We start from the raw sequence: 115,343 nt of genomic DNA, 5'->3' as shown, positions 1-115,343 counted from the left end.
GGGCAACCACTTTAACCCGGATACGATAACCGCCTGAGTAGTTCTCGCCCCAAACCACATCAACACTGCGCTCAGGGTGAACACGCATTAATTCTTTCACTTGTTCGCAATCACTGCGGTGAACAGAAATACCGCGGCCCATGGTGATATAACCAAAAATTTCATCGCCAGGAACAGGCTGGCAACAACGGGCGATATGGCTAAGTAAATTGCCGACCCCATTCACCTCAACTTGTCCTTTACCCACTTTTTTAGGGCGATGAATTGCTTTCTTTAAAATGTCCTCAACAATCTCTTCTTCAGAATTAAGCTCTTTACGCAGCCTAGTGTCAATATAGTTAACCACCTGGTTTAGGCGTAGATCGCCTCCACCAATTGCCGCTAGCATGTCATCCATGCCATTGAGATTAAAGCGTTCAACGGCAATGTTTGCATCTTTTAGTTTATACCCTGCACGATGCAACTCGGTTTCCAGCATTTCCTTACCTGCGGCAATATTTTTGTCCCGGTCTTGCTGTTTAAACCAGTGCTGAATTTTCGAACGTGAACGTGAAGATTTGATATAACCTAAATTAAGGTTAAGCCAATCACGTTTAGGGTTAGCTATTTTAGAAGTAATAATTTCAATGCGTTCACCGGTTTCAACCTGGTAAGTAAAGGGTACAATTCTGCCATCTACTTTAGCACCAATGCATCGGTGGCCTACTTGAGAGTGAATATAATAGGCAAAATCTAAAACTGTTGAACCCAATGGAAGATCTACCACTTCACCACTTGGTGTAAACACATAAACGCGGTCTTCAAAGACTTGGCTTCGAACCTCATCAACTAAATTGCCGCTTTCAGCTACATCTTCCTGCCATTGCAGAATTTTACGCAGCCAATTAATTTTTTCTTCATAGCCAGTTTGTTTGGTATTGCCTGCACCTTCTTTATATTTCCAATGCGCCGCTACACCGAGCTCAGAGTCTTGGTGCATTGCTTCTGTACGAATTTGAATCTCAACCGTTTTACCCTCAGGCCCAACGACTACTGTGTGGATTGATTGGTAGCCATTAGGTTTTGGGTTGGCCACATAGTCATCAAATTCTCGCGGGATGTGGTGCCATAAATCATGCACTACGCCTAAGGCGCCATAGCAATCTTGCAATCGATCGGTGACAATACGAACCGCACGCACATCAAATAGCTCATCAAACTTAAGGTCTTTACCCTTCATTTTTCGCCAAATGCTGTAGATATGTTTGGGCCTGCCATAAACCTTGGCTCGAATGTGGTCATCATCTAGACGTTTTTGCAGTTGGGTAACAAAAATATCGATATAGACCTCACGGTCCATTCGTTTTCCGTCAAGTTGCTTAGCGATATCTTTATAGACCGTTGGGTGCAGATAGCGGAACGAAATATCTTCAAGCTCCCATTTTAGCTGGCCAATACCTAGACGGTTAGCCAATGGAGCGTAAATATCGGCAATTTCTCGGGCAAGTAATACGCGGGTTTCTTCATCTGCATTTTTTACCGCTCGCAGTAAACAGACGCGTTCAGCAAGCTTTATCACCACAGCGCGCACATCTTCGACCATAGCTAACAACATTTTACGAATGTTATCTATTTGAGGTTCAGCACTACGACCATTAGACACTTTTAATGCGCCAATGGCATTCATGGTCACAACACTGGCAACTAATTTAGCTAAAGGTGCGCCATAGGACTCAACAATTTGTTCTTCATTGATGCTGTTAGCGTCTAAAAGGACAAACAATAATGCCGCCTGAAGCGTTTCTAAGTCCATATTGAGTGGCGCTAGAATTTCAATCATTTCACGCGCGCGAGCAAGTAATTGTGTGTGTGCCAATTTATCTTTAATAGGCAGCGCTTCCATGTTCTTGAGCATGTCCAGGAGAGTTTGTGCGTCGTTAACATCTTCGATGTAGCGAGCAACCCAGTCTTCAAGATTGAAATCGTCTGTATTAAAATGCGCTTCGCGAACTGAAACCATGTTTTATCCTTACCCATTGGTGCTTATATTCGCAACAATGTTATGTACTTTTTTGTCAAACGTACTATAAAATGAACAAAGCGTAATGTGAAATTAGAAAAATATCAAACACCTCGCAAAATTCAACTCACCTTGGTAATAGTCCCAAATTTTATAAAGTCTATATTGAGCGTATCGCTGCTATTTATCAATTCAATAAAATGTAAATGACTATGTTTACTCATTATTTAGCGTTACTCAGCTTTATATCAATATAGATAACTGTCCTACTCCCTAGTAAAGTTGGCTTTACTCGACATTTAATTCAAATAGTGCCATAGCTTCAATATGATGAGTTTGCGGGAACATGTCGACCATCCCTAATTGTTGCAGTTGATACCCTTGTTCAATCAGCACTTTACTGTCACGGGCTAAACTTGCTGGATTACACGAAACATACACTACCTTTTTAGGGCGCATTTTTTTAAGCCATTGCAAGCTTTCAAACGCGCCAGCTCGAGCAGGGTCGAGTAATAGCTTGTCAATTTTACCCAACCACTTTTCATGGGTCAGATCTGCACTTAAATCTGCATGATGAAAAGAGAGATTATCTAGCTGATTCAATGCCGCATTATCTTTCGCTTGCTGTACCATTTCAGGCACACCCTCCACCCCAATCACTTTCGATGCGCTTAACGCCAAAGGAAGAGAAAAGTTACCCACACCGCAAAATAAATCTAATATGCGCTCATCTTTTTGTGGATCTAACCAAGTAATCGCTTGCTGTACCATGGCATGATTTATTTCACCATTAACTTGCACAAAATTGCCAGGGGTAAACTCACAGCGCAATGGCTGCTCTGTGTCTGCACTTCCAGCTAAAGGGTAGTAAGGCAAAGTCACTTGTGCGTTAGCCTCATCGACTTTGGGATGCAATTGAGTTAATTGGTTGTCATTATCTTGAGTCAATAAACAGATTTGATGCTTTGCAGCAAACTCAGTTAACCAACGAATATCGGATGCAGGTAACACCTTAGTGACGCGCAGCACCGCAAACAAGCCATTTTCAGCGATACTTAATTCTAAGTGACCTAGACTAGCTTTGGATTTTAATTGGTTTAAATTCACCGCAAACGGGGTGATCAAATCAGATAAGGGTTTAGCCAACACGTTACATTGGGTGATAGAAACAATGTTACTGGATGCTGATTGACGAAAACCTAGTTGCAAATGATTGGTTTTTTTGTCAAAAACAGCAGCCAAACGCGCTCTTCGTCGATAGTGCCACGCATCGCCTGTTATTGCTGGTGCAATAATGTCCGGCTCTAAGGTGTTATTACCCAATTTGGTCATTAGCTCAGTTAATGCCTGCTGTTTAAACTCACGCTGGGCATCTACATCTAAATGTTGTAAATCACAGCCACCACATTGCACATAATGGGGGCAAAGAGGTTCGCGCCTTGCGGCACTCGCTTTATCAATTTTTATCAATTTAGCTTTAGCATAACTTTTCTTTTGCTCTGTCAGCTGCACTGTGACTTTTTCATTAGGAAGTGCTCCCGCAACAAACACGACTTTGCCCTGATATTGTGCCATTCCGGCACCCAAATGATCCAATTGGGTAATATCAAGGCTAAGCTTTGCTGATAATTGCTTAGATTTGTTCGGTTTAGCTTTAAAAAATTGTGCCATTTCGGCCTCTAGAAGTGAATAAAACACTAGTCAAGAGTGCGCGCTTTCTGGCAGTCTAGACTGAATATCAATAAATTATTGCAGGAACCTCGACCAAGACCATGAAAAGTACCGAAAATATGACTAAATATAGCCTTCGTTCGTGGGTACTGGTACTGGCATTGGCTCCTACCATTGTGGTGGGTATTCTACTTGGAAGTTACTTCACCATAAACCGCTTTTATGAACTTGAAGACACACTCATGGCAAAAGGCAGTAATATTATCGAGCCATTAGCCATAGCCAGTGAGTTTGGTATTGTCACCGAAGACAGAGAATCAACAAAGAAACTGCTTTCAGCAACACAAATGAAAAATGCCTCATTAATACTTTCCATCGCGATTTTCGATAGCCAAAATCAACTATTTGTTACCTCTCATTATCATAAAGACTTCGAGGTCATGCGCACCCAGCAGCCATTGTCTGAGTTAGATGCGACTGAGTTTAATACCTTGGAAGATATTTTAGTCATTCGTAGCCCTATTGTTTCCAATACGCATTTTAATCCACTGACTTTTATTAATAAGCAATCAAATAAAGATCCGCTTGACTCCCTTAATCAACAAAATACGGTTCATAGCCAAAGTATGGCAAAACCTATATACAACAGTAAGCAAGAACAAGTTATTGGCTATATCGCGATATTAATCAATAAAGAAAATGCTCTATTAGAGCAACACAGGGCCGCCATTGCCGCGTTTATTATTGTGTTAATCGGGGTTCAGTTTAACCTATTCTTTACCTTTCGCTTAGTTAAACACGTCAATCATCCCATTACCGAAATGGTCAGGGTTGTGGCAAAAATTCGCGAAGGAAAACTTGATACTCGCTTAGATGGTAATTTGATTGGTGAATTAGACTTACTTAAACGAGGCATTAATGCCATGGCGGGCTCCTTGTCTGAATATCATGACGAGATGCAACAAAATATTGATCAAGCAACTTCAGATTTACGGGAAACCTTAGAGCAAATTGAAATTCAAAACGTTGAACTAGATTTAGCTAAAAAACGTGCACTAGAAGCCAGTCGAATTAAATCTGAGTTTTTAGCCAATATGTCACACGAGCTACGCACCCCGCTCAATGGCGTAATAGGATTTTCAAGACAGTTAATTAAAACTCCGCTTCATTCGAGCCAACTCGATTACATTAAAACAATTGAGCGAAGCGCCAGTAATTTATTAGGGATCATTAATGACATCCTTGATTTCTCTAAACTTGAAGCGGGTAAAATGGTGTTTGAAAAAATGCCTTTTGCATTACGTGAAACCTTAGCTGACACCTTAAGTCTTATCGCCGGTAGCGCAAGGGAAAAAGGCTTAGAACTTATTATTGATATTGATTCTAATGTACCGGAAAGTGTTAGCGGCGATGCAATGCGAGTGAATCAAATTATTACCAACCTAGTCGGCAATGCAATCAAATTTACTGATCAAGGTAGTGTAATACTAAAAATTACCCTTGTTGGTAATAATGAAGATACTGTGACGCTGCGATGTGAAGTCATCGATACAGGTATTGGCATTAATGAAGGCCAGCAGGAATATCTATTCCAAGCTTTTGGCCAAGCAGATTCATCGATATCTCGCCGCTTTGGCGGAACAGGATTAGGTCTAGTGATAACCAAACGCCTCATTAACCAAATGGGCGGTCAAATCGGATTCACCTCAAGCCCAGATAAAGGCTCAAATTTCTGGTTTATTTTACCCCTTAGCACAAGCCAATTTGACATAGGTGAAGTATTACCAATGGATGTACTGCAGGGTAAATCTATCCTGTTATTTGAACCAAGAGAGCTGACACGTGACACCTTGAATAGGCGCCTAGAATCGTGGCATTTAAAACTGACCAGCGTGGGACAATTAGATCATCTCAATACAACCCTTGAACAAAAAAATATCCATTTTGATTATATCTTAACAAGCTGTCATGGTTTTGATAGTCCTGAGCACATTAGCTCACAATTACAGGTCATGAAAAATCATACTCAATGTCTGATTTTACTGCATGATTGCATAGACCAAGACATCATTAATCAGCATTTAAAACCCAACAGCGACTTACTCCTGAACGTTCCAATCAATGATATGGAATTAGCAAGGCATTTAATTTACCCGCCGACCCCTAAAGCATTACAACAGTTATTGCCTATCGCACCTGGCACTAATATCGAACGTTTGAATGTATCGGTGTTAGCTGTAGATGATAATATTGCCAACTTGAAGCTTATTGATACTTTATTACAAGAATTAGTTGTTAACGTCACCACAGCTAAAAATGGTCAAGAAGCCATTAAACTGGCGAGGAGTAAAAGCTTTGAATTAATCTTTATGGATATTCAGATGCCGGGAATGGATGGCATTACCGCAACCAAACGCATACGTCATGAATCAATGAACCGCCACACGCCAATAATTGCAGTCACAGCCCATGCGATTGCAGAAGAAAGAGAAAATATTTTAGCTGCGGGTATGGATGCCTTTTTGCCCAAACCCATAGATGAATCATCGTTAAGAAAAGTGATTAATCGTTGGGTAGCCAAACCTAAATTTACCCATTTTGAGCTTCATACCCTTAATTGGGAGTTGTGCTTAAGCCAAGCAAGCCAAAAACCAGACTTAGCACTTGAAATGCTTCAGATGCTGGTAGACTCAATTCCCAGCACAATCGCAACAATTGAGTTGGCACTGCAACAGCAGGATCAAGCACAGATGCTACAGGCAGTCCATAAACTGCATGGGGCAAGCTGCTATTGTGGCGTACCGACAACCCAGAAGCTTTGCCAAGAAATAGAATCTGCTTTAAAGCACAAAACCTCGACCAGTGAGCTAGAACCGGAAATACTTGAGTTACTTGATGAGCTAACTAAGGTAGAATCGGCGGCAACTCAAGTATTAGAACAGTTATCGATGGACATCACGCATGACTCATAAACCTGGATTTTTTCAACGTTTAAAAGCGTTATCTTTACCTCAAAAACAATTATTTGCTATCGCTTTATGCCAGCGTATGCTACCTAATTACCAGCTATTTTCTGAGGTATGCGAGTTCGGCCAACCAGCTGTCTTATCAACAGCTCTAGACTTACTATGGCAAAGCCAGTACGACAAGAAAAACAAATACAATGTAGATGTTCACTTACAAAAATTAGAAGAAAACACCCCTGACCCAAGCGATTTTGAAGCTTATGGTGTTTATCCGGCTATGGATGCTGTGGTAGCAATCTCAACCTTAATGAGTGCTATTGCGGATAAAATTGAAGATGACATAATCAATATCAGCAAACTTTCTTCCAGCACTGTGGCTAACTATATTGAAGCCCTTAGTGATGAGAACTTAATGGATGAAGCATTAGATGATTATGTTTTTGCCCATCCTGTGATGCTAGAAGAAAAAGGGCTACAAAATATGCTGTTAGATATTATTGAAGCAAATCCAGATATTCATCCAGACTTAGTTAAAGGCTTACGTAAAGATATTATCGAAGCTGGTGCATCTAATATTGGCATTAGTCTGTAGTACTAACCTACTATCACTAAAAAATATTCAAAAGCCTGATATTATTCAGGCTTTTATCGCACTATCTTCAGTAAATTTAAGCTCTTCAGTAACATTAAACCTAAAACTGAATAAATAAACACGTGTTTAACTTTAGCCTAATTGCATCCTCTTATTAAAACAAAGTAAAGTAGACTTACTATTATTTTGTTAAGGAATTGCGAGGGATGTCCAGTATTCTTACCCCGCTGATCGCTGTGTTTATTATTATGTTACTCGGCGGTATTGTTCAAAAATTAAGATTTCTACCAGCAGATACCAATCTAATCCTCAATCAATTTGTTTACTACATTGCCTTTCCAGCAATTTTATTGATTGTGCTCGCTGAAACGCGCATTGAAGATATTATTCAGTGGGGATTTATAGGTGGATTTAGCCTGGCGATGATCATCACCTACGCACTCGTGATAGTCGTATCCTTATGGCGCAAACCTAAGCAGCAAGCTATTGCAGCTATGCGCGCATTAAATGCCACCTTTGGCAATACAGCATTCATTGGTATTCCATTACTAAGCCTGTTATTTCCTGGTAACAAAATCGCATTAGTCGCGGCAGCCATCGCCAGCCTGCTGTCGGTATTTATGTTTGCCTTTGCACTAGTCTCTATCGAACTTGCCAGCCGCGACAAACAGTCCGCAGATCATGCTATCGTCATTATGGCTAATGCATTATATAAAAATCCGATAGTGCTAGGCAGCATGATAGGTATAAGCTTATCGGCATTGCATATCACCTTACCCGAAAGCCTATCATTGGTGCTGCACCAAATAGGTAGTACCTCTAGCCCTTGCGCACTATTTGCCATCGGAATGGTACTTGCCAAAGCGTTTCAGCATCAATCTGTTGCAAAAATGTTCAGCCCCAGCATGATTGCAGAAATAAGTTTAATCAACTTACTCAAATTAATAATTCAACCTTTTATTGCCTTTGGATTACTGAAACTCTTTAGCGTAGAACATGAACTACTGACCATGGGAGTCCTGTTAGCCGCCTTGCCAACGGCAGCAAGCGTCTATTTATTGGCCGAACGATACCAAATTAATGCCAATAGCAGCGCACAAGGTATTCTATATGGCACATTAATGACCTTTGTTAGCTTACCTATAATAGAAACTCTATTAAAATCTTATGGTTAATTAACACACTCAGATAGTCTAACAAATAACCAAAGATAATTTTCTGGCTACTACTTTACTGTATAAAAAATCAGTATATACTGTTTATCAATACAGTGGTTTGATAGTTTCATTGACAGGAATTCATTATGCTTTGCCAACTCAGCATCAACAATTTTGCTATTGTACGTTTTTTAGAATTAGATTTTAAAGCCGGTATGACCACCATAACGGGTGAGACAGGTGCAGGTAAATCTATTGCTATTGATGCGCTTGGTTTATGTTTAGGTAACCGCAGTGATGCCAATACGGTGAGACCTGGAGCTAATAAAACCGAAGTCAGTGCCCGCTTCACATTGCATGATGTGCCGCAAGCTAAGCGCTGGTTAGAAGATAATGACCTAGATAATGAAGATGACTGCATTTTACGCCGCACCATTAACAGTGATGGTCGCTCACGAGCTTATATCAATGGCAACCCAGTACCTATTGCCCAACTTAAAAGCATAGGCCAATTACTCATTGGTATTCATGGTCAGCATGCTCACCACGCAATGCTAAAAAGTGAGCATCAACTTACCCTACTAGACAGCTACGCCAACCATAAGCTGTTAATTGACACTGTACATGCCAGCTATCAACGTAATAAGCAGATCGAAAATGAGCTTAAAATGCTCGAACATGCGCAACATGAGCGTATATCCCGCAAACAGTTACTCCAATATCAAGTTGAAGAACTAGATGAATTTAATTTAGCTGACGGTGAATTTGTTGAAATAGAACAAGAACATAAACGCCTTGCTAATGGTACTGAACTGATTGAAACCTGTCAGGCCAGTTTAGATCTACTGACCGAAGGTGAAGAATTCAACATAGAATCACTGCTAAATAAAGTGATCCATTTAGCAGATAATTTACAAAGCGTGGATGAAAAGTTAGCCCCTGTAGCCAGTATGCTTAATGAAGCATTAATTCAGATACAAGAAAGCACAGTTGAAATTGAAGACTATCTTAGCCGTTTAGAATTAGACCCTGAACACTTTACCTATTTAGAGAAGCGTTTAACCACTGCAATGCAACTTTCACGCAAGCATCATGTGAGTGCTGAAGACTTATCAACTCATCATGCACAGCTAAAAGCTGAGCTGGTTGGGTTGTCTGATGATGAAACTAAATTAGATGAGATTAAACAGGCGTTAGCTTTCAGCCGTGAGGCCTATTTAACCCATGCCCAAAAGCTCAGTCAAAGCCGGGCTCGCTATGCTAAAGAGTTAGATAAATTAGTCACTCGTTCAATCCATGAATTAAACATGCCAAAAGGCCAATTTAATATTGCGGTAAACTTTAACCCTGAAATGAGTAACAGTTTGGGTTGTGACCAAGTGGAGTTTTTAGTTAGCACCAATCCAGGACAGCCATTACAACCGATTGCTAAAGTGGCCTCTGGGGGCGAGCTATCGCGCATAGGCTTAGGTATACAAGTTATTACCGCTAAAAAAGTCTCTACCCCAACATTAATATTTGACGAGGTCGATGTGGGTATTTCAGGACCTACTGCAGCAGTGGTTGGCCGAATGTTAAGAAGTTTAGGGGATTCAACACAAGTCTTTTGTGTTACCCATTTACCGCAAGTGGCTGGTAATGGTCATCAACATATGTTTGTCAACAAGTTCAACAAAGGTGGGCAAACTGAAACGACAATGCAAAATTTAGATAAAGAGCAGCGCATAAACGAATTAGCCCGTTTATTAGGTGGCGATATTATCACTGAAAACACCCTAGCGAATGCCAGAGAACTGTTGCAATAAAGAGTTAAATACCACTAATATGGGCTTTCCCTAAATTCACTATAATGATCAACGAAATAGGGCCTGAATTAAAAGTATAATAAAATCAAGGGTAAGAATGCTTAAGTCAATACTTAAAATAGCCGTCTATAGTGTAGCTTCAATCATATTTTTGCTGGCTCTTATCTTTGCTGTTTTAGTTTATATTAATATTGAAGACCGCTACTTGTCGGTGAATACTCAACAATTGGAAAAGTGGGCTCTACTTGAAACGGTTAATGAAAGTCAGAACGCTTTTGTATTAGCGCAGCAGATAGTAGGTACACAGCAAGCCCCTTTAATCCTTCCTTTGTCAGATGTGCAGCACTTATTGCTGCAACAATATCAACAAACCTGCCATAAAGAATTAATTGAAAATTGTCATAATTTTATAGCGGGTAACTTAGTAGACATTAAGTTTATGCTGACAAGTCATGTTGATTTAATTAATCAATATCAACAGATTATTACGTTGCCTTTGTGGCATGAAAGTCTAGATAACTCAGCAGATAGACCACAAATTAATTTCACTCACTTATCTAATATTCAGATGCTTGCTGAGCTAAATGCATTATTGAGTTCACGCACTGGCAGCCCTAGTTTTATTAATGACTTTATTGATGCTGATTATCGATTTTGGAACACTATTTTTCATTCATCAAGCGACCTTGCAACCTTCTCTTTAGCGGGCAGTAAAATGCAAAAAAACCTAGCCTGGGGAGTGAAAATACTTGCTGCAGAAGCACCTCTTAATGGCACTTACCCTGCAGCATGGAAACTTAGCAGTAAACTGTCAGAGGAAAGTATTCAAAGAGTATTTGCAGCAGAATATCTATTTGTAAAAGCTGTGATGATTGAAATGCTGAGTAATACCTACCCTTTATCTGATATTAACTATTATCAACAATGGCTTATTAGCCTTTTTTTCAAGTTAAATGATAGCCTTAACATGAATGCCGAAAGGATCATGAATCAATACCAACAAGTCATCAAAAATCAATTAAGTGAAGCTATGGTGAGAGATTCAATGGCTGAATTAAAAGCAAAGGATGAGCAGAACGAGCAGAGTTTTGCGTATTGTGGCTATGACTCAACGATAGAAAAAATTTGGGCGATGAAATATAACCCAATAGGTAAAGTGATCAGCTGTTTAAACACGGATATGGTTAAATACTTTGAGCAATCGGAGAAAATAACACAATTACAAAAACAATCAATACAACTTAGAAAAGAGAGCAAAAAACGTTAAAGTTGTATTATCCGAAAAAATAAGCACATGCCTGCAAACACATAAATGCAAAAACACCTGCTAAAACATCATCAATCATAATGCCAAAGCCACCATGTACTTTGGCATCTAACCACCTGATTGGCCAGGGTTTGAGGATGTCAAAGAACCGGAAAAAACCAAAACCGACTAATAACCATATCCATCCTGCTGGAGCTGCAATTAACGTGATAAGTAAACCTGCCACTTCATCCCACACAATAGCTCCATGATCATGCACTTGCATATCACTTGCTGCCTTATCGCAAATATAAAAACCCACCAGCACGATTAATAGCGTCAAAGCTAAATATATTGGCAGACTTAAGTGACTCATTAATAGATATAAAGGTATGGCTGCAATAGTGCCGAAGGTGCCAGGGGCTTTAGCCGCTAAGCCGCTGCCAAAACCCAGAGCAAGGAAGTGAATAGGATTAGATAGACGTAAACGTTTCACCGCCGGGTCTTGAGAGAATAACTTCATTAAAAATGCTCGAAACCTTTAAACTCTGGCATGAAGGGCTGGCCGTCTAAAGTGAATTTGACTTTATCACCAGAACAAATCTGACCAACGTTAACAAACTTCACCCCCGAATGAATTAAGGCGGTATCTATTGCGCCACGCTGTGACTCGGGTACGGTGAATAATAGCTCATAATCTTCCCCCCCAGTTAGAGCATAGGCTAGAGCTTGTTCAGCTGTCACGCTGTTTTTTAGTGAGCTAGACAATGGAATTGCATTAGCATTAATAGTCGCACCTACATTAGATGCTTTAAGAATATGGGACAGATCTGAGACTAAACCGTCAGATAAATCAATCGCACTAGATGCAAGACCACGTAACGCTTGTCCTGCTAGCACCCTTGGGGTGGGATAATAATGTCGGTTCAGTAAATATTCTTTATACTCTGGCTTAACCGCTTGCACTCCCTGCAGCATATCGAGTCCAAGGGCTGAATCCCCTAAAGTTCCGGTCACATATATCCAGTCACCGACTTTTGCACCGCTGCGCTTTAACGATTTACCTTTAGGAATTTGCCCATTAATGGTCAGGTTTATACAGCGGGGTCCTCGAGTGGTATCGCCCCCCACTAAAGCGACACTATAGTAGTCTGCGATTTCAAATAATCCATTACTAAAATCAGCAAGCCATTGGGTATCGACCTCAGGTAAAGATAGCGCTAATGTCATCCAGGCAGGTTCAGCTCCCATGGCAGCTAAATCAGACAAATTCACTGCCAGTGATTTATAGCCAAGAGCATGTGCTGGCATATCAGCAAAAAAATGCACGCCTTCAACTAAGGTATCGCATGAAATAGCAATCACCTTACCTTCGGCGGGCTGTACCAAAGCACAATCATCGCCAATGCCTAAGATGACATCACGGCGCTTTTGTCCACGGTTTTTAAAAAATTGTTCAATAAGTTGGAATTCTTTCACGCTAGCACTGGTCGGAAAAACCCGCCCACCTTATTTTTAAGCATGTTAATACAAAAAAAACGGTATCCGAAGATACCGTTTCTAGGATTACTTATTTCTAACGATTTTATCTAACAAACCGTTGACGAACTTGTGACTATCATCAGCTCCAAAAGCTTTAGCAAGTTCGATACCTTCATTGATGGCAACCTTAAAAGGGACATCTTTTTTGAAGGTCAGCTCAAATGTTGCTAAACGTACTATGGCTTTTTCAACCGGTGATACTTCACTAAAATCACGGTCTAAGTGTGGTTTTAGTAATTCATCTATCTGAGCGACTTTAGCTGTAACGCCCGCTAAAAGCTCACGAAAATAAGCAACATCAACACCGTCTAAACTTTGTTCGGTTAAAAACTCATGTTCAACATCAGCAACATTGTTGTCTGTTAGCTGCCATGAATAAATAGCTTGAACGGCTAAACGGCGTGCCTTGCGGCGCTCTGAAGGCTTCATTAAATTTCCTACTATACCAACTGTTTTTCTAACTCTTGAAGCACGTTAACCATTTCAAGCAAGCTTAATGCAGCTTCGCCGCCTTTATTGCCCGCTTTTGTACCTGAGCGCTCAATGGCTTGCTCAATGGTATCAGTTGTTAACACACCAAAAGAAACGGGGATGTCGTACTCTAATGCTACTTGAGCAAGTCCCTTATTACATTCACCGGCAACCATATCAAAATGAGGTGTTCCACCGCGGATCACAGCACCAAGTGAGATAATGCCATCAAACTTTCCACTTGCAGCAACTCGACGAGCAGCTAGTGGTAATTCTACGGCGCCAGGTACGCGCACAACAGTAATGTTTTCATCTGGAACCTGGCCAAAACGTTTTAAAGTATCTAGTGCGCCACTAAGCAGACTTTCAACAACAAAGCTATTGAAACGCGATACTACGATCGCCACTTTTGCATTTTTCGCTTCGATATTACCTTGAACTATGTTCATTTTTATCTTACCTAATTTAGCTAAAGCACCCAGCCTGGGCGAAAGAGGCGGTATGATAACACAGCCGACCACTCTGAGCGCAATGCAATTATTGAAAATTTTAAATTGAATTTATTAACAATTTATTCCGAAATATATTCAGTTACTTCCAAGCCAAAACCCGACAAAGAATGATACTGCTTAGGCGAACTCAACAAGCGCATACTGGTGACACCAAGGCTTGATAAAATTTGTGACCCGACTCCAACGCGACGTGACGTACCTTGCCACGGAGCTGGGGCCATTGCTTGACCATTATCCTCAGCTTCAAATGACTTCACTTTAGCAAGCATGCTGCTGGTGTGTTCTTGATTTCCAAGTAACACTAATACACCACCTTGATGGGCGATTCGCGCCATCGCTTTTTCAAGCGGCCAGCTGCGTTTTTGATCGCGTTCTGAATGCAATAAATCATTGAAAGTATTTTGTAAATGGACGCGTACCAGTGTGTTATCACCCACATTCCCTTTGATCAAAGCATAATGGAGTTGGTTATCGATAGTGTCTCTAAATGTCACCATGTCGAACTCGCCAAAACGAGTGGGTAATTTACATTTTGCTTCACGTACAACGGTGGTTTCTTTGTTATTACGATACTCAATTAAATCGGCAATTGTGCCAATTTTAATACCGTGCTTCTCACTAAATACTTCTAAATCAGGACAGCGAGCCATAGTGCCGTCGTCATTCAAAATTTCAACAATAACACCTGACGGCTCAAAACCGGCAAGACGGGCTAAATCACAACCCGCTTCAGTATGACCTGCGCGGATCAATACGCCACCATCCTGTGCCATCAAAGGAAATATATGCCCTGGTTGAACTAAATCTGATGCTTTGGCGTTTTTGGCCACAGCAGCTTTTACAGTTACCGCTCTGTCGTGGGCAGAAATCCCTGTGGTAACACCTTCAGCCGCTTCAATAGATACGGTAAAATTAGTTGAGAATTGAGCGTTATTGTTGGTCACCATTAAAGGCAAATTTAGCTGCTGACAGCGTGCTTTTGTCATTGTTTGACAAATTAAGCCACGGCCGAAAGTGGCCATAAAATTGATGGCTTCAGGCGTGACACAATCGGCTGCCATGATCAGATCGCCTTCATTTTCACGGTCTTCGTCATCCATTAAGATAACCATTTTACCGAGACGAATGTCTTCGATGATTTCTTCTATACTGTGTAAAGCCATGTAGGGACCTTTATTTGTTATTTAGGGTGATTATTTATGCTCAGCTCAAAATATTCAAAGCAAAACATGAGTCAAAATACTGTTCTATAAAGCGTAGAATAGGTTCTTGTAAAGCTCAAAACACTTACCGATAAAATTCAACGGACTATTTCATATAGCCAGCATTGGCTAACATAGACAGAGTGACACCTGATTTAGGTTGCTGCTCATCCTGCGGCTGTATTAATCGTTCAAGATATCGGGCAATTAAGTCCACTTCAATATTTACGTTAGCGCCTGCTTTTAACTCGGTTAAGGTCGTTTCGCTTGCCGTGTGCGGCACAATAGTAAGTCTAAATTGATGACCTTTAACCTCATTTACGGTCAAGCTCACACCATCTATGGTAATTGAACCTTTGTGGGCAATGTATTTAGCTAAATCAGCAGGAGCTGACAACCAAAACTCAATCGCTTGTCCGCGATACTGACGCCCATCAACTTTAGCGATACCGTCAACATGGCCGCTGACCATATGACCACCTAAACGTGTTGTTGCTGTCACTGCCTTTTCTAAGTTAACTTTCTGGCCAACCTGGTAATGTGCAAATCCTGTTAAAGTAACCGTTTCAGCAGAGACATCGGCAACATAGCCATCAGCTAAACATTGTACTACGGTCAAACAGACGCCGTTTGTGGCAATGCTGTCGCCTAATTTTACATCGGATAAATCGAGTTTACCGCTAGCCACAGTTAACCGAATATCGTTACCTTTGCGCTCAATTTTGCGCAAGGTGCCTAGGGCTTCAATAATGCCTGTAAACATAGAGAGTCACTTTTCCTATTTCTGCCCAACAGAATTGAACATTAATGATGAGATATTTTAGCTTAAACCAAATACAAATCGTGTGTCTTGGCCGACATTTCGTTGATCTTTTAATACTATTTTAGGTATTTGATCCATTGATTGATAATCAGTTAAGGTCAGCATGTTGCGGCCTTCACTGCCTAATAACTTAGGCGCTTGGTATAAAACCAGTTCATCGACCAGATTATGCTCAATAAAACTGCCAGAAAGTGTCGCACCCGCCTCAACCATCACTGAGTTACAACTTTCGCCCAAATATTTCAACAAGATATTAAGACACACACGCCCTGCACTATTTGCTTTTACCTGCAGCAAACTAACATGGTTAGGAAAAAGTGCTTGTACAGCATCAGAGTAGCCACAGGTTGAAACTAATAGAATCGGTGTTTCAATACTGAATAGCATAAAATCTGCGGTTAATCGGGCTTGGGAATCTAACACGACTCTTAATGGCTGCTGTAGAGATGTGGGTGAAAGCGAACTTTTCAAGCTGCCAAGTTCTTCATAACGCACATTTAAGCTAGGATCATCTGCAATAATAGTTTCAACGCCCGTGATTAACGCGCAATGGCGGGCGCGCATTCGTTGCACATCTTGTCTTGCTGCGGGACCGGTAATCCATTTAGAAACACCATTAGACAAGGCTGTTTTGCCATCTAAACTGGCGGCAACTTTCACCGTAACCCAAGGCAAACCGGTTTTCATCCGCTTCATAAACCCTAGGTTTAACGTCAGAGCTTCAGCTGCTAATAAACCAATCTCAACTTGAATACCTGCATCTTGCAACATGGCAATACCGTTATCGGCTACTTGAGGGTTAGCGTCTTTCACTGCAATAACGACTCTAGCAACCTGGGCATTAATTAACCCTAAGGCGCAGGGCGGAGTACGTCCATAATGACTACAAGGCTCTAAAGTCACATAGGCTGTAGCGCCAACGGTAGAATGTCCTTGTTTAGCGGCATCAGCCAATGCATTGACCTCAGCATGTCCTTGACCCGCAACTTGATGATAACCTTCACCAATAATAATTGAGTCTTGGACAAGTACGCAGCCAACAGATGGATTGGGGCGCGTAGTATAAAGACCTTTTCGCGCCAGCTGGATCGCACGACCCATCATTTGGGTATCAAATACACTAAAGCTAGTCATAAAAAGTTACTCAAGTCCTAGGGGAAGTTTATTTTTGCAATTTAGCAATCGCTTCGCCAAATTGTGACACATCTTCAAAAGCGCGATAAACAGAGGCAAATCGAATATAAGCGACTTTATCTAGGCTCATTAATTGATCCATCATTAAATTACCTATCATCTCAGAATCAATTTCACGCTCACCTGTCGCGCGTAATGTGGACTTGATTTTAGTAATAGCTTGCTCGATTTCATCCATAGATACTGGACGTTTTTCAACCGCGCGTAACATACCACCACGGAGTTTTTCTTCATCAAAAGGTTGGCGGCTGCCATCACGTTTTATCACCCTAGGCATGACTAACTCAGCACCCTCAAAGGTGGTAAAACGCTCATGGCATTCAGTGCATTCGCGGCGACGGCGAACTTGGTGGCCATCAGCCACTAATCGAGAGTCGATAACTTTAGTGTCTGTCGCGCTACAAAAAGGACAATGCATTGAACCTCCACAAAATAAAATGGCCACTAAAATTAGTGGCCATTAAAGTTTATCCTATTTACTCATCAAGGTTAAGCTAACCTTTAAGGCTAGCATTACTGATGAAAGGATATTCCGTGCAGCAGGAATTATCCGTAAACAGGGAACTTAGCACATAAGGCCAACACTTGACCTTTTACGCTATCAATCACAGTTTGGTTTTGTGCGTCATCTAAAATGTCACAAATCCAACCCGTTAATTGCTTCGCTTCAGCTTCTTTAAAGCCACGGCGAGTAATAGCTGGGGTACCAATACGAACACCTGAAGTGACAAATGGTGAACGTGGATCATCAGGTACTGAGTTTTTATTAACAGTGATATTGGCACTACCTAACGCTGCATCAGCTTCTTTACCGGTTAAATCGCGACCGATTAAATCAACAAGCATTAAGTGGTTTTCAGTACCGCCAGAAACAATTTTGTATCCGCGCGCTAAAAATACTTCAACCATTGCTTTAGCATTTTTAACAACTTGTTGTTGGTAAACTTTAAACTCAGGCTCTAGTGCTTCTTTAAACGCAACCGCTTTACCAGCAATAACATGCATTAATGGGCCGCCTTGGCCACCAGGAAACACTGCAGAGTTTAATTTTTTGTATAAGTCTTCATCATTAGCTGCAGAAATAATGATACCGCCACGTGGGCCAGCTAATGTTTTATGCGTTGTAGAAGTAACAACATGTGCATGAGGTACTGGAGTTGGATAAACACCTGCAGCAATAAGGCCCGCAACGTGCGCCATATCCACAAAAAAGTATGCGCCAATTTTATCCGCTATTTCACGCATTCTGGCCCAGTCAACAATACCAGAATAAGCAGAGAAGCCACCAATCATCATCTTGGGTTTATGCTCTACCGCTAAACGTTCCATTTCGTCATAATCGATTTTGCCCGATTCATCAATACCATAAGGAATGATGTTATATAATTTACCGGAAAAGTTAACTGGTGAACCGTGGGTTAAATGACCGCCGTGAGCTAAATTCATACCAAGTACAGTGTCGCCAGGCTTCAACAACGCCATAAATACTGCACTGTTTGCTTGTGATCCTGAATGCGGTTGTACGTTGGCGTAAGTTGCACCAAATAACTCTTTAGCACGTTCAATGGCTAAGGTTTCAACAACATCAACATACTCGCAACCACCGTAGTAACGCTTACCTGGATAGCCTTCAGCATATTTATTGGTTAACTGTGAACCTTGAGCTTCCATAACACGTGGACTGGTATAGTTTTCAGATGCTATTAACTCTATGTGCTCTTCTTGGCGACAAGTTTCATCTTCAATGGCTTTAAATAGTTCTGGATCGTAATCCGCTATATTCATCGCTTTCTTAAGCATGGTAACTCCAACGGTAGGTTTTATATTAGTAGGGTTGCGCGGTATTCTACTCTGCAAATGCAAACAATCCCAGCCTTTACAGCATGAATTTAGTTACTAAACAACAATAGAAAATCTCATGCGAAATTGAAAATTACCTTAATTTACAATCGGTAACTTTTTCCACCTCGGCAATTTAAACATTTTTTTAAGCTGCAAAATGCGTAAAACAGTCACCAAAAACACTGTTCTATTTTTACGACTCTAAATGCTTATATTTAGCAGGTAAACATAACTGTAAGTTCAGCTTGCTGTTTAGACTAAATTCTAGCAAATCCGAGTTAGCACGTCACAAGATATAAAAATCGACTTATAACAATCAAAATCAGATTTAAGTTCGATTAAGATTCCATTAGAATCATCCTATTCTGTGTTAATCAATGTTGGAACCTCATGGCTCAATTTGTATATAGCATGCTAAGAGTGGGCAAAATTGTCCCACCTAAAAAGCAGATTTTAAAAGACATCTCTTTAAGTTTTTTCCCTGGCGCGAAAATCGGCGTATTAGGTTTAAACGGTTCAGGTAAATCAACACTGCTGCGCATTATGGCTGGTCTTGATACTGAGATTGAGGGCGAAGCTCGGCCTATGCCTGGCCTTAAAATTGGTTACTTACCACAGGAACCGAAATTAAACTTAAACCAAACCGTACGTGAAGCGGTTGAAGAAGCGGTAAGCGAAGCTAAAAACGCGCTGACTCGTTTAGATGAAGTTTATGCTTTATATGCTGAGCCTGATGCAGACTTTGATGCATTAGCAAAAGAGCAAGGCGAATTAGAAGCTATTATTCAAGCCCAGGATGCACATAATCTTGACAATGTATTAGAGCGCGCTGCCAATGCATTACGTCTGCCTGATTGGGATGAGAAAATTGAAGTATTATCGGGTGGTGAGCGTCGTCGAGTTGCTATTTGTCGTTTGTTACTTGAAAAACCTGAAATGCTGCTACTTGACGAACCAACCAACCATTTAGATGCTGAATCGGTTGCTTGGCTTGAACACTTTTTACAAGAATATACCGGCACCGTAGTGGCGATTACCCATGACCGTTACTTCCTAGATAACGCTGCGGGTTGGATTTTAGAGCTTGACCGCGGAGAAGGTATTCCATGGGAAGGTAACTATTCTTCTTGGTTGGAACAGAAAAATGATCGTCTTAAGCTAGAGTCAGCCACAGAAAGTGCGCGTCAAAAGACTATCGCCAAAGAGTTAGAATGGGTACGTCAAGGCGCTAAAGGCCGTCAATCCAAAGGCAAAGCACGTATGGCGCGCTTTGAAGAGTTAAACACTAACGATTACCAAAAACGTAATGAAACCAATGAACTATTCATTCCACCTGGACCACGCTTAGGCGATAAAGTCATTGAGATTACCAACTTAACTAAATCCTATGGCGATCGGGTATTAATTGATGATTTAACCTTCACTGTGCCTAAAGGCGCAATTGTCGGTATTATTGGTGCTAACGGCGCGGGTAAGTCAACATTGTTTAAAATGATATCTGGTACAGAACAACCTGATAGCGGCACTATCTCTGTGGGTGAATCGGTGCAAATAGCCTCAGTAGATCAGTTCCGTGATTCAATGAATGATAAAAATACCGTTTGGCAAGAGATCTCCGGCGGTCAGGATATTATGAAAGTCGGTAATATGGAGATACCAAGCCGAGCTTATGTTGGTCGTTTTAACTTCCGCGGTGGAGACCAGCAAAAAATTATCGGCACTTTATCAGGGGGTGAGCGCAACCGTGTGCACCTATCTAAATTGCTTCAAGCTGGTGGTAACGTATTACTACTCGATGAGCCTACCAATGACTTAGATGTGGAAACCTTGCGCGCATTAGAAGAAGCGTTATTAGAGTTTCCAGGTTGCGCCATGGTCATTTCACATGACCGTTGGTTCTTAGATCGCATAGCAACCCACATTCTAGATTACCGTGATGAAGGTAAAGTGAACTTCTATGAAGGTAACTATACTGAATATTCTACTTGGCTGAAAAGCACTTATGGTGCTGATATTGTTGAGCCGCATCGCTTAAAATACAAGCGAATGACAAAATAAAACAACGTTACTAACAACAGGGGCTGCGGCCCCTGTTTTATTATTGTTTAATAATTGTGAGATGAAACACAACGCATTACGTCAATTTTTTGTCATTTATACTCAATCCTCGCCATAATCTGTTTGTAAACCCCTAACAAGTTAAGTATTATCACTTATTAATGGATTATTTTGTGCGTTGCTGATTTTTGTTAACAATTTCATTTTGCAGCGATTGTATAAGCTAATAGTTATTCAACGGAGATATCAGTGAGATACGGTTCAATTAGCCTTGCGTTATTGTGCTTATTTGCGAGCAACTCTTTTGCTGCATTAGAAGTCATCAACCCAGAAGAAGAAAGACGTCTAACTCAAATTGAAGATCAATTCGATATTGATGCGCTATTAATTTCAGTTAATAACAAATTTACCCAACATAATAAGAAAGCCTTCGATATTGAAGAGTTAGTTGAAAAAATTGAAAGTGAAAAACTATCATATGATATGTTAATCACTGATTTACCTAAAAAAATTCTTGCTAAAGATAATTTACCTCAAGTCTATAAGCAAATTGAATCAACAGTAAATAAGATTGATGAGCTTGAAACTCGCTCAGTTCAAGAGTCGGCAGCGTTAGAAGCTGAAAACACTGAAATTTTGGCAGAATACAACGCGATTAATAGTAAGCGTACTGAACAAAGTAAACAGTTATTTAAGCTAAAAACCGATATCACTAATCGCTTGATTGGCGATTTATCAAAATCAAGTAGTAGTCTACCGGTTAATATTAACGGTTCGACTGAGTGTTCTAAGTACCAGTCTATTACTGAATGTTTGAAAGAGTCTAAAAGCTTTATTCTAACTAACACTCGTAATGAGTCACCTTTTTTGAACGATAAAAGTGTGCTGTTGTCGTACGAAGTAGTCGATGCCAACATGAACATGAATGGCAACTTAAACTACAAAGTGGCGATGAAATTTAAACCATCATATAACAACAAAATTGACCAGTTACTCAATGAACGATTAGGCTTAAGCTCAGCCATGATCACTCTGGTTAGTAATGTGCCTGCCGATTGGTTTGTTAATGGTGTAAAAATTGGTACTGGTAAAGAACTCTTCCATGAAATTCCATTAGGTAAACATGGCATTTTGGCTTCATACCAATCAAAAGATAAATCAAGTGTTGAGAATATTGAAGGCAACGGCGTATTTAATTACACCTTTGACTCATCAGGTTCAACCCTAAGAAAAACTAATAACACTGAATCTCCACGGGTTGCCGCTGAATCGCCTAAAGGTGAGATCAAGCAAAAACCAAAAGCTAAATACACTTTAATGGCAGATCAAACAAGCATTAAAGAAACCAAAGAACCAGAAGCGAAAAAGTCACTGTCTGATCGAGGTTATGAGTATTTTATGGGTGTCACACCGTCAAATAAAAAGCAAAATTTTGAATTTACCAATGAACCGGTAGAAAAATAATTTACTCGATATTAGCTTAACGCTTAATCAAGCCATGCCACAGTGCATGGCTTTTTTATTACGCTATTTTATCCACGTATCAAAATATCCCTTTCCTGGGCAATACACTGGAGACTTGCTGCACCAATCGTGATTATGGCTTGTCTTGGTGGCAGTTACTTACTGATACCATCACAATTAGCGCCGCAAGAAGATCGCGTTGTGCTGTATGCCTTTCTGAGGGGACAAGCTATAACCGCATGATAACCAATCTGGACATAGTTGAACAAAGATTAATGCCATTATTAGGTCAAGGCACGTTCAAGTCATTTAGTATTCAAGCACCGGCCTTTGGTGGTCGAGCGGGTGATCAAACTGGTTTTGTTGTTATGCAATCAGAAGACTGGGCAGACAGGAATGCTCATGTAAAACAAGCTTTAGCACTCATTTCATTAACCCTTAAAGATATTCCAGATGTCATGGTGCGGCCTATGATGCCAGGCTTTAGAGGTCAATCTAGCGAACCTGTAAAATTTGTATTAGGCGGGTCTGACTATCATGAATTACTAAAATGGCCCAAGTACTTCAACAAGAAGCCGATACTAGCCCTATTCTTGAAGGCGCTGATAAGCAAAAATCAATTCCCCTCAAAGCTAACTTAAGTGAAGGCTAAACCTTGGGAGAAAGATTAAGCTTTCTTGAACAGCGCGCTTTCGAATTAATCCCCGCAGACATCTCCATTACATATACTGGAGAATCCAAAGATTTTAAAGAAATTCAAAGTGGCGTTATCATTGTATTTGGCTTAGCGTTATTAATTGCCTACTTAGTTTTAACGGCGCAATTTGAAAGTTTTATTAATCCTTTAATTGTTATGCTGACTGTTCCTATGGTGAGATTCGGCGGGTTTATTGGGCTAGTGCTTACCAGCCAAGGTATTAATATTTAAATTCAAATTGCGGTTGGTACTGTGATATTTTTTGGGATGGCATTCGCTACTCTAGTAACCCTGTTTGTTATACCCACTATGTATCGGTTAATTTCAGCATCAACCAAATCACCTGGCTTTGTGGGCAAACAATTAGAAAAGGCGATTGAAAAACAACGTCAGGCAAAGCTTACATAATGCTTAAGTTTAATAGTGCTTGGCTTAATATGGTAGCATGCACTATTAATGCTTTATTAAACTCATGTATCAAAAGGTTGATTAATGTATAAAATTGCTGTGTTTGTTGATGTTCAAAATGTTTATTACACCTGTAAACAAGCTTTTGATCGCAGCTTTAACTACCGTGAGTTATACAAACAATTAGCTGACAGGGGCGAGATTACCCATGCAATTGCTTATGCAATTGCGCCAAATGATGATGGTCAGGTCAAGTTTCAAGATGCGCTAAAATACATCGGCTTTACGGTTAAAACAAAACCCTACATACAACGCAGTGATGGCTCAGCCAAAGGTGATTGGGATGTAGGGATTACCATTGATATGCTTGAACTGTCCGCTGACGTTAATGAAGTTATTTTACTGTCAGGGGACGGTGATTTTGACTTACTGATTAAAGCGATTAACCGTAAACATGACTGTTTAACCCATGTGATCAGTGTGCCACGGTTAACGGCAAAGTCGCTCACAGATCAATGTCAGCAGCATACCCCAATAGATTTTACACTGCTGCGATAATCGGCAAGTTATTCAAAGCACTTTATTTAGCACTATGGCTGACTAAAGTAGGGTTGAGTAAATTATCGTGTACCGGACAGCGATGACATACTTCATCAAGAAATGCCTGTTTTTGTTGTTCATCTAAATCTGCATCAATCGCCGCAATTAAATCAATCTGCTTAAAGCCAATTGGGTCATCCGTTGGCTGTCCTGATAATCCTGCAGTATTTACCACAGCTTTAACTTGCATATCAAACTGACGAATATGGACTTTTTTATCACGCGCAACCATTTTGGCAATGGCAGAAATACATCCTGCAAGTGAAAATAAAAACGTTTCTAATGGGTTTGCCCCTTCATTACCCGCTGTGGGTTGATCTATGATCAATGTGTGCTCACGAATTTGGGCAGTCACTTTCCAACCTTCACCCATAGTGGTGTTTACTTCAATAATTTTGTCCGCCATAGAGCACCATCCATTTCAACAATATTAAATTTACATTAGAAAAATCTTATGGATTTAATTATACCTTTGATTTTTGCATAATGGCAATGGTTACTAAAAATACCATTATTCTATGTTTAATATATTCACTGAAAAGTTGTTCAAAATCCTCTACACTGCCATCGTTTCATTTCGACTTACACGCTAATAATGCACCGCTTTATACAAACGATAAAACAGTTAGGAAAATTATGAACAAACCTGCTAATCACAACTCGCTCATTTGGAGTGATACCGCTCACTTTGCCGTACAAATTTATTATGAAGACACTGATTTTTCAGGCGTGGTTTATCATCCTAATTTTTTAAAGTACTTTGAACGTGCCCGTGAACACGTTATTGGGGCGAGTGTATTGCAACAACTTTGGAATGAACAAGGTTTGGGTTTTGCGGTATATAAAAGCGATATGATTTGTCATGACGGGGTGGAATTTGCAGATATTATTGATGTTAGAACCCAATTTTGCTTTGAAAGTAAATATCGCACTATATGGAAGCAAGAGATATGGCGCCCTAATGCCAATAAAGCAGCGGTGACCGCTAATATTGAAATGGTTTGTATGAATAAAAACCGACAACTCGCACCGATGACATCTGACTTAATTGCATTGCTTAATAAGACTATGCCTTAATACTATTAAGGCCCTGTTTAATCGGTAAGAGTTTTATTAAGGTTATCAGGGTAATGAGTCATATTAACGCTATATAACTTTAGCGAGTGACAATAAGTACCATCACTAATTATAAATAAGCCTGAAATTGGGATAGCTTTGGGTAAGCAAAGGCAAACTCAGTGGCATCACAAGGCTTAGAAAAGTAATCTCCTTGAATACGGTCAACACCAAACTCAGTTAACGTTTGTAAAATACTGAGCGTTTCAACGCCTTCAACTGTTACTTCAAATCCCAGTTCCTTAGCCAGCGCGATGGTCATTTTTACAATACTTTGCGCTTGTTTTTCATCTTGAAAACCTTCCAAAAACGCCTTATCTATTTTGACTTCATTGACCGGTAAATGGCGTAAATAAGCCAGCGAAGAATGACCGGTTCCAAAATCATCAATAGCCACTTTCATGCCTATTGCCTGTAAAGCCTCTACCGTACTGATTACGTGCTCAACAGATTCCATCAAAGTGCTTTCGGTTATTTCAATCATCAAGCATTCAGCCGGAACTAAATAACGTTGCAGTGTGGAGGTAATATTATTAACCAAGTGCTCATTGTGTAAATCTGCACTGGATAAATTAATCGCCACTTTGACATTAATCCCCTGCTCTCGCCACTTAGCCTGCTGAGATACGACTTGCTCTAATACCCAATCGCTGATCATTCCGATCATACCGGTTTTCTCAGCTAAAGGAATAAACTCATTGGGTGAAACATCGCCCAAACCTTCATGATGCCAACGAATAAGAGCCTCAACTTCAACACACTTACCGGCCTTAATATCTAACTTCGGCTGATAAACCATAAACAGTTTATTTTGCCGTAAATTTTTGGGCAAACTATTTATAATCAATAACTCACGATACTGTTTCTTATCGTCATCTTTATCGTAGTAAGCGATATGATTACGGTGCAGCTTAGATTTTTTTAACGCTAAATCTAATCGACGCAGCATAATGCTCACATCGCCATGATGTTCCGCTACAGCTAGTACCCCTAACTGAACTGTAACACTGATCGGTTGTTGTTCTATTTCGAATGGCTGTTGCAACAGCTGCTTTATTTCAATTAAATATTCATCGCTTACGCTATTGGGGAAAAATAACAAAAATTCGTTGCCATTCATCCGAGCAACAAACTGAGCTTTTTCCGGTAGACCCTCAACACGATGAGCAAAGGCCTTCAACAAAGAGTCACCAAAAACAAAACCGAATAAGTCGTTTACAAAGCGAAACTGTTTAATATCAATTAGCACAATCATGCCTTGTTTTATCGGCATACGACTAAGCATTTTGCGCTTAAAACCGACTCGATTTGATAAACCGGTGAGCTTGTCGCGTTCAACGTTAAAAGGAATGGATTTCTGTAAATTGGTTAACACAGTAATAAGCGGAGTGAACGCTTTGGGAGCAAGGCCAAAATCAACGGGAGAAATCATTTGTAGCTGGCGTTCTAACGTGTATGTCAGATGGCGTAAATAACGTTTTAGACGCCAACAATAAATGCCACCAACAGCCAGGATAATGCCGAGTAAGGTAGCAAACATGAGCACACTAAATAGAAATACTGTCTGAGTCATTAAATTGTTTTATTCACGTTATACCAGCACAAATAATTATTATCATCCGCAATTGTTAGTATTAATTATTCATAACTTTCTTTAATTGAATGATATAGATCAGTAAACACATCACTGCCTAAATCCTCTGGCGTTACAGGTAATCCTCGATCAGCGAAAACACTGAGACGCTGCTCTAACTCTTCACCCGCACGCAACTCTCCGGTATAAAAAGCGGCTGAGCGAATAAAGTCTAAATAGGTGACGCGCTCTGGCAGATAATGTAAATCAGCCCATCGTTCAACCACTTCAGTCACTTCAGGGGCAAAGTCCCAACTTTTCAATACAGCTCGACCTATAGGTCCTTGCATTTTACGTACTAAGCCGCGTAGCTGATCGATACTGGCAAATAACTCTGGGTGTAATTCTGCTTCAGACAATATTGGTAATGCACCAATATTATGTACCAATCCCGCTAAGGTAAGGGTTTCGCGGTCTAATTTTTTACTTGGATTACGCTTATTATAAACCTCTAACATTGCACAAGCCGCTGCTGTCACTTCAATAGATGTTTTCCATACTTCATCCATGACTTCCCAGACCATTTCATTAGTCGAGATAAATAGCTGCTCCATTGCAACAGAAGTCGTAATTGATTTGATTTGAATTAAGCCGATACGGTTTACCGCTGCAGTTATATTCTCGGCTTTGTTGCCTCTTGAATATAATGCGCTATTAGCCACTTTAATGATCCGGGCAGAAATAGCCGCATCTTGGCCAATAATATCACCCACTTGTTTCAAACTAGAGTCAGCACGGGAAACCACTTCTTGAACTCTCATGGCCACTTCAGGCAATGTTGGAAGTACTAATGAGTCGTCTTTTAGTTTTTTTAATAAGCTGACTAGTAGTTGATGTTCAGTAGACATATTGTCTCCATCAAAAAAAGGAAAATCGTTAAGAATAGAATTGTATACCGAATACAGGCTAATGTGCGAGTTAAGCTAATCAAAATCATTACAATGTTAAAACTTTACTAACAAAATTATATTACCACTTCAGCACAAGTTTAATATACATCTATATCACTGTTGGTAAGCTTAAAAGGAGAGTTACCTCACATAACAGAGGGCTATGTTTGCTCCACGGTTATATCTTAAGTACGATCCTGCCCCCGCGATTGGTGCGTTTTTAAAGCTAGATTGAGAGTAATTATGTTTAAACCAGAGCTATTGTCTCCTGCCGGTACCCTTAAAAATATGCGTTATGCCTTTGCTTATGGTGCAGACGCTGTATACGCTGGCCAGCCTCGCTATAGTTTACGGGTTAGAAATAATGACTTTAAGATGGAAAACCTAGCCTGTGGTATTCAAGAGGCACATTCTTTAGGTAAAAAACTTTATGTTGTGAGTAATATTGCGCCCCACAATGCCAAATTAAAAACCTATCTAAAAGATATGGAACCTGTGGTTGCGATGAAGCCCGATGCGCTGATCATGTCTGACCCCGGACTAATAATGATGGTACGTGAAGCATTTCCTGAACAAGTGGTTCACCTTTCAGTACAAGCTAATGCGATTAACTGGGCATCGGTTAAATTTTGGCAACAACAAGGCATTAAACGAGTCATTTTATCCCGAGAATTGTCACTTGATGAAATAGAAGAAATTCGTCAACGTTGCCCTGATATTGAGCTTGAAGTGTTTGTTCACGGTGCATTATGTATGGCTTATTCTGGTCGCTGTTTATTATCTGGTTATATTAATAAGCGCGATCCGAATCAAGGTACTTGCACTAATAGTTGCCGCTGGAAGTATGATGCCCATGAAGCCAAGCAGGATGACAATGGTGACATCATAGCACTGCAATCAAGCCCTTCAATTTATAATCCAAGGGATGCACAAATTACAGTACCTACCTTAGGTGCAGGTGCACCTACCGATAAAATGTTCTTACTCGAAGAGCCCGGTCGTCCAGGTGAACTCATGCCTGCCTTTGAAGATGAACACGGCACCTATATTATGAATTCAAAAGACTTGCGTGCGATTCAGCATGTCGACCGATTGACTAAAATGGGCATTAACTCATTAAAAATTGAAGGTCGAACTAAGTCTTTCTATTATGTGGCTCGCACTGCACAGTTATACCGTCAGGCAATTGAAGATGCCGCTGCGGGTAAGGACTTTAACCGAACACTTATGCATAATTTAGAAGGCTTAGCTCATCGAGGCTATACTGAAGGCTTCCTTCGCCGCCATGTGCATGACGAATACCAAAATTATGAACATGGTTATTCTGTTAGTGACACTCAACAATTTGTGGGCGAGTTTACCGGTAAACGTAATGCCGATGGCCTGGCCGAAATTGATGTTAAAAATAAGTTCTCCGTTGGTGATAGTGTAGAAATTATGACACCACAGGGTAATATGAACCTAACCATTAACCATCTTGTTAACCGTAAAGGTGAACAAGTTGAAGCTGGGTTAGGTTCTGGGCACTTTGTATTCCTAAAACTGCCACCAGAAGTCAGTACTGATAAAGCAATTTTAATGCGTAACTTGCCACAAGGTCAGGATACTCGTAATCCTCATCAACAAGGTTAAACTATTATAAGGTTAAACTATGGCTCTACTCATCGACGATAGCTGTATTAACTGCGACATGTGTGAACCTGAATGCCCAAATTCAGCTATTACTATGGGCGAAGAAGTCTATGAAATCGATCCTGAACTGTGCACCGAATGCGTAGGTCATTATGATAAACCGACTTGTATTTCTGTGTGTCCTATTGATTGTATCGCCATTGATCCAGACTATAAGGAGTCTCAAGATGAGCTCCTTATTAAATATGCCGAACTTACAGGGCCACAAGCAAATTAATCGCTACAAAAGCCTATTTAAGTCAATAGACTAGACTTCAACTAAACGCCTAAATACTCAATAGCTAAAGGTAGAGATTGGCTTAATTACTGAAACAAACAGAATTATCAGGCATTTTTTCGATCTCTTTTTGGCTACTTTGAATATTGCTATCAGCCGGTTGCAGTCTAAGTGCTTTTTCAATCATTTCCATTGCTCGCGGTTTACAGCCTGACAAAGACAAACTATAGGCATAGTTATTTAAATAGGCAGCCTGTTGCTCAAAGTGTTGTTCAGCCAGTTGCTCAGTATAAATGAGTCCCTGCTTATACCAAAAATCAGCCTTGACGTTATCAATGGTTAAATAATAGTTTCCGAGTAAAAAGTAGCTTAGCCAGTAATCTGGCCATTGTCGGGTGGCATTTTCTAAAGCTTCAATCGCGTAAGTGCTTTTACCAATACTAAATAGATCTTGAGCTGCACTGGCATAAACGAACGGATCAAAATGTAAACTTGCGGTATCAGTTGGCACTGCCGCCAGCAACCAATACTGGCCTCGCTTCCAGGTTTGTTCAAATACTTTAAATTCGGCGATTCGGTCTTTATTGGTACCTGAATGCAAGACCACATGCTGCTTATCTAAGTCATAGCCTGTAACCACTGCGTAGTGCCACATGGGATACCATGCTGTGGATAAATTTTGTAATACAATAACTGGAATATTTTCACTCACCAAAGAAAGTAGTTGTGTCAGACTACCAGACTCAGCATAAGCAAGCAGCCCCTGTTGACGTGTTGCAGCAACCATTTCAATTTGTAAACTGCCCTCTAAATCTGGAATAAAAAGTGCTGGTGCAATTTGCTGTGGCGTTTTAGTCACTCCATAAAAATTAAATACTTCCGATAGCGTCGTGGGACCGCAAAAATAATCCTCTTGAGGATAAAAAGGCACGTCGGCTATTTGATATTTAAGAGGGATATTATGGGGATTTGCTAACAATTGCGATGTTTGAGGTGTAACCGATGAACAGCCACTCATAAATAAACAAAAGCCAATCAACAGAATGGCTTTTTTGAATATGCTATATTTCAAAATACAAGTAGCACTGATATTTGAAGAATCGATTTAGTTTATTGGCCGAATGAAGGAAAATACGTCGGTAACACCCACCAAATCGAGTACCACTAATACCACTAATACAGTGACGACCACCCCAACGATGCCACCTGCTGCTGCAGGCATATCATTCATTTGGGTATTCAATTGATTTAATTCCTGGTCCGTCATACTGGCGATACGGATTTCTGCATCTTCAATACTAACACCAAGAGCCACCAGTTTATCTTGAACTTCAACGTTGTTAAGCATTTCAATAACTTGTTGCTTATTATAAATACTTTGTTGCTGGACTATAACCTGTTCTGAGGAAATAACACCTGCATAAGTACTAGTAATACACACTAAATAAGTTAATATTACTGAGGCAACGACTAGAATTTTTCTCATTATATTTCCTTTAGTTGAACGAATTTATATACCTAGTAAAGAGTAAAGTGAATACTAAGTAATAACAAGCTGTATCGAGCTTAGGCACAGAATTGTAGTGGCCAATCTAAAACGCACCAACACTTTAATATGAATATTTTATCTAACATTACAGCCTTACTGTGCAATATTTTACATTCAAGCACACTGATAATAGTCTACGATCTACATCCCTTGGGTAAAACCTTGATGTTTTGCGTCGGAAAATCAAAGTCCGTTAGCCCTTCTTTGGCTTATTTTTATACCGTGACTATTGCCTATCTAACACACCATTAATTTAAGTTCTTATCAGAAATAGCTATTACAGGCTTCAGTAAAATGCCTATACTTATTTAATAACACAGAAAAGCTGTGATCAAAACGAATTCAGATTCTGGGCCTGACTTAAATTAAGCAATTTTCACTATAGCAGCTTTGGCCTGCAACGTTTCTAAACTGAATAATAACTTGCCAATTGCTACGCCTATGGGTTTAGGTAAGGAATCGAGTTCTATAGACAAAAGCAGATTTTTAGCCTCTAAACCCAGCTCAGTATCCCCTTCAATCAATAGTTTACGTTGAAAAAAAAGGCTATCGGGATCTTCTTTACCTGAGGCAATTAACAGCAGTTCAGGCATATTTCCGCTGAAGGTCACATCTGTTTGGTTTAATTCTCTCACGACCACCTTAGGCTGGATTACTTGGCTTATGCTTATCGCAAAATCTAGACCAATATCAAGCACTTTTATACCAAGCCATTTACCTGCAATAAAATCCATCTCACCTGCTGAAAGTTGTTTTTCGAGGGCTAAATTGATCAATTTAGTTATCACCTCCCGCTTGAAGCTCTTGGGTAAAATAGCTAAAGAATGACGCGTCATTACAGGTGCTGAAGTTAGTATTTTTGTAGATAGGGATTGCTGTAGTCCATTTAACATGAAGCTTTCCTACAGGGAATGGGTAATAATTCAAACCAGTTTACCCAGATTTTATGCTTAGAAACCTGTTCCAAATCAAACCTTGTTAACTCAATCGCTTTTACACTCAACGCCCTATCGACAATAACAACAAAACTGCGAGAAAGATCATGGAACTTTTATGTCCTGCGGGTAACCTTGCCGCCTTAAAAGCGGCATTTAATGCTGGCGCAGATGCCGTTTACCTTGGATTAAAAGATGACACCAATGCTCGATCATTTGCTGGACTTAATTTTTCAGCGGAGCAAATAAAACAAGCGAGTCAATTGGCTAAACAACAAAATAGAAAACTTTTCCTGACTCTAAACACCTTTGCAAAACCTGGGCATGAAGGACGTTGGAAACAAGCCATCGATCTCGCCGCGAATTTAAATCTGGATGCGGTAATTTGCGCCGATATTTCATTACTCGAATATGCCCATCACCATTACCCTGGTCTCCCCTTGCATTTATCTGTGCAAGCTAGCGCGACCAATGTTGCCGCGCTTTCTTTCTACAAAAAGCAATTCAACATTGAACGTGCAGTTTTACCTCGAGTACTGTCCATGAAGCAAGTTAGAGACTTAGCTAAGGTCAGCCCGGTTGATTTAGAAGTATTTGCCTTTGGCAGCCTTTGTATTATGGCCGAAGGTCGCTGCCAGTTATCCAGCTATGTGACAGGCCAGTCGCCCAATACCGGCGGCTCTTGCTCACCAGCTAATCATGTTCGCTGGCAAGATTCTGGCAACGACAAGTTAACCCGCTTAAATGAGGTACTGATTGACAAAGCCAGTCAAGATGAACAATTAGGGTATCCGGTGGTGTGTAAAGGACGTTACCAAACAGATAACGAGATGACAGCTGAATATATGTTGGAATCGCCCACTAGCTTAAATACCATCGGCCTTATTCCTGAGCTTGCCCAAGCAGGTATTCGCTCACTTAAAATTGAAGGGCGTCAACGTAGCCCAGCTTATGTCACCCAAGTCACTCAGGTGTGGCGCCAGGCAATTGATGCCTACTTTCAATCACCAGAACTCTTTAACGAAAAACTTAAAAATCAACATCAATGGCATTCAGCACTCGATAAAGTGTCAGAAGGCCAAGTCACCACTTTGGGTGCATATGAACGCCAATGGCAATAGGGACTAATGACATGAAACTTTCTCTCGGGCCCCTGACATATTGCTGGAATAAAACCAGCATATTTGAGTATTACCAAGCGATTGCTGACACCAACATAGATACCGTTTATTTAGGCGAGGTCATTTGCAGTCGCCGTCGTGAAATGAAATATAAAGATTACCTTGAATTGGCTCATATGCTGGCGGCTAAAGGAAAAAAAGTGATTTTAACCACCATGACCTTAATTGAGTCGCACTCAGAAATTAATGAGCTTAAACGCATTATAGATAATGGTGAGTTTGCTATTGAAGCCAATGACATGGCGGCTGTTAACCTTGCATCAGAAGCGAATATACCTTTTATATGCGGCCCATCATTGAACCTCTATAATCGAGGTTGTCTTGATGTCATGCAAAAATTAGGCATGACAAGATTTGTGATGCCCTACGAGCTGTCCCGAAAATGGCTCGAGCAAGTATTAACACAAAATACAACACCATTCGAAACTGAAGTTTTAGGTTATGGCTACATGCCATTAGCGCATTCAGCCCGTTGCTTTACTGCCAAGCATCATCAAAAACCTAAACTCGATTGCAAGATTGTTTGTCTGCAATATCCCAAAGGGCTATTGACCCAAACCCAAGAGTCACAACCTCTACTGAGATTAAACGGTATCCAAACTCAATCGGCAGCAAAGGTTAATCTCATTAATCAGATCCCTTCAATGTCTAAAATCGGCGTCGATTATTGGCGATTGTCACCAACTGGACTGGAGGACATAGGATTAATTACTCAAATAGCATCCAGCCAGCACAGTGAATTGATAGCGATAACACCATCACATTCAGCGATAGAGTGTAATGGATACTGGTTTGGTGAAGCGGGGATGCAAACAAATCAAAGTACTAATGCACTATAACCTTTAAAAGCCACTATGTTTTAACAGATTTATTTAACCAAGGCAGCAGTGATAACACCCAACAAACCAATGTAATATCACTGCACCATTGAATGAATGCCTGCCACCAAAGCTCGGGGGTGGGAGATAACGTTGCAGATGCTGCGATAATATCCACGAAAGTCGTCACCTGAGTTGGAGTCGAAATAACATTTGCATAAGGGAGAATAAACGCACTGAAATTAAGTAGTAAGCAAATAGAAGCAAGCAGAGATGCAATCTTAACTCGCTGCCAGCCCATATCAATCGCATAAAGGATAAAAGTCGCACTAGCGACAGTTGAAAATATCATTAAGTAGCTTAGGCCATAAATATGTAAATGATAAACATTTAATGGAAATAGGCCTGTGATTGCCAAAGCAAGAAAACTAGCAGCGAAACTCAACCAAAAAGGATATTTCAGCCAACCTTTGGTCACTTGTAAAGCAAACAAGCAGGCTAATGCGATACTCAGGCTACCAAAAAATATTCCCCCATTCAAAAGCAGTGCAAATTCAGAATGACCATAATGCCCCAGTTCACTCACACTGCTTTGAAGTAGCAAGAAACCTGCAAATCCATCGCGCGAGATCTCTAAGGTGCTGGCGATCACCAAGCCTAACAGTAGCCCAAAACATCCTAATAAATTAAAACGTACAGCCAACTGGGCAATTTTGTGTTGATTTGTCATAACACCATTTACTGTTAAACGCATGCACATGCAGTTTAAATGACATTGAATTATAAAACTGAGTGCTAAACAGCAAAACTATTGTTTAATTATCGCGCTTTTAGATAAAAACTCTATAATTTAGTAGTATTTTTATTGGCATATTGGCGTTACAGATGTGTGAATATGTACCTACAGAGTCAATTTAAGACAACTTTGATACCTAAAACAGAATAAAAGTAAAAAAACACCAGACCTCACTAACAAGTGTAACCTTCTGATTACATTTATTTTAAGTACATAAAAGCTTTTTTAAGATACAATATAAATAATCAAAAATAAGTGCTAACTATTCGTTTAATTGAATCATTTTACTTAAACTTGAATAGACGGTAACCTTGCGGCAAAAATAACTATCATAAATACTTTTAGCCATACTCTTATTGGCAGGACTTGGTAATTTATTGACTGCCTCAAGTAGGTAGATTTAAGGTATTAGACGTGAACCAACAGAAACCAATACATAATCTCAAGACAATATTAACTTTTATCATACCGTCTCTGATCGGTTTGTTACTTTTTATTGCCCCTATTAGCACAGACAACGGCTTAACCATACCTATTGCTATCGTTTCTAAAGCGTTACAGTCCGCAATGGGAAATACGATTCAACTGATTGTCACTGGTATTGTAATTTTTATGGCCTTTATTTCTGTTCTGGCCAGATTAATCAAACCTAAGTTTGTCAGACAAAGTCATTTTTTACATGCCTTGCTTAATGTGTCACTGTTTTGGTTACTAATGCGAGTACTAGGTGCCGTATTTATTGGCTTAACGTGCTTTGAAGTTGGCCCTGAAGCTATTATTTCAGGTAATACTGGTAGTCTAGTGTATAACGACTTACTGCCCGTGCTTTTTTCAGTATTTGTATTTGCAGGTATGCTATTACCCCTACTACTGAATTTTGGATTGCTTGAATTTTTTGGCACTATGCTAACAAAAGTTATGCGGCCAATATTTAACTTACCCGGACGCAGTGCCGTTGATTGTATCGCCTCTTGGTTAGGTGACGGTAGTGTCGGGATTTTAATGACGTCTAAGCAGTATGAAACACGCTTTTATACGCAACGAGAAGCAGCGGTTATTGGTACCACGTTTTCTGCAGTATCAATTACATTTAGCTTAGTGGTAATTTCACAGGTTAAATTAGAGCACTTATTTGTACCATTTTACCTGACTGTCTGTTTAGCTGGCATAGTCGCTGCAATCATAGTACCTAAGTTGCCCCCACTTTCTTGGAAGAAAGATAACTATATCGATGACACTCCCCGTCACCCAGATGATGAGATGATCCCAAAAGGTCATGGGGTATTTTCTTGGGGTTACCATCAAGCATTAGAACGCGCATCACAAGTCACTAGTGTTAAACAAGTGATATTAGATGGGATTAAAAATGTCGTCGATATGATTTTTGGCATAATACCTGTGGTTATGGCCATTGGCACAATGGCGTTAATACTGGCAGAGTACACTCCCATATTTGATTATTTAGGCATGCCTTTCATCCCTTTATTGGAACTATTACAAATCCCCGATGCTGCCCTGGCCTCTAAAACGATTGTTGTCGGTTTTGCTGATATGTTTATTCCTTCAATTTTAGCCAGCTCAATTGAGTCGGACCTGACGCGTTTTGTGATTGCTGCTTTATCAGTGACCCAATTAATTTATATGAGCGAAGTGGGTGCTCTGCTTATTGGCAGTAAAATTCCAGTTAACTTTTTAGAACTGTTCGTCATCTTCATTTTACGTACAGTTGTGACCTTACCTGTTATCGCCTTAATGGGACATATCATTCTGTCTTAAGTGATTACTCAGACTCAACTAATAAAAAAAGCCGTCATCAGACGGCTTTTTTATTTTATAATCAGCTAACTTTGAGGTTTATGTTTAGCGTTAAGCCTAAACAGCCCGCTTAGCGGCTTCAATTGCTCGACGTTTATCTCTGGCAATAGGTGTTATTTCTGCATCTAATTGTTTTTCCCAGCCAAACATAAAATACAGTTCCGCCATTAAAAAAAATGGCCCAATAAGTAACTGATTTAAATCATCCATAAAAGCAGGTTTAGCTTTTTCATATTTATGACCAATAAATTGAATCACCCAACCAATCACAAATATGGATATGGCTAATACAAAAGGATGGGCAGTATGTACTGCCATTTCAGAGGTAATTAACACAGGGACGATAAATAACGTTAGCCCTATAGCAAGCCTAACATGCAGCTTGAAGTAATAACCAAGCACAATCAACATCACTATCATTGCCGCACTGAATTCGAAGTCACCGTATTGAAAGCGTAATGTTCCAAACATTAAAAATGCTGACCAAATGATCATTGGCACTCCAAAAAAATGGGTTTTAATATTTTTCGGGTTCAAATGAACACTTTTATAGGTGGAAAGTTGTTCTACTGCTGATTTCATTTTGAGTCTCTATTTTGAGTTATTATCTTATTAATTTAACGTATGAAATCTTATTTGCAAAGCCATTAAAAAAGGCGCCAATGCGCCTTAATAATATAAAGGGTAAGATAAATCTAAAATGGATACCCAATCAACTCTCTAACACCACAGTTGCCACCGCATAATGCTGTTCATCAGCAATAGTGATAAAGCCATGACGCCCCTTTAATTGCTCAAGTCGTGCTTTTGCTCCCAGGGTAAAAGTGACGATGGGCGCACCATTGGCATCATTAGCAATGTGAATATGTTGAAATGACACCCCACGCCCAATGCCTGTTCCTAATGCTTTAGCGGCGGCTTCTTTTGCGGCAAAACGTTTTGCCAGAAATCGCTCTGGTATTTTTGATGCGGCATAAAGTGCAAATTCTGCATCTGTCAGCACACGCTTGGCCAATTTGTCACCAAGTCGTTCACGTTGATCACGTATGCGCGCAATTTCAACAATATCAGTACCTATGCCGACAATCGCCATTACTCGCCTCTACGACCTTCAAGCATTAATTGCTTCATATCACGTACCGCTTTATCTAAGCCATCAATGGCCGCACGCGCAATAACAGCATGGCCAATATTTAACTCATATAACTCTGGAATTGCAGCTATAGGTTTAACATTATGATAGTGCAAACCATGACCTGCATTAACGACTAAGCCTTTACTGTGCGCATAGGTAGCCATTTCTGCAATGCGTTTTAACTCTTGAGCTTGTTCTGCATCAGTATGTGCGTCTGCGTAACAGCCAGTATGAATTTCAATGTAGGGTGCACCAGATGCGACAGCTGCATCTATTTGAGCTTTATCGGCATCGATGAATAATGATACTTTAATGCCCTGTGCAGCTAAACGAGTCACCGCTGCAGTAATTTTATCTAACTGGCCAGCCACATCTAAACCGCCTTCAGTGGTTAACTCTTCACGCTTTTCTGGCACTAAACAAGCGTAAGCAGGCTTGACTTCACAGGCGATAGCAATCATCTCTTCCGTGACCGCAAATTCAAAGTTCATCCGTGTTTTAAGGGTCTTTGCTAATAAGTAAACATCACGGTCTTGAATATGGCGACGGTCTTCACGTAAATGAATCGTTATACCATCGGCACCGGCATGCTCAGCAACTGCAGCAGCATGAACAGGATCAGGATAATGGGTGCCACGAGCCTGACGTAGGGTGGCGATATGATCGATATTAATACCTAAAAAAATGGCGCTCACGGTAGGTTCCTTATCATGATGATAATAAAATTATTGTCTGGCTATTGTACTGATAATGGTGAGTTAATTCGAGATTATTATCCGCATTGTTGTACTCGCTAGGGCTTAACGAATAATTGACGACTCAACAATGGTTTATTGCCTAATAGTGGCGTGAGTAAAAAACGCATCAAACCTTTGGCACTATTGAGGTGCTCTGCTGATAACTGCTCATTTTGCAGCGCAATTAACATAGCACCCGGCACTACACTTCGACTGTGATTAAATGTGCCTGTACTATGCTGTAGCACTGGAATAAAACCACAATCAGTTTCTAATCGATACGCACTAGTCGCTTCAATCGTATTACCGTCAACATCATATTGCAGCGAAGGTAATGCCCCGAGTTCAAGCAATAGTGCTTTTTCAAAAAAACGTAAATGGCTGGAGCAAAATGACTCGGCTAGGGATATTAAACTGCGATGATAAGCTATAAATAAAGGCTCTGCTTGATGATCAACCGTTAACAGACGCACCAATAATTCGTTCAAATAAAAACCTGAATACAAGCTAGTACCACTGAGCGGAATAGCCGGTGCGGCGGCTTCAATGTGAGTAACGGTTTTTAAAGAAAGGTTTTTAGCTTCTGATTGGGCACTAAATTGAATAATAAGTGGCTGAAACGGTTGTAGTATTGATTTAATTGAACGTTTACCACTGCCAGTACGGGCAATGGCATCAACACGTCCGACACCGTCAATCAGTAAGTTAACAATCACACTGGACTCGCGATAAGCCCTGTGATGTAAAACATAGCCACGTTTCATCGTGGCCATGTTCGTATGCTTAGAGTAACAAAGACAAAAGGGTTAATCGTCGCCATAACCTAAACTACGCAGTGCGCGTTCATCGTCAGCCCAGCCAGATTTAACTTTGACCCACACTTCAAGAAACACTTTATTATCAAACAAGGTTTCCATGTCTAAACGTGCCTGGGTGGCAATGGTGCGAATTCGTTCACCTTTATTACCAATCACCATGCGTTTTTGACCATCACGTTCAACTAAAATAAGCGCATTAATCTGGTAAACACCGTTTTCCATCATCTTAAATTGCTCAATTTCGGCGGTACAATCATATGGCAATTCATCACCTAAAAAGCGCATTAGCTTTTCACGTACAATTTCAGATGCCATAAAACGCTGTGAACGATCCGTCACATAATCTTCAGGGAAGTAAAATGGTGCTGTGGGTAATGAAACCTGTGCCAGCTCTAATATACGTTGAACATTGGTGCCTTTATTGGCAGAGATTGGCAATATGTCATCAAAATCAAACTTCTTGCCTAACTCTTCTAAATAAGGAAATAACGATTCCTTATCTTTAATGTTATCCACTTTATTGATAGCCAAAACAATTTTACGACCATCATTATGATGCTTAATCTTTTGCAGCACCATTTCATCATCTGCAGTCCATATCATGGCATCAACAACGAATATAACCATGCATACATCCGCTAATGAACTAGCTGCGGCACGGTTCATTAAACGGTTAATAGCACGTTTTTCTTCAATATGTAAACCTGGCGTATCGATAAAGACTATTTGTTTTGGGCCATCGCTATGAATCCCCATAATACGATGACGGGTCGTTTGGGGTTTTTTAGACGTAATGCTGACCTTTTGGCCTAGCAATTTGTTCAACAGAGTCGACTTGCCCACATTAGGGCGACCAACAATGGCAACCATGCCGCAGTAAGTCACATCATATTGAGCAGTGGCTTGTGGTGCAGCAAGGTTCATCCTTGACAATAATTCATTTAAGCTTGGCTCTTGTGGTGCCTCAGCTTGTTGACTTGGCAAGTCAGTTTTTTTGGTCATTTATTCAGTAACTCCAACACCTGAGCAGCCGCTAGCTGTTCAGCTTTTCTTCTTGAACTTGCGACGCCGGTAACGACATTGGCTAAGTCTGTAATACGACATTCAACCGTAAAGGTTTGATCGTGAGCTTCACCTTCAACTTTGACAACTTGGTAGTCAGGCAAAGGCTTTTTAAAACCTTGAAGATGTTCTTGTAAAATCGTTTTAGGATCTTTTTGATTGATACCTGGCTTAATATTGACTAAGCGATGTTTATACCAGTTTAGTAATAAACTGCGGCATGCATCTATGTTTGCATCAAGATATACCGCACCAATAATCGCTTCGACGGCATCAGCCAAAATAGACTCTCGACGAAAACCGCCACTTTTAAGTTCCCCAGGCCCTAGAAACAAATAATCACCAAGCTTAAATTCTTGCGCAATGATGGTTAAAGTATCACCTTTTACTAGGGTGGCGCGCATGCGACTTAAATCGCCTTCAGTCGCTTTAGGAAACTGGTGATATAAGGCATCAGATATAATAATCGATAAAATCGAATCACCTAAGAACTCTAAGCGTTCATTATGCTTATTCGCTGCGCTGCGATGGGTTAGCGCCTGAATAAGTAAGTTAATATCGTTAAATTCATAACCTATTGTGCGACACAATCTAGGCAGGTTTTTAATCGGCTCCATTACTTTATTCCGCCTGTGCGCTCAAAACGGACACCGCTGGGTACCCAGGTTGGTAATAATCCACTTGCGTCACGGTCAAATTCAAAACTGATCCAAATTGCTACCGCTTTACCGACTAAGTTCTCTTCAGGGACAAAACCCCAAAAGCGACTGTCGGTACTGTTATCACGGTTATCGCCCATGGCAAAGTATTGCCCTTCTGGCACAATAAACTCACCCATTTGAGTACCTGATTGCTGATAAAAATGTTGCCTAAAATCAGGACGAGAAGGATTAACTAAAATGTCGTGTTCAAGCCCATCTGTCGTTTCTTTGTAACGGATTAATGGAACACCTTCATGGGTAAACTCGCCACGATTAACTTCCACATGTGCAATACTGACAGGATCAGGGCAAACGTTATCGCTGCTACATTTGGGCTGAATAGTTAATTGCTTATTAGTGTAAGTCACTTTATCGCCAGGTAAGCCCACAACACGTTTAATATAGTCAATTTTTGGGTTTTCAGGATATTTGAACACAAATACATCACCACGCTCAGGCTCACCAGTTTCAATCAGCTTAGTGCGCCATACAGGGTCGCGTAATCCATAGCTGAACTTTTCAACTAAAATAAAATCCCCCACCAGCAATGTTGGCATCATAGAGCCCGATGGGATTTGAAAGGGTTCGTAGATAAATGAGCGCAGGATCATCACAAACGCAATAACAGGAAAAATTGAATGCGCTGTTTCAACCACCACAGGCTCACGAATAATTTTATCAATTGCTTCTTCACTAAGCTGTTGTGAACCAGACTGGGCTAAGGCGAGCTTTTCTTTGCGTTTAGGCGCAAAAAATAGCACATCAATCAGCCAAATCAGACCACTGATAAGGGTGACTAGCACGAGAATGGTAGAAAAATAAGCTGCCATTACTGATAGAACTCCTAAAATAAGTCTTACACTTTGAACGTTATTATCAACACAAACAGTGTAAGTCATTTTTAACGACTCAATACTGAAATCATTTTTGCAGATAAATTAGATTTATTATAACGATAACGCCGCTTAATGCGGCGTCATCTTTGAAGCTTTTGGGTTAATTATGATTAATCATTTAACTTCAATACTGCTAAGAATGCCTCCTGTGGCACCTCAACATTACCCACTTGCTTCATTCGTTTTTTACCTTCTTTTTGCTTGTTTAGTAGCTTCTTCTTACGCGATACGTCACCACCGTAACACTTAGCGGTAACATCTTTACGTAAGGCTTTAATTGTTGAACGTGCAACAATCTGACTACCAATAGCAGCTTGAATAGCAATATCGAACATCTGTCTTGGAATAAGCTCTTTCATCTTTTCAACCAATGCAAGGCCACGATGACGAATGTTTGTACGGTGGATAATCATAGCCAATGCATCAACACGATCACCATTGATTAAGATATCAAGGCGTACCATGTCAGCAGGGTCAAAACGAATAAAGTTATATTCAAGTGATGCATAACCACGGCTAGTCGACTTTAAGCGGTCGAAGAAGTCCATAACTACTTCTGCCATCGGCAAATGATACGTCACTGCAACTTGATTACCATGATAAACCATATTGGTTTGCATACCGCGCTTATCAATACATAAGGTAATCACGTTACCTAAGTATTCTTTTGGCACTAAAATATTGGCTTCGACAATCGGTTCACGGATTTCTGTCACATTATTCAGTGCAGGTAGATCCGATGGGTTATCTACATAGATAACTTCACCATTGGTCATTTCAACTTCATACACAACGGTTGGCGCAGTGGTTATCAAATCAAGATTGTATTCACGCTCTAAACGCTCTTGAACGATCTCCATGTGCAACAGACCAAGGTAACCAATACGGAAACCAAACCCAAGTGCACCAGAGGTTTCTGGTTCGAAAAACAGTGATGCATCGTTTAACGATAGTTTATTTAATGCTTCGCGGAAGTTTTCATATTCGTCTGTCGAAATAGGGAAAACACCGGCATAAACCTGCGGTTTTACTTTCTTGAACCCAGGTAATGGCAATTCAGCGCCATGCTTAGCATGTGTTAGCGTATCCCCTACAGGTGCGCCATGGATCTCTTTAATACCAGAGATAACATAACCTACTTCACCAGCTTTTAATTCTGCAGTATCTTTCTCTTTTGGCGTAAAAATACCCACGCGATCAGCGTTGTAATTTATGCCTGTAGACATAACCTTAAACTTATCGCCTTTCTTTAAAACGCCGTGTTTAATGCGTACTAATGACACAACACCCAAGTAAGCATCAAACCAGGAGTCGATGATAAGTGCCTGTAAAGGGCCATCGATATTCCCTTGCGGTGGTGGAATTTTGGCAATAATCTCTTCAAGTACATCTTGAATACCCACACCGGTTTTTGCTGAGCAGCGCACAGCATCCATGGCATCGATACCTACGATATCTTCGATTTCTGCCGCCACTCTATCTGGCTCAGCTTGTGGTAAATCAATTTTATTCAATACCGGTACAACGTCTAGATTCATCTCTAAGGCGGTGTAACAATTTGCTAATGTTTGCGCTTCAACACCTTGGCCAGCATCGACGACTAATAACGCACCTTCACAAGCGGCTAGAGATCGAGAGACTTCGTATGAAAAGTCAACGTGGCCTGGGGTATCAATAAAGTTTAACTGATAGGTATTACCGTCTTTGGCGGTATAGTCCAAGGTCACACTTTGGGCTTTAATGGTAATGCCACGCTCACGTTCAATGTCCATTGAATCAAGAACCTGAGCAGCCATTTCGCGGTCACTTAAGCCGCCACAAACCTGGATAAGACGATCAGATAAGGTAGATTTGCCATGGTCGATATGGGCAATAATTGAAAAATTTCTAATGTGTTTCATTATGAGGCAATGACTACTACTAAAAAAGGTGAAAAATATGGTGTCAAATTGTACCTGATTAGGGTAGCAATACCAATCAGATTCATCATTGATATTTAAATGAGGGTAGAAATAGCGCTAATCGATATGATGCAGGAAGTAAAAATCATTAAACTTGACGGAATAGATCCACTTTTTGGCCTAAATTACTGATAATCACAGGTTGAGCATCAGCCTCAATTCGATGGGCAAAATATTTACCAATTCGCCAACTTAATGCGCTACCAATTAATGCCATCAACATGGCGCTGGTATTAGTATCAAGCGCCAGACCAAGCCCTAGTAGATGACCCAAAGCGGCAAACATAAAGAGTCCCAACAAAGGGAGAAGATACACCAGTGCTGCCGCTTTAATAATCACGCTTTCAGGTAAGCCAAGTTTGAGCATATCGCCTTGCTGATAGGATTTATCGCTGGCAATAGCAAAACGTTGAGTTTTGACAGAAAAGGCTTTAGCAACTGCAGAGGTACCGCAATTTTCACTACTACTGCAATGATTACATGCACTTTTTAACTCAACCTCAACCATAACCCAACCAGATTGATATTCAACCACGCGCGCAAGCTCCTCCATTAAGGCACTAGACTCTTGCGGGCCGTTTTGAGGCGATTTCGGTTGAGACTTTGAAACATCTGGCATAATCATTGATATCTATTAATAAGGTTTGATCGCCTATTTTAGCGCTAAACTTCTGGCGATGCGCTCTAAAGTTGCGCTGGGCACTTTTCCAATCGCAACCACTTCAGCGTTGCCCACCTTTTCAACCACCATAGATAAACCATTGCGGGTGACAAGTTCTTCTGGCATCGGCCCTTCTGTCGTACGTGCAACATAGACTGAGATATTGGCCAAACCATCAGAAAGTGCAATATATTCAACAGGCTCGTGAATACCAATTAGGCGATGGTTATCACTTACAACCATGTTAAATCCTTCAGGTAACCAGGTAAACTGCCAATCCTGAGCATCTTTGCGATCGGCTTGATTAATAACCTCTGGCCATTTATGTTTGCTGGCCTCGACTAGAATGCTTGGAGATTCAATAAATTCGACAAGCTCAATAACCATAGTCTGTTCAAGCAACTGTTTATCACGATTTAATGTGTCATACCGCAAGGGTAAGTATGTTTCCATATCCACCCAAATCTGTGCATCATAACGATGCTCATCTTTGGCGATAAATCGGATCATTTGCCCTGCTCGGCCCGCTATACGACTTCGGCCTCCCAAAACAAACTGATAACCCTGTTCTAATTTAGTAATATTGCCTGAAAGTGATGCAGGCCAGACCCCCTGTATAAGATTAGCAGTAACACTATAAGGTGGCTGGTCATGCTCTAAAAAGGTCACTTTATTGCCCACTTTAACGGCATTTTTAGGGGGACCATTTAGGTACTCTACATACGAAATATGTTGTTCGCCTACCAGTCCTTGAACAAACACAAGGGGACGGACATGATCAGCTTGAACTTGTATAATAGAGGCTTTGAATTGTTTCTCGCTAAGTGCTTGGCTCATGTGGGTGAGCCATTCTTTAGCAGATAACTCTTCGCCATGGCTAAGGGGAGAAAGTATTAACAGTGCTAGCAGGATAATGCGCAAGCTAACTCCTAAAAGGTAAAACAGCAATGGCCTATTAAACCATTGCTGTAGGAAGAATAAAAGTTATTGGTTTACATCAGCAGTGTTAGCTTTTTGTGCTTCAACACTAGGATTTAAACGTTGTTGTAGCATGTGGTCTTGAATATAAGCGTTAACTCTTCGGCGTTGCTCAAGCACTTGCTCGTTAGTGTAACCTTGTTTATTAACCACTGGACCTGTTTGCAAGCTTACCGGTGACATGGTGCCCACTAAAGGACGAGTATTAAACACAGGTAAGGGTGAATCTGGATCTTGGTCATAAGACTGCACACCAACAATGGCCACAAGCGCCACACTGGCTGCTATTGCATACTGACCAAACTGTTTAAATAACGAAACAACATTTGAAGGTTTACTTGCCGTTATTACAGCATCATCTTGTTCAGACATTTTCGCCTTGGGCGCCATTATCGTTGGCTCTAGTGCGATAGCTGCTGCAATGCTTGCTGTAATATCTAAGTCGATGGCCGCAGGTAGTTCACCGCGCATCGTATCACCAATCATGTGATAACGTTGCCATTCTTGATGAGAATCTACATCAGATGCAAGTTGAGCTAATGTTTGATCATCAACTTCACCATCTACCGCTGCAGATACCCATTCTTGACTTGATTTAACCATTTGTCACCTATCTTAATAAAGGCTATTACTTTTCCAGTAGAGGCTGGAGCTGTTTGTCGATTGCTTCACGGGCGCGAAATATCCGCGATCTTACCGTGCCGACTGGGCAATCCATGATATTGGCAATATCTTCGTAACTCATACCATCAAGTTCACGTAAAGATATGGCTATCTTTAATTCTTCAGGCAATGTCTCGAGGGTATCAAAGATCACTTTACTCATTTGATCTTTCATTAATAACCGCTCTGGCGAAGCAAATTCTTTTAAAGCATCACTGCCTTCATAGTATTCAGCTTCTTCGATATCAACATCACTTCCAGGTGCTTTACGACCTTGTGATGTGAGATGATTTTTTGCCGTATTGACTGCTATTCGGTACAACCAAGTATAAAAAGCACTATCACCACGAAAATTAGCAAGTGCACGATAAGCTTTAATAAAAGCCTCTTGTGTTACATCCTGCACATCCGCTTGATTTCGAACATATCGTCCGATCAGGCTCATCACTTTGTTCTGGTATTTCATTACCAACAGGTTAAAAGCGTTTTTATCGCCTTGCTGTACACGCTCAACTAATTGTTGATCACTATATTGTCCACTCATCCGAGCCGACTACTCCTAAATCTGTATAACTGATATTCAGTCGCTCGAATCCTGTTCATATAAGTAGACAGAGCATTTTGATAAAAGTTCGATAAAACATAAAAAAAAATTCATTTTGCTGGCGCTATGCCTAATAAATGCTAAATAAACGCTTTTAGCATGAACAAAATATCGGCTTAATGTACCCAAGTATGGTGTTTTGATTTACCATTACTGAACCATTTCTTGACCCATGATACCCGATGACACAAGCAGTTGAATACCAGTCTGACATTTTGGTTATAGGTAGCGGTGCTGCAGGGCTTACTTTAGCACTCCATTTAGCAGAAAAATCGTCAGTTATTTTACTTTCTAAAGGTCCTTTAGCCGAAGGTTCAACCTTGTATGCACAAGGTGGAATAGCATCGGTTTTTGATGAAGATGACACAATTGAATCTCATGTCAGTGATACCCTAATTGCCGGGGCGGGATTATGTGATGAAGCAGTGGTTAAATTTACCGCTGAAAATGCTAAAGCTTCAATGCAATGGTTAATAGATTGCGGCGTTGCTTTTGATAAAGAAGAAACGTTAGGCAATCAAAAAGATGCACCCTATCATTTAACTCGTGAAGGTGGGCATAGCCATCGCCGTATCTTGCATGCTGCTGACGCCACAGGCAAAGCGGTGCAAACAACACTGCAAGAACGCGCATTAAACCACCCCAACATTCGGGTATTAGAACGCTACAACGCGATCGACTTAATTACTTCTCGTAAGCTCAATCGCCCTGGAAACAGAGTGTTAGGCGCTTATGTGTGGAACAGAGACAGAGAACACGTCGAAACGATTACAGCCAAGTTTGTTGCCCTTGCCACAGGGGGTAGCTCAAAAGTATATCAGTACACTTCTAATCCCGATATTGCCAGTGGTGATGGTATTGCTATGGCGTGGCGCGCAGGTTGCCGCGTAGCTAACATGGAGTTTAATCAATTCCATCCAACGTGTTTGTACCATGCAGAAGCTAAAAACTTTTTACTGTCTGAAGCATTAAGAGGAGAAGGTGCTTACCTTCACCGCCCTGATGGCAGTCGTTTTATGCCTGAATTTGATGAGCGAGCAGAGTTGGCCCCTAGGGACATTGTTGCCCGCGCTATCGATTATGAAATGAAACGTTTGGGCTCAGATTGTGTCTATTTAGATATTAGCCATAAACCGGCCGATTTTATCATTAAACATTTTCCGACTATTTACCAACGTTGCTTAGAGTTAGGTATCGATATTACCAAAACAGCGATTCCGGCTGTACCAGCAGCACATTATACCTGCGGTGGCGTAATGACTGATTTACATGGTCAAACAGATTTGAACGGCTTATATGCGGTAGGTGAAGTAGCATACACCGGACTTCATGGTGCTAACCGACTTGCCAGCAACTCATTACTTGAGTGCTTAGTGTTTGCCCGCGCAGCTGCCGCAGGATATTGAAAGCCAATTGCAAAAAATTAAAATGCCAGAAAATGTACCGGTATGGGATGAAAGTAAGGTCAGTAACTCAGATGAAGAAGTCGTTATTGCCCATAACTGGCATGAACTTAGACTTTTCATGTGGGATTATGTCGGCATTGTCAGAACCGATAAACGTTTAGAACGCGCAATGCGTCGTTGCATGATGCTACAGCAAGAAATTCAAGAATATTATTCAAACTTTAGGGTCAGTAATAACTTACTTGAATTACGTAACCTTGTACAAGTAGCGGAACTGATTATTCGCTGCGCAATGGAGCGCAAAGAAAGCCGCGGGCTTCACTATAATCTTGATTACCCTAAGTTGCTTGATAATCCTCAACCGACTATTTTGCAGCCAAATTAATAGATTAAATGCTTAACTACTCGCTGTGGATGACTAAACCCGTATAGCAAGCCGTTAAACGGCTTGCTATACGTGGCTACTTTGATTGACAAGGCGACACAAGGTTCTGTATTGAGAGTCATCTAGCATGTCTGCCCAAACACAGCATATTTGACGCGACTCGTCTTCAAACTCTAGATAAAGTAAGCAAAATAACGGGCAAATAAACGCCGCTTTACCAAAAGTAAATGATTGACCATTTACTAAGCGCCCACCTAATTCCCCATCAATTATTATCTGATACTGCCATTTTCTTAATACCAATAGCTGCCAAGCAAAAACAACAGGCACAAGCAGTATCAATATATAGAAAAAGCTATTAAATAAAATTGAGTCCATTTGTGGCCAGGCAATAAAGCTTGTCATGACAACAGCAAAAATTATCCAGTAGCATAAGTACTGATTAAAAGACGCACTCAACACAAACAAGCTTGTGTGAGTGCTATTTGAGGCTTGTTTACGGTGCTGGACGTCCACGAACTTTTACGACCATGGCTGCAAGCAAAGTATCTGGACATTGCTCATGCCCCATAAACCAGGCAAATAATTCTGGATCCTCGCACTCTAGCAGACGAATAAAAGTTTGCTTATCTTCATCGGACATATCTTGATATTGTGCCTCAACAAACGGCTGAAGCAATACATCAAGCTCTAACATTCCGCGGCGACAAGCCCAGCGGACTCTGGCAATATTCATTAATTCCAACGCAATACTCCTGCGAAAATTTAGGTTAACCTCATTGAGGTTAGTCCACTAATCCTATGCGATTATCAAAATCTTGTACTTGCTGATCCAATCCTAAAAATAAATCGGTAAAATCAGTTTCAAGCAAGCTTTTCACTGCCGGATGTTGGATCATCCGTTCAGCAAACATGACATGATATTCTTCTTTAATATCGGTGGTTTCGCCTAACAAAACCATTCCTTGCGAAAGTATATCATGACGATAAATAGACGGGGCGACAAAAATACCTCGTTTAAAATATCCAAATGCTTTCATCATAGCTGCATCATCAAACTCGCCTAAAATACTGACATTAAGGTTTTTTTCAGCAAACCAGCGATGCAACTGCTGCCCAAGTGATGTTCGGATCCCAGGAATTAGCAACTTTTCCTGCTCTAAACACGCAGGGAATTCAGCATCAATAGGATGAGCACAAAAAAAGCTTACCCCACATTCACCTAATTTTTTAGATAAAATATCAGTGTACTTCAATGCCCCACCAGCACAATCTGACAGTATCATATCTAGCTGATGTTCACGTAATCTAGCGATAAGGCTTTCATGGGTAGACTCATAACACGCAAGATGTATCGAACCATCATGTGGAATAACAGTTAATAGCACCCTGCTCACCAGCGCTTTGGACAAAGCATCAGCAATTCCGACTTCAAATAGTACAGAGGAGTCTTTTTGATAGTTAAGCAAATCAAGCATTTCATTACTTAAATTAAACATTTTATCGGCATAACGATAAACGACTTCACCGAGTTCAGTAGCCTCTAAATTGCGCCCAACTCGCTTAAACAGTGCGCCCTTCAACCTTCCCTCTAGTAAACGCATTTGGCCAGTGATAGTTTGAGGCGCTAAACACAATGCTTCAGCAGCTTTAACAACTGAACCTTTTCGTTTAACCATCCAAAAATAATAAAGATGATTATAATTAAGATGTTGCATAGAGTCAGCCTTTTAAAAAATACATCTTTTTCAATGAAGGTATAAACACCCTCAACATTACAAACAGTTTAATTTCACTTAATGTGACAGTCACTGAGTCAGTTCCTGTGAAACAAAAATCGCCCACATAAGTGAGCGATTTTCTATATAGGAGCACAATAAAAGTGAAGTCGTTATTGACTACGACAATCCATCAGTGAATTAATCACAGTTTCAAGATCATCACTGTTGCTAACGTTACCCATAGAAACTTGCTCAGTTAATGCATCAACAATATCTGAACTATCAGGAATATGGCTGACACAGTATTTTGCGTTTGCTTTTTGATAACGTTTGCCAGCACGGTATTTAAGTGCACGCGACTCATAACCCCCGTCAGCATTAACCTTCTTTGCAGACACATTTTTACGGTACATCAAAGCACCATCAACCACACCTTCAAGATAACTGTTACAGCTTGGACTGTCAGAGTCGGTTAAACAGACATCAAATGAATTAGCAAAAGCTGGAGTGGTAAACACTCCCATAGTGACTGTAAAAGCAATAACGGATAGTAATTTCATTATTTTGCTCCTTTCTTAGGTAACACTTTGTCCAACCAGAAATAGCCGATTAATGCTGCAAGTAAAGATCCGGTTAAAATACCAAGTCTTGCAAAATCACCAAATGCTGCTGGAGAGTTTTCAAAGGCAAGTGAAGCAATAAAGACTGACATAGTAAAACCAACACCACACATTGCAGCAACAGGCGCGATTTGTCCCCAGCCTATCCCAGGTGGCAATTCAGCCCACTTTAGCTTCACGGCTAAATAACTAAACAATAGCACACCAATTGGCTTACCCAATACTAGACCTAAAATAATACCAATCGTTATTGGTTCAGCAAATGAGCCTAGCGTCATATTAGCAAGCGATAATCCAGCATTAGCAAAAGCAAATACGGGCAGGATTAGGAATGTGCTCCAAGGATGTAAGCCATGTTCTAAATGCTCAGAGGGTGAAGTACCATCTTTAGCCCTTAATGGAATACAGAATGCAATAATTACCCCGGCAAGCGTCGCATGTACTCCCGATTTTAGGACCGCAACCCATAATATAAAACCAAGCAATCCATAAGGCGCTAATGAGGTGACCCCTTTACGATTAAGCACAATCATCAACACAATTGCGATAGCGGCAATGATCAAGCTCAGCATCGACAAGTCTGTACTGTAAAATAATGCAATAATAACGATAACACCAAGGTCATCAATAATCGCCAAAGCCAATAGAAAAACTTTAAGCGAAACAGGTACTCGACTACCCAATAGGGCCATAATACCTAAAGCGAAAGCAATGTCAGTTGCTGCTGGAATAGCCCAGCCGACTTGAGTAGCAGGATCTGAATAGTTAAACATCAGATAAAATAATGCCGGAAATACCATCCCCCCGATAGCACCAAAGGTGGGTAAAGACGCTTTAGCAACAGTTGATAACGCGCCTTCCAGTAATTCACGTTTAACTTCTAAGCCGATTAACAAAAAGAACAATGCCATCAAGCCATCATTAATCCATAATAATAATGGCTTATTAATATCTAGTGAACCGACACGAACCTGAACGCCTGTATTTAAGAAGCCTTCATAAAAACCCGACAGTGGTGAATTTGCTAAAATCATGGCCAAGGCAACGGAGATCATCAGAATAATCCCTCCTGCTGACTCTTGGCTCAAGAAGTTTTTAAGTGCTCTTTCCATATGTAACTCCTAAAAATCGATGCTTTGAGTCTATACTAAATGAATAACATAAATATAATCGAATGTTTCGAGCTAATACCTCGAAAAAACCGAGTTGGCTTAATAATACATCATAATTTTTATATTAAGCCGCATTAATGGGTCTTAAACACTACAATAGCCTGTTTATTCTTATTAGCACCACTAGCTTTATGATTTACTTATTAATAAAGTTCAATCGCTTTATCTTGCCTGAATTACTGTGCATATTTCAACCGTTCCAATTAACTGCATTAAGTTATTTATGCTCAAACAACTCATAGGTATAATCTAAACCTATAGCACATTAAAAAATCAGGGATATCATGAGACAATATTTGGATCTTTGCCAACGTATCGTAGACGAAGGCACTTGGGTTAATAATGAAAGAACCAACAAACGCTGTTTAACCGTTATTAATGCCGACCTGAGTTATGATGTTGCCAATAATCAATTCCCGCTTGTTACCACTCGGAAAAGTTTTTGGAAGTCGGCCATAGCTGAAATTATCGGCTATATGCGCGGTTATCAAAATGCCGCTGACTTTCGCGCGCTGGGCACAAAAACCTGGGACGCTAATGCAAACTTAAATGAAGCATGGCTTAACAACCCTAACCGTAAAGGCGAAGATGACTTAGGGTTAATTTATGGTGCTTTAGGCAGAGCATTCCCTAAACCAAATGGCGGCCATGTTGATTTATTGCAAGGTATTGTCGATGATCTTTCTAAAGGTATTGATAATCGAGGCGAAATATTAACTTTCCTGCACCCTGGCGCATTTGATCTAGGCTGCTTACGCCCTTGTATGTACGAACATCACTTTTCATTATTGGGTGATACCCTGTATTTAAACAGTACTCAACGTAGCTGTGATGTGCCGCTTGGCTTAAACTTCAATATGGTTCAGGTCTATGTATTATTAGCATTAATGGCGCAAATAACCGGTAAAAAACCCGGTAAGGCTTACCATAAAATTGTTAATGCTCATATTTATGAAGACCAATTAGCCCCCATGCGCGATATCCAACTGAAGCGTGAACCTTTAGCTGTACCCAAATTGATTATTAACCCAGATATAAAAAGCCTCAAAGACATTGAAACCTGGGTAACCTTAGAGGATTTTAAGGTAGAAGGGTATGAGCATCACGATGCTATTCAATACCCATTTGCGGTGTAATTAAGTCGTAAATCAGTAGATTCAACTTAGGGCTGTGCATAAAGCTCCTCGTTACGATAACAGCTTTCAACTGAGAAAGTTGTCATTGTAATGGGGCTGTAGCAGTTGAATGGAAAATTGACTGAGTGTATTTTTACTATGATGATTTTAAAGTGTATTAATCCTGAAAAGTCATCCCCAGAATAGCTACCGATTTCAATTATTAACTTTAAAGTAGATTGATGTGAAGTCTCACCAGTTTGTATTTTTCATCGCGTATATTGCTTAAGGCTTTGGCTTAATACGACACTTTCCTGATATATCACGACTATCCTCTTTTTCTTATATGGGCTTTGTCCGCTCTCATGGTTTAACTCTCATAATACTTACTCAACAATCAACATGCCTTTATACATTTGCATCTGACAATGAAATGGATACTCGCCTTTTTCGAGTGCCGGTAAGCCTATCATGGTTGGTTTATCCAGCGCTAAATCCTGGCTAATCTCTAGATCGGGTAGCAAGACGGTGGCTGAACATCCGGATTTATCTTGGCGTAAAAAGGTTATTTCTGTTGGTGTATTAGCCGATATCTTAATTCGTGCTGGCGTATACACCCCGTCTTTAACCAGTATCGATGTGCTAGCGTCAACCTTAGTTTCATTTGATGGTTTATATAACCAAAACCACCAAATAATAAAACCGATTAATGCGATACACAGTAAATTGATTAACATCTTGAGTCTCCTAGTGTTCTTTAGCTTTAAACAAACGTAAGCGGTTAGCGTTACTCACGACTGTCAGTGATGAAAAGGCCATCGCCGCGCCGGCAATCACTGGGTTTAGCAAAATACCAAACACTGGATAAAGCACACCTGCCGCGAGGGGAATACCCGCGACGTTATAAATAAATGCGCCAAACAAGTTTTGTTTAATGTTGCGCAGCGTTGCTTTACTAATGGCTATCGCATCGGCTAAACCATGAAGCGAGCCGCGCATTAAGGTAATATCAGCGCTTTCTATCGCAACATCTGTGCCCGTTCCAATAGCAAAGCCGACATCCGCTAAGGCTAACGCTGGAGCGTCATTAATGCCATCACCGGTCATACCAACCACTTCTTTTTGTTGCTGAAGTTCAGCGACTTTTTTGGCTTTATCTTCTGGCATAACTTCGGCGAAAAAGTCATCAATACCGACTTTTTTAGCCACAGCGGCTGCGGTCGCGCTATTATCTCCGGTTAACATAATCACTTTGATGCCACTGTCTTTTAGTCTCGCAATCGCTTCGATTGAATCAGACTTTATCGGATCTGATACTGCAATAATGGCCAACAACTGCCCTGCAAGTGCCAAATACATCGGTGTTTTAGCCTCTTCCGCTAATACCTGGGCTTTAGCTTCATGGAGACCAATATCAATGTGTTTGTCTTGCATTAATTTGAGATTACCAAACAATAATGTTTGTCCATCAACCTGCGCCTCTACACCTTTGCCAGAAATGGCAGTAAAGTGGTCAGTATTGATCGCATCAATACCTCTAGCACGCGCGCTTTCAACAATGGCTTGGGCTAATGGGTGTTCTGAGTGACTTTCAATCCCAGCAGATAAAGAAAGGACCTGCTCTTCACTGTCGGCATTAACCAAAATAATATCGGTAACTTGCGGTTTACCTTCGGTAATGGTGCCGGTTTTATCTAAAATCATGGCGGTGATTTTAGACGCAGTTTGCAATGCTTCACCGTTACGAATTAGCACACCCGACTCAGCCGCCTTACCCACACCGACCATGACCGACATTGGTGTGGCCAGTCCTAGCGCACAAGGGCAAGCGATAATTAATACTGTTGTTGCAGACACGATGGCAAATACGCTCGATGGTTCAGGACCAAAGTTAAACCACACCATGGCACTGACAATAGCGATGATCATAATGGCTGGCACAAAGTAAGCGGCTATGACATCAGCTAAACGACCGATCGGCGGCTTAGAGTTTTGCGCCCGTTTGACCATACTAATAATGCGCGCCAGTGCGGTATCTTTACCAACACGAGTAGCTTTAAATATGATTGATCCAGACTTATTCAAAGTACCGGTTACAACGTTGTCATCAACAGCTTTTTCAACCGGCATTGGCTCACCGGTCAACATTGACTCATCAATGGTACTTTTACCTTCAATAACGACCCCATCGACTGGGATTTTTTCGCCAGGACGAACTCTTACGTGATCGTTAAGTAATACATGAGCAATATCGATGTCGACATCTTTTCCATCACGGATAACTCGAGCCGTTTTAGCTTGCAGGCCAATAAGACGCTTAATGGCTTCAGAGGTCTTACCGCGCGCTTTTACTTCTAGTGCTAAACCAAGATTAATTAACCCAATAATCATGGCAGTCGCTTCAAAGTAAACATGCCTTGCCATCTCAGGAAACCACTGCGGAAATGCCACAATTAACATCGAATATATCCAAGCCGTTCCTGTTCCTAAAGCGATGAGGGTATCCATATTGGCGTTATGGTTTAAAAAAAGATTTCCAAGCACCAATATAAAAATGCCTACCGGAGATCAGCATAATGGCAAGAGTAACTGCACCAACTAGCCACCACACCACTTGCTCTGATAGGCTTGACACCGTCATTTCGCCAATAAAAAGTCCATAAACCATCAACGGAATACCGACTGATAAGGCGATAATGGTATGGCGTAATAGACTTTTATAATGCTGTAAATCAGCCTGTTCTTTCTCGTTCATGGCATCTTCTGCCGACTCAGCTTGGATTTGAGTGGCGTTATAACCGGCACTTTCTACCGCTTTTATAATCAACTCGGCAGCAGCTTTACCCTTAACCAGTACCGTTCTGTCGGCAAAGTTCATCTCGGCCGAATCAACGCCTTGCACGCTGTTAATCGCTTTTTCAATTTTGCCCACACAACTCGCGCAGCCTGCTCCGAGAATATTGAGCTGCATAGTTGAGTGTGTTGTGTTCTCCATTACTTAATCTCCCTTAACATCAATTTGATATTGTCATGTTGAGCAACGCTTGATTTAGAGCTGTCAGTTTGATTTGTACCTTCAATCAAGTTACAAACCATGTTTCCTGTCGGCAAGTTATCTGCCATGGTTGACCATTGCTCAACGGCTTGTGAAAGCCTTGCTCTTAGTTTGACCATTTCATTAAATTGCTGCTGTGTTTCATCCAGCTTTTGTTTCACTAATGCCCGCACAAGATGACAGGCACTTTCACCGTGGTCGGTCTTAAAAAAAATCACTTTAATTTCATCGACTGAAAAATCAAGCTTACGAGCGCTTAAGATAAATTGCATACGCGACTTATCCTCACCGTTATAAATTTTATAACCATTAACGGGCGATTTATTGGGATTAAGCAGTCCGATACGTGTGTACAAGCGCACAGTGTCGGCGGTGATACTTAATTCATTAGCAAGTTGATTCACTTTCATATTGCCTCCCAAAGCTAGCATTAAACATTACACTAACTTGACTATAAACCTATGTGTTACACACAGGTCAAGCAAGGTTTGAATATTAAAATAATAGGGCGCATTTGAGCGCCCTATTATTAGAAGGTGGCTGCGGCATCATTTTAGTATGTTGTTTCATGATGATAGCCATTAACTCTTGGTGATTAACTAACTTGACGGCTTCAGCTTTAATAGTGGCGCTTCTAATGTTGTAACTGGTAATTTTTGGAAAAGAGGTAGATGGTTATGGGCCTGACACGACCATTGCAGTAGACATTGCTATTTAGGAAGATATCGTCAGTTGTGAAGATTTAAGCATTTTATTAGACAAAGCGAAGCTAGAGATACAAAACTGCCCTACTAGTGATAATATTATCGCTATATTTAACAAAACCTCTTGCATACATTTCGTCCGCTCAAATCAACATAACGACGGTAGCAAAGTCGTGTTAAACAAACGGCTAATTACATCGCAGTTAATTGAAAGTATAAAATTCCCTTTGATTAATATATGAATACCTGTGGACTAGTCTCATTAGCTAAAAATCAATTTCAAACCGACTACCAACAAAAGACCTGCAAAGGCCCTTTTTTAGTATTGGCGTAGGTAAGGTGCTCGCAGCTTTGACGCCAAAAGGGGCAAAAATCATTGAGCTAATGATAATACCGAATAATGCTGGTAGATAAATGTAACCTAAGGTACCAGAGGGCAAATCAGGCGCATCAAAACCTGCAATGACATATCCCGTCGTTCCAGCGATAGCAATTAAAAAACCGGTTGCCGAGGAGAAACCTACCGCTTGTTTCATTTGTAAACCGCAAACGGTTAAAAAGGGGACTAATAACACCCCGCCACCAATTCCCATCATACCTGCGACTAATGCGATTAAAATAGACACAATAAACAACACCCATGAAGGAGGTAGCTTACCTTCGCCTTTTGACTTAAAGGGAAATGCCATTTGAATGGCCATCAATACCACAAAAACCGCAAAAGCTTGCTGTAGCTGATCCGATGGGATCATTTCTGACACAAAACCCGCTGACAATGCCCCTAGAACAATACCAGGGAATATTGGTTTAAATAACGCCCAAGGAATGTTACCTCGTTTATGGTGCGCGGTTGCTGAAGATAAAGAGGTTAAAATAATGGTGCTCAATGACGTTGCAATAGCGACATGAGTTAATAGAGAAGAGTTAATGCCTACCCAAGGCAGAATATACAATAATGCGGGTACGATAATCAGCCCACCGCCAATACCTAATAATCCAGCCAAAAAACCTACAATTGCCCCTAATCCAAGACATATTGAAAAAACCAGTAACAAATTTTCCAAGGTATTCCCTTAACATTGATAAATATAAACTAGTGTAAAATATCTTCTAACTGATGTTGTTGAGTAAATTCAAACAGCACTTGTTTCACTTGGGTGGCATTAGAAACAGATAAACAAATTGTCAGTACTTGGTTTAATTGGGAGTGCGATACTCGTCGAAGAAGATAATTGATTCGCGCTAAACTCGCCTGGTTCATACTGAGCTTGGTGTATCCCATAGCCACTAATAAAAGCGCACCATAGGGTTCACCTGCAAGCTCACCACAAACACTGACATCTAAATCATGCTGTAGGCACTCATCCAATGCGCGCTTTAGCGCCCTTAAAATACTGGGATGATAGCTATCAAACAGTGAACTTACATTAGGATTATTACGATCTACAGCCAACAAGTATTGAGTTAAATCATTACTACCTACAGAGACAAAATCAACTCGCTTAGCCACATCATCTAACTGATACAGCAATGCCGGCACCTCAAGCATTACACCAATTTTTGGTCGAGTCAGCATACTATTCAATTCAATATTCAACTCATTATAAGCCTGATCAAGATATTCTATAGTTTGATCTATTTCATCTAGGTTACTGACCATAGGCAATAGAATTTGTAACTGTTTACCTTTACCGCCCGCTTGTAACATCGCTCTTAATTGCATTAAAAACAACTCAGGATGATCAAGCGACAGCCTAATTCCTCGCCAGCCTAAAAAGGGATTGTCTTCTTTAATGGGGAAATACGGTAAGGGTTTATCTCCACCAACATCAAGTGTACGCATGACAACAGGACGATCACCCGCTGCATTTAATACCCTTTGATAGACTTTAATCTGCTCTGCTTCACTAGGGAATCGTTGATGCAACATAAAGGGAATTTCGGTGCGATATAAGCCTATGCCATCGGCTCCGTCAGCAATATCAGACTCAATCCCACTCAATAGACCCGCATTCAAATATAAATGAATACGTTTGCCATCAAGTGTCTTTGCAGGCAAAGACAGCTCAGCAGAGAAGCGTTTTTGTTTTTCAGCATCGACTCTAATAAGTGCTTGATATTCGTCCACCACGGCGGGTGATGGCGACACCAGTAACTGGCCTCGGTTGGCGTTTAGGACCAATAGCTTATTATCTATATTGGTCTCTAATACCTGCTCTACACCAACCAATGCAGGCACACCTAGGGCTCTTGCAAGGATTGCTGCGTGGGCATTAACACCACCCAGTTTAGTCACAATACCGGCTAGCTTATGCCGTGGAAATTCTGCCAACATAGTCGCATCGACTTCTTTAGCAACCAGAATGACCGGTGTTTCAGGTTCAAACTCTAACCTGTCGGGCTCAATTAACTGACGCAGTACCTTTTGACCAAGCTCGCGAATATCACTAGCTCGTTCTTTAAGGTAGGGATCATCCATTGCCAAAAATTGATCAATATATCGAATAGATACGCGACTTACTGCAGATTCAGCTCGCCAACCAGCAGCAACTTCTCGAACATATTCCCCCCCAAGACTACTGTCATCGAGCAACAGTTTAAAAGCGGAAAAAATAGAGGCCACATCTTCTGCTTTATCACGTTCAAATCGCTGTGAAATAGCACTTAACATATCTTTGCTGCGACTAATGGCTAATTTAACCCGGGTGGTTTCATGCTCTATGCTTTCACATGCTAAATCAGCTTGTTCTAGGGAAATAACCCCCCCGAGTACCAATCCCTTAGCGATTGCAATGCCACTTGATGCTGTGGTGCCATTAAAGACCACTTGGTCTTGAACATTAGTAATAGCCGCTTTATTTTTTAAACTGCGGATCACCACGGCTAATTGCGCCGCTAATGTCATTAAAAAGGCTTCTTCACCCTCGCTAAACTGGCGAGGATTGGGTTGCTGAACCACAATGACACCTACCACCATTTTTTGATAAATGATCGGCACAGCAAGAAAAGCGCGATACTCTTCTTCTTCAACTTCAGGGAATAATTTAAAACGCGGGTGAATTCTTGCATCAGCTAAATTAACCGCTTCTTCGCGTTCAGCAGCTAATCCGACTAACCCTTCTGTTAATGGCATTCGAACATGGCCAACAGCAGATTGATGCAGTCCTTCTGTAGCAGAAAGCACCAGCTGCTGGTGCTCAAGAAGATAAATAGAACAACACTGAGTGGCCATAGCATGCTTAGTTTGCACAACCAATAGCGATAATGCCGCTGTTAACGTGTTAGCAGCGGCAACGGCCTGTGTAATATCCCTAAGTGTATTTAACACTTTATTTATCCTTTAATGATGGCCCTTAATTTCGGTTGCGGCCTCTTCGCCTATTGTGATGAATCTCTCTGGTTTGCAAAGCTAGCGCGATTATTGCAAATTCCTTCATCACTTTCCTGTATACGTCTCGCTTAAAAGACACCACTTGCCTAACAGGATACCAATAACTCACCCAGCGCCAATCATCAAACTCAGGATGGCCTGAAGAATTCAAGTTAATGGTATTGTCATGACCTTTTAGTTGTAGCAAAAACCATTTCTGTTTTTGTCCGATACACACAGGTTTACTATCTTGTCGAATTAAACGCTTCGGTAAACGATAACGTAACCAAGAGCGAGAAGTAGTCAAAATTTGAACATGTTCAGGTAATAAACCCACTTCTTCATATAATTCGCGATACATGGCTTGTTCGGCTGTTTCGCCTTCATCAAGCCCACCCTGTGGAAATTGCCAAGAATGCTGACCAAATCGTCGCGCCCACATAACTTGACCAGACTGATTACAGATAATGATGCCCACATTTGCGCGAAAGCCGTCGCTATCAATCACATGGACTCCAATTTCACAAAAATTTTCATTGATGTGATTGTTTCACAAAGCTTGCTTATCAGCAAACCCCTATTTGCAGCATCCTATGGGATAATTATAGCTTTTATGCATTCTTATCAACAACTGAATGTTCTAGACAGACTCGTTATCCACAAAATCTGTGGATATGTCTGTTTGAAACTTGCGTGAACTTAATAATTTGATTAAAAAACCACTTATTACAAAGTGTTTTTAAATTTAACCAACAAACATTAAATTAATTAAAAACAATATCTTAAATAACAAAAAAGACTATTTTTCATTAACGAAATAAAAATAGGTTACTTTTTAATCACCACCGAAGTTATACCAAGACACTAGAGCTATAACTAAAACTTATTCACAAATGACAACTGATTTTTTGAAATAAAATGCCTTTTTTGGCCATAAAAGTCATTGACTCACACTTTTACATCGGTTAAAGACAACAACTTTTGCATGTTATGCAACAAATCTGTGGATAACTATGTGGGAAAGACTAGGGATAAAAGCGTGTAACTTTTTTAAAGTCGAATTACTCCATAAATTAAAATGCGTTAAATTGCTTTATTTCATCAACTTAAATGACTTTCTGGCGGATAAATAACACCACCCAAAATAAACGACTATTATTTAACCAACCCGTTATTGTTCCATTAAAATCTACAATAACATCGCTATATTCATCAGAGTTATTTCATCAAACTGTTGAAGGGTATTTCTCAATTGTTCAACACAAACGGTTGCACTAGAGGCTAATATTGATAATCTACTGCCATAACTCAACATGATCAGCTTAAATGTTATGCCAAAACCATCACCACAAAGTCTGACAGAACTTATGCAAAGGGCCCAAGAAATGGCCGGTGTGTCTCTAGCTGACATAGCATTGGAAAATGGGATTAACGTGCCTCAAGACCTAAAACGGGATAAAGGTTGGGTAGGACAATTAATAGAAATGGAACTTGGTGCCTTAGCCGGTTCAAAACCTGAACCTGACTTCATCCATTTAGGAGTAGAGCTAAAAACAATTCCAATTGATCACAAAGGTAAACCACTGGAAACTACCTACGTTACCGTTGCCCCCTTGACTGACATTCATGGCCTCACTTGGGAACAAAGTGTGGTGTTTCACAAGCTTCAATCTGTCCTTTGGGTTCCCATCGAAGGAGAACGCCATATTCCGGTTGGGCAAAGGCGGGTTGGTACTCCGCTACTTTGGTCGCCATCAAGATCAGAAATGGCCTTGCTAAAGCAAGATTGGGAGGAAATCATGGAAAAAATTGCTCTGGGGCAAGTCGAAAAAATTACCGCTCGCCATGGTGAAGTGTTGCAATTACGGCCTAAAGCTGCAAACAGTCAAACATTAACGGAAAGTATTGGTCCAGATGGGGCTATTCAATTATCCAATCCACGTGGATTTTATTTGAAAATATCCTTCACCCAGCAAATTCTTGAGAATGCATTTTTGTAAAAATATATTAATAAACTTTAGAAAACACTAATAAACCTCTTATTAATCATTATTAAGCTAAAAAAAACATTTTCTGTCACTCTATTGATCTAAATCACAAATACGACTAACACAAGTAGGGGTTTTTCGTTAAACTGCGGCTCTATTTGATGCTCATCTCGGATCTGATTTTTACTCTTGAAAGCCAAAAAACAACTTAAAAAACTCATCTTTGCCATTTTAGCTTGGTGCTTTGCCATGGCTGCATTTGTGTTTTTCCGATATGCACAAACGCCTGAGCTGCCACAATGGGCTATTGGCAATGGTGATCTTGCGACTCTAGCTATCTTTATGGGCTGTGTTTTTGGATGCTTACATTGGATGTCAAATCTAATAGCCGACTTTAGTGCAATTAGTCGTTTACCTTATATTTTCTCGGTTATTTTTAAGGGCTTATTTCTATTATTAGGTGCGACCACTATTGCCTATGTGACCCAATACTTAAACATGTGGGCTATTGAAAATCATATGGTTACCTTAAGACAAATGCTGACCGCGCATGTTCTTTACAGCCCTTCTTTTCAAGCATTAGTGGTTTATTTAGTCGTTGTGAGGGTTGGGTTGGCCTTTATAGAACAAATGGCCTTACTGGTTGGTCCAAGGGTGTTATTGAATATTGGTCTTGGTAAATATCATAAGCCCCGCTATGAACAACGCCTATTTCTATTTCTTGATATGGCTTCGTCGACCTCACATGCTGAAGCTCTGGGTGACTATCGATTCTCACGCTTGATCCAGGACAGTTTTAGTTTATTAGCTGATACTGTGATCAAAAATGATGCAGAAATCTATCGATATATGGGTGATGCAGTGCTGATTTACTGGCCACTTGAAGAAGGCATAAAAGAAGATCGTTGTTTAAATATTTACTTTGAGTTTTGCACTGAATTGCAATGGCAAAGAAAGTATTTTGAGCAACAATATGGTTTTGTGCCTAAATTCAAAGCTGCGGCCCATTGTGGTCAAGTTGTCGCTGCGGTTGTAGGCGTACACAAACAAGAGATTAGTTTCTTTAGTGATGTGTTAAACACACTGGCAAGACTACAAGATCAATGTAACCCATTAGGACAAAGAATGCTGCTGTCAGGAGATGTTGCCCGTCGCCTAGAGCAGCAGGACAGCCTCTATCAACTTAAAGATTTGGGTTTAGTCCCACTTAAAGGCAAACAACACCCTATTGAAGTCTATGCTGTCAGTACCAAACAAAAATCTATATGACTTTAAACTGTGCACAAAAAACTGTGTACAAAGTCATTGTTGATCTCTGAATAACTAAGGACGGCATAACCAACTGGTGTTTATATCACTGCGTTAAATAACAATATTAAGATTTACTCATCGCTTGGGGCATTAATTTTTGCTGCATGGCCAAACCTAAGGTTCTAAAGGTACTTATGCGGCTGGTTGTTTGACGCCATACTAGACCAATTTCACGATATGGGGCATCACCAGGTGGGTCAATCACTTTAAGTTCAGTGTCGTTTAAAATCCCCGCATCAATAGCCATCTGAGGTAAAAAGGTTGTCCCCAGCTTACTGTCCACCATCTGCACTAACGTGTGTAGACTAGTCGCGGCGAAAGGATTGATTTTTGCACTATTACCTAACTGGCAAGCGGTAATAGCATGACCCGTAATACAGTGTTCAGCTTGCAGTAAAAAAATACTTTCATCAGGCATCAATTGGTAATCAATTGGCTGCACCACATCATATGAGAGCTCTCGGTGCATCACCATTTTAAATGGATCGATACCCACTTTCATACTATGAAACCCACTCGTATCCACAGGCAATGCTAGAATCAATAAATCCAATTCTCCCTTAGCTAGCGCGTCTAATAAACGTTCAGTGGTATCTTCTTTCAATAATAGTGACAGCTGTGGATAGTCCTTTTGACAGAGTTTAACGACTCTGCTCAACAAAAATGGCGCAATGGTAGGAATACAGCCCAAACGTATTTCCCCTGTCATCGGGGCGCCTTGGTTTTTAACCAATTCAACCAGGTCATCTACATCGGTCAGAATATTGCGAGCTCGCTCAACAACTTCTTCACCAATAGCGGTGAACATAAAAGATTTATGATCACGTTCAATCAATTGATAACCAAGCTGTTCTTCTAAATTCTGAATACCACTAGACAGTGTCGACTGGCTGACAAAACATATTTTAGCTGCACGATTAAAATTTTGCTCTTGATGTAAGTTAGTCAGGTAATAAAGATTTTTTAAACTCGGAAGACTTTTCATATAATCGATTATATCAAAGGATAGTAATTTGAATAATGAATTAACAATGGCAGAAAAACAAGGTTATCATGATGAACTAGGACACAAAGTTTAAAAAAATCGAAAAAAATACCCCTAAAATGAGGGGTATTTTTCAACAGCGTTCAACAAAAGACTAGAATGGGTTTAAGCTTTAGCTTGTAAAAATAACTTAAGTTGCTGTAAATCGCTTTCAGCATGATCAACTATTTCAGCTAACCAAGTTTTGTGTTCATCAGCCCACTTAGCTTCTTCGCCGTGCTGTAGCAGCTGAGCAAACTGTTGAATACGCTTTAAACCAACAGAACCCGCTGCACCTTTAAACTTATGCGCTTCAGAACACAAGGCCTCTTTATCACCGTCATCGTTAGCTTTAATCAAACAACCAAGATACTCAGGCATCAATTGTTCGAACAACACAACACTTTTCAATAAAGTACCAGCACCGATGGCACTAATGTATTGCTCAAGTGTGTTCAAATCCAAAATTGCATCTAACGGCGTTACGGACATTTAGGGCACCTCTAATTAGTTTAAAATTCTAAGTCTAAGCCTATAAAATTAGCTTTATAATACCCCGTCTTTGCCCCTATGCAAGCTTTGCTAGAGGTTAGCTCCTCAAACCTGTCACAGGCAACATTTTGATAACAATTAAGTAAACAACCTTATCCCATGCTTAAAAAAACATCTTAACAATTCATACTATAATCCCGTTTCTAGATGATTAAAATAGAACAACACACTAGCAGCTAAACAGACATAATATTGTCTGATAAGAGCTTTCACGCCTTTTATTCCTAAGTTATACAGTCCATTTTATCTCTTAACTAGCTGCATTAACTCGACCTTCGAATAACATCGCGCTAAGCATCTAATTAAGCAATTTTAGAAACAAAACTGATCGAAGTATTAAAGTAAATCAAACAGTTGTTTTAGACTTAAATCAAACAAAACCAACTCAACCATTGATAACATCGAGGTTATATTGACTTTGGGTTAATGTTTTAAACAAAAACAGTATATTTTAAATTACTAAAAGTGAATATTTAATCAAAAAAGCGATTGATAATCATTGAGACTGTATTTGAAATAAAATTCACTATTTTTATTTCAAAAACAATTCAAGGCGGTTGTTACCAAAAAGTTACCAAATATAGAGTGGCATTCTAAAATTCTTTTTATTCATAAGGTTATACAGAAAATAACACAGTTTACGTTAACGTAAACCTGATGCAATATTACAGTTATTTAGTAATAAAATTTCACAACCATGCAATAATTGCGTTTGACCTTTGTACAAACTCAGTTTAATTTGAGAGGTTCGGGTGCATATCTATGGAATTTCTTCACATTTACCCCGAGTCGTATCTAGTTAGAGGTTTTAGGGGGTTTTTTGTATGAGCTTATATCATCCCAGTTTCGAGCGGGACAATTGCGGGTTTGGATTGATAGCGCAAATGGATGGCGACGCCAGCCATAGAATCGTGCGCACTGCAATTCATGGACTCGATCGCATGAAACACCGTGGTGGTATTGCAGCCGATGGACGTACAGGTGATGGCTGTGGTCTATTAATGCAAATGCCAACCGAATTTTTTGAAGCAATAGCAGCTGAAAATGACTGGCACTTAAGCCGTAAGTTTGCTGTGGGCATGTTTTTTCTAAGTCAAGATCAGCAAAAAGCTGACGAAGCTAAGTTTATTTTAGAAAAAGAATTACAACGAGAAACATTAAGTGTTGCCGGCTGGCGTAAAGTGCCTGTGAATCCAGATGTACTGGGCGAAATTGGTCGCAACAGTTTACCGCAAATTTACCAGGTACTAATAAATGCACCTGTAGGTTGGCGTGAAAAAGATTTAGAACGCCGCTTGTATATGGCGCGTCGTCGTCTTGAACAACAAATTACCAATGACGATGATTTTTATGTTGCCAGTTTATCGGGTCAAGTCATTGTCTACAAAGGCTTGATGATGCCTGCTGATTTACCGTCATTTTATAGCGATCTTGCCGACATCAGATTAAAAAGCGCGATTTGTTTATTTCACCAGCGCTTTTCAACTAACACCTCGCCTAAGTGGCCTTTAGCACAACCGTTTCGTTATTTAGCCCACAATGGTGAAATTAATACCATTACCGGTAACCGCCAATGGGCCCGTGCACGTGCTTATAAGTTTAATTCACCTTTGTTGCCTGATTTACAACAAGCGGCTCCCTTTGTGAATGAAACCGGTTCTGATTCATCCTCTTTAGATAACATGCTAGAAATGTTGTTATCTGGCGGAATGGATTTATACCGCGCAATGCGTTTGCTTATTCCACCAGCATGGCAGTCAAATCCAGAAATGGATGATGAATTAAAAGCATTTTATGACTTTAACTCTATGCACATGGAGCCATGGGATGGCCCTGCGGGTATCGTAATGACCAATGGTCGTTATGCGGCTTGTGCAGTTGACCGTAATGGCCTACGCCCTTCTCGTTACGTCATCACTAAAGACCGTATTCTTACCTTAGCCTCTGAAGTGGGCATTTGGGATTATGCTGCTGATGAAGTGATTGAAAAAGGCCGTGTAGGCCCAGGTGAATTGCTGGTGCTTGATACCTTAAATGGCCGTTTACATCAGTCATTTGAAATTGATAACGATTTAAAACGTCGCCACCCATACAAAGAATGGATGGCCAAAAACAGTCAAACTCTGATACCAGCAGAAAGTATTGACCCATCAAAACAAGGCTCAAGCCGTTTTGATGCCAAAACCTTATTGCAATATCAAAAGCAATTTGGTTTTACCCGCGAAGAACTTGAACAAGTGATATGGGTATTAGCCAGCAAAGGCGAAGAAGCTATCGGTTCAATGGGTGATGATACTCCTATGGCTGTGTTGTCGAAAAAGTCACGATCATTGTATGATTATTTCCGCCAAAAGTTTGCCCAGGTCACTAACCCACCGATTGATCCATTGCGTGAAAAACACGTTATGTCGCTCGCCACTTGTGTCGGACGTGAACAAAATTTATTCAGCGAAACCACAGGTAATGCTTACCGTGTGATGTTTAACTCGCCCATTTTATTGTTTAGCGATTTTAATCAACTATTGGGATTAGACAGTACTAACTATCGTGCCAATACCGTTGATTTAAACTACGATGCCCATGAAACGCTTAAACAAGCTATTCATCGTATTACCGATGAAGCTGAGCGTTTTGCACGCAGTGGCACCACCTTGTTGATTTTATCTGATCGCGCTGTCGATAAAAACGCCCAGGTGATCCCAGCAGCAATGGCTGTTGGCGCAGTACAGACCCGTTTAGTCGACAAAAGTTTACGTTGTGACACCAACATTATTGTTGAAACGGCGTCAACACGTGATCCGCATCATTTTGCAGTATTAATTGGTTTTGGTGCCACGGCAATTTATCCATACCTAGCCTATGAATCCATTGCGGCGATGGCTAAAAAACACGCCATTGAAGATGTGACATCCTTAATGCTTAACTTCCGTTATGGCATTGAAAAAGGCCTGCGTAAGATCATGTCAAAAATGGGCATCAGTACTGTGGGCTCTTATCGTTGTAGTCAACAATTTGAAGCCGTCGGTCTAGCCATTGATGTGATTGAATTATGCTTTAAAGGCGTGATCAGTCGTATTGAAGGGGCAAGTTTTAGCCATATTGCTGACGATCAAAAAGTACTTCATACCGCGGCATATCGTGCGCATGTCCCCTTGCCACAAGGTGGTTTACTTAAGTATGTCGAGGGTGGCGAATACCACAGCTTCAACCCTGATGTGGTAAACAGCTTACAGGCATCTTTGAAAAATAAAGATTATCCTGCATACAAACAATTTGCCCGATTAGTAGATGAACGTCCTATTGCGACTCTACGTGATTTGATTGGCGTGAAAGGCTCACTAGCCGCAATTGAGTTAGACAAAGTAGAAGATGCAAGTCATTTATTTAGCCGCTTTGATAGCGCGGCTATGAGTATCGGTGCGCTAAGCCCTGAAGCTCATGAAGCGCTTGCTGTGGCAATGAACCGTTTAGGCGGTCGCTCTAACTCTGGTGAAGGTGGTGAAGATGCACGTCGCTTTAACACTGAACGTAACTCTGCCATTAAGCAAGTTGCCTCTGGTCGATTTGGTGTCACCGCGCATTACCTGGTTAACGCAGATGTATTGCAAATCAAGGTTGCTCAAGGGGCAAAACCGGGTGAAGGCGGTCAATTACCGGGCCATAAAGTCAGTGTTGAAATTGCCGGATTACGCCATGCACGTCCTGGTGTCACGCTTATTTCCCCACCACCACACCATGATATCTACTCAATTGAAGATTTAGCCCAGCTGATTTTTGATTTAAAACAAATTAACCCTACCGCTTTGGTCTCAGTAAAGTTAGTTTCTGAGCCTGGTGTTGGCACCATTGCAACCGGTGTGGCTAAAGCCTATGCCGATATGATCACCATTTCAGGCTATGACGGCGGCACAGGCGCAAGCCCGATAACATCAGTGAAGTATGCCGGTTCTCCATGGGAATTAGGCCTAGCTGAGGTTCAACAGTCGTTAGTTGAAAATGGCCTACGCCATAAAATTCGCTTACAAGTTGATGGCGGCCTAAAAACCGGTACCGATGTCATTAAAGCTGCGCTTTTAGGTGCTGAAAGCTTCGGTTTTGGTACCGTGCCTATGATCGCATTAGGCTGTAAATACCTGCGTATTTGTCATCTTAATAACTGCGCCACAGGCATAGCAACTCAGGACAAGAACTTACGTGATAACCATTATCATGGGTTACCTGAGCGTGTGATGACTTACTTTGAATTTGTAGCCGAAGAAGTACGAGAGTGGATGGCCGCACTGGGTGTCAGTCAATTTGAAGACTTAGTCGGTCGTAGCGAATGGTTATATGCCCTTGAAGGCCAGACAGCTAAACAGCAAGGTCTAGATTTATCACCAATTCTGTATAAACCTGTCGTGCCAAGCACTTCATCACTTACATGGAAAGAAATTAATCCGCCGCTAGATATTGGTCAACTTAACCAAACTCTGCTAGCTGATTGCAAAAAAGCCGTTGATGAAGGTGATAGCTATGCCTATCAATATGCCATCAATAACACCGACCGTTCTGTGGGTGCCGCACTGTCGGGTTACATTGCCAAGTTACATGGTGTAGCAGGCACTAAAGAGCCAATATCATTGGGCTTTACTGGCAGCGCAGGTCAAAGCTTTGGGGTATGGAATAGCCCAGGGTTAAACTTGAAACTGTGTGGCGATGCCAATGATTACGTTGGTAAAGGCATGTCGGGTGGCAAGATTGTTATTCACCCGCCGATAGGTAGTCCGTTCCAAAGTGAAAGAAGTGCCATTATTGGCAACACCTGTCTATATGGTGCCACTGGCGGTAAATTATTTGCCGCAGGCCAAGCGGGCGAGCGATTTGCAGTACGTAACTCTGGCGCCATTGCGGTTATAGAAGGCTTAGGTGATAACGGCTGTGAATATATGACCGGCGGTATTGTTGTCGTATTGGGTAAAACCGGGGTGAACTTCGGCGCTGGTATGACAGGTGGCTTTGCTTATGTATTTGATCAATTCGGCCGCTTCAACCGCCGTGTCAATACTGAGTTAGTCGATACCCTGAAAGTTGAATCAACCATTCATCGCCAGCACTTAAGAGGCTTAATCGAAACTCATGTTGCCGAAACGGGCAGTGAGCATGCCCATTTGATTTTAAGTGATTTTGACAATTGGATAGACTGCTTTGTCATGGTTAAACCTAAAAATGTTGCCGTTGCTGATCTATTAAAAATCGAGCAAAAAAGCCCTGAATTAGCTGTTAAGGCGGGATAATAAACATGAGTAATGATTTTCAATTTATCGAAGTGGGTCGTATTGACCCAACCAAGCACGCGGCAGAAAAACGTGCGACTCAGTTTATTGAGATTTATCAGCCGTTCACCCAGCCAGAAGTCAGTGCTCAAGCCGATCGCTGCTTAGACTGTGGTAATCCATATTGTGAATGGAAATGCCCGCTGCATAACTACATCCCTAACTGGCTTGAGCTAGCCAAACAAGGACGCATAATGGAAGCGGCGGATTTGGTGCATGAAACCAACACGCTACCTGAAGTTTGTGGCCGAGTGTGTCCACAGGACCGCTTATGTGAAGGTGCATGTACCTTAAATGATGACTTTGGTGCAGTCACCATAGGCAGCGTAGAAAAATACATTACCGATACCGCGATAGCCCAAGGCTGGCGTCCAGACTTATCCAATGTAACCCCGCGTAAAGAGCGCGTGGCAATTATTGGAGCCGGCCCTGCTGGTCTTGGTTGTGCTGACATTCTTGCCCGTAACGGTGTACAAGCGGTAGTTTATGACAAATACCCTCAAATTGGTGGTTTACTAACCTATGGTATTCCATCATTTAAGTTAGATAAAACAGTTATGGCCACCCGTCGCTCTGTAATGGAAGGTATGGGTATTCAATTTAAATTGAATACCACTATTGGCAAAGATATCAGTTTTCAAAGTTTATTAGACCAATACGATGCGGTCTTCTTAGGCATGGGAACTTACACGGCAATGCCGGCTAAGTTACCTAATGAAGATGCACAGGGTGTATTGCAAGCTTTGCCTTATCTGATTGGCAACACTCACAAAGTGATGGGCACAAGTGACGACAGCACGCCTTATATTAGCCTAGAAGGCAAAAATGTGGTTGTACTAGGCGGTGGTGACACTGCCATGGATTGTGTTCGAACAGCGATAAGACAAGGCGCCAAAAGCGTCACCTGTGCTTATCGTCGTGATGAGGCCAACATGCCAGGGTCTGCACGTGAAGTTCAAAATGCTCGCGAAGAAGGCGTTAAATTCCTTTTTAATCGCCAACCGGTTGCTGTTACAGCTGATAATGGCGTGGTAGTGGGTATTGAATGCGTTGAAACCCAAATGGGTGACGCGGATGCCTCTGGACGTCGTCGTGCAGAAGTGATTACCGGCAGCGAGCAAGTACTAGAAGCTGATGCGGTTATTGTGGCGTTTGGTTTCCAGGCCAGCCCTGCGGCTTGGTTTGATGATTTTGGAATCGAAACCAATGAATGGGGATTAGTTAAAGCGAAAAAATCTGATGCCAATCCATTCCAAACCACTAACCCAAAAGTGTTCGCTGGTGGCGACATGGTCAGAGGGTCCGACTTAGTGGTTACCGCTATTGCCGAAGGGCGTGATGCTGCATTAGGCATTTTAAACTTTATTGACTAAACAAAAGAGTTTACTTGTGAATTTGCACACCTTCTGGTGTGCTTTTTTTTGTCTATTGATAACTCATCTCCTTTTTTGGAAATCATAAAATCGACAAACCCTGTTACAAACTCACCTACCAACCAGCTACTTATTGATAACAACCCTTCTTAAACATAGCGTATGATAAATTCCAATCCTTTGAATCTGATATAACAATAAAGGAGCCATACCTAATGGCCTTACTAAAATCGACTTCACTTAAATCAACCATAAATAACGCCCTACTTCTCGCTTTAGGTTTATCTGTTTCAAGTGCTGTTTTAGCACAGGATACGCTTATTATTGCCGATGCCTATGTTGATGTAGCCAAAGGTAAAACTGTTAAAGATGTGGCGATTATTGTCACTGACAATCAAATCAGTAAAGTCACTAAACAAGCTGATATCACCAATCAGCAGGATTACACCGTCATTGATTTAAGCGGTAAAACCTTAGTGCCAGGAGTAATGGACATGCATGTGCATTTATCTGGTGATGCTGATGATAACTTTCTCGAAGCTCAAAATGATTCCGTGCCCCGTCAAACAGTAAAAGCAGTTAAAAATGCCCAAAAAACCTTGATGGCAGGCTTTACCACTGTGCGAGACTTAGGTGCTTCGGGTTACTCAGTCATTGCTACACGTGACGGTATTAACGCCGGCGATATTATCGGACCGCGCATTTGGGCGGTAGGTCACGCCATTAGCGTGACCGGAGGCCATTGCGACGACAACTTTTCTGCCCCAGAAAAACAGTCAAAAGCACAGGGCGTAGCCGATGGTCCATGGGCAGTGCGTGCAAAAGTGCGCGAAAACATCAAGTACGGCGCTAATGCAATTAAAATATGTGCCACTGGCGGCGTATTCTCAAAAGGGACACAAGTCGGTATTCAGCAATTAAGCGATGAAGAAATTAAAGCCGCTGTAGATGAAGCCCATATGCAAGGCATGGTCATTGCGGCACACGCCCATGGAACGAGTGGCATCAAAGCGTCAATCAAAGCGGGAATTGATAGTATTGAGCATTGCAGCTTTATGGATGCTGAAGCGATTAAGATGGCTATTGATGCTGGCACTTACTTATCCTGCGATATTTACAATACCGAGTATACCTTAGCATTTGGTGAGGCTAATGGTGTACCAGAAGCGAATATCAATAAAGAAAAGCAGGTTTCACAAGCGCAGCGTGATAGTTTCAGAAAAGCCGTCAAAGCCGGCGCTAAAATGGTATTTGGCTCTGATGCAGCCATTTATCCCCATGGTGATAATGGCAAACAGTTTTCGCGTATGGTGACGTTTGGTATGACGCCCATCCAAGCATTGCAAGCCGCGACCATCAATAGTGCCGCGTTATTAAAACAACAAAACTTGGGTCAAATTAAAGCAGGCTTTTTAGCCGATATTATTGCGGTTGATGGTGATCCCCTTGAAAACATCAGCCTGATGGAAAACGTCAGCTTTGTGATGAAAGACGGTATTGTTTATAAAAAATAGTCCGAGGATAGCTGGCTATATCAACAACCAGACAAACTGTGGCTATAGCCGCAGTTTGTCGTTTTATCGTTTTATCGTTTTATCGTTTTATCGTTTTATCGTTTTATATTAGATTGAGTTTTTCACAAAGCACACTTCTGCATGGTATATTATTGGCCTAATAAATTTGCATAAAACTGTTTAAGGTCACCCCCATGAAAATCGGTATTATCGGCGCTATGGAGCCCGAAGTCGTTCATCTTGTCCAAGCTATTCATTCTCCTGTGCATACCACCATTGCCGGTATTGAGTTTATAAGTGGTAAAATTGCAGATAAAGACGTGGTTGTTACCCGCTCAGGCATTGGCAAAGTAGCCGCAAGTATTGCGACAACGTTACTGATTGAAAAATTTTCAGTCAGTCATGTAGTTAACACCGGCTCTGCGGGCGGATTTGTTGATGACTTAGCCATTGGTGATATTGTTATATCATCTGAAGTGCGTCACCACGATGTTGATGTCACCGCATTTGGTTATGAAATTGGCCAAATGGCACAGCAACCTGCGGCATTCATTCCAAATGCTGAATTAGTCAAAGCGGCACAACAAGCAGTTTCATCTCTCGGTGAGGTTAAAGCTATTGAAGGGTTAATTTGTACAGGCGACAGCTTTATTTGCGATCCAGAGCGCACTAAAATCATGCGTGCTAACTTCCCAACAATGGCCGCTTGTGAAATGGAAGGCGCTGCTATTGCACAGGTTTGTCACCAATTTAACACCCCGTTTGTGATCATTCGCTCGCTGTCTGACAATGCTAATAATGACTCACCTGTCGATTTTGACTCGTACATCATTAAAGCAGGCCATCATTCGGCTATGATGGTCATGGCACTGCTGCAACAATTGTAATGTCACAACAAGGTTAACCCTTAACGGTATGAGTTTGCGAAGGATACCAATATGAACAATCTACTTTTGCAAAATGAGCTCATACAAAGCTGCTTAGTGCTTATAGCGGCCATTGCAGCGGCGCAACTTGCGCCACTGCCCAAACACTGGCAACCCTTATTATGGTTTAGGTTATTAGCGAGCCAATTAGCGGCAAAGGTGAATCACCCAAAACGCTCGGCATCGCAGCAAATGACGGCAGGAATATTAGCGACTTTATTGCTGGTCATTCCCATCACAACAATCGCAACCTTTTTTCTTGAGCTTGCAGCCTATGGTTGGTTTTTTGATTTTCTGATATTGTATGTTTGCATCAGCGATTACCAATTTACTCATCAAGCAAAGCGCATTCAAACAGCGCTTGAAAAAAATAACAATGCCTCCGCCAAGGTCATACTAGCGCCATGGGTCAGTCAAAGTACCAAACGGCTATCCAGCATGGGGTTATGTAAAACCACTATTGAAAAAACACTGAGTGCGCCTATTTATGGCAGTATTGCCAGTGTGATATTTTTTGCTATAGGTGGCTCAACTATGGTTATCGCTGCGCATCTACTTAAACAATTAGAGCTGTGCTGGCCGCCTTATCAGCCTAAGTTTATTAACTTTTCTAGTTTTGTCGGCCAATTTAATCGGCTATTGTTTTTTATCCCTAGATTATTGTGGCAATTTTCATTAGCCATACAGTTTGGTCAGCTCGGCGCTAAAAGCATTGCTATTACCGACAAGGTCACTCAAGGGCTAAATAATGATTTCAGTGTGATACACCTAGGCGCTAATTTACTGAAAGTTGAGCTTGGCGGACCGCAACAATTTATAATACAGCCATCGGCTTCTAAAACACTCAGTTATACAAAAGGGGTTGCTGTTGAAAACGCTTTTGAAAAAGTGAATTTAACCAAGATTTTAGCAGGACCTTTACCCCACTATCAGCATATTCATATTGCGATCAAGGCGGCTCAAAATGGTAAGTTTTTCTTTTTAGCATTAGCTATTTTATTGCCTTTGTTATGGGCATTGCTGCAAAATATGTAAATCGTTAGCCAAAAGCGGTATCATCCGCGGCTGCTTGTTTTATATATCCTCGTTTATAGGAAAGTGACCTTGTTCGATAATTTACATGTTTCATTAACGACTCCGGCCTTATTGTTTCCGGCAATTTCGTTACTTTTGCTGGCGTATACCAATCGTTTTTTTGCACTAGCGGCGCTCATCCGTCAGCTAAGCGAACGAGGTAAACCTGTCAATGACGAACAAATCAAAAACCTCAAGCAGCGTATTAATCTGATCCGTAAAATGCAAGAAGCGGGCGTCAGCAGTTTTGCTTTGTGCGTCTTATGCATGATTTTTTTGTATACCGGATTTAATCAAATCGGCTCAGTTATTTTCGGATTAAGCCTACTCTTGTTACTTTACTCGTTGATTTTATCAGTGATTGAAATTCGTATTTCGGTTGATGCACTTAACATTCACTTAAAAGAGTTAAGTAAATGATCCAGTGGATTTACTTTTTTGATCTCTGCGGGACAGCTGTATTTGCCCTATCTGGGGCCTTAGCTGCAGGCAAGCATCGTATGGATCCTTTCGGCGTAACGGTATTAGCCTCAGTAACCGCAATTGGCGGCGGCAGTATACGTGACGCATTATTGGGTTCTACACCGGTTTTTTGGATTACCGATCCCAATTACATCATAGTGATTTTAGCCACTGTGGTTGCTTGTTTGATTTTGGTCCGCAAACCCCATAAATTACCCAACATTACGCTACCTGTTGCTGATGCCCTAGGCTTAGCACTTTTTACCGTTATTGGTGCTCAAAAAGCTCTATTACTGGGTCATTCAGGCATGATTGCAGTAGTAATGGGATTAATAACTGGCGTTGGTGGTGGCATTATTCGTGATGTACTATGTCGACAAGTTCCCATGGTATTACGGACAGAAATTTATGCTACCGCCTCTATTATTGGCGGTATCTGTTATACCTTGAGCTTACTGTCAGGAATAGATAGTATGACCTCGATGTTTTTAGCCATGGCTAGCACGCTTATCATTAGATTAAGTGCAATCCGCTGGCATCTTTCCTTACCAGCATTCGATTTAAAAACAAAGAGACCTTGATGTGCGTTTAATTAGCCTACTATTTTGCTTGTTATTGAGTGTTCAAACTCATGCGAATATTGGTGATATGCCAGCTGAGCAACAGCTTGCAATTCAATATATTGAAGCCTATACCGACCACGATTTTAGAACGTTAAAACAGTTTTATACCCGTGAGAGCGTATTTTTTGATAAAACCGCTGGGGTAGAATATAAAGGCGAGCGCCAGATTATTGCTTTTCTAACCCGCGCCCATGAAGGTGTGCTTGAATACCGACTTAATATCGAGCATATGTTTAACAATGGTGCCATTGTGGTCATCATCGGCAGCTATAGCTTACGTGGTCCAGGGGATCAGTATGGCAAACCAGATAAAATTATTGATATAGCGGTTCCGGGGGTTACTACCCTAAAGTTTGATATGAAAACTCAACGCTTAATAGAACATATGGATCTGATGGATTACCAAACAATGGCCGATCAGCTGGAATCTCAATAAATAATTCACCTTAACCTTAAATTCAGACAATAAAAAAGGCTCCAAAGAGCCTTTTTGTTGTCTACACTGCGGTATTTTATACAGTGGCGTTTAATTAAGCACGACTTTAGCAAACTTGCGTTTACCGACCTGAACTACGGCTTCAAAACCTGCGTTAAACACTTGACGACTATCTTCTACTTTCTCACCATCAAATTTCACCGCACCTTGTTTTATCATCCGCATACCATCAGAAGTTGAGCCAACTAGACCTGCATCTTTAAGTAAGTTAGCAATCGCTAACCCCTCGCCAGCAGCAAGTGTTACTGTTTCAATATCTTCAGGAATCGCACCTTTTTGGAAGCGATTAATAAACTCTTGGTGAGCAGCTTCTGCTGCTGCTTCATCATGAAAGCGTGCAATGATTTCTTTGGCTAAGGTAATTTTAATATCACGCGGATTTGTGCCATTTTCCATATCAAGCTTGAAGCCTGCTATTTCTTCTAGCGGGCGGAAAGACAGTAATTCAAAATAACGCCACATCAAGTCATCTGAAATAGACATAATTTTGCCAAACATTTCGTTTGCAGGCTCACTGACGCCAATATAGTTGTGGGCTGATTTAGACATTTTCTTTACACCGTCTAAACCTTCAAGCAGAGGCATCATAATCACAGTTTGTGGTTTTTGACCTTCTGCTTTTTGTAATTCACGTCCCATAAGTAGGTTAAACTTTTGGTCGGTGCCACCTAGCTCAACATCGGCTTGTAATGCTACTGAATCGTAACCTTGCAATAGTGGGTACATAAATTCGTGGATCGCAATAGACTGTCCTGACGCATAACGTTTTTTAAAGTCATCACGTTCCATCATACGCGCTACCGTTTGCTGTGAAGCTAAACGGATCATTCCAGCAGCGCCTAATGGTTCTAACCAACTAGAATTGAACTCAATACGTGTTTTAGCCGGATCCAAAATCTTATAAACTTGCTCTTTATAGGTTTCAGCATTAGCAAGCACTTGCTCACGTGTTAGCGGCGGACGAGTGCTATTTTTGCCACTCGGGTCGCCAACCATGCCGGTAAAGTCACCAATTAAGAAAATGACTTCATGACCAAGCTCTTGGAAGGTACGCATTTTATTTAAAATGACAGTATGCCCTAGATGGATATCTGGCGCGGTTGGATCTGCGCCTAACTTAATCCTAAGTGGTCGTCCTTCTTTAAGTTTTTCAATGAGATCAGCCTCAAGTAAAATTTCATCCGTACCACGTTTGATCTCTGCCAACACTTGATCTAATTCAGCCATCTCTACTGCAACTCCTAGAGCGTAATCATTAACAAATAAAAATAAAGAGGACTATGTTACTTGTTAGCCACAGCAAATGAAAGAGTGTACACTTAGCCAATAACAACAAGAGTGAGAAATTGGTAACTGAGTCAATGGCAAAGCTGATTACATTATTTAAGTTGCTGCCTAAAGCACACCAAATAGCCTTAGCTACATTAGCTATATTTACTTCTATGATTTTGGTATTTCCATCAGAGGATGCACAAGCTTCTAAGCAGACATCATCAGATGAATTATCATTGCTAACAACCGACTCAGGTTCATCGGTGCCATTAGCTTTTAGAAACCCTAGCGCACCAAAAGTAGCAGATAAAAATAACCCACCATTATCAGCCCCAACAGCAGATGATGAAATTTTTGCTGCACATTTAAATACCCTGTCACCAGACTCAGAAGCAGACCAGGTGATTGACAATTTAGCTAGTGAGTTAGAAACCCAAAAGCAGGCAATTCAACAAGCCAATGAAGCGGCTGATCCTAATGCTCTGTATGCTGAATATTATGAAGTGGCAAAAGGCGATACATTAGGGGGGTTATTTAACCGTGCAGGCCTATCGGCTAAAGATGTTTACGACATCACTAGTTTACCTATCGCGAAAAAGAATTTACTTAAAATTATTCCAGGTGAAGAAATTGCTATCAGCAAGAATGCCCAGGGTGAATTAGCCGAGCTAAGTTACCGCATGGATAAAATATCGACCTTGGTAATTTCTAAAGCAAACGATAAATATCAAGAAGTGGTGAATAAGAAAAAATTAGAAACACGCCAATCATTTATTACTGCCAAAATTAAAAGCAATTTCTGGACAGCTGCTGCTGATGCAGGTTTGTCAGCAAATCATATTATGCAATTGGCTAACATCTTAGGCTGGGACATAGATTTTGCGTTAGATATTCGTAAAAACGACCATTTCTCACTTATTTTTGAACAAGAATATGCCGACGGCCAGTTTATTCGTACTGGCAACATTCTTGCGGTAGAGTTTGTAAACCAAGGCGAGCGCTATACCGCCATTCGCTATAAAGATGGCCAATATTACTCGGAAAACGGCAACAGTATGCGTAAACCATTTTTACGCTCACCCGTTGATTTTAAATACGTTAGCTCTAACTTTAACCCAAGACGACTGCATCCTGTAACAGGTCAAATAAAAGCCCACCGTGGTGTAGATTATGTTGCGGCTATTGGTACCCCAATTAAAGCTGCGGGGCGCGGTAAAGTGGTTGAGGCGGGTTATAATCAATTTAATGGTAACTATGTGTTCATTAAGCACAATGATACCTATACCACTAAGTATCTGCATTTAAATGCTCGTAAAGTTAAACGTGGCGATATGGTAAAACAAAGCCAAGTAATTGGAACTCTAGGACGCACAGGTCGCGTGACTGGCGCGCATTTACACTACGAGTTTATCGTCAACGGTGTACATAGAAACCCTAGAACAATTAATCTGCCCAAGTCTGAACCTATCGAACGCAGTGAAAGAGGCAAGTTTGCAAATGTAAGCAAGCTATTAATGGCTCAACTAAAATCACACCAAACACAAATGGTTGCCAGTAACTAACGCACTCAATAATCAGCTTTCAATTTATTAACCAATATAAGCGTTAACGACTAACCTTATATTGGTTAAGCATCACTTTTACCTCAATTAAGGAAATTTTTCATGTCTGAGCCAGAATATTATATTGGTCTTATGTCCGGTACGAGCATGGATGGTGTTGATGCAGTATTAGTTGATTTTAGTCACGGTTATCCGCAACTTATTAGTGCTCATACTGAAGAAATTCCGGGACATTTACTCAGAGGTCTACAACGTCTTTGCCAACCCTCAACCGATGAAATCAACCGCTTAGGTCGGTTAGATCGCAGTATGGGTTTGTTATTCGCAAAAGCCGTTAATCAGCTACTAACCCATGCCAGTGTTAGTCCGAGCCAGGTTATCGCGATTGGCTCACATGGCCAAACGGTCAGACACATGCCTAATTTAGAAATGGGTTTTACCTTACAAATAGGTGACCCCAATACTATCGCCGTAGAGACGGGTATTGATGTTATTGCTGACTTTCGCCGCAAAGATATTGCATTAGGCGGTCAAGGCGCACCTCTGGTTCCGGCCTTTCATCAACAAATTTTTGCCAAACCTGATACCCGACGAGTCATTTTAAATATTGGCGGTATTGCCAATATCACCTACCTTCCGGGTGATTCTAATAAAGTTATCGGTTTTGACACTGGTCCTGGTAATAATCTGATTGATGCTTTTATCCAACAAGTCCAAGAACTCCCTTTTGATAAGGATGGTGAGTGGGCAGATTCAGGTAACTCAAACCCTGACCTATTAAAACAGCTTTTGTCTCATTCTTATTTCTCGTTAGCTTACCCTAAAAGTACTGGGCGCGAACTTTTCAACCAAGCTTGGCTTGAACAGCAGTTATCCGAATTTAGTCATTTAGACCAAGAAGACATTCAATCTACATTGCTTGATTTAACTTGCCAGAGCATAGCAAACGACGTTAATAAGCTGAGTGCCATAGGCGAGCTTTATGTTTGCGGCGGCGGCGCACTTAACAAAGCACTAATGCGTCGACTCGCCTTATTAGTACCTGGCTATAAGGTGGCTACCACAACAGACATAGGTATTGACCCTAAATGGGTTGAAGGATTTGCCTTTGCCTGGCTTGCCATGCGCTATCACCGTCAATTACCGGCTAATTTACCTGCAGTCACAGGTGCCAGTAGAGAAGCAGTGTTGGGCGGACGATACTCAGCAAAATAATGTGTCGTAATGCCTGTTTGATCTCACATGCTTAATTCAAAGTGGGTTATTTGAAATTGCATACCATCAATACTGTTTAAACAGACCAGATTTAGGCTAATTTTACCCCATCACATTAATCATTTTGTGCTCAACGTTCAATTCATAAAAGTCCGCATAACTGCGGACTTTTCTTTTTCAAATAATCCTGTCAGTGGTATCATGCGCCAATATTTAGTTTTTAATCGGCATACGCATAACTGTATTGCTGATTGCTGCCATATGAGAATCGCATGAGTATTAAACAAAAAAGTGTTGCCGAATTACTACAACTAACGCCTGAAGGCCGTTATGACTATATGATTGAGCAAGTCAAAAGTCACAAAATGATTTGGTCTTTGCAAGATAGTGATGGTTGCGTCATGCTAACCACTGAAGATGAAGACTGTATTCCGATGTGGCCATCAGAAGAAACGGCTGCACTGTGGGCTGTTGATGACTGGAAAGATTGCGAGCCATTAGCCATTCCCCTTGATGAATTTCAAGAGCGCTGGGTTAGCGGCATGGAAGATGATGATTTATTTATTGCAGTATTCCCAGTACAAGAAGATCTAGGTGTCGTTGTGCCACCTTTTGAAGTAGATCAACGCTTAACCTCTAAAGACACCACAAAGCATTAACCTTATGAATAATCCAATGGATGCTAAAGCCAAATTAATCAACGAGACAGCTGATGATATATCTTCGAAGGTTGATATAGAACAAGCCAAGGTTGATGAAAAGAGCAAACCTGATGTCATAAAACCTAAGTTGCCAAAGCGTTTAACGGCATTAATGTTGGTTTACACTGTGGCATCCATTAGCGGTTTAATGGCTGCGGGTTCTGTTTCAGAGTTAAGTGCCATGCTATGCCTGTTAACATTACTAATGGTTGTGGCGGTATTTGGTCGTCAAAAAGCAGCCCTGTATATGTTAAGAGGTTACAGCGCTTTGCAATTAGCATTTTACAGTTTTTTACCCGTACTCATGTATGACCCTGATAATTTAGTAGCCGGGCCAACAACAATGGACTTTGGGTTATTTCAAGCGGTAGTATCTGATTGGGTCATTTTTAGTGCGTTGATTATAATAGGTATAATACAGGTTTGGATTAGCTTTAATGCTAAGGTTAAGGCGTGGTTTAAACCACGGCAGAATATGAATATCATGAGTTAGTTCCAATAAGTAAATCCTAAGCACAAAAAAAGCCGTCTGATGACGGCTTTTTGTTTTCGTGCTAAGTATCAATCAATAAGATAGGCTTATACCGAGAAGCTTGCGCCACAACCACAGGTTGTTGTGGCATTTGGATTCTTAACGAAGAAGCGTGAACCTTCTAAACCTGATGTGTAATCCACTTCACCACCCATAAGATACTGCAAGCTCATTGGATCAACCACTAGCTGTACGCCTTGCTTTTCAATAGTGAAGTCACCTTCGTTTACTTTCTCATCAAAAGTAAATCCATACTGAAAACCTGAACAACCACCGCCGGTAACATAAACTCGCAGTTTTAATTCAGGGTTCTGTTCTTCTTCTAACAGCCCTTTTACCTTGCTCGCCGCCGCATCGGTAAATTGTATCGGCATTGCTGCATCAGTTTGTTCAGTCATTATTACCTCTTACTTCAATTTTCTGCTGCGAATTATCTAATACCTGACTGTTTTGTTCAAGTATTACCCGCGCTTCTTTTTTACAGCCTGTAACTTAAGTACCTGTTGAAACGATATCTTCAATATTATATACCTGCTCAACCACCCCGCCTTTAATACCACGGGCGGGCTTAACCTTCACTTTTATCCTAACACGCTGCAGGGTAAAGCCGTCCGGCAAAGTAACATCGACATCCATTATATGGAAATATTTAAAGTCGATATTATATTTTTTACCTGTCAATTTAGTTAAATTCAACTCAGATACTTGATTGTTTTGCACACCAATAAAATCAGCATCAATTGCCGCGGTTAAATTAGCTTGGCGTTTTTGTTGTTGAGTTAGAATAACTTTAAGCTGCTGTTGCTCTGGTAATATACCGCGGTTAAGCTCTACTCCATGAATTAAAACACCTTCAACCTCAGCATCTGGCACCATTAAGCTACGATAAAACGACAGCTCTTTTTCAAGACTTTTTTGATGAATTAATTGATCGCTAAACATTTTCTGCAAGTTTTTATTGGCTTCTTGTTCTATAGTTAGCGCAAGGTTACGACTGGCGAGCGCTTTGGCTTGCAGATCAAGTTCGAGTATAAGCTTACGTTTACCACTTTCACTATTAGGTGCAGCTTCAGGTGCAAATGACAACCATATTTGATGACATAGTGCACCAGTGATAAATGCAATGAGCACTAATGTAATTAAATAAGTGCTTGAAGCGCGCTTTTTACGCTCAATTACTTTTAACTTATCCAGTAAACGATGATAATTTAGCATTAGGTAACAAGCCCTTAATAAAATACAATGTCCAAGTTAACACAGGGAAGCAAGAGCATCACAGTGCAACTTAAACTCAACAAAGCTGCCATTATTCACGCCAAGAGGGCAACACGCAAATATCTGAATAATGAATTTCGCGATAAATTATCACAGGCGAAGATCAGTGTTCAATTATGTGCATTAGCATTACTGTTTGCGATTATTGCATCCAGTGTGATTATTCTATTCCGTTTACTGCTAGTTTGGGCAGATATTTACAGTCATACCGACGCCACCCACTTAAATAATATCCTTGTAGACTGGCGTACCTACCTGCCTTTAATTGGCGCCTTGCTCATTTGGTTATTATCGCTATTGGGCTCTAAGCGCTATCGCCGTATGGGCATAGCTTATGTGTTACATAGATTCAAAATGCATTACGGTAAAGTGCCACTTCAATCTGCTGCTGGACAATTTTTTCAAGCATTAATTGCACTCGTCACTAACTTCTCAGTCGGTCGTGAAGGCCCTGCGATTCATTTAGGTGCTGTGAGTGCCAGTGTAATGGCCGAGAAATTTAAATTACCTGACAACAGTGTCCGTATTATGTGTGCAAGTGGTATTGCCGCCGGTATTGCAGCGACCTTTAATGCTCCCTTAGCCGCAGTGCTTTTCGTATTTGAAGTGATTGTCAGAGAATATAAAATACATTACTTTTTCCCGATTATGTTGTCAGCCATTTGCGGTGCGGTATCAAGCCAAATTGTATTTGGTAATGTGCACGAATATGACCTGATTAACGTTATTCGTATTCCACTAGACCATTACCCTATTTTATTACTGGGCGGTTTGGGCCTAGGTTGCACCGCCGCACTGTTCAACCACACTTTATTAAAAGTCACTGCCACGGGCCAACATTGGCCATTAATATATCGGTTACTCATTGCGGGAACGGTTACCACCATCATTGGCATATTATTGCCCCAAGCACTCGGTTCAGGCGATTTAGCGATACACGAAGCCATTAGCGAATCACCTAGCTTATGGTTTTTAATCGCCTTATTGTTAGGCAAAATGTTAGCGACAATTGCCGCCATTGGTTTAGGTGTACCTGGAGGATTAATTGGCCCCTTATATGGTATAGGGGCTTTGGTTGGCGCTATTTTAGCCTTAATCAGCAGTGCTCTATTTCCATCTATTGCGCCCTATGTAGGTCTTTATACCGTAATAGGCATGACGGCTATGATGGGAGTATGTTTAAGTGCGCCACTTGCTGCATTAGTTGCTTTACTTGAGTTAACCAATGACGCCTCCATTATTTTACCGGCAATGTTTGTCACAATCCCCGCTTTTTTAGTTGCTTATCAAGGATTCAATACTAGCTCTATTTTTATTAAACAACTTGAAATAATGGGATTAGATTATAAAGTCGCGCCGATGAATCAGGGGCTGCAGAAAAAAGGTGTGCGGGTATTGATGAATAGGCGTTTCGTTGTAGTCAATGACGATAACGAATTATTACTTGAAGTATTAAAACGCGCCGAAGGTCGACCTGTGTTAGTCCGTAATGCAGAAGGCCAAATTGAAATGTTACGCTTAGAAATTCAGTCATTTGAGGATGCAACCACCCTATCCCGCCACCCAATGGTTGGCTTACCTGACTCAGCTACACTGAATGAAGCTTATGAAGCATTAGCGGCCAAACGCACAGGAGAAGTGTATATTTACCGTAACAGCCCTAACAATGTCATTGGCGTGATCAGCTGGGCAAACTTACTCCAAGAAATACGCTCCGGACAAGAATAGGCAAAATATATGAATATAATAAGCAAAAGAGCATGGGCATTTGTGTGTTTATTGGCCCTATTTATAGCAATTTATATCGCCATAATATCAGCAAAAAATACCACTTCAAAAAACGATACGCACGAGTCAGCTAAGCATATAGCAACCGTGGCAATAGAAATCGAAGCTAGCAATAATGATCAAACTTCCTCATTGGATATTCAGGTTGCACCTTTAACCGAGTTTACTGATAACTTACCCGATCAACTGCAAAATAGTTTTGCGTTAATCTCAGATAATCGCCCCACAAAAAAACCTAAAAAAGTGCTGGTATATTCTCTAGACAACATCAAAAATTTATTTGATTCGATTAACTATAACTCAAAAAGTTGGCAGCAAGGTAATCGCGAAGTTCCTCGTTTGACCTTCGAAACCGTCACTGAAAAATGGCAGCAAAACGCCCATAACATTCCGGTTGATGAAAAGAAAATGATTTTCTTCCGCCTAATGGCACCCCTCATTTTACTCAGTAATGAAAAAATGTTGCTAGAACGGCGATATATTGAAATTAGCGCTAACGATGACGACACAGTATTGAAGTTAGCTCAAAAATATAAAGTCATCGACTCAACCGCATTAGAGAGCAAGACAACTCTAACCGATGAACAAAAAGCGACTCTACTTAATAGAGTTGATATTGTGCCGCCTTCGTTAGTCTTAGCACAGGCAGCGGAAGAAAGTGGCTGGGCAACCTCACGTTTTACCGTTGAAGGTAACGCTTTTTTTGGCCAATGGGACTTTAGCGGTAACGGTATGATGCCTAAACAGCAACGCACAGAATTAGGTAATTACGGTATCGCGCGTTTTGATTCGCCACTTGAATCCGTTATAGGTTATTTAATCAATATCAACACCCATGATGCCTATCAAGAACTGCGTAATTTACGCGCTAAATTTCGGCAAAACAATCAACCCATTACCGGTCTTGAACTTGCTGGTACATTAGATAAGTATTCTGAACGTGGTCATGCTTATATTGACGGTCTGCGCAACATGATTAGCTACAACCAATTAGAACAAGTAGATGAGGCCTATTTATCTGACGATGATCCCATTCATTTGATGACAGGTAATCCGTAAGCTAGTTTATCTGTACAAAATAGTCTGCTACAATTTCGTCTCAGCCCCCCTACATAACTTGGGTAGATTAGCTGCTTCCAAAAGTCAGTGATTTACCCCCTAAACATTGGAAATTAGGCTGATGACTCAGTTCGAAGGTTCGCATATCCTTTCCGTAAACCAGTTAAATCTGGATTCAATTGCCACTATTTTTGATGTTGCTAATAAAATGACCCCCTATGCTTTGCGTGAAAAACGCACCAAAGTATTAGAAGGCGCGATTCTGGGTAACTTATTTTTTGAACCCAGCACTCGAACCCGTGTCAGCTTTGGTTGTGCATTTAACTTACTAGGCGGACATGTACGTGAAACAACAGGAATGGCGTCTTCCTCACTATCTAAAGGTGAATCCTTGTATGACACTGCTCGCGTGTTATCGACCTATTCTGATGTGATCGCCATGCGCCACCCAGATGCCTACTCAGTAAAAGAGTTTGCTGAAGGCAGTCGAGTACCGGTAATTAACGGGGGTGACGGACCAAATGAGCACCCGACACAGGCATTACTGGATTTATTTACCATTAAAAAAGAACTCAGCCATTCAGGCATGGGCATTGATGGTATGCATATAGCTATGGTCGGTGATTTAAAATACGGCCGTACAGTGCACTCGTTATCACGTTTACTTTGCATGTATAAGAACATTCAGTTCACATTAATTTCACCCACTGAATTAGCAATGCCTGATTATGTGATCACCGACATTGAAAATGCTGGCCATAAGATCAAAATAACCGAACAACTTGAAGGTAATTTACATCAGGCGGATATTCTTTATCTAACCCGAATTCAAGAAGAGCGCTTCCCTTCGCAGGAAGAAGCCAACAAGTATCGGGGTAAATTCCGTTTAAATCACAATATTTACACCCAACATTGCAAGTCAAACACAGTGATCATGCATCCTTTGCCACGCGACTCTCGTGAACAGGCAAATGAACTCGACAATGATTTAAATAGTCATCCTAGTTTGGCTATTTTTCGTCAAGCCGATAATGGCCTGTTGATCCGCATGGCATTGTTTGCACTAACCTTGGGTGTTGAAAATCAACTCGAAAAATATGAGTGTCCAGTTAACTGGTATTCACGTAAAGCTGATCGTTAATCAGCGGCAATAAATTAAGGATTAAAAATGACCCGTTCCGAAACACTATTTGAACAGGCTAAAAAAACCATTCCAGGCGGCGTAAATTCGCCAGTTCGCGCATTCAACGGCGTTGGTGGTTCACCATTATTTATCGAAAAAGCCGACGGTGCTTATATCTATGATGCCGATGGTAAAAAATATATCGATTATGTCGGGTCATGGGGACCGATGATTTTAGGCCATAATCATCCTAAAATTCGCCAAGCAGTGTTAGCCGCGGTTGAAAATGGTTTATCTTTTGGTGCACCGACAGAACTTGAAGTCAAAATGGCTGAAAAAGTCATTTCAATGGTGCCATCAATAGAACAAGTTCGTATGGTCAGTTCTGGTACTGAAGCCACCATGAGTGCAATCCGTTTAGCACGTGGTTTTACTAACCGTGACAATATTTTAAAATTTGAAGGCTGTTACCACGGTCATGCTGACTGTTTGCTGGTTAAAGCAGGTTCTGGGGCATTAACCCTAGGACAACCAAGCTCTCCTGGTATTCCAGAAGATTTTGCTAAGCACACTTTAACCGCAACCTATAACGACCTTGATTCTGTGCGCGCTATATTTGAGCAGAACCCAGAAAGTATCGCTTGTATCATCCTTGAGCCCGTTGCTGGCAACATGAACTGTATTCCGCCTGTAGAAGGTTTCCTACAAGGCTTGCGTGCTATTTGTGATGAATTTGGTGCGTTACTTATTATTGATGAAGTCATGACGGGTTTCCGCGTCTCTATGAGCGGTGCACAGGGTCATTACGGCGTAACGCCAGATTTAACCACACTAGGTAAAGTCATTGGCGGCGGCATGCCTGTAGGCGCATTTGGTGGCCGTAAAGACATCATGCAGTTCATTGCTCCAACCGGCCCTGTCTATCAAGCTGGTACCTTGTCTGGTAACCCTATTGCAATGTCAGCAGGTTTAGCCCAAATGGATGCATTATGTGAGCCTGGTTTATACCAAGCGCTTGCAGATAAAACTAAACGCGTGGCTGAGGGCTTCAAAGCTGCTGCAGACAAGCATGGTATACCATTAAATATTACTTATGTAGGCGGCATGTTTGGTTTCTTCTTCACTGAAGATAAAACGCCAATGACCTCATTTGCCCAAGTGACAAAATGCAACATGGAGCACTTCCGTCATTTTTATCATGCGATGTTAGATGAAGGTATTTATTTGGCGCCAAGTGCTTATGAAGCAGGCTTCATGTCAATGGCCCATGGTGATGCTGAAATTGAATATACTCTAGCCGCGGTTGACCGTATTTTTGCGGCAATGAAATAAATCAGCCTCATTGTCTAAGCCCATTTTAACTTGGGTAGACTGCTGATAACAAAAATAGGATAAATAACTCAGTTATTTATCCTATTTTTTTCTGTCTTAACAAATTCCTACTGCTTTTTACTTTAATCATTTTTTATTCGCTACTTTGGTCGATTATTGACAAAAATAACTATGATCTCAGTTGCGAAATTCCCTGTTGTGTGATTTGATCGCACCGCCATACCGGAAGCTTAATTTAACCTTAAAACAGGCCTAAATTAGGTTAGCAAAAATTCACGGTAATGATGTTGATTACCTACAACACAAAAGTTGGAATTGCAGTCATGCTACACACATTTCTTATCTCACTTGCGGTACTTGCATTATTAAGTATCGTGCTTGAAGAAGTTACCCATATCAATAAAGCCAAGACAACCTTGTTTTTAGGCTGTATTTCCTGGATAACCTTATTTATTGCAGCTCAGACCCCTGAGAAAACAGCTATTATCTCAGCAGAATTAAATGAAAACATATTAGAAATTGCCACCTTATGGCTCTTTTTAATGTCAACAATGACTTTTGTGGCCTATCTGAATGCCAAAGGCATGATCCAAATGGTAGTACAAAAAATATTCCCGCAGCAGGTTTCTGTTCGATTGCTAATGGTACAAGTGGGTTTTTTCTCACTCATACTCTCAACATTTTGTGACAACGTCACCGCGACCTTAGTGTCATTAGGCTTATTAACAACCTTTAACCTAGACAGCCAAATGCGTCGTCGTATGGCTGTGTTAATTATTTTTGCGGTTAACTCAGGTGGTGTGGCGCTTATTACGGGCGATGTAACTACCTTGATGATTTTCCTCGCTGGTAAAGTGCATATTTCAGAGCTGCTAGTGCTGTTAATTCCTGCTTCTGTAAGCGTATTGCTCTTGGCGGTATTATTCTCTTTAAAAGCAGAAGGCTCTGTTAGCACCACACCCGTCACACAAACATACCAAACCATTGACATTATCATAGGGTTAATCTTTTTAACCACAATCGTGCTTACTATGGTGTTAAACGTGTTATTTGGCATTCCGCCGGTACTGACTTTCTTAGCTGGTTTATCTGTGATGTTTTTAGTGGGCCGCAGCAGCAAATCTAAAGATGAAGAAGTACAGATTTTAGAATACATTCGTCAAGTCGAATTTGATACTCTGTTATTCTTCCTTGGTATTTTATTACTGGTCGGTATGCTTAAAGAAATTGGTACATTACAATTATTGACTGAAGTCTATTCAATGTATGACCCCAATATTTCTAACTTCTTTGCCGGTGTAGGTTCTGCAATATTAGATAACGTACCGTTAACGGCTGCTTTACTAAAAGCGGATCCTATTTTAACAACCTCACAGTGGCTAGGGTTAACCTACTCAGTTGGTGTGGGCGGATCGTTATTAGTGATAGGTTCGGCGTCGGGTATCATTGCGATGAGTAAAGTAAAAGAACTGACTTTTGTCAGCTACTTGAAATACGTCCCAGCATTATTCCTTTGCTATTGTATCGGATATTCCCTGACATTATTTTTAGCTAATCATCTGCATGGCTAATATTAGGTGCAGTCAGTTTTAATTAACTTACTTCTCAATAAAAAAGGCGCTCTAAGCGCCTTTTTTATTGTGACATAACGACTTATATCGCCGGCACTTTAAACTCATTTCCGTTAATGTCTAAGATAATATCCCTTGGACGAATTTCAATAATTGTTAATTTTCCTTGGATCATGTCACCCTGTTGTAACTCTTTTCCATCAACATTTAACCAACGATTATTAGGGTCGCTTGAATACACATGAGCAACAATATTAAATTCAGGCACGCTAAGCTGAACACTGGCTGGCAGATCACCGTATTTCGGAATACCTTGTGGCTTGGTGTGAGGAATTGGGTCTAATTTGGCTTCAGTAACATCTTTGTTTGCTGATTGCTCATACTCAACATCTTTCAATGCCGCCGCAAAAGCATTTGCTAGATTACTGTCACGATTAGCATCACGGCTGGCATCGCGACTACTCTCAGATTGACGCACCGATTTAAAATCCACTTCATTGGCAGCCATATTAACTTGTAACTTCAACGCTTCTAATTCTTTTAATCCGCGCTGATTAGCATTAGCCCCTAAAATAATTGGCTCAATCTCTTCAATATCATTGTTTTGAATCACATTAGACTGCTGATAAGCCTGCTGTAATTGTTGATCGTACTGCTGACTAAGTTGTTGTAATTGAGTTAACGACAACTGCTTATCATCCATATTAGTCCCTTGCTGGGAGCTATCATTAAATGAGTTAGTTGATGCTTGATACATCAAGCTAGGTTGCGAGTCTTCAATTGCTACAGCTGCCAATAGAGGCTTAGCCATAGGTAATGCGACCTTACCCGCTAAACTAAACTCTTCACTAACATTGGCCTCGGGCATCACTTCCAAAGCTTGTGACACAACAACTTGCGGAGCGGATTTTTGTTGCGCAGTAGCAGGCCGAATAGCGGCTTGTTGAGTGTTCTCGTTAACTATTTGAGGCCGCTTATGAGATGCATCCAACAAAGTATCTAACGCCCACGCGCCTACAATTGCCGATGACACAGCGACTCCAAGAAGAGTTAACTTCATAATCATTGGTCGCTTGGGTTTAACCGATGGCAAAACCGGACGCGGTGTCATTATCGCGTCATGCACACCCGTAGATTGTTGTTTTTGCTTACTTACAGCATCTAATAGTATTGACATTATCGGCGCTCCGCCGCGGTCAATCTTGGTCCAGTTTGGCTTAAATATAAGTTGATTTGGACTAATGTTTGACTACCGGCTATGCCATCGGACTTTAAACCATGCAAACGTTGAAACGACATTAAGTGCTGCTCAAGCTGACTATCAAACTGATTGATTAAACGTGCAGGGCGCTGTTCAATCATCGCCAAGCTATTTTCTAACCACTGCACTTGCGCTATGGGTGAGCTTTGACCTATTTCTCTTGGCATCGCTTGCTCCGACTGCCACAGTATTTCAAACGTGCCACTAAAGTGGCGATCAAACCAATCCTTACCAACCCAAAACTGTTGCTCGCCCAATTGCAGTAAAATTTGCTCATATTGGCGCTCAACAATCACGCCATAAAAAGGCGTGATTTTTGAATCTTGCAAATAAACGACCGCAGGATAATTAAGACGCATAATGCTATTCCAATTACCTTGTTGCTGGTAACACGTTAATCCTTGTTGCAGCGCAGCCTGACACGGCGATAATTCACTGATAGGCTGCATACCCCATAAACCAAATAATGCCGCAAACGCCACATCAATATTTTGGCTTTGCATCATAGCTTGCTGCATCACCCGTTGTTCTGCATTCAATGCACCTGTATTGGTTGGCACAACTGGAGGCGATACTTGTGCAGTCTCTGAAGTCGGTAATTCAGCCAATGCCTGCTGAGCTTGGTTTTGAAGTGCGGGCGTATTAACCGCTGAGGTTGTCACCTCTGAGGCAACACTTATATCTTGACTACTTTGATTAAATAGATAAAAAGCCCCCGCAAAAGACACTAATGCAGCTGCTGCAATTACACCATACCAAAGCTTATTATGACTTTCTTCTATATCACCTAAAACTTCCTCAGCGGCTTGATCAACCATTTTATGATCAATCGGCACTTTTGATTGGCCGTAACCCGCCATTAATGCCCTTTCACACAACAGGTTAGTTAAGCGTGGAATACCACCACTATAGTGATGTAATCTTCGGATAGATTTAGCGGTAAACAAAGGCTCATGTCGTCCAGCCACTTGTAAACGATGCTGAATATAAAGAGCTAACTCAGCCCCATCTAAGGGCAAAAGATGGTAGCGAGCGGTGATCCGCTGTGCCAGTTGGCGTAAGTCTTGGCGTTTCAGTAATTGTTGTAATTCAGGCTGGCCAATCAAAATAACCTGTAATAATTTTTTGGTATCGGTTTCAAGGTTAGTCAGTAATCTGAGCTGCTCTAATACCTCAGAACGTAAATGCTGTGCTTCATCAATAATCAATACTGTATTGCGGCCATTTTTATGATTATTCAATAAATACTGACTTAATAAATCAGTCAGTTTTTTTATACTCGGATTATCAGCATAGGTAATTCCCAGTTCATCACATAAAGTCGCTAATAACTCTTGCTCAGTTAACGAGGGATTAAGAATAAAAGCGGTATCGGTATTATCAGGTATTTGTTGTAATAAACACCTTGATACCGTGGTTTTTCCGGTACCTACCTCACCTGTTAACAATACAAAACCACCGGTTTCGCCTAAGCCGTAAGTTAAGTGAACCAAAGCCTCTCGATGACGATCACTTAAGAACATGTAATGCGGATTAGGAGCAATGGAAAATGGATTATCATTTAATCCATAAAAAGCTTTATACATACTACTTAGCACCCTTAACAAAAACTGACGGCTCAAGTTAATGCTTGCGAGGGAGCTTGTCAAAAGTTAGCCGCAAAAATCTAACTCTGGTAAGCTTTAACCCATCAATTAGTTAAAAGTGATGTCAAATGAAGATCTTTTTAGTCGGTGGTGCTGTGCGCGATAAATTACTTGGCCTTGCCATCAAAGATAAGGACTTTGTGGTGGTTGGCAGTCATATTGACGAAATGCGGGCACAAGGTTATCAACAAGTCGGTAAAGACTTCCCGGTTTTTTTGCACCCTAAAACCCAACAAGAATATGCCCTTGCCAGAACAGAACGCAAAACGGGTACTGGTTATCAAGGTTTTAGCTGCGATACTTCTAACGATGTGACATTAGAACAGGATTTGCTTCGTAGAGATTTAACCATTAATGCCATTGCAGAAGATACATCAGGCAAATTGTTTGACCCTTATGGCGGAGTGAATGATATTAAGAGCAGAGTACTGCGTCATGTGTCGGATGCGTTTATTGAGGACCCGCTAAGAGTATTGCGAGTAGCACGTTTTGCAGCGCGCTTTCATCACCTTGGTTTTACTATTGCCCCAGAAACCAAAACCTTAATGCAGCACATTTCAGACTCAGGCGAACTAGCACATTTAACGCCTGAGCGCGTGTGGCAAGAAATAGATAAAGTACTTAGTGGCGATAACCCAGAAATATTTTTCAAAACATTACGCGACTGCGGCGCCCTAAAAGTTATTTTACCTGAAATTGATATTTTGTTTGGCATCCCACAACCAGAGAAGTGGCACCCTGAAATTGATACAGGTATTCATACTTTAATGGTACTGGAACAAGCTAGCTTGCTGACAACCGACAAAGCGGTTCGATTTGCGGCATTAACCCATGATGTAGGTAAAGCTGTTAGCCCAAAAGAAACCTTGCCCAAACATCATGGCCATGGTCAAAAAGGTGTGCCTATTATCAAACGACTATGTCAACGTTTGCGCGTGCCAAATGAGCATTGTGATTTAGCCATGCTAGTCAGCGACCAGCATCAAAATATTCACAATGCAGCAGAATTACGCGCCGAAACCATTATCAAAGTATTCGATAAAGCCGACTTCTGGCGTAAACCACACAGATTAAAGCAGCTTTTGCTTTGCTGCCACGCAGATATGCGCGGCAGGACTGGTTTTGAACATGCAGATTATCCCCAACAGCACTATCTAGCCGCATGCTTTAAAGTGGCCAGTAATATTGATGTACAACAGATTATATCTGCAGGATTTACCGGCGCCGAAATTAAACAACAGTTACAACTTAAGCGGATTGAGGTAATCAGTGAGTTTAAGCAAGCTCAAACCTGAAGAATCGACATATAATGCTTATAAAAAACAATAACAAAATAGGATAAAGCTGTTTTTATTACAACATTTTTAGGATATTTCACTATTGACATCGATAATGTGCACGAAAATACCTAATAAACACCTAAATACTTGCATTTTTCATTTATTTAGCTACTTTAGAGGAACATTTTTCTTTTTGCCTATAGCATAAAATAAAATGTGTGACATAATTACGCCGCTGCAAAGGCATAGGCTTTTGCGCCCAAACTACAACCTATATTTTAAAGGATTTACCCATGAACAAGAAAGTACTGATGATTGCTGGTGTTGCTATGACTGCTTTACTAGGTGGCTGTGCTAACACTACTGCTTTAGAAGAAAGCGTTGCAAACTTAGGTAACAAAGTTGATCAACTATCTGCAGAAGTTGGTTCTTTAAAGTCTGAGCAAAGCAAATTATCTGCTGATGTTAAAGGCGCTAAAGCTGCATCTATGGACGCTCAAGCTGAAGCTAAACGTGCTAATGACCGTTTAGACAACATGGCTTCTTCTTACAAAAAGTAAGAATTGCTATACAGAATTAGCTTATATACATAGGTTGATTATTAGGGCTTGAATGTAGTTCAACTGTTATACAGTTTGAACCAACTTCAAGCCTTAATTGTTTCTGCGGTTTAGAAGGACTTAGATTTTAGAAGGATTCAGACTTTAGAAGATTTAGACTTTAGAAGATTTAGGTTTTAGAACACTTAGGCTTTAGAAAACTTAGATATTATAAGGTATAGATTTAGGCGAAATTGTCAGCTCATACTAAACAAGGCCCTATCAGCAATAGTAGTTTTACCTATATAACTCTCTCCCTATTTTCTCTTACGTCATTTGTAACACAATATCCATTAACACCAAGCCTCACTTAACAGCGAACTAGCAGAACAGTGTTTACTTTTTATCAAGAGCAAAACACTTAGAAAAAGTCCCGTTACAGCCAGCCCGTAAACATGATTAGCACCCTAGATCTTTTTTAGCACTATTACTTCAAACTCACATTTTAAGCCACTGATTGGTGATGACTTAATTTGGTGGCGAATTTCATCATTCGCCCGCCAAGCAAACAACGAGCTATCTAATAAATTAACCGCTTGATCACCTGTAACATCAATTTCAAAAGAGACTTGTTGCAGTGACTCAATGAGCAAACGTTTAGGGATATTAAGTTGTGATGGCTTCTCGACTAAATCTGGATAAACATGTTGTTTAATTTGCCATAAATGCTGGTTACTGGGCTGTACTAACACTATACGACCCGCATCTTTTAACACCCGAAGGCATTCTTGCCCTTTGATAGGTGCATCAAATAAGGTCACCACGTCCATACTTTGATTGGTAAATGGCAGCACCTTGGTAGAGCAGAAAATCAAGCTTGCTGGCGTGTTACCTTTTGACGCTGCAAATAACGCATTCTCGGCGTCTGACACGCCCCAAACTGACATAGGTTGGGTTATCCCATGTGTCATTAAATATTGATGTATTTGCGTTAAATAAAACCCATCACCGCATTGATAATCAAGCCAATTGAGCCCATTTTCAGCAGTTGCTGTTAATGCCAACATCTGTTGTTGCAACGCATCGACTAAAGGCTGAAAAACCCCACTTTGTAATAAGAATTGACGCGCGCGCATTTGTTGGCGTGAAATCGATGATTGCGGTGTTTTCGCCTTCACTTTTACTAAAGGGTAGTAGCCCTGCTCAAGGCGGTCGAAATGATGTTTAGCTTCGCAATAAAAGCCTTTAGAAGCTTCATGTTGATGCAATGGTTGAGAACAGGTCGGGCAAACTAAAGGTAGGGTCATCATATTTTAAATAAACTTTTAATGGGGAAGATAAAAACTAGCAATAAAAAACGGGTAAATTTACCCGTTTAGTTCATTATTCACTAACATAATCAGCTAAAGGTACAATAGACCAAGCAGTATGCTACCTAATATTAGTCGGTAAATCACAAAAGGGGTCATACCGATTTGACTAATATACTTTAAAAAGTAGTGAATACAGACATAAGCTGCAGCAAATGATACCACTAAGCCTAAAGTTAGTGCTTGATAGTCAATTGGTAGCGGGCTTTGAGCAAGATCTTTAATGACTAAAATAGCTGCGCCGCAGCTAACCGGTATCGACATTAAAAATGAAAAACGCGCCGCGGCTTCACGGGTCAGCCCTAGCATTAGCGCCGCTGTCATCGTCGCACCAGAGCGAGATGTACCAGGTATTAATGCCATCGCTTGCGCAATACCAATTAATAACGCTTTTTTCCAACCCATTTGAAATTCATTCAATTGTGCCTTTGACATGCGATCTGCAACCCATAACAACAGCCCAAAAAAAATGGTCGTGATGGCAATAACGAGCGTATTGCGTAAGTGTGTTTCAATAAAATCTTTTGCTAAAAAACCCACTATGACCGCAGGTATTGTGGCTAACACAATCCACCAGGATAATTTACTTTCCTGGGTTTGAGTCTTTGTCACCAAACTCTTGGTCCACGCCTGTGTAAGCGACACAATTTCAAGACGAAAGTAAATAATTACAGCAAAGAGTGAACCTGTGTTAACCGCCACATCAAAAGAGAGACCTTGATCTTCCCATCCAAATAATTGGGCAGGAAGAATTAAATGTCCCGAACTTGATATAGGTAAAAACTCAGTTAACCCTTGAATTAAAGCTAAAAATATAACTTGTAGCGATTCCATACTTGTCCTTGTTTAGATTACATTTTTTAATTTTGCTAATATTTACATACGCTTAAAAACTTTACATACACTTAAATCACGGCAGTAATTGAATAGCCATCATGTGCACATAGACTCAGGCTTAAGCAATTTTATGGTGTAACTGGGCTGGGAAAACAAAATTAACAGGCCATAACTGTTGTTGCTGTTTGTCATACTGCTGCCAAAGCGTTTCATACGAAAGACCCACAGTAGGATGTAAAACATTAGGTGCTAACTCCGCCAACGGCCAAAGTACAAAAGCATTAAATAAAATTTCACCACGGGGTAACTCAACGGGCTGAACAGTCACTTTGTCGTCATAGAGTAACAAATCAATGTCTAAACTACGCGGGCTAAACTTTTTCTCACTGCGAATACGACCATTGGTTTGCTCAATCATCTTAAACACAGCCACAACCTCTGCAATAGACATATCAGTGTCAGCACTGGCTACCATATTTAAAAAGTTAGTCCCTTTAAAACCCACAGACTCACTTTCATACACTCGTGATAAAGATAGTTGGCCAAAATGCTGTTGTAAATCTAACAGACCAGCTTTAAGGTGTTGTTCAGGTTCAATATTTGTTCCTAAACTGATATAAATCTTCGCCATTAAGTTTATTCGTCCACGCTATGTTAAAAAGTGACTCATCATGAGCTAAAATTATATGCTGCCACGCTCAATAACAACACCAACAGAATCGGCATGTTGCACTGCACCAGGCTTCATAACCACAACCTTGACCCAAGGTACGTTAAATTCACTCAGTAAACACTGGGCAATCATCTCCGCAACGGTTTCAATTAACTCAATAGGTTTTTCAATGATCAGCGCAGTTAAACGATTTGAAACGGTTTCATAACACAAGGCGTGTTGATAATTGTCACTGGCCGCAGCTAAACGATTGTCCCAAGCCATATCTAAGTCAATCAATAGGGTTTGATGGATCTTTTTTCCCATTCATAAATCCCTATCACAGTATCAATTTTTAACTGCCTAATAAGCACTTTATCCATCTGAAGCTCCATAAAATAGCCTTGAGAGACCTTGTTCAAAATTAATTCCAGATAAACAGTGATATTCTCACCATCTGGTCTTTTGCCTGCACGCTTAAAGCAGTAGGATAAGCAAATACAAAAACAAAGGTAACGAATTTAATTCATACCAAGGAACCGTTTTTGATTTTTGCAAAATTATTTGCAACAGCGCATTAAAAAATTATGCGCGATAATACCCTAAGACGAGTAAGGAAACCAATTTGAACACCATAGCTTTGACCATTTTGATGATAATAATCGCTTATTTAGCAGGTTCTATCTCGAGTGCGATACTGGTTTGTAAAATGAGAGGTTTACCTGATCCAAGAGAGCAAGGTTCTGGCAACCCTGGCGCTACAAATGTGTTACGCATTGGTGGGGCAAGTTCTGCAATATTAGTGTTATTTTTCGATATGCTTAAAGGCGCTATCCCATCTTATTTAAGTTACCTAATGGGATTAGATGCAGCCTCTCTAGGCTTTATTGCCGTAGCAGCATGCTTAGGTCATATCTACCCTATCTTTTTTCAATTTAAAGGCGGTAAAGGTGTTGCTACAGCCTTTGGTGCAATGGCCCCCATTGGTCATGATCTTGCTCTGTGTTTAGTCGCGACATGGATAGTATTGGTTATTATTACCCGTTATTCATCTGTATCAGCCATGGCAGCTGCTTTACTGGCACCGGTTTACACTTGGCTATTAGACGAGCGTTTTGTGCTTCCTGTGGCAATGTTATCAACACTGATATTAATTCGACATAAAGATAATATTGAGCGTTTACGAATTGGTGAAGAAAGTAAGCTCACCCGTAAAAGAAGCAATAAAAAAGCTTAACGGTTTAAAACACGCTAAGCTTTTCTGATAATATAAACAATACAAGATTAACCGTAGATTACACCGCAGGTAAGGTATCAAGCGGCCAACGAGGTACACCTTTAACCGCTAAATCTTCAATTTGGCCCGCTTTTAAGCGCTGCATACCGGCGTAGGCAATCATGGCACCATTATCAGTACAAAACTCGCCACGAGGGTAATATACCTTTCCGCCCATATCCTGCATCATTTTCGCTAATGACTCCCTTAGGCGCGTATTAGCGCTCACACCGCCAGCAATCACTAATCGTTTATAACCAGTGAGTTTCAATGCACGCTTACATTTAATAGCCAGCGTATCAACCACAGCCTCTTCAAACGCTCTAGCGATATTGGCATGTGTTTGTTCATCACTTGGCTCAGCAGCAATGGTATTAGCCGCAAAAGTTTTTAGGCCAGAAAAACTGAAATCAAGCCCGGGACGATCGGTCATTGGACGCGGAAAACGATAACCCACATCAAGCCCTTTAGCGGCTAATTTAGCTAAACGCGGCCCACCTGGGTAATCCAAGCCTAATAACTTTGCTGTTTTATCAAATGCTTCACCAGCTGCATCATCAACAGACTCACCCAACACTTGGTATTGGCCAATTCCTTCAACCTGCACCAGCATTGAATGCCCCCCCGACACTAGCAAAGCCACAAACGGAAACTCGGGAGCATCATCCTCTAGCATAGGGGCAAGTAAATGCCCTTCCATATGATGAACACCAACCGCGGGTTTGTCCCAGGCATAAGCCAGCGAACGCCCAACACAAGCACCCACTAACAAAGCACCAATTAGGCCTGGTCCTTTAGTAAAAGCAACCCCATCAATATCATTAACAGACGAGTTAGCCTCAGCTAAAGCTTGCTTAATTAACGGAACGATTTTACGCACATGGTCACGAGAAGCTAATTCGGGTACTACGCCACCATAGTCTGCATGAAGCTTTACTTGGCTATACAATACGTGAGAAAGTAACCCTTGCTGATCATCATAAATCGCGATGCCAGTCTCATCACATGATGTTTCAATACCAATAATGCGCATAATGCCTCGTTTTCAATAAATAAGGCGGCCAATTCTAGCGCTTGAAGCGATTTTTCTCCAGATAAAATCTGTATCGTCTTTAGTGGTATACGCGCCGATCATTTTTGATCGCCGATCTAATCACAAAAACAACCAGTTATTGTCATTAGGCCCGATGATGTGCAGACAATCAGAACAAGGGGTTTACAAAGACCCTTGCCTCGGTGTAAAATTCCGCACCATTTTAATTAGCCTTTGGCTATTTAAAAGTTTAAGTTAAAAAACTAAAACATTTAATATCCAACTCAACTACACCTAAGGGGTGATGGCGTATGCCAATTATTAAAGTACGTGAAAACGAACCATTCGGCGTAGCTCTACGTCGTTTCAAGCGCTCTTGTGAAAAAGCTGGTATCTTAGCGGATGTGCGTGCTCGTGAATTCTACGAGAAGCCAACTACTGCTCGTAAGCGTGCAAAAGCTGCTGCAGTTAAACGTCTAGCTAAAAAGCTTTCTCGCGAAAACGCACGTCGCGTACGTTTATATTAATCTCATTATGAGCCTAATCGATCAGCTAAAAGAGCAGATGAAAGATGCTATGCGTGCCAAAGAAAAGGTGCGTTTAGGTACTATTCGTATGGCACTCGCTGCCATCAAACAAGTTGAAGTGGATACCCGCGAAACCTTGAATGATGAACAGGTGATAGCTATCTTAACCAAAATGGTCAAGCAACGTCGTGATTCAATGTCTCAATATGAAGCAGCGAATCGCCCAGAGCTTGCACAAGTAGAAGCGGATGAAATTCAAGTAATTGAAACTTTCTTACCCACACCATTAACTGAAACGGAAATTGCGGCGATTATCGACGCAACTATCGTAAAAGTAGGTGCTACTAACATGGCGGATATGGGCAAAGTAATGGGAGCATTAAAATCTGAAGTTCAAGGCCGTGCTGATATGAGTGCCATCGGTGCTTTAATCCGTACAAAATTGAAGTAAATCAGGCGTTAATGTTGAATAAGCCGTGCACCTGCACGGCTTGTTTGTTTACATCAATTGATAAAGTGACTTCGAGAATATATAGCAATCAATGGCGATCCCCCGTGATTTTATCAATGAACTTATTGCTCGCACAGATATTGTCGATCTGATCGATCGAAAAGTACCATTGAAAAAAGCTGGTAAAAACCATTCAGCTTGTTGTCCTTTTCATAGTGAGAAATCACCGTCTTTTACTGTCAGCAGAGATAAACAGTTTTACCATTGTTTTGGTTGCGGTGCCCATGGCAATGCAATTGATTTTATAATGGAATATGATCGCTTAGAATTTGTTGATGCTATTGAAGAACTAGCGGGTCAACTCGGATTAGATGTTCCACAGGAAAATGGCAATGCAAAACGCCAGGATCATGGACTCAGTCGAGATTTATATCAGTTGATGGAAGAAGCAAGCTTGTTCTACCAAAGCCAACTGAGACAGCATCAAGACAAACAAAAAGTATTAGACTACCTTGATTTTAGAGGGCTTTCTGAAGATGTTATTAAACACTTCGGCATTGGCTTTGCCCCTGACGGCTGGGACGGATTATTAAGCCGCTACCGTCAAAATCAGACATCACTGGATAAACTACTTACTGCTGGCATGTTAATAGAAAATGACAGCGGTAAACGATATGACCGTTTTCGCGACAGGTTAATGTTCCCCATTCGCGATAGACGTGGCCGAGTTATCGGCTTTGGTGGAAGAGTTTTAGGTGAAGGTACCCCTAAATACTTGAATTCTCCAGAAACGCCCATATTTCATAAGGGTAATGAACTTTACGGTTTATACGAATTAAAGCAACGACACCGCGATCCACAGCAAATATTAATTGTTGAAGGTTACATGGACGTAGTGGCACTAGCACAATTTGAAGTTGATTATGCCGTCGCCTCACTCGGCACCTCAACCACAGCTGAACAATTTCAGCTTTTGGTCCGTAGTGCTAAAGAGGTCATATGCTGCTATGACGGTGATAGAGCTGGTCGCGAAGCGGCATGGCGAGCATTAGAAACGGCGTTACCATTATTGAAACCGGGCGATTTGGTAAAATTTATGTTTTTACCACAAGGTGAAGACCCTGACACCATGGTGCGAAAAATAGGTAAAGACGCATTTGAAGCTTTAATGCAACAAGCCATGCAGTTACCTGACTTTTTATTTGAAACATTAAGTCATGCACACGGCACAGATAAAGGCGCCTTGGCTAAACAAGCCCTAGCGTTGATTGAAAAAGTGCAAGACAGCGTATTACAAAATTTATTGCTGGAAAGTTTATCCCATAAACTGGGCATGAACAGCAGCGATGACTTAAAGAAAAAATTAGGCTTTGCGGTAAAAAAACCGCAGCCGCTTAATGCAAAAGGGTTACAAGGTCGCGGTACACCTCTGAGGTTAGCCATCGCTTTGTTAATACAAAAACCCAGTTTAGGTTTTGGACTAGCACCACAGCCTGCATTAAACAAAATTCAAATGGCTGGCATTGAATTGCTTAACCATTTGCTTGAAATAACTCGAACTCAGCAATTTAATAGCGCACAACTACTTGAAATACATAGAGAGCATCAGCATAAGAGCACTCTGATTAAGTTGGCCCAATGGGATCATCAAGTGGCGGATGAAAATGTGCTGACCGAGTTTAAACAAACCCTGATATGGTTGACTAACCAATATATAGAACAACGCTATCAGGAACTTAGTCTAAAACAAACTTTAACAAAAGCTGAGAAAGTACAGCTAAGTAAGCTGATTTCAATAATGAAAGGTGTTGAGAAGTAACCCTAAAGTAAACAAACTTTAGCGGTTAAAACCACACCATGGACTAGCTAAGATGAGTCCACGCAGCTATAATTGACGATTTGCGCGACACTAAGCTAGGCTAAGTGTCCCGTCGTTATTTCAGTTCCCCAAACTTGGATGATATCTATGGATCACACTCCGCAGTCGCAACTTAAACTGTTGCTCGCTAAAGGTAAAGAGCAAGGTTATTTAACCTATGCAGAAGTGAACGACCACTTACCTGCAGACATGGTCGATTCCGATCAGATTGAAGATATTATCCAGATGATAAATGACATGGGTATTCGAGTGTTTGAAGAAGCACCGGACGCCGATGACATGATGATGTCGGAAGACAACACAGACGAAGATGCAGCGGAAGAAGCCGCAGCCGCTTTAGCCACAGTTGAAAGTGAATTAGGCCGTACAACCGACCCTGTGCGCATGTACATGCGCGAAATGGGTACAGTTGAGCTTTTAACTCGCGAAGGCGAAATTGTAATTGCAAAGCGTATTGAAGAAGGTATTAATACCGTTCAATGCTCTGTAAGTGAATACCCACAAGCTATTGCAATGATCTTAGAGCAATTCGACCAGTATGAAGCTGACGAAATTCGCTTGTCTGATATTATCTCTGGATTTGTAAACCCTGACGATGACGATGTCGCCCCTACCGCCACTAACATTGGTTCTGAAGTCCCTGATAGTGATGATGACGATGATGACGATGATGACGATAGCGACGACGATGAAGATGAAGAAGAAGGTCCAAAAGGCCCGGACCCTGAAGAAGCTAAAGAAAAATTCACTCAATTACGCGAAGCTTATGAAAAAAGCCTAGCCATTATTGCTGAAAAAGGGCGTGATCACCCTGAAGCTATTGGTTCACTCTTTGTCATCGGTGAGCTATTTAAAGAATTCCGCCTAGTACCTAAGCAGTTTGATCGCTTAGTAAAAAGCATGCGCACCATGATGGATCGCGTACGTATTCAAGAACGTCTAATTCTTAAACTTGTTGTTGAACAAGCTAAGATGCCGAAAAAGAACTTTGTTAAGGCCTTCACAGGTAAAGAAACCAATCTTGATTGGTTTATCAAAGAAGTCGGCAGCAGCAAGCCATACGCAGAAGGTTTACGTATGGTAGAAGATGATGTTAATCGTTGTGTTCATAAACTTGACGTCATTGAAAAAGAAACAGACTTAACTATTGCTGGTATTAAAGATATCAACCGTCGTATGTCAATCGGTGAAGCGAAAGCCCGCCGAGCCAAAAAAGAAATGGTTGAGGCTAACTTACGTCTGGTTATCTCTATTGCTAAAAAGTATACCAACCGTGGTTTACAATTCTTGGACTTGATCCAAGAAGGTAATATCGGCTTGATGAAAGCGGTTGATAAATTTGAATATCGTCGTGGTTATAAGTTCTCAACTTATGCAACCTGGTGGATCCGTCAGGCGATTACTCGTTCAATTGCTGACCAAGCGCGTACTATTCGTATTCCAGTACACATGATTGAAACGATCAACAAGCTAAACCGTATTTCACGTCAAATGCTTCAAGAAATGGGCCGCGAGCCGTCTCCTGAAGAATTAGCTGAACGTATGATGATGCCTGAAGATAAGATCCGTAAGGTACTGAAAATCGCTAAAGAGCCAATCTCAATGGAAACCCCAATCGGTGACGATGAAGATTCGCATTTAGGTGATTTTATCGAGGATACTACTCTCGAATTACCTTTAGACTCTGCGACTAGCGAAAGTCTGAAAAACGCAACCCACGAAGTGTTAGCTGGCTTAACAGCCCGTGAAGCAAAAGTACTGCGTATGCGTTTTGGTATCGACATGAATACCGACCACACGTTAGAAGAAGTGGGCAAGCAGTTTGATGTAACGCGTGAGCGTATTCGTCAAATTGAAGCGAAAGCGTTACGTAAATTACGCCACCCTTCTCGCTCAGAAATCTTAAAGTCATTCTTAGACGAGTAATTGTCAGAAATAATTTAGAAAAAACCTGCTTCGGCAGGTTTTTTTATCTGTCAAATCAGTCATATTGATTAACAGATAACCAATTAGAACAAGATATTATAATTCAATGCAGATCACGGGTGACAAGCAAGAATAAACTTCGTATAATTCCCCCCGCTTTCGATAGTGACGACTATCTTAAGTCGGCCCCTTAGCTCAGTTGGTTAGAGCATACGACTCATAATCGTCAGGTCCCCAGTTCAAGTCTGGGAGGGGCCACCAATTCTGATAAGGCGTAGCAGGTTAATACCTACTACGCCTTTTTCATTTCTGATGATTACAGGTGCTGTAATGGGTGCTGTAAGTCATTTGTCAAAGCGACTGTGATTCCTTTTTCCCTCATTCAAACCTTAGGACACATTAGCTTCCGTTGTTGAATACAATGGAAATAAAAAAACCCTGACTTTTGAAGGTCAGGGTCAATAAGCGAGTAGTCTATCCATCTATATTGTTAAAAATAAATATGAGGGTTATTTATTTTTAGCACATTGCGAACGTATTTCAGCCAGTGCTTTTGATGACCCATTGAGAGTGTACTCAAAATAAGTTGAAGACTGACCGTACCAATGAAGTTCAAGTTTTGCTGTATTTGAACGCTCTACCTTGCTGATTGATTCCTTTCTATTTCTAAAGTGAATAAATTTTGATGACCAATCTTGAGTTAATTGAACATTCTCGACTACGTCATCCCACCTAATTCTAGTGTTAATCAAATTATAACCTTCGAGTGTTTCGGTATCAGTGAGGTTGGGGGAATTATTAAAGCCGAAGTAAATCCATTCACTGTTTTTATCACACCCAATCGCAAGCCAACTACTTACATCACGATATGGAAAGTCCATTTCTTGAGCGGGATAGCTTGTAGGGGATGCCGCATAAGCAGAAAACGCTCCTGTCATCTCATCTTTCGAAGAAGATGTCCTCCATGCTGGCTTTGATGGAATAGCCTTTACAGGTAACTCTTTTGGCTTGCTAGGTAAAACAACCGCGCTCTTTGCCTTAGCATTAATAGCAGGCGTTAGCTCTTTTTTAGTTACTGGAGCATTTGCCAATAAATAAACCACAAGCAAAATAAACATTAACGCCATCCATGTAATCAACGAAGTTTTTTTCTGTGGAGCAGTACCGCAACTTGGGCAAGCCTTAGCCTTTGTACTGACTTGCTCACCACATTCTTTACACTTTACAACCGCCATTGTTCTTCCTTGAAATAAGTTAATTAAGCTTTAGATGAATTATCAACCACCTAAACCCCGACCCAGCATCATAACCATTACTGAAACTAGCGACAATTCAAAATTGGGCTTCCTCCCCTAAATTATGGTTTTGCCGTTTTAAGACTAAATACTGTGGAAAATGCTAAAGCACCATAACAAAACTTAACATTTTCACTTAAGCCTGTGTTTTAAAATGAGCTTAATGTGTCCGAAAATACCGTTAAATACCTTCTTTTTATGGACTCAAAAAAATCATTTGAATGTTAGGTTTTGATAAGTCGTTTTTTTAATCGACTAGAACCAAAATCCTTTGTTTGCGCAGGTCTGTAGCCTTTAGTATTGACCTTAGCCAAGTATGAAACTCTTTTAAAAACTTTCTCAAAAAGAGGCCAGTTATTCGGCTTTATGACGTAATAACAATTCTTTGGAATATGCGCTTGTCCGCCAGTCATACCATTCCATACTTCAATGACGGCATCAGTGACTGTTCCACTGTAATGGATTATGTTTTTGTCCACGATAACGATAACGTGATAATGCTGTTGCTTAGCTTTGCTCTGCTCTCTAACCCAAAGATGCCCAATCTTTAGCGCCGCATATTTTCGTTTAAGCTTCTTACCAAATCTCCGCCAAAAAGTCGTCATCGCTTTATTGTTTTCACTGTAACCATTCATCCTTAAATCAAACCGAATAACCATCACACAAGAGCTATAAGTTAACATTGCCGCCAATTGATCTGCGCACCGATATAGAATTTTAGGCAACCATCCTAATTTTGCGTTAGGTACTTTAAATTCTTGGCCAAATAAAAGGCAGTATTCTTTCATACTAGATCTAGTGCTGGTAGTAGATCCTTTATAGATATTATTTAAACGGGTCAAAAACCTAACCTCCGATTCGCTGCGCTCGTTGTCTCTATTGGTGTTTATTTTTCCAATATCGATAACAAGGGGTAAAAAACCTAACATACTTAAAAGCAGTTTTTAGGCTGGTAGCCATGTGTTTATTGGCCACCAGCAACTATCACTATTTAAATGCCTTGAGTAGGTTTTCAACGTCTGGGATAGGGTCTAATTCATAGCATATCCGACTACGCTCTATTAGCTCAGCCAGCTGTCTAGCAGACTTATTATCATGTAGCGCATGCGGCCAATATCGCTTGCCGCTTAGCGTTATTCTAGGCGGTAGTTTGATTACGTTAATTTGAAATTTTCGAGATAAATCGCTCGGTGTATTTCGCGCTGACGGCGCATGATATTTATCATGCCAATCATTACTTGATACGCCAAAAGGGGCGGGGTTTCGTAGTAGTAATTCAGCCCTAATAGCTAAATCACGCGTTAGTATGGTTTTATTTAATTGTGCTGTTGGTGCTTCATTGGGGGTGTTTTGCTTTGTCATAGCTTAAGCCTCCCCGTTTTCAAACTTGATAAGCTGCTCTTCTGTCCAGCCTAAAAGAACTTTGCCAGCCCGCTTTGGTGACGCTAAGGTTTTATCCTTGGCCCACCAGCGCCAAATAGTACGCTTATCTCTATTAAAACGTTTTTCTAAATGGCTATAACCGTAATATTTTTTTGCGAAAGTATCTGAGCTAATAAGGGATTTAGATATCATGTCATTTCCTCTTGTTGTATGACAAGAGACACAATAAACCCATATAAAAAAGTATAATATTGAGGTTACCCAAAACCATCATATATGGCTTTTTTGGGTATCCCATCCATCATTTAACTTTGAAATAGCGAGAGTTTTTTTGATTGAACCAACTGATGTTTGGTACCGTTCTGATAATGCTTTATGGATCTGTCCAGTTGGAATTCCAAGCTTAAATAGACACGCCTCATCCGCCCTCATTTGCTTACGGCGCAATCTTTCTAGGAATGAAGATGTATACACGTATGTGATCGCACTTTTTAGCTTGTCCTGATATTCAATACTCGCTCTAAGCTTCGGGTCTTTAATGAGTTCGTAAACTAATTTTTGATGCTGTCCAGTTTTCACTAAAAAAAGGCACAACTTAAAAATCTCATTTCCAAAAGACTCAGCATCCAGACTCATGACCTTATCAAAATGTCGCAGCCTCCATCCATTTACATCAGGCTTTGGCGGTAACAAAAACTGGTTATTATTAACCTTGGTCTGTATATAGCACTCGTGCCCGTTATGTTCAAAATGAAATTCAACACCACTTCCCCACCAACTGACAAAGTGAATTCTCACAGCTCCTTCAGGTATCTTAACTGGCTTAGACTGACCTCGGTCAACATCAATATTATTTAATATTAACCAGTTATCGGGTTCTTTATCTTTAGCGATATCACGAAGTGCTTTGGGTATTTCATCCAGATACTTAGTAGGTAACTGCTCGCTATGTTCTAACAAAATTGCCAAATGTGTAATAAATTTTTGCTTGTTATACTTTCTCCATTTATCCAAGGTTACTTGGCTTACTTTAGTTACAGGCTCTCCAATAAATTTGTCATCCATGTTTTATCACTCCAAAATTAGCTTCAATTACTTTGGCTTCAACACCTGATAATCTTACCTCCCACTTTCTAAGCGCCTCTCGTTTTTCAGGAAGATAGCTATAGCGGTCATAATGTTTAGCGCTCACATCATTCAAAGCATGATTCTGAAGCCTGTCACGTATTTCCTTACTAACTCCTAACTCCCCCATCAATGTTTTACAGGTGCGCCGAATATCGCGGGCCACAAAAGCTTTACTCTCTGGGTATGCTTCACGGTAGCGGCTAATCGCTTTTGAAAAGCTATCAGTTCTCAAGTGCTGTTGATGGTCATTGCTGCGTGGGAAAATAAAGGGGCCGCCATGAGATTCATCCTGTAACCGTCTAAGTAATTTAATCGCACTATCTGTTAGCGGGATCAAGTGGGGCCTTTTGTTTTTACTCACATCTGCGGTAATGAGTAAGCTCTTTTCTTTCCAGTTAACCGACTCCCAGCGACTTGCTACCAGCTCATAAGGTCTCTGCCCCCCTGTATAGAAGCACAGCGCCATAAGTGCTGACACCATAGGCCCAATTCTATTCACCTTAGTAAAGTTGCTTAAAAGCGTTTGTACTTCATCTAAAGTTAACCAGTTCTCGCCAACCTTTTCAGCGTGAGACTGTTTAGCTATTACTTGAGCTGGATTACTCAACAAGCCAAATTTAACGCCTGTATGCGCTTGTGCGGGGTTTAAGTCATGCTTTAAGCCATAGTTATAGGCTGCGACAATATAGCTTCTTACACGGTTAGATTGAACGCTAGCACCGCGTTGAATCATTGCTGACAATATTGGGACTATATCGGTGGGTTGAACGTCTTTAGCTTTTGTTGCTGGTGGGATATATGGGTAAACTTCTTTCTCTAGTGCCTTTAATACCGCCGCATAGGTTCGTTTACCATCTTCGCTCATTTGCTGTGTATAGGCTAAAAATAGCTGCTGAATACTACCTTTCATTGCTTCAACTTGTTCTGCTGCTTTTTGCTTTTGCTTTTCTCTTTCTACTTCAGCTTTTGGATCTAATCCTTGAGAAAATAAACTTGAAAGTGGCCTGATTTTTTCACGAGCATCTGTGAGGCTTAAATTGGGGTAAACGCCTAACGATATATAGCGCCTAGCGCCATCAAGAGTATATTTAAAACAAAACTCTTTTTTACCTTGTGGCGTTACCCTCACCACAAGCCTGCCCGCACCTCTTTGCCTCGTAGAATCCACCAACTCATATTTAATATCTTTAGGTTTGGCACCTAAGATGTCTTTGTCTGTTAATGCTTGAGGCTTGGCGGTCATGTCTAGTCCTTAACAGCCTCACAAAACACCTTGGGTGCTGTAATGGGTGCTGTAAGCGTGTTAGTTAATGAGATTTAACTAGATAATACAAGATAAACGAAAAATGACAAAACCCTTTAAAAACGGCAGCTTTCTATTATAAAACATCTCATTTAATTTCATTCGTTTTGGACCGAACTACGACTCATAATCGTCAGGTCCCCAGTTCGAGTCTGGGAGGGGCCACCAATTCAGATAAGACCCATGAAGAAATTCATGGGTCTTTTTCGTTTAAGGGCCAGTCCATTTCCGGTAATACTTCTAGCTGATTAATCTCAGAAAAGTCTCAGCAAGAATTAACCCACAAAATTGCCATATGAATTATTGACAGAACATTACTACTCATACCCATCTATGAAATCATATAAAACCAGCTAGTTAATTATCAAGCATGAGCTAGAGCCAGACAGACTCAAACTAATGTTAGCCTGGTGTCTATAATTTTCAGCTAAAGGCCTTATCAGAGACAATCAGAATGTAATATGATGTCCTTGTCGTCGAAACTAGCCTAGATTGAAAGACACACAGAAACGTGACAAAAACAGCAAAATAATTATTCCTATCTGATCGATCTCTTGATGATAATTTGATCGGCACTCACCTAGATCTTGCAACCGATACCAAGCATCAAAGGCAACTCAAAGTTACTTTAATACCTGTTAAATCCAATGTCTCAATATGTCCACCTCATTAGATGAAACAATAACCAGGTCAATAGATCCCTCCTTAAGTATCACTATAGTGTTCAGCAATAATCGATCAAGTTTGACCATTTAGCCTGAGAACCGGCTTGTTGCTTTACTATTGTGTGGGTGTATAGCTCGAAAAGGTTATTGCCAATTTAAAAGGCACAAACCGATCCTGTTGGACCTTAATTAGCGATTAAGAGTATGATTTAACGATAAATAAATACTATTATTTAATTGTTAATTATTGAAACTAGATCCTATACTGGTTGCATGATGAAAATACATACGAATTATCAACGACCAATAAAGTCTGCCTTGTGGGTAGTGCTTTGCTTTACCATTATTCTGGCCATCAATTGGTTATTAGCCCCTACTCCATTATTGGCAACTATTGCCAATTACATACCACTACACACTTTTTTGGAATTATTGTCGATCATCGTCTCTGCAATGATTTTTGGTATTTTTTGGGCCAATATACCTAACAAAAAAAACAGTCGAAATCATCTTATTCTGGCTTGCTCCTTCCTCGGTGTTGCAGTTCTGGATTTATTACATGTACTCTCTTTTCCTGGAATGCCAGACCTCATTACCCCAAGTAGTCCAGAGAAAACGATAAACTTTTGGTTAATGGCCCGCTACCTATCGGCCTTGAGTTTAATTGTAGTTTCCGTGTTGTCTTGGCGTACCCTTGCCACACGACTCATGCACTGGATAATATTGACTATTGTTTTGCTATTGCTCAGCATACTCATCACCATTGGCCTAATTTATCCTTCATTGCTCCCAAGTACCTTTGTTGAAGGTCAAGGGTTAACCTCATTTAAAATTATTAGCGAATATTTTTCAGCCGCTGTTTACTTACTTGTTTCAATTAAACTTTTTTATTCAATGCGTAAGCAACAGTCCTATGATGTAGTAAATTTATTTATAGCCGTCTGCTTAATGTCAATGAGCCAAATTTACTTTACGCTATATGCCGAAGTGAACGACAGCAATGCTTTGTTAGGGCATATCTATAAAGTTCTTGCCTATGGCATGGTTTATAAAAGCTTCTTCATCAGTAACATAGTAAAGCCTTACGAAGAGCTGTCTAAATCGCGTAATTTACTCAGTACCATAATTGAAGCCATTCCAATGAGTATCTGTTGGAAAGACTCTCAATCACGTTATTTAGGCTGTAACACGCAATTTGCGATAAATGCTGGAGTGAAAAGCGCTGATGAAATAATAGATAAATTTGACAGTGAACTGGCCTGGGGCGAACAAGCGGCCATATACCAATTAAATGATCAACAGGTCATAAGCTCTGGCGTGCCAAAATTGAGCTACGAAGAAAGTTATATCAGTCCTACCGGGGAGTTTTTTTGGATAAACAAGTCCAAAGCACCCATTCACGATAAAAATAATGCTGTTATCGGCATGGTAGGTATCTATGAAGATATTACAGCTAGGCGCATCTCACAGGAAAAGCTTCAACTAGCAGCCAGCGTGTTTACATACGCCAAAGAGTCAATCTCCATCACAGATACCGATGGACTTATTCTTGACGTCAATAAGGCTTTTACACGGATGACGGGCTATAGCCGTGAAGAAGCAATAGGTCAAAACCCTCGCATTCTCCACTCTGGTCGACAATCTGCCAGTTTTTATGCTGATATGTGGAAAGCAATATTAAATGAAGGTTACTGGTCAGGTGAACTTTGGAACAAACGTAAAAATGGTGACATCTATATTGAGAATAAAACGATTAGTGCCGTGCGTGATAAAGACAATAATACGACCCATTATGTTGCCTTAGGTAACGACATTACCCCAATGAAAAAATATCAAGACCAATTGGAACATATTGCCCACTATGATTTACTAACTGACTTACCTAATCGGGTATTACTGGCAGATCGTTTAGGTCAAGCCATGTTGCATTGTAAGCGTGATGGGAAGTCACTTGCGGTAGTATTTCTTGATTTAGATGGTTTTAAAGCTGTCAATGATGCCTATGGGCATGATGTAGGTGATGAGTTACTCATTGCACTATCTTTGCGGATGAAAGATGCATTACGCGAAAGTGATAGCTTAGCCCGCATTGGTGGGGATGAATTTGTAGCTGTATTAACAGATTTAGCGATAGTTGAAGACTGCAAGCCAGTATTAGATCGACTGTTATTAGCGGCCTCTGAGCCTGCCACTATTGGTGATATTATTTTCAATGTCTCAGCCAGTATCGGCGTCACCCTATACCCACAAGATAATACTGATGCTGATTTACTAATGCGTCATGCTGATCATGCCATGTACGCGGCTAAAGAGTCAGGGCGTAATCGCTACCATTTCTTTGATACAGCCCAAGATGATGCGATTAAATTGCAAAAAATAAACCTTGATGCTATTCGTTACGCCTTAGATAATCATCAATTTATACTTTATTATCAGCCTAAAGTGAATATGAAAACTGGTACTGTGATTGGCGTTGAGGCACTTATTCGCTGGCGTCATCCTGAACGAGGATTATTAAGCCCAATTGAGTTCTTACCCGCCATAGAAAATAATCCTATGAGTATCGAAATGGGCGAATGGGTTATAGATAGTGCATTAACACAAATAGGCCAATGGCAAAAAATGAACCTTAATCTCACTGTTAGCACCAGCGTAAACATTGCAGCGGTTCAATTACAGCAAAAAGACTTCACCCAGAGACTCGCTGCGCTGTTAGCTGGCCACCCGAATGTTGAGCCCCGTTATTTAGAGCTAGAAGTGCTGGAAACGAGCGCCCTAGATGATGTTAATCATGTATCCTCAACCATGCAAGCATGTATAGCACTAGGGGTAAATTTTGCCCTAGATGATTTTGGAACAGGCTATTCATCCCTCACTTATCTTAGACGATTACCCGCTAAGTTAATTAAAATAGACCAAAGCTTTATACGGGACATGTTACATGATGCGGATGATTTGGCTATTGTGGAAGGGGTGATAACCTTAGCTAAATCGTTCAAACGTGAAGTCATTGCAGAAGGAGTTGAGTCGATAGAACATGGCACTGCCCTGTTGAAGCTAGGTTGTGATTTAGCCCAAGGTTATGGTATTGCACGGCCTATGCCTGCTGAAGATATTCCTGCATGGATAAATGAATGGAAACCTGATAATGCTTGGAAGATTTAATCTTAAACTCAATTCAATACCTGTTTAATTACCATCAATAGAATATAAAAAGCCCATTTGAAATGGGCTTTTGTGTGTTAAAAGGGTTATCACTTAGCTTTATTCATTCATTCTATATGCAGGGTCTTTTTCTAAATGTGCTTGAGCAAGGGTAATAGCTTGAACCGCGCGGGAATTAAACTCACGTTGATAAAGGGTATAAACCACAAATAAATTAGCAAAAATAAACGCTAACGGGTGCAGGAACCAACACAAAGCCGCCATAGCAAAATAGTAAGACCGTAGGCCGTAGTTGTAAGAATGGGCCGCTTGATCTTGTACCACCGCCATTTGCCTTGCATAACCGAGCATATTGATATCAGTCCCCGTTTTATCCAATGGTGCTGCGCCAATCATTACATTAACAAAACCATACTGGCGCATCGACCAGGTAAACTGGAAAAATGCCAACACGAAAATACCCGCAAGTAAGGCCAGCTTAACTTGCACCAATGCATGATTAGGCGAAACAGAAAAAGGAATAGAACCAATTACCATTTCAAGCTTTTCAACTTGCGAAAATAGCGTTAATACACCGGCAAGAATAAGCAATGTCGTCGAAGCAAAAAAGGCTATGTTGCGCTCCAGGTTAGCTAATAACGATGCTTCCCCCACCCGAATCTCCTTTGCAATGACTTGCGTCATCCAATGAATACGCTGTTGATGCATCACTCTGGCGATACAATTGGCGGTTTTAGCTTTATGTTTTGAAAAGCGGGTATAGCCAATCCAGCTAACTAAAAAAGTGAATAACGCTAAATAATCCAGTGGTGAACCAATCATATACTTTCCCTATCTAGCTAAGAATCCAACACTTTTAATTTGAGAGTTTATTATGCATCAGTTTTATTTCTGCTTGAATAACTATTTAAAGACAAACAAGAATTAAAAAGGACTAATACATTGAGTATTCATTCGCTCGCCACTGACAGGATGGATGAAAGAAAG

General features: G+C 40.8%; 100 protein-coding genes, 1 tRNA gene and 5 pseudogenes (2 of these 106 running past the window's edge). 45 read left to right on the top strand and 61 right to left on the bottom strand.

Features of this window, described 5'->3' with window-relative positions; translation table 11 throughout:
- Both relA and rlmD read right to left on the bottom strand, forming a co-directional pair.
- Positions 1–1,999 carry the 5' portion of a GTP diphosphokinase gene (gene relA / locus ACRWQN_RS07080; RefSeq protein WP_434940303.1) on the bottom strand. It extends 206 nt beyond the left edge of the window, so 1,999 of the gene's 2,205 nt are visible here — the first part of the coding sequence; the start codon lies at positions 1,997–1,999; its stop codon lies off the left edge, out of view.
- 288 nt (positions 2,000–2,287) lie between these two features.
- Positions 2,288–3,670: a 23S rRNA (uracil(1939)-C(5))-methyltransferase RlmD gene (gene rlmD, locus ACRWQN_RS07075; RefSeq protein ID WP_434928594.1), complete on the bottom strand. Its 1,383-nt coding sequence runs from the start codon at positions 3,668–3,670 to the stop codon at positions 2,288–2,290.
- A gap of 101 nt (positions 3,671–3,771) precedes the next feature.
- On the opposite strand from rlmD, the gene barA reads away from it, so the two are divergent.
- The 5 genes from barA to ACRWQN_RS07050 all read left to right on the top strand — a co-directional run bounded on the left by barA (position 3,772) and on the right by ACRWQN_RS07050 (position 11,457).
- Positions 3,772–6,642 carry a two-component sensor histidine kinase BarA gene (gene barA / locus ACRWQN_RS07070; protein WP_434940302.1) on the top strand — a complete coding sequence of 957 codons (2,871 nt, stop codon included), beginning with the start codon at positions 3,772–3,774 and terminating at the stop codon, positions 6,640–6,642.
- Entirely contained in the window at positions 6,632–7,228 is a 597-nt protein-coding gene (locus ACRWQN_RS07065; protein WP_434940301.1) for a YjaG family protein, read from the top strand. Before barA ends, ACRWQN_RS07065 begins: the two co-directional genes overlap by 11 nt.
- A gap of 206 nt (positions 7,229–7,434) precedes the next feature.
- Positions 7,435–8,403 (top strand): AEC family transporter, encoded by a 969-nt coding sequence (locus tag ACRWQN_RS07060; protein WP_434940300.1) that lies wholly within the window; start codon positions 7,435–7,437, stop codon positions 8,401–8,403.
- A 128-nt stretch (positions 8,404–8,531) separates the two neighbouring features.
- The gene (recN, locus tag ACRWQN_RS07055; RefSeq protein WP_434940299.1) at positions 8,532–10,190 is read left to right on the top strand and encodes a DNA repair protein RecN; all 1,659 of its coding nucleotides are present in this window, start codon (positions 8,532–8,534) and stop codon (positions 10,188–10,190) included.
- 97 nt (positions 10,191–10,287) lie between these two features.
- The gene (locus ACRWQN_RS07050; RefSeq protein ID WP_434940298.1) at positions 10,288–11,457 is read left to right on the top strand and encodes a hypothetical protein; all 1,170 of its coding nucleotides are present in this window, start codon (positions 10,288–10,290) and stop codon (positions 11,455–11,457) included.
- 7 nt (positions 11,458–11,464) lie between these two features.
- Here ACRWQN_RS07050 and ACRWQN_RS07045 read toward each other — a convergent pair whose 3' ends face one another.
- The 9 genes from ACRWQN_RS07045 to glyA all read right to left on the bottom strand — a co-directional run bounded on the left by ACRWQN_RS07045 (position 11,465) and on the right by glyA (position 18,980).
- The gene (locus tag ACRWQN_RS07045) at positions 11,465–11,959 is read right to left on the bottom strand and encodes a phosphatidylglycerophosphatase A family protein (RefSeq protein ID WP_434940297.1); all 495 of its coding nucleotides are present in this window, start codon (positions 11,957–11,959) and stop codon (positions 11,465–11,467) included.
- Positions 11,959–12,915 carry a thiamine-phosphate kinase gene (gene thiL, locus ACRWQN_RS07040; protein WP_434940296.1) on the bottom strand — a complete coding sequence of 319 codons (957 nt, stop codon included), beginning with the start codon at positions 12,913–12,915 and terminating at the stop codon, positions 11,959–11,961. The genes ACRWQN_RS07045 and thiL overlap by 1 nt, the downstream gene beginning before the upstream one ends.
- Before the next feature lie 87 nt (positions 12,916–13,002).
- A complete protein-coding gene (gene nusB / locus ACRWQN_RS07035; RefSeq protein ID WP_226410668.1) occupies positions 13,003–13,407 on the bottom strand; it encodes a transcription antitermination factor NusB in 405 nt (134 codons plus the stop codon).
- An 11-nt stretch (positions 13,408–13,418) separates the two neighbouring features.
- Positions 13,419–13,898 carry a 6,7-dimethyl-8-ribityllumazine synthase gene (gene ribH / locus ACRWQN_RS07030; protein WP_226410669.1) on the bottom strand — a complete coding sequence of 160 codons (480 nt, stop codon included), beginning with the start codon at positions 13,896–13,898 and terminating at the stop codon, positions 13,419–13,421.
- A gap of 122 nt (positions 13,899–14,020) precedes the next feature.
- Positions 14,021–15,124 (bottom strand): bifunctional 3,4-dihydroxy-2-butanone-4-phosphate synthase/GTP cyclohydrolase II, encoded by a 1,104-nt coding sequence (ribBA, locus tag ACRWQN_RS07025; RefSeq protein ID WP_434940295.1) that lies wholly within the window; start codon positions 15,122–15,124, stop codon positions 14,021–14,023.
- 145 nt (positions 15,125–15,269) lie between these two features.
- Positions 15,270–15,926: a riboflavin synthase gene (locus ACRWQN_RS07020; RefSeq protein ID WP_434940294.1), complete on the bottom strand. Its 657-nt coding sequence runs from the start codon at positions 15,924–15,926 to the stop codon at positions 15,270–15,272.
- A 57-nt stretch (positions 15,927–15,983) separates the two neighbouring features.
- Positions 15,984–17,120 (bottom strand): bifunctional diaminohydroxyphosphoribosylaminopyrimidine deaminase/5-amino-6-(5-phosphoribosylamino)uracil reductase RibD, encoded by a 1,137-nt coding sequence (ribD, locus tag ACRWQN_RS07015; RefSeq protein WP_434940293.1) that lies wholly within the window; start codon positions 17,118–17,120, stop codon positions 15,984–15,986.
- Between the two features lie 28 nt (positions 17,121–17,148).
- The gene (gene nrdR / locus ACRWQN_RS07010; RefSeq protein ID WP_188840605.1) at positions 17,149–17,598 is read right to left on the bottom strand and encodes a transcriptional regulator NrdR; all 450 of its coding nucleotides are present in this window, start codon (positions 17,596–17,598) and stop codon (positions 17,149–17,151) included.
- Positions 17,599–17,726: 128 nt separating this feature from the next.
- Positions 17,727–18,980 carry a serine hydroxymethyltransferase gene (gene glyA / locus ACRWQN_RS07005; RefSeq protein ID WP_226410673.1) on the bottom strand — a complete coding sequence of 418 codons (1,254 nt, stop codon included), beginning with the start codon at positions 18,978–18,980 and terminating at the stop codon, positions 17,727–17,729.
- A gap of 432 nt (positions 18,981–19,412) precedes the next feature.
- Between glyA and ettA the strand changes: the two genes are divergently transcribed.
- From ettA to ACRWQN_RS06985, 4 genes and pseudogenes are all read left to right on the top strand, one after another.
- Positions 19,413–21,080: an energy-dependent translational throttle protein EttA gene (gene ettA / locus ACRWQN_RS07000; protein WP_226410674.1), complete on the top strand. Its 1,668-nt coding sequence runs from the start codon at positions 19,413–19,415 to the stop codon at positions 21,078–21,080.
- A gap of 249 nt (positions 21,081–21,329) precedes the next feature.
- Positions 21,330–22,544 (top strand): hypothetical protein, encoded by a 1,215-nt coding sequence (locus tag ACRWQN_RS06995; protein WP_434928585.1) that lies wholly within the window; start codon positions 21,330–21,332, stop codon positions 22,542–22,544.
- An 81-nt stretch (positions 22,545–22,625) separates the two neighbouring features.
- Positions 22,626–23,649, top strand: a pseudogene (locus tag ACRWQN_RS06990) (efflux RND transporter permease subunit); the annotation flags it as partial.
- 84 nt (positions 23,650–23,733) lie between these two features.
- Positions 23,734–24,207, top strand: a complete 474-nt coding sequence (locus ACRWQN_RS06985) for an NYN domain-containing protein (protein ID WP_434940292.1) — start codon at positions 23,734–23,736, stop codon at positions 24,205–24,207.
- A gap of 22 nt (positions 24,208–24,229) precedes the next feature.
- Here the strand turns inward: ACRWQN_RS06985 and ACRWQN_RS06980 are convergent, their stop codons facing one another.
- On the bottom strand, positions 24,230–24,655 hold the full coding sequence (locus ACRWQN_RS06980) for an OsmC family protein (RefSeq protein WP_434940291.1): 426 nt from the start codon (positions 24,653–24,655) through the stop codon (positions 24,230–24,232).
- A 230-nt stretch (positions 24,656–24,885) separates the two neighbouring features.
- On the opposite strand from ACRWQN_RS06980, the gene ACRWQN_RS06975 reads away from it, so the two are divergent.
- Positions 24,886–25,326 (top strand): thioesterase family protein, encoded by a 441-nt coding sequence (locus tag ACRWQN_RS06975; protein WP_434928582.1) that lies wholly within the window; start codon positions 24,886–24,888, stop codon positions 25,324–25,326.
- 109 nt (positions 25,327–25,435) lie between these two features.
- On the opposite strand, the gene ACRWQN_RS06970 is transcribed toward ACRWQN_RS06975, so the two are convergent.
- Complete coding sequence (locus tag ACRWQN_RS06970) at positions 25,436–26,938, bottom strand: putative bifunctional diguanylate cyclase/phosphodiesterase (protein ID WP_434940290.1); 1,503 nt, start codon at positions 26,936–26,938, stop codon at positions 25,436–25,438.
- 65 nt (positions 26,939–27,003) lie between these two features.
- On the bottom strand, positions 27,004–27,846 hold the full coding sequence (locus tag ACRWQN_RS06965; protein ID WP_434940289.1) for an HDOD domain-containing protein: 843 nt from the start codon (positions 27,844–27,846) through the stop codon (positions 27,004–27,006).
- Between the two features lie 285 nt (positions 27,847–28,131).
- Here ACRWQN_RS06965 and yegQ point away from each other — a divergent pair, with 285 nt between their 5' ends.
- Together yegQ and ACRWQN_RS06955 are read left to right on the top strand one after the other, a co-directional pair.
- Positions 28,132–29,520, top strand: coding sequence for a tRNA 5-hydroxyuridine modification protein YegQ (gene yegQ, locus ACRWQN_RS06960; RefSeq protein ID WP_434928579.1), 1,389 nt, complete (start codon positions 28,132–28,134; stop codon positions 29,518–29,520).
- A gap of 19 nt (positions 29,521–29,539) precedes the next feature.
- The gene (locus tag ACRWQN_RS06955; protein ID WP_226410683.1) at positions 29,540–29,797 is read left to right on the top strand and encodes a YfhL family 4Fe-4S dicluster ferredoxin; all 258 of its coding nucleotides are present in this window, start codon (positions 29,540–29,542) and stop codon (positions 29,795–29,797) included.
- An 82-nt stretch (positions 29,798–29,879) separates the two neighbouring features.
- Here the strand turns inward: ACRWQN_RS06955 and ACRWQN_RS06950 are convergent, their stop codons facing one another.
- The 3 genes from ACRWQN_RS06950 to ubiT all read right to left on the bottom strand — a co-directional run bounded on the left by ACRWQN_RS06950 (position 29,880) and on the right by ubiT (position 32,239).
- Positions 29,880–30,815: a PA2778 family cysteine peptidase gene (locus tag ACRWQN_RS06950; protein ID WP_434940288.1), complete on the bottom strand. Its 936-nt coding sequence runs from the start codon at positions 30,813–30,815 to the stop codon at positions 29,880–29,882.
- A gap of 87 nt (positions 30,816–30,902) precedes the next feature.
- Positions 30,903–31,283, bottom strand: a complete 381-nt coding sequence (locus ACRWQN_RS06945) for a PA2779 family protein (protein WP_434928577.1) — start codon at positions 31,281–31,283, stop codon at positions 30,903–30,905.
- 428 nt (positions 31,284–31,711) lie between these two features.
- The gene (gene ubiT, locus ACRWQN_RS06940; protein ID WP_434940287.1) at positions 31,712–32,239 is read right to left on the bottom strand and encodes a ubiquinone anaerobic biosynthesis accessory factor UbiT; all 528 of its coding nucleotides are present in this window, start codon (positions 32,237–32,239) and stop codon (positions 31,712–31,714) included.
- Positions 32,240–32,388: 149 nt separating this feature from the next.
- On the opposite strand from ubiT, the gene ubiU reads away from it, so the two are divergent.
- Together ubiU and ACRWQN_RS06930 are read left to right on the top strand one after the other, a co-directional pair.
- Entirely contained in the window at positions 32,389–33,402 is a 1,014-nt protein-coding gene (gene ubiU, locus ACRWQN_RS06935) for a ubiquinone anaerobic biosynthesis protein UbiU (protein WP_434940286.1), read from the top strand.
- Positions 33,403–33,413: 11 nt separating this feature from the next.
- Positions 33,414–34,301, top strand: a complete 888-nt coding sequence (locus ACRWQN_RS06930) for a U32 family peptidase (RefSeq protein WP_434940285.1) — start codon at positions 33,414–33,416, stop codon at positions 34,299–34,301.
- Between the two features lie 13 nt (positions 34,302–34,314).
- Here ACRWQN_RS06930 and ACRWQN_RS06925 read toward each other — a convergent pair whose 3' ends face one another.
- A complete protein-coding gene (locus tag ACRWQN_RS06925; protein WP_434940284.1) occupies positions 34,315–35,010 on the bottom strand; it encodes a hypothetical protein in 696 nt (231 codons plus the stop codon).
- A 480-nt stretch (positions 35,011–35,490) separates the two neighbouring features.
- Here ACRWQN_RS06925 and ACRWQN_RS06920 point away from each other — a divergent pair, with 480 nt between their 5' ends.
- Entirely contained in the window at positions 35,491–36,852 is a 1,362-nt protein-coding gene (locus ACRWQN_RS06920) for a YjiH family protein (protein WP_226410689.1), read from the top strand.
- 96 nt (positions 36,853–36,948) lie between these two features.
- Here ACRWQN_RS06920 and ACRWQN_RS06915 read toward each other — a convergent pair whose 3' ends face one another.
- The 12 genes from ACRWQN_RS06915 to rpoE all read right to left on the bottom strand — a co-directional run bounded on the left by ACRWQN_RS06915 (position 36,949) and on the right by rpoE (position 47,047).
- The gene (locus ACRWQN_RS06915) at positions 36,949–37,473 is read right to left on the bottom strand and encodes a DUF962 domain-containing protein (protein ID WP_434940283.1); all 525 of its coding nucleotides are present in this window, start codon (positions 37,471–37,473) and stop codon (positions 36,949–36,951) included.
- Between the two features lie 130 nt (positions 37,474–37,603).
- Positions 37,604–37,984: a holo-ACP synthase gene (acpS, locus tag ACRWQN_RS06910; RefSeq protein ID WP_434928571.1), complete on the bottom strand. Its 381-nt coding sequence runs from the start codon at positions 37,982–37,984 to the stop codon at positions 37,604–37,606.
- Positions 37,984–38,721, bottom strand: a complete 738-nt coding sequence (gene pdxJ, locus ACRWQN_RS06905; RefSeq protein WP_434930274.1) for a pyridoxine 5'-phosphate synthase — start codon at positions 38,719–38,721, stop codon at positions 37,984–37,986. The genes acpS and pdxJ overlap by 1 nt, the downstream gene beginning before the upstream one ends.
- A gap of 98 nt (positions 38,722–38,819) precedes the next feature.
- Positions 38,820–39,527, bottom strand: a complete 708-nt coding sequence (gene recO / locus ACRWQN_RS06900) for a DNA repair protein RecO (protein ID WP_434940607.1) — start codon at positions 39,525–39,527, stop codon at positions 38,820–38,822.
- Between the two features lie 42 nt (positions 39,528–39,569).
- The gene (era, locus tag ACRWQN_RS06895; RefSeq protein WP_434940282.1) at positions 39,570–40,583 is read right to left on the bottom strand and encodes a GTPase Era; all 1,014 of its coding nucleotides are present in this window, start codon (positions 40,581–40,583) and stop codon (positions 39,570–39,572) included.
- Positions 40,580–41,260: a ribonuclease III gene (rnc, locus tag ACRWQN_RS06890; RefSeq protein WP_434940281.1), complete on the bottom strand. Its 681-nt coding sequence runs from the start codon at positions 41,258–41,260 to the stop codon at positions 40,580–40,582. The genes era and rnc overlap by 4 nt, the downstream gene beginning before the upstream one ends.
- Positions 41,260–42,174 (bottom strand): signal peptidase I, encoded by a 915-nt coding sequence (lepB, locus tag ACRWQN_RS06885; RefSeq protein ID WP_434940280.1) that lies wholly within the window; start codon positions 42,172–42,174, stop codon positions 41,260–41,262. The genes rnc and lepB overlap by 1 nt, the downstream gene beginning before the upstream one ends.
- A 176-nt stretch (positions 42,175–42,350) precedes the next feature.
- The gene (gene lepA / locus ACRWQN_RS06880; protein ID WP_434928566.1) at positions 42,351–44,141 is read right to left on the bottom strand and encodes a translation elongation factor 4; all 1,791 of its coding nucleotides are present in this window, start codon (positions 44,139–44,141) and stop codon (positions 42,351–42,353) included.
- A 148-nt stretch (positions 44,142–44,289) separates the two neighbouring features.
- On the bottom strand, positions 44,290–44,754 hold the full coding sequence (locus tag ACRWQN_RS06875; protein WP_434928958.1) for a SoxR reducing system RseC family protein: 465 nt from the start codon (positions 44,752–44,754) through the stop codon (positions 44,290–44,292).
- A gap of 99 nt (positions 44,755–44,853) precedes the next feature.
- Positions 44,854–45,783, bottom strand: a complete 930-nt coding sequence (locus ACRWQN_RS06870) for a MucB/RseB C-terminal domain-containing protein (protein WP_434940279.1) — start codon at positions 45,781–45,783, stop codon at positions 44,854–44,856.
- A gap of 63 nt (positions 45,784–45,846) precedes the next feature.
- Positions 45,847–46,443, bottom strand: coding sequence for a sigma-E factor negative regulatory protein (locus ACRWQN_RS06865; protein WP_434940278.1), 597 nt, complete (start codon positions 46,441–46,443; stop codon positions 45,847–45,849).
- Between the two features lie 25 nt (positions 46,444–46,468).
- Positions 46,469–47,047: an RNA polymerase sigma factor RpoE gene (gene rpoE, locus ACRWQN_RS06860; protein WP_434928563.1), complete on the bottom strand. Its 579-nt coding sequence runs from the start codon at positions 47,045–47,047 to the stop codon at positions 46,469–46,471.
- A gap of 242 nt (positions 47,048–47,289) precedes the next feature.
- Here rpoE and nadB point away from each other — a divergent pair.
- Positions 47,290–48,898: pseudogene (gene nadB, locus ACRWQN_RS06855) on the top strand (L-aspartate oxidase).
- 66 nt (positions 48,899–48,964) lie between these two features.
- Here the strand turns inward: nadB and ACRWQN_RS06850 are convergent.
- The 5 genes from ACRWQN_RS06850 to nhaA form a co-directional block, all read right to left on the bottom strand.
- Positions 48,965–49,360, bottom strand: coding sequence for a protein YgfX (locus tag ACRWQN_RS06850; protein ID WP_434940606.1), 396 nt, complete (start codon positions 49,358–49,360; stop codon positions 48,965–48,967).
- Between the two features lie 34 nt (positions 49,361–49,394).
- The gene (locus ACRWQN_RS06845) at positions 49,395–49,643 is read right to left on the bottom strand and encodes a succinate dehydrogenase assembly factor 2 (protein ID WP_434928561.1); all 249 of its coding nucleotides are present in this window, start codon (positions 49,641–49,643) and stop codon (positions 49,395–49,397) included.
- 40 nt (positions 49,644–49,683) lie between these two features.
- Positions 49,684–50,616: a transcriptional activator NhaR gene (nhaR, locus tag ACRWQN_RS06840; RefSeq protein ID WP_434928560.1), complete on the bottom strand. Its 933-nt coding sequence runs from the start codon at positions 50,614–50,616 to the stop codon at positions 49,684–49,686.
- Positions 50,617–50,789: 173 nt separating this feature from the next.
- On the bottom strand, positions 50,790–51,179 hold the full coding sequence (locus tag ACRWQN_RS06835) for a hypothetical protein (protein WP_434940277.1): 390 nt from the start codon (positions 51,177–51,179) through the stop codon (positions 50,790–50,792).
- Positions 51,179–52,351, bottom strand: coding sequence for a Na+/H+ antiporter NhaA (gene nhaA / locus ACRWQN_RS06830; protein WP_434940276.1), 1,173 nt, complete (start codon positions 52,349–52,351; stop codon positions 51,179–51,181). The genes ACRWQN_RS06835 and nhaA overlap by 1 nt, the downstream gene beginning before the upstream one ends.
- Positions 52,352–52,695: 344 nt before the next feature.
- Between nhaA and ACRWQN_RS06825 the strand changes: the two genes are divergently transcribed.
- Positions 52,696–53,547, top strand: a complete 852-nt coding sequence (locus ACRWQN_RS06825; RefSeq protein WP_226410705.1) for a thymidylate synthase — start codon at positions 52,696–52,698, stop codon at positions 53,545–53,547.
- 365 nt (positions 53,548–53,912) lie between these two features.
- Here the strand turns inward: ACRWQN_RS06825 and ACRWQN_RS06820 are convergent, their stop codons facing one another.
- The 6 genes and pseudogenes from ACRWQN_RS06820 to rppH form a co-directional block, all read right to left on the bottom strand.
- A complete protein-coding gene (locus tag ACRWQN_RS06820; protein WP_434940275.1) occupies positions 53,913–54,263 on the bottom strand; it encodes a cupredoxin domain-containing protein in 351 nt (116 codons plus the stop codon).
- Positions 54,264–54,273: 10 nt separating this feature from the next.
- Positions 54,274–56,521, bottom strand: a pseudogene (locus tag ACRWQN_RS06815) (heavy metal translocating P-type ATPase).
- On the bottom strand, positions 56,521–56,991 hold the full coding sequence (locus tag ACRWQN_RS06810; RefSeq protein WP_434940274.1) for a MerR family transcriptional regulator: 471 nt from the start codon (positions 56,989–56,991) through the stop codon (positions 56,521–56,523). The pseudogene ACRWQN_RS06815 and the gene ACRWQN_RS06810 overlap by 1 nt, the downstream one beginning before the upstream one ends.
- A 556-nt stretch (positions 56,992–57,547) precedes the next feature.
- Positions 57,548–58,349: pseudogene (locus tag ACRWQN_RS06805) on the bottom strand (sulfite exporter TauE/SafE family protein).
- A 29-nt stretch (positions 58,350–58,378) separates the two neighbouring features.
- Positions 58,379–60,613 (bottom strand): phosphoenolpyruvate--protein phosphotransferase, encoded by a 2,235-nt coding sequence (gene ptsP, locus ACRWQN_RS06800; protein WP_434940273.1) that lies wholly within the window; start codon positions 60,611–60,613, stop codon positions 58,379–58,381.
- A gap of 25 nt (positions 60,614–60,638) precedes the next feature.
- Entirely contained in the window at positions 60,639–61,163 is a 525-nt protein-coding gene (gene rppH / locus ACRWQN_RS06795; protein ID WP_434940272.1) for an RNA pyrophosphohydrolase, read from the bottom strand.
- 823 nt (positions 61,164–61,986) lie between these two features.
- On the opposite strand from rppH, the gene mutH reads away from it, so the two are divergent.
- Both mutH and ACRWQN_RS06785 read left to right on the top strand, forming a co-directional pair.
- Positions 61,987–62,655 (top strand): DNA mismatch repair endonuclease MutH, encoded by a 669-nt coding sequence (mutH, locus tag ACRWQN_RS06790; protein WP_434940271.1) that lies wholly within the window; start codon positions 61,987–61,989, stop codon positions 62,653–62,655.
- A 237-nt stretch (positions 62,656–62,892) separates the two neighbouring features.
- Positions 62,893–63,912, top strand: coding sequence for an adenylate/guanylate cyclase domain-containing protein (locus ACRWQN_RS06785; RefSeq protein ID WP_434940270.1), 1,020 nt, complete (start codon positions 62,893–62,895; stop codon positions 63,910–63,912).
- 106 nt (positions 63,913–64,018) lie between these two features.
- Here ACRWQN_RS06785 and oxyR read toward each other — a convergent pair whose 3' ends face one another.
- Both oxyR and ACRWQN_RS06775 read right to left on the bottom strand, forming a co-directional pair.
- On the bottom strand, positions 64,019–64,939 hold the full coding sequence (gene oxyR / locus ACRWQN_RS06780) for a hydrogen peroxide-inducible genes transcriptional activator OxyR (RefSeq protein WP_434928551.1): 921 nt from the start codon (positions 64,937–64,939) through the stop codon (positions 64,019–64,021).
- Positions 64,940–65,104: 165 nt separating this feature from the next.
- On the bottom strand, positions 65,105–65,470 hold the full coding sequence (locus ACRWQN_RS06775) for an Hpt domain-containing protein (RefSeq protein ID WP_434928550.1): 366 nt from the start codon (positions 65,468–65,470) through the stop codon (positions 65,105–65,107).
- Between the two features lie 884 nt (positions 65,471–66,354).
- On the opposite strand from ACRWQN_RS06775, the gene gltB reads away from it, so the two are divergent.
- The 8 genes from gltB (at position 66,355) to ACRWQN_RS06735 (ending at position 77,250) form a co-directional block, all read left to right on the top strand.
- Positions 66,355–70,803 carry a glutamate synthase large subunit gene (gene gltB, locus ACRWQN_RS06770; RefSeq protein WP_434940269.1) on the top strand — a complete coding sequence of 1,483 codons (4,449 nt, stop codon included), beginning with the start codon at positions 66,355–66,357 and terminating at the stop codon, positions 70,801–70,803.
- Between the two features lie 5 nt (positions 70,804–70,808).
- Complete coding sequence (locus tag ACRWQN_RS06765) at positions 70,809–72,215, top strand: FAD-dependent oxidoreductase (protein ID WP_226410726.1); 1,407 nt, start codon at positions 70,809–70,811, stop codon at positions 72,213–72,215.
- Between the two features lie 215 nt (positions 72,216–72,430).
- Entirely contained in the window at positions 72,431–73,729 is a 1,299-nt protein-coding gene (locus ACRWQN_RS06760; RefSeq protein WP_434940268.1) for an amidohydrolase family protein, read from the top strand.
- A gap of 194 nt (positions 73,730–73,923) precedes the next feature.
- Positions 73,924–74,616, top strand: coding sequence for a 5'-methylthioadenosine/adenosylhomocysteine nucleosidase (locus tag ACRWQN_RS06755; protein WP_226410728.1), 693 nt, complete (start codon positions 73,924–73,926; stop codon positions 74,614–74,616).
- Positions 74,617–74,667: 51 nt separating this feature from the next.
- A complete protein-coding gene (locus ACRWQN_RS06750; RefSeq protein ID WP_434940267.1) occupies positions 74,668–75,690 on the top strand; it encodes a cobalamin biosynthesis protein in 1,023 nt (340 codons plus the stop codon).
- A 69-nt stretch (positions 75,691–75,759) separates the two neighbouring features.
- On the top strand, positions 75,760–76,149 hold the full coding sequence (locus tag ACRWQN_RS06745) for a DUF2721 domain-containing protein (protein ID WP_434928546.1): 390 nt from the start codon (positions 75,760–75,762) through the stop codon (positions 76,147–76,149).
- Complete coding sequence (locus tag ACRWQN_RS06740) at positions 76,146–76,772, top strand: trimeric intracellular cation channel family protein (protein WP_226410731.1); 627 nt, start codon at positions 76,146–76,148, stop codon at positions 76,770–76,772. Before ACRWQN_RS06745 ends, ACRWQN_RS06740 begins: the two co-directional genes overlap by 4 nt.
- Positions 76,773–76,839: 67 nt before the next feature.
- The gene (locus tag ACRWQN_RS06735) at positions 76,840–77,250 is read left to right on the top strand and encodes a nuclear transport factor 2 family protein (RefSeq protein ID WP_226416005.1); all 411 of its coding nucleotides are present in this window, start codon (positions 76,840–76,842) and stop codon (positions 77,248–77,250) included.
- A gap of 90 nt (positions 77,251–77,340) precedes the next feature.
- Here ACRWQN_RS06735 and tyrS read toward each other — a convergent pair whose 3' ends face one another.
- A complete protein-coding gene (gene tyrS, locus ACRWQN_RS06730) occupies positions 77,341–78,537 on the bottom strand; it encodes a tyrosine--tRNA ligase (protein ID WP_226410732.1) in 1,197 nt (398 codons plus the stop codon).
- A gap of 134 nt (positions 78,538–78,671) precedes the next feature.
- Between tyrS and ACRWQN_RS06725 the strand changes: the two genes are divergently transcribed.
- The 4 genes from ACRWQN_RS06725 to ACRWQN_RS06710 all read left to right on the top strand — a co-directional run bounded on the left by ACRWQN_RS06725 (position 78,672) and on the right by ACRWQN_RS06710 (position 82,553).
- Entirely contained in the window at positions 78,672–80,144 is a 1,473-nt protein-coding gene (locus ACRWQN_RS06725) for a peptidoglycan DD-metalloendopeptidase family protein (protein ID WP_434940266.1), read from the top strand.
- A 102-nt stretch (positions 80,145–80,246) separates the two neighbouring features.
- A complete protein-coding gene (locus ACRWQN_RS06720) occupies positions 80,247–81,359 on the top strand; it encodes an anhydro-N-acetylmuramic acid kinase (RefSeq protein ID WP_434940265.1) in 1,113 nt (370 codons plus the stop codon).
- A gap of 272 nt (positions 81,360–81,631) precedes the next feature.
- Positions 81,632–82,018, top strand: coding sequence for a DUF2750 domain-containing protein (locus ACRWQN_RS06715; RefSeq protein ID WP_235086055.1), 387 nt, complete (start codon positions 81,632–81,634; stop codon positions 82,016–82,018).
- A gap of 4 nt (positions 82,019–82,022) precedes the next feature.
- Positions 82,023–82,553, top strand: coding sequence for a hypothetical protein (locus ACRWQN_RS06710; RefSeq protein ID WP_434930293.1), 531 nt, complete (start codon positions 82,023–82,025; stop codon positions 82,551–82,553).
- Between the two features lie 86 nt (positions 82,554–82,639).
- On the opposite strand, the gene erpA is transcribed toward ACRWQN_RS06710, so the two are convergent.
- Both erpA and ACRWQN_RS06700 read right to left on the bottom strand, forming a co-directional pair.
- Complete coding sequence (gene erpA, locus ACRWQN_RS06705; protein WP_226410737.1) at positions 82,640–82,990, bottom strand: iron-sulfur cluster insertion protein ErpA; 351 nt, start codon at positions 82,988–82,990, stop codon at positions 82,640–82,642.
- Positions 82,991–83,084: 94 nt separating this feature from the next.
- On the bottom strand, positions 83,085–83,807 hold the full coding sequence (locus ACRWQN_RS06700) for a DUF6776 family protein (RefSeq protein WP_434928542.1): 723 nt from the start codon (positions 83,805–83,807) through the stop codon (positions 83,085–83,087).
- 63 nt (positions 83,808–83,870) lie between these two features.
- Here ACRWQN_RS06700 and ACRWQN_RS06695 point away from each other — a divergent pair, with 63 nt between their 5' ends.
- The 5 genes from ACRWQN_RS06695 to nhaD all read left to right on the top strand — a co-directional run bounded on the left by ACRWQN_RS06695 (position 83,871) and on the right by nhaD (position 90,740).
- The gene (locus ACRWQN_RS06695; RefSeq protein WP_434928541.1) at positions 83,871–85,595 is read left to right on the top strand and encodes a chloride channel protein; all 1,725 of its coding nucleotides are present in this window, start codon (positions 83,871–83,873) and stop codon (positions 85,593–85,595) included.
- Between the two features lie 9 nt (positions 85,596–85,604).
- Positions 85,605–86,714 (top strand): glucosaminidase domain-containing protein, encoded by a 1,110-nt coding sequence (locus ACRWQN_RS06690; protein WP_434940264.1) that lies wholly within the window; start codon positions 85,605–85,607, stop codon positions 86,712–86,714.
- A 121-nt stretch (positions 86,715–86,835) separates the two neighbouring features.
- A complete protein-coding gene (locus ACRWQN_RS06685) occupies positions 86,836–87,855 on the top strand; it encodes an aspartate carbamoyltransferase (protein ID WP_226410741.1) in 1,020 nt (339 codons plus the stop codon).
- Between the two features lie 27 nt (positions 87,856–87,882).
- Positions 87,883–89,169, top strand: a complete 1,287-nt coding sequence (hemL, locus tag ACRWQN_RS06680) for a glutamate-1-semialdehyde 2,1-aminomutase (RefSeq protein ID WP_434940263.1) — start codon at positions 87,883–87,885, stop codon at positions 89,167–89,169.
- Between the two features lie 323 nt (positions 89,170–89,492).
- Positions 89,493–90,740 carry a sodium:proton antiporter NhaD gene (nhaD, locus tag ACRWQN_RS06675; RefSeq protein WP_434940262.1) on the top strand — a complete coding sequence of 416 codons (1,248 nt, stop codon included), beginning with the start codon at positions 89,493–89,495 and terminating at the stop codon, positions 90,738–90,740.
- Positions 90,741–90,822: 82 nt separating this feature from the next.
- Here the strand turns inward: nhaD and ACRWQN_RS06670 are convergent, their stop codons facing one another.
- Together ACRWQN_RS06670 and ACRWQN_RS06665 are read right to left on the bottom strand one after the other, a co-directional pair.
- A complete protein-coding gene (locus ACRWQN_RS06670; protein WP_434940261.1) occupies positions 90,823–91,917 on the bottom strand; it encodes a general secretion pathway protein GspB in 1,095 nt (364 codons plus the stop codon).
- Positions 91,917–93,587 (bottom strand): AAA family ATPase, encoded by a 1,671-nt coding sequence (locus ACRWQN_RS06665; protein WP_434940260.1) that lies wholly within the window; start codon positions 93,585–93,587, stop codon positions 91,917–91,919. Before ACRWQN_RS06665 ends, ACRWQN_RS06670 begins: the two co-directional genes overlap by 1 nt.
- Positions 93,588–93,715: 128 nt before the next feature.
- On the opposite strand from ACRWQN_RS06665, the gene ACRWQN_RS06660 reads away from it, so the two are divergent.
- Entirely contained in the window at positions 93,716–94,942 is a 1,227-nt protein-coding gene (locus ACRWQN_RS06660; RefSeq protein WP_434940259.1) for a multifunctional CCA addition/repair protein, read from the top strand.
- A gap of 278 nt (positions 94,943–95,220) precedes the next feature.
- Entirely contained in the window at positions 95,221–95,487 is a 267-nt protein-coding gene (locus ACRWQN_RS06655; protein WP_124017059.1) for an Lpp/OprI family alanine-zipper lipoprotein, read from the top strand.
- A 446-nt stretch (positions 95,488–95,933) separates the two neighbouring features.
- Here ACRWQN_RS06655 and ACRWQN_RS06650 read toward each other — a convergent pair whose 3' ends face one another.
- From ACRWQN_RS06650 to folB, 4 genes and pseudogenes are all read right to left on the bottom strand, one after another.
- Positions 95,934–96,776, bottom strand: a complete 843-nt coding sequence (locus tag ACRWQN_RS06650; RefSeq protein ID WP_434940258.1) for a putative RNA methyltransferase — start codon at positions 96,774–96,776, stop codon at positions 95,934–95,936.
- Positions 96,777–96,869: 93 nt separating this feature from the next.
- Positions 96,870–97,670, bottom strand: a complete 801-nt coding sequence (locus ACRWQN_RS06645) for an undecaprenyl-diphosphate phosphatase (protein WP_226410748.1) — start codon at positions 97,668–97,670, stop codon at positions 96,870–96,872.
- Positions 97,671–97,791: 121 nt separating this feature from the next.
- Positions 97,792–98,304 carry a 2-amino-4-hydroxy-6-hydroxymethyldihydropteridine diphosphokinase gene (gene folK, locus ACRWQN_RS06640; RefSeq protein ID WP_434928533.1) on the bottom strand — a complete coding sequence of 171 codons (513 nt, stop codon included), beginning with the start codon at positions 98,302–98,304 and terminating at the stop codon, positions 97,792–97,794.
- 51 nt (positions 98,305–98,355) lie between these two features.
- A pseudogene (folB, locus tag ACRWQN_RS06635) lies at positions 98,356–98,708 on the bottom strand (dihydroneopterin aldolase).
- Between the two features lie 242 nt (positions 98,709–98,950).
- Between folB and plsY the strand changes: the two are divergent.
- On the top strand, positions 98,951–99,562 hold the full coding sequence (plsY, locus tag ACRWQN_RS06630) for a glycerol-3-phosphate 1-O-acyltransferase PlsY (protein WP_226410751.1): 612 nt from the start codon (positions 98,951–98,953) through the stop codon (positions 99,560–99,562).
- A gap of 58 nt (positions 99,563–99,620) precedes the next feature.
- Here plsY and tsaD read toward each other — a convergent pair whose 3' ends face one another.
- Positions 99,621–100,634: a tRNA (adenosine(37)-N6)-threonylcarbamoyltransferase complex transferase subunit TsaD gene (gene tsaD, locus ACRWQN_RS06625; protein WP_226410752.1), complete on the bottom strand. Its 1,014-nt coding sequence runs from the start codon at positions 100,632–100,634 to the stop codon at positions 99,621–99,623.
- Positions 100,635–100,945: 311 nt separating this feature from the next.
- Here tsaD and rpsU point away from each other — a divergent pair, with 311 nt between their 5' ends.
- The 5 genes from rpsU to ACRWQN_RS06600 all read left to right on the top strand — a co-directional run bounded on the left by rpsU (position 100,946) and on the right by ACRWQN_RS06600 (position 105,678).
- Positions 100,946–101,161 (top strand): 30S ribosomal protein S21, encoded by a 216-nt coding sequence (gene rpsU / locus ACRWQN_RS06620; protein WP_434940257.1) that lies wholly within the window; start codon positions 100,946–100,948, stop codon positions 101,159–101,161.
- A gap of 7 nt (positions 101,162–101,168) precedes the next feature.
- Positions 101,169–101,612, top strand: coding sequence for a GatB/YqeY domain-containing protein (locus tag ACRWQN_RS06615; RefSeq protein WP_226410753.1), 444 nt, complete (start codon positions 101,169–101,171; stop codon positions 101,610–101,612).
- A gap of 91 nt (positions 101,613–101,703) precedes the next feature.
- On the top strand, positions 101,704–103,431 hold the full coding sequence (dnaG, locus tag ACRWQN_RS06610) for a DNA primase (RefSeq protein ID WP_434928531.1): 1,728 nt from the start codon (positions 101,704–101,706) through the stop codon (positions 103,429–103,431).
- Positions 103,432–103,578: 147 nt separating this feature from the next.
- On the top strand, positions 103,579–105,417 hold the full coding sequence (gene rpoD, locus ACRWQN_RS06605) for an RNA polymerase sigma factor RpoD (RefSeq protein WP_434928530.1): 1,839 nt from the start codon (positions 103,579–103,581) through the stop codon (positions 105,415–105,417).
- A gap of 184 nt (positions 105,418–105,601) precedes the next feature.
- Positions 105,602–105,678 (top strand) — tRNA-Ile (locus ACRWQN_RS06600).
- Between the two features lie 248 nt (positions 105,679–105,926).
- On the opposite strand, the gene ACRWQN_RS06595 is transcribed toward ACRWQN_RS06600, so the two are convergent.
- The 6 genes from ACRWQN_RS06595 to ACRWQN_RS06570 all read right to left on the bottom strand — a co-directional run bounded on the left by ACRWQN_RS06595 (position 105,927) and on the right by ACRWQN_RS06570 (position 110,466).
- Complete coding sequence (locus tag ACRWQN_RS06595; protein WP_434940256.1) at positions 105,927–106,652, bottom strand: zinc ribbon domain-containing protein; 726 nt, start codon at positions 106,650–106,652, stop codon at positions 105,927–105,929.
- A 284-nt stretch (positions 106,653–106,936) separates the two neighbouring features.
- Positions 106,937–107,500 (bottom strand): YagK/YfjJ domain-containing protein, encoded by a 564-nt coding sequence (locus tag ACRWQN_RS06590; protein ID WP_434940255.1) that lies wholly within the window; start codon positions 107,498–107,500, stop codon positions 106,937–106,939.
- Between the two features lie 199 nt (positions 107,501–107,699).
- Positions 107,700–108,074: a hypothetical protein gene (locus tag ACRWQN_RS06585; RefSeq protein ID WP_434940254.1), complete on the bottom strand. Its 375-nt coding sequence runs from the start codon at positions 108,072–108,074 to the stop codon at positions 107,700–107,702.
- A 3-nt stretch (positions 108,075–108,077) separates the two neighbouring features.
- Positions 108,078–108,287: a hypothetical protein gene (locus tag ACRWQN_RS06580; RefSeq protein WP_434940253.1), complete on the bottom strand. Its 210-nt coding sequence runs from the start codon at positions 108,285–108,287 to the stop codon at positions 108,078–108,080.
- 78 nt (positions 108,288–108,365) lie between these two features.
- Positions 108,366–109,160 carry a hypothetical protein gene (locus ACRWQN_RS06575; RefSeq protein WP_434940252.1) on the bottom strand — a complete coding sequence of 265 codons (795 nt, stop codon included), beginning with the start codon at positions 109,158–109,160 and terminating at the stop codon, positions 108,366–108,368.
- Positions 109,153–110,466 carry a tyrosine-type recombinase/integrase gene (locus ACRWQN_RS06570; RefSeq protein ID WP_434940251.1) on the bottom strand — a complete coding sequence of 438 codons (1,314 nt, stop codon included), beginning with the start codon at positions 110,464–110,466 and terminating at the stop codon, positions 109,153–109,155. The genes ACRWQN_RS06575 and ACRWQN_RS06570 overlap by 8 nt, the downstream gene beginning before the upstream one ends.
- A 1,001-nt stretch (positions 110,467–111,467) precedes the next feature.
- On the opposite strand from ACRWQN_RS06570, the gene ACRWQN_RS06565 reads away from it, so the two are divergent.
- Positions 111,468–114,356: a bifunctional diguanylate cyclase/phosphodiesterase gene (locus ACRWQN_RS06565; protein ID WP_434940250.1), complete on the top strand. Its 2,889-nt coding sequence runs from the start codon at positions 111,468–111,470 to the stop codon at positions 114,354–114,356.
- Between the two features lie 99 nt (positions 114,357–114,455).
- Here ACRWQN_RS06565 and ACRWQN_RS06560 read toward each other — a convergent pair whose 3' ends face one another.
- Together ACRWQN_RS06560 and ACRWQN_RS06555 are read right to left on the bottom strand one after the other, a co-directional pair.
- Complete coding sequence (locus ACRWQN_RS06560; RefSeq protein ID WP_434940249.1) at positions 114,456–115,178, bottom strand: DUF599 domain-containing protein; 723 nt, start codon at positions 115,176–115,178, stop codon at positions 114,456–114,458.
- 102 nt (positions 115,179–115,280) lie between these two features.
- Positions 115,281–115,343: the end of an RluA family pseudouridine synthase gene (locus ACRWQN_RS06555; RefSeq protein WP_434940248.1), read on the bottom strand. Its footprint extends 600 nt past the window's final position; only the last 63 of its 663 coding nucleotides appear in the window; its start codon lies beyond the right edge, outside the window; its stop codon occupies positions 115,281–115,283.

Source organism: Shewanella sp. HL-SH8, assembly GCF_051165765.1.
GTDB classification, from domain to species: domain Bacteria; phylum Pseudomonadota; class Gammaproteobacteria; order Enterobacterales; family Shewanellaceae; genus Shewanella; species Shewanella glacialimarina.
The sequence above is the reverse complement of the archived record's forward strand: the minus strand, read 5'-3'. Positions and strand labels throughout refer to the sequence as shown.

What these genes read in the sequence shown, in the direction of transcription:
- rlmD (WP_434928594.1), bottom strand. Translation starts at nt 3,670, where the DNA reads ATGGCACAATTTTTTAAAGCTAAACCGAACAAATCTAAGCAATTATCA.
- barA (WP_434940302.1), top strand. Translation starts at nt 3,772, where the DNA reads ATGAAAAGTACCGAAAATATGACTAAATATAGCCTTCGTTCGTGGGTA.
- ACRWQN_RS07065 (WP_434940301.1), top strand. Translation starts at nt 6,632, where the DNA reads ATGACTCATAAACCTGGATTTTTTCAACGTTTAAAAGCGTTATCTTTA.
- ACRWQN_RS07060 (WP_434940300.1), top strand. Translation starts at nt 7,435, where the DNA reads ATGTCCAGTATTCTTACCCCGCTGATCGCTGTGTTTATTATTATGTTA.
- recN (WP_434940299.1), top strand. Translation starts at nt 8,532, where the DNA reads ATGCTTTGCCAACTCAGCATCAACAATTTTGCTATTGTACGTTTTTTA.
- ACRWQN_RS07050 (WP_434940298.1), top strand. Translation starts at nt 10,288, where the DNA reads ATGCTTAAGTCAATACTTAAAATAGCCGTCTATAGTGTAGCTTCAATC.
- ACRWQN_RS07045 (WP_434940297.1), bottom strand. Translation starts at nt 11,959, where the DNA reads ATGAAGTTATTCTCTCAAGACCCGGCGGTGAAACGTTTACGTCTATCT.
- nusB (WP_226410668.1), bottom strand. Translation starts at nt 13,407, where the DNA reads ATGAAGCCTTCAGAGCGCCGCAAGGCACGCCGTTTAGCCGTTCAAGCT.
- ribH (WP_226410669.1), bottom strand. Translation starts at nt 13,898, where the DNA reads ATGAACATAGTTCAAGGTAATATCGAAGCGAAAAATGCAAAAGTGGCG.
- ribBA (WP_434940295.1), bottom strand. Translation starts at nt 15,124, where the DNA reads ATGGCTTTACACAGTATAGAAGAAATCATCGAAGACATTCGTCTCGGT.
- ACRWQN_RS07020 (WP_434940294.1), bottom strand. Translation starts at nt 15,926, where the DNA reads ATGTTTACAGGCATTATTGAAGCCCTAGGCACCTTGCGCAAAATTGAG.
- ribD (WP_434940293.1), bottom strand. Translation starts at nt 17,120, where the DNA reads ATGACTAGCTTTAGTGTATTTGATACCCAAATGATGGGTCGTGCGATC.
- nrdR (WP_188840605.1), bottom strand. Translation starts at nt 17,598, where the DNA reads ATGCATTGTCCTTTTTGTAGCGCGACAGACACTAAAGTTATCGACTCT.
- glyA (WP_226410673.1), bottom strand. Translation starts at nt 18,980, where the DNA reads ATGCTTAAGAAAGCGATGAATATAGCGGATTACGATCCAGAACTATTT.
- ettA (WP_226410674.1), top strand. Translation starts at nt 19,413, where the DNA reads ATGGCTCAATTTGTATATAGCATGCTAAGAGTGGGCAAAATTGTCCCA.
- ACRWQN_RS06985 (WP_434940292.1), top strand. Translation starts at nt 23,734, where the DNA reads ATGTATAAAATTGCTGTGTTTGTTGATGTTCAAAATGTTTATTACACC.
- ACRWQN_RS06980 (WP_434940291.1), bottom strand. Translation starts at nt 24,655, where the DNA reads ATGGCGGACAAAATTATTGAAGTAAACACCACTATGGGTGAAGGTTGG.
- ACRWQN_RS06975 (WP_434928582.1), top strand. Translation starts at nt 24,886, where the DNA reads ATGAACAAACCTGCTAATCACAACTCGCTCATTTGGAGTGATACCGCT.
- ACRWQN_RS06970 (WP_434940290.1), bottom strand. Translation starts at nt 26,938, where the DNA reads ATGACTCAGACAGTATTTCTATTTAGTGTGCTCATGTTTGCTACCTTA.
- ACRWQN_RS06965 (WP_434940289.1), bottom strand. Translation starts at nt 27,846, where the DNA reads ATGTCTACTGAACATCAACTACTAGTCAGCTTATTAAAAAAACTAAAA.
- yegQ (WP_434928579.1), top strand. Translation starts at nt 28,132, where the DNA reads ATGTTTAAACCAGAGCTATTGTCTCCTGCCGGTACCCTTAAAAATATG.
- ACRWQN_RS06955 (WP_226410683.1), top strand. Translation starts at nt 29,540, where the DNA reads ATGGCTCTACTCATCGACGATAGCTGTATTAACTGCGACATGTGTGAA.
- ACRWQN_RS06950 (WP_434940288.1), bottom strand. Translation starts at nt 30,815, where the DNA reads ATGAGTGGCTGTTCATCGGTTACACCTCAAACATCGCAATTGTTAGCA.
- ACRWQN_RS06945 (WP_434928577.1), bottom strand. Translation starts at nt 31,283, where the DNA reads ATGAGAAAAATTCTAGTCGTTGCCTCAGTAATATTAACTTATTTAGTG.
- ubiT (WP_434940287.1), bottom strand. Translation starts at nt 32,239, where the DNA reads ATGTTAAATGGACTACAGCAATCCCTATCTACAAAAATACTAACTTCA.
- ubiU (WP_434940286.1), top strand. Translation starts at nt 32,389, where the DNA reads ATGGAACTTTTATGTCCTGCGGGTAACCTTGCCGCCTTAAAAGCGGCA.
- ACRWQN_RS06930 (WP_434940285.1), top strand. Translation starts at nt 33,414, where the DNA reads ATGAAACTTTCTCTCGGGCCCCTGACATATTGCTGGAATAAAACCAGC.
- ACRWQN_RS06925 (WP_434940284.1), bottom strand. Translation starts at nt 35,010, where the DNA reads ATGACAAATCAACACAAAATTGCCCAGTTGGCTGTACGTTTTAATTTA.
- ACRWQN_RS06915 (WP_434940283.1), bottom strand. Translation starts at nt 37,473, where the DNA reads ATGAAATCAGCAGTAGAACAACTTTCCACCTATAAAAGTGTTCATTTG.
- acpS (WP_434928571.1), bottom strand. Translation starts at nt 37,984, where the DNA reads ATGGCGATTGTCGGCATAGGTACTGATATTGTTGAAATTGCGCGCATA.
- recO (WP_434940607.1), bottom strand. Translation starts at nt 39,527, where the DNA reads ATGAAACGTGGCTATGTTTTACATCACAGGGCTTATCGCGAGTCCAGT.
- era (WP_434940282.1), bottom strand. Translation starts at nt 40,583, where the DNA reads ATGACCAAAAAAACTGACTTGCCAAGTCAACAAGCTGAGGCACCACAA.
- rnc (WP_434940281.1), bottom strand. Translation starts at nt 41,260, where the DNA reads ATGGAGCCGATTAAAAACCTGCCTAGATTGTGTCGCACAATAGGTTAT.
- lepB (WP_434940280.1), bottom strand. Translation starts at nt 42,174, where the DNA reads ATGGCAGCTTATTTTTCTACCATTCTCGTGCTAGTCACCCTTATCAGT.
- lepA (WP_434928566.1), bottom strand. Translation starts at nt 44,141, where the DNA reads ATGAAACACATTAGAAATTTTTCAATTATTGCCCATATCGACCATGGC.
- ACRWQN_RS06875 (WP_434928958.1), bottom strand. Translation starts at nt 44,754, where the DNA reads ATGGAGGAGCTTGCGCGCGTGGTTGAATATCAATCTGGTTGGGTTATG.
- ACRWQN_RS06865 (WP_434940278.1), bottom strand. Translation starts at nt 46,443, where the DNA reads ATGGTTAAATCAAGTCAAGAATGGGTATCTGCAGCGGTAGATGGTGAA.
- rpoE (WP_434928563.1), bottom strand. Translation starts at nt 47,047, where the DNA reads ATGAGTGGACAATATAGTGATCAACAATTAGTTGAGCGTGTACAGCAA.
- nhaR (WP_434928560.1), bottom strand. Translation starts at nt 50,616, where the DNA reads ATGCAACATCTTAATTATAATCATCTTTATTATTTTTGGATGGTTAAA.
- ACRWQN_RS06835 (WP_434940277.1), bottom strand. Translation starts at nt 51,179, where the DNA reads ATGAAATTACTATCCGTTATTGCTTTTACAGTCACTATGGGAGTGTTT.
- nhaA (WP_434940276.1), bottom strand. Translation starts at nt 52,351, where the DNA reads ATGGAAAGAGCACTTAAAAACTTCTTGAGCCAAGAGTCAGCAGGAGGG.
- ACRWQN_RS06825 (WP_226410705.1), top strand. Translation starts at nt 52,696, where the DNA reads ATGAGACAATATTTGGATCTTTGCCAACGTATCGTAGACGAAGGCACT.
- ACRWQN_RS06820 (WP_434940275.1), bottom strand. Translation starts at nt 54,263, where the DNA reads ATGTTAATCAATTTACTGTGTATCGCATTAATCGGTTTTATTATTTGG.
- ACRWQN_RS06810 (WP_434940274.1), bottom strand. Translation starts at nt 56,991, where the DNA reads ATGAAAGTGAATCAACTTGCTAATGAATTAAGTATCACCGCCGACACT.
- mutH (WP_434940271.1), top strand. Translation starts at nt 61,987, where the DNA reads ATGCCAAAACCATCACCACAAAGTCTGACAGAACTTATGCAAAGGGCC.
- ACRWQN_RS06785 (WP_434940270.1), top strand. Translation starts at nt 62,893, where the DNA reads ATGGCTGCATTTGTGTTTTTCCGATATGCACAAACGCCTGAGCTGCCA.
- oxyR (WP_434928551.1), bottom strand. Translation starts at nt 64,939, where the DNA reads ATGAAAAGTCTTCCGAGTTTAAAAAATCTTTATTACCTGACTAACTTA.
- ACRWQN_RS06775 (WP_434928550.1), bottom strand. Translation starts at nt 65,470, where the DNA reads ATGTCCGTAACGCCGTTAGATGCAATTTTGGATTTGAACACACTTGAG.
- gltB (WP_434940269.1), top strand. Translation starts at nt 66,355, where the DNA reads ATGAGCTTATATCATCCCAGTTTCGAGCGGGACAATTGCGGGTTTGGA.
- ACRWQN_RS06765 (WP_226410726.1), top strand. Translation starts at nt 70,809, where the DNA reads ATGAGTAATGATTTTCAATTTATCGAAGTGGGTCGTATTGACCCAACC.
- ACRWQN_RS06760 (WP_434940268.1), top strand. Translation starts at nt 72,431, where the DNA reads ATGGCCTTACTAAAATCGACTTCACTTAAATCAACCATAAATAACGCC.
- ACRWQN_RS06755 (WP_226410728.1), top strand. Translation starts at nt 73,924, where the DNA reads ATGAAAATCGGTATTATCGGCGCTATGGAGCCCGAAGTCGTTCATCTT.
- ACRWQN_RS06750 (WP_434940267.1), top strand. Translation starts at nt 74,668, where the DNA reads ATGAACAATCTACTTTTGCAAAATGAGCTCATACAAAGCTGCTTAGTG.
- ACRWQN_RS06740 (WP_226410731.1), top strand. Translation starts at nt 76,146, where the DNA reads ATGATCCAGTGGATTTACTTTTTTGATCTCTGCGGGACAGCTGTATTT.
- ACRWQN_RS06735 (WP_226416005.1), top strand. Translation starts at nt 76,840, where the DNA reads ATGCCAGCTGAGCAACAGCTTGCAATTCAATATATTGAAGCCTATACC.
- tyrS (WP_226410732.1), bottom strand. Translation starts at nt 78,537, where the DNA reads ATGGCTGAATTAGATCAAGTGTTGGCAGAGATCAAACGTGGTACGGAT.
- ACRWQN_RS06725 (WP_434940266.1), top strand. Translation starts at nt 78,672, where the DNA reads ATGGCAAAGCTGATTACATTATTTAAGTTGCTGCCTAAAGCACACCAA.
- ACRWQN_RS06720 (WP_434940265.1), top strand. Translation starts at nt 80,247, where the DNA reads ATGTCTGAGCCAGAATATTATATTGGTCTTATGTCCGGTACGAGCATG.
- ACRWQN_RS06715 (WP_235086055.1), top strand. Translation starts at nt 81,632, where the DNA reads ATGAGTATTAAACAAAAAAGTGTTGCCGAATTACTACAACTAACGCCT.
- ACRWQN_RS06710 (WP_434930293.1), top strand. Translation starts at nt 82,023, where the DNA reads ATGAATAATCCAATGGATGCTAAAGCCAAATTAATCAACGAGACAGCT.
- erpA (WP_226410737.1), bottom strand. Translation starts at nt 82,990, where the DNA reads ATGACTGAACAAACTGATGCAGCAATGCCGATACAATTTACCGATGCG.
- ACRWQN_RS06700 (WP_434928542.1), bottom strand. Translation starts at nt 83,807, where the DNA reads ATGCTAAATTATCATCGTTTACTGGATAAGTTAAAAGTAATTGAGCGT.
- ACRWQN_RS06690 (WP_434940264.1), top strand. Translation starts at nt 85,605, where the DNA reads ATGAATATAATAAGCAAAAGAGCATGGGCATTTGTGTGTTTATTGGCC.
- ACRWQN_RS06685 (WP_226410741.1), top strand. Translation starts at nt 86,836, where the DNA reads ATGACTCAGTTCGAAGGTTCGCATATCCTTTCCGTAAACCAGTTAAAT.
- hemL (WP_434940263.1), top strand. Translation starts at nt 87,883, where the DNA reads ATGACCCGTTCCGAAACACTATTTGAACAGGCTAAAAAAACCATTCCA.
- nhaD (WP_434940262.1), top strand. Translation starts at nt 89,493, where the DNA reads ATGCTACACACATTTCTTATCTCACTTGCGGTACTTGCATTATTAAGT.
- ACRWQN_RS06670 (WP_434940261.1), bottom strand. Translation starts at nt 91,917, where the DNA reads ATGTCAATACTATTAGATGCTGTAAGTAAGCAAAAACAACAATCTACG.
- ACRWQN_RS06665 (WP_434940260.1), bottom strand. Translation starts at nt 93,587, where the DNA reads ATGTATAAAGCTTTTTATGGATTAAATGATAATCCATTTTCCATTGCT.
- ACRWQN_RS06660 (WP_434940259.1), top strand. Translation starts at nt 93,716, where the DNA reads ATGAAGATCTTTTTAGTCGGTGGTGCTGTGCGCGATAAATTACTTGGC.
- ACRWQN_RS06655 (WP_124017059.1), top strand. Translation starts at nt 95,221, where the DNA reads ATGAACAAGAAAGTACTGATGATTGCTGGTGTTGCTATGACTGCTTTA.
- ACRWQN_RS06650 (WP_434940258.1), bottom strand. Translation starts at nt 96,776, where the DNA reads ATGATGACCCTACCTTTAGTTTGCCCGACCTGTTCTCAACCATTGCAT.
- ACRWQN_RS06645 (WP_226410748.1), bottom strand. Translation starts at nt 97,670, where the DNA reads ATGGAATCGCTACAAGTTATATTTTTAGCTTTAATTCAAGGGTTAACT.
- folK (WP_434928533.1), bottom strand. Translation starts at nt 98,304, where the DNA reads ATGGCGAAGATTTATATCAGTTTAGGAACAAATATTGAACCTGAACAA.
- tsaD (WP_226410752.1), bottom strand. Translation starts at nt 100,634, where the DNA reads ATGCGCATTATTGGTATTGAAACATCATGTGATGAGACTGGCATCGCG.
- rpsU (WP_434940257.1), top strand. Translation starts at nt 100,946, where the DNA reads ATGCCAATTATTAAAGTACGTGAAAACGAACCATTCGGCGTAGCTCTA.
- ACRWQN_RS06615 (WP_226410753.1), top strand. Translation starts at nt 101,169, where the DNA reads ATGAGCCTAATCGATCAGCTAAAAGAGCAGATGAAAGATGCTATGCGT.
- dnaG (WP_434928531.1), top strand. Translation starts at nt 101,704, where the DNA reads ATGGCGATCCCCCGTGATTTTATCAATGAACTTATTGCTCGCACAGAT.
- rpoD (WP_434928530.1), top strand. Translation starts at nt 103,579, where the DNA reads ATGGATCACACTCCGCAGTCGCAACTTAAACTGTTGCTCGCTAAAGGT.
- ACRWQN_RS06595 (WP_434940256.1), bottom strand. Translation starts at nt 106,652, where the DNA reads ATGGCGGTTGTAAAGTGTAAAGAATGTGGTGAGCAAGTCAGTACAAAG.
- ACRWQN_RS06590 (WP_434940255.1), bottom strand. Translation starts at nt 107,500, where the DNA reads ATGAAAGAATACTGCCTTTTATTTGGCCAAGAATTTAAAGTACCTAAC.
- ACRWQN_RS06585 (WP_434940254.1), bottom strand. Translation starts at nt 108,074, where the DNA reads ATGACAAAGCAAAACACCCCCAATGAAGCACCAACAGCACAATTAAAT.
- ACRWQN_RS06580 (WP_434940253.1), bottom strand. Translation starts at nt 108,287, where the DNA reads ATGATATCTAAATCCCTTATTAGCTCAGATACTTTCGCAAAAAAATAT.
- ACRWQN_RS06575 (WP_434940252.1), bottom strand. Translation starts at nt 109,160, where the DNA reads ATGGATGACAAATTTATTGGAGAGCCTGTAACTAAAGTAAGCCAAGTA.
- ACRWQN_RS06570 (WP_434940251.1), bottom strand. Translation starts at nt 110,466, where the DNA reads ATGACCGCCAAGCCTCAAGCATTAACAGACAAAGACATCTTAGGTGCC.
- ACRWQN_RS06565 (WP_434940250.1), top strand. Translation starts at nt 111,468, where the DNA reads ATGAAAATACATACGAATTATCAACGACCAATAAAGTCTGCCTTGTGG.
- ACRWQN_RS06560 (WP_434940249.1), bottom strand. Translation starts at nt 115,178, where the DNA reads ATGATTGGTTCACCACTGGATTATTTAGCGTTATTCACTTTTTTAGTT.